The sequence below is a fragment of the Curtobacterium sp. GC_Cur_3 genome (assembly GCF_026544205.1).
Taxonomy (GTDB): domain Bacteria; phylum Actinomycetota; class Actinomycetes; order Actinomycetales; family Microbacteriaceae; genus Curtobacterium.
On sequence record NZ_JALNUI010000008.1, the window covers coordinates 1 to 114755 of the forward strand.

General features: G+C 71.5%; 107 protein-coding genes and 1 riboswitch (1 of these 108 running past the window's edge). Of the genes, 59 read left to right on the forward strand and 48 right to left on the reverse strand.

What is annotated here, in order from left to right:
- Together OXR63_RS05600 and OXR63_RS05605 are read right to left on the reverse strand one after the other, a co-directional pair.
- Nucleotides 1–1659: class I adenylate-forming enzyme family protein (locus tag OXR63_RS05600; RefSeq protein WP_267420667.1), on the reverse strand; the 1659-nt coding region annotated here is incomplete at its 3' end.
- Nucleotides 1660–1830: 171 nt separating this feature from the next.
- Entirely contained in the window at nt 1831–4338 is a 2508-nt protein-coding gene (locus OXR63_RS05605) for a hypothetical protein (RefSeq protein WP_267420668.1), read from the reverse strand.
- A 254-nt stretch (nt 4339–4592) separates the two neighbouring features.
- On the opposite strand from OXR63_RS05605, the gene OXR63_RS05610 reads away from it, so the two are divergent.
- Together OXR63_RS05610 and OXR63_RS05615 are read left to right on the forward strand one after the other, a co-directional pair.
- Nucleotides 4593–5174, forward strand: a complete 582-nt coding sequence (locus OXR63_RS05610; protein ID WP_194629562.1) for a LemA family protein — start codon at nt 4593–4595, stop codon at nt 5172–5174.
- Between the two features lie 22 nt (nt 5175–5196).
- Nucleotides 5197–6108: a M48 family metalloprotease gene (locus tag OXR63_RS05615; RefSeq protein WP_267420672.1), complete on the forward strand. Its 912-nt coding sequence runs from the start codon at nt 5197–5199 to the stop codon at nt 6106–6108.
- Here OXR63_RS05615 and OXR63_RS05620 read toward each other — a convergent pair.
- Nucleotides 6105–7388: a winged helix-turn-helix domain-containing protein gene (locus OXR63_RS05620; RefSeq protein WP_267420674.1), complete on the reverse strand. Its 1284-nt coding sequence runs from the start codon at nt 7386–7388 to the stop codon at nt 6105–6107. The two genes, OXR63_RS05615 and OXR63_RS05620, sit on opposite strands and share 4 nt — an antisense overlap.
- Nucleotides 7389–7483: 95 nt before the next feature.
- Here OXR63_RS05620 and OXR63_RS05625 point away from each other — a divergent pair, with 95 nt between their 5' ends.
- Together OXR63_RS05625 and ilvA are read left to right on the forward strand one after the other, a co-directional pair.
- Nucleotides 7484–8791, forward strand: coding sequence for an AI-2E family transporter (locus OXR63_RS05625; protein ID WP_267420675.1), 1308 nt, complete (start codon nt 7484–7486; stop codon nt 8789–8791).
- A gap of 45 nt (nt 8792–8836) precedes the next feature.
- Entirely contained in the window at nt 8837–10087 is a 1251-nt protein-coding gene (gene ilvA, locus OXR63_RS05630) for a threonine ammonia-lyase (RefSeq protein ID WP_267420676.1), read from the forward strand.
- 108 nt (nt 10088–10195) lie between these two features.
- Here the strand turns inward: ilvA and greA are convergent, their stop codons facing one another.
- Together greA and OXR63_RS05640 are read right to left on the reverse strand one after the other, a co-directional pair.
- On the reverse strand, nt 10196–10684 hold the full coding sequence (greA, locus tag OXR63_RS05635) for a transcription elongation factor GreA (protein ID WP_267420678.1): 489 nt from the start codon (nt 10682–10684) through the stop codon (nt 10196–10198).
- Nucleotides 10685–10757: 73 nt separating this feature from the next.
- Nucleotides 10758–11237, reverse strand: a complete 480-nt coding sequence (locus OXR63_RS05640; RefSeq protein ID WP_267420680.1) for a DUF4307 domain-containing protein — start codon at nt 11235–11237, stop codon at nt 10758–10760.
- Nucleotides 11238–11271: 34 nt separating this feature from the next.
- Here OXR63_RS05640 and mca point away from each other — a divergent pair, with 34 nt between their 5' ends.
- Nucleotides 11272–12162, forward strand: a complete 891-nt coding sequence (mca, locus tag OXR63_RS05645) for a mycothiol conjugate amidase Mca (RefSeq protein WP_267420682.1) — start codon at nt 11272–11274, stop codon at nt 12160–12162.
- Nucleotides 12159–12458, forward strand: a complete 300-nt coding sequence (locus OXR63_RS05650) for a hypothetical protein (protein ID WP_267420684.1) — start codon at nt 12159–12161, stop codon at nt 12456–12458. The genes mca and OXR63_RS05650 overlap by 4 nt, the downstream gene beginning before the upstream one ends.
- Nucleotides 12459–12646: 188 nt before the next feature.
- Here the strand turns inward: OXR63_RS05650 and trhA are convergent, their stop codons facing one another.
- Nucleotides 12647–13351: a PAQR family membrane homeostasis protein TrhA gene (gene trhA, locus OXR63_RS05655; protein WP_267420685.1), complete on the reverse strand. Its 705-nt coding sequence runs from the start codon at nt 13349–13351 to the stop codon at nt 12647–12649.
- A gap of 76 nt (nt 13352–13427) precedes the next feature.
- Between trhA and OXR63_RS05660 the strand changes: the two genes are divergently transcribed.
- From OXR63_RS05660 to OXR63_RS05670, 3 genes are all read left to right on the forward strand, one after another.
- On the forward strand, nt 13428–14213 hold the full coding sequence (locus tag OXR63_RS05660; RefSeq protein WP_267420687.1) for an isoprenyl transferase: 786 nt from the start codon (nt 13428–13430) through the stop codon (nt 14211–14213).
- Nucleotides 14214–14311: 98 nt separating this feature from the next.
- Nucleotides 14312–15433 carry an aminotransferase class V-fold PLP-dependent enzyme gene (locus OXR63_RS05665; protein WP_267420689.1) on the forward strand — a complete coding sequence of 374 codons (1122 nt, stop codon included), beginning with the start codon at nt 14312–14314 and terminating at the stop codon, nt 15431–15433.
- A 247-nt stretch (nt 15434–15680) separates the two neighbouring features.
- On the forward strand, nt 15681–17009 hold the full coding sequence (locus OXR63_RS05670) for a PhoH family protein (RefSeq protein WP_267420970.1): 1329 nt from the start codon (nt 15681–15683) through the stop codon (nt 17007–17009).
- 87 nt (nt 17010–17096) lie between these two features.
- On the opposite strand, the gene OXR63_RS05675 is transcribed toward OXR63_RS05670, so the two are convergent.
- From OXR63_RS05675 to xseA, 5 genes are all read right to left on the reverse strand, one after another.
- A complete protein-coding gene (locus tag OXR63_RS05675) occupies nt 17097–18551 on the reverse strand; it encodes a class II fumarate hydratase (protein ID WP_308202123.1) in 1455 nt (484 codons plus the stop codon).
- Nucleotides 18552–18669: 118 nt separating this feature from the next.
- Nucleotides 18670–19284, reverse strand: coding sequence for a carbonic anhydrase (locus OXR63_RS05680; protein WP_267420690.1), 615 nt, complete (start codon nt 19282–19284; stop codon nt 18670–18672).
- 102 nt (nt 19285–19386) lie between these two features.
- The gene (locus OXR63_RS05685; RefSeq protein ID WP_267420691.1) at nt 19387–20025 is read right to left on the reverse strand and encodes a DUF4245 domain-containing protein; all 639 of its coding nucleotides are present in this window, start codon (nt 20023–20025) and stop codon (nt 19387–19389) included.
- Nucleotides 20022–20273 carry an exodeoxyribonuclease VII small subunit gene (locus tag OXR63_RS05690; RefSeq protein ID WP_267420692.1) on the reverse strand — a complete coding sequence of 84 codons (252 nt, stop codon included), beginning with the start codon at nt 20271–20273 and terminating at the stop codon, nt 20022–20024. Before OXR63_RS05690 ends, OXR63_RS05685 begins: the two co-directional genes overlap by 4 nt.
- Before the next feature lie 83 nt (nt 20274–20356).
- A complete protein-coding gene (gene xseA, locus OXR63_RS05695; protein ID WP_267420693.1) occupies nt 20357–21595 on the reverse strand; it encodes an exodeoxyribonuclease VII large subunit in 1239 nt (412 codons plus the stop codon).
- Nucleotides 21596–21722: 127 nt separating this feature from the next.
- Here xseA and OXR63_RS05700 point away from each other — a divergent pair, with 127 nt between their 5' ends.
- On the forward strand, nt 21723–22787 hold the full coding sequence (locus OXR63_RS05700) for a 4-hydroxy-3-methylbut-2-enyl diphosphate reductase (protein WP_374116072.1): 1065 nt from the start codon (nt 21723–21725) through the stop codon (nt 22785–22787).
- Nucleotides 22784–23476: a DUF6264 family protein gene (locus tag OXR63_RS05705; protein WP_267420694.1), complete on the forward strand. Its 693-nt coding sequence runs from the start codon at nt 22784–22786 to the stop codon at nt 23474–23476. Before OXR63_RS05700 ends, OXR63_RS05705 begins: the two co-directional genes overlap by 4 nt.
- Nucleotides 23477–23488: 12 nt before the next feature.
- Here the strand turns inward: OXR63_RS05705 and OXR63_RS05710 are convergent, their stop codons facing one another.
- Both OXR63_RS05710 and fbaA read right to left on the reverse strand, forming a co-directional pair.
- On the reverse strand, nt 23489–24751 hold the full coding sequence (locus OXR63_RS05710) for a M18 family aminopeptidase (RefSeq protein ID WP_267420695.1): 1263 nt from the start codon (nt 24749–24751) through the stop codon (nt 23489–23491).
- 93 nt (nt 24752–24844) lie between these two features.
- On the reverse strand, nt 24845–25873 hold the full coding sequence (fbaA, locus tag OXR63_RS05715) for a class II fructose-bisphosphate aldolase (RefSeq protein WP_267420696.1): 1029 nt from the start codon (nt 25871–25873) through the stop codon (nt 24845–24847).
- Between the two features lie 165 nt (nt 25874–26038).
- Here fbaA and glpX point away from each other — a divergent pair, with 165 nt between their 5' ends.
- Nucleotides 26039–27028 carry a class II fructose-bisphosphatase gene (gene glpX / locus OXR63_RS05720; RefSeq protein WP_267420697.1) on the forward strand — a complete coding sequence of 330 codons (990 nt, stop codon included), beginning with the start codon at nt 26039–26041 and terminating at the stop codon, nt 27026–27028.
- Nucleotides 27029–27130: 102 nt separating this feature from the next.
- Here glpX and rmuC read toward each other — a convergent pair whose 3' ends face one another.
- Nucleotides 27131–28393 (reverse strand): DNA recombination protein RmuC, encoded by a 1263-nt coding sequence (rmuC, locus tag OXR63_RS05725; protein WP_267420698.1) that lies wholly within the window; start codon nt 28391–28393, stop codon nt 27131–27133.
- A gap of 188 nt (nt 28394–28581) precedes the next feature.
- On the opposite strand from rmuC, the gene iolC reads away from it, so the two are divergent.
- The 11 genes from iolC to OXR63_RS05780 all read left to right on the forward strand — a co-directional run bounded on the left by iolC (nt 28582) and on the right by OXR63_RS05780 (nt 40729).
- Nucleotides 28582–29574, forward strand: coding sequence for a 5-dehydro-2-deoxygluconokinase (iolC, locus tag OXR63_RS05730; protein WP_267420699.1), 993 nt, complete (start codon nt 28582–28584; stop codon nt 29572–29574).
- Nucleotides 29567–30592 carry a class I fructose-bisphosphate aldolase gene (locus OXR63_RS05735; protein WP_267420700.1) on the forward strand — a complete coding sequence of 342 codons (1026 nt, stop codon included), beginning with the start codon at nt 29567–29569 and terminating at the stop codon, nt 30590–30592. The genes iolC and OXR63_RS05735 overlap by 8 nt, the downstream gene beginning before the upstream one ends.
- Nucleotides 30589–32100, forward strand: coding sequence for a CoA-acylating methylmalonate-semialdehyde dehydrogenase (locus OXR63_RS05740; protein ID WP_267420701.1), 1512 nt, complete (start codon nt 30589–30591; stop codon nt 32098–32100). The genes OXR63_RS05735 and OXR63_RS05740 overlap by 4 nt, the downstream gene beginning before the upstream one ends.
- Before the next feature lie 11 nt (nt 32101–32111).
- Complete coding sequence (iolB, locus tag OXR63_RS05745) at nt 32112–33008, forward strand: 5-deoxy-glucuronate isomerase (RefSeq protein WP_267420702.1); 897 nt, start codon at nt 32112–32114, stop codon at nt 33006–33008.
- A gap of 17 nt (nt 33009–33025) precedes the next feature.
- Complete coding sequence (iolD, locus tag OXR63_RS05750; protein ID WP_267420976.1) at nt 33026–34909, forward strand: 3D-(3,5/4)-trihydroxycyclohexane-1,2-dione acylhydrolase (decyclizing); 1884 nt, start codon at nt 33026–33028, stop codon at nt 34907–34909.
- Nucleotides 34910–34942: 33 nt separating this feature from the next.
- Entirely contained in the window at nt 34943–35896 is a 954-nt protein-coding gene (locus tag OXR63_RS05755) for a sugar phosphate isomerase/epimerase family protein (protein WP_267420703.1), read from the forward strand.
- Between the two features lie 49 nt (nt 35897–35945).
- Nucleotides 35946–36992: a Gfo/Idh/MocA family protein gene (locus tag OXR63_RS05760; RefSeq protein WP_267420704.1), complete on the forward strand. Its 1047-nt coding sequence runs from the start codon at nt 35946–35948 to the stop codon at nt 36990–36992.
- A gap of 3 nt (nt 36993–36995) precedes the next feature.
- Nucleotides 36996–37865, forward strand: coding sequence for a sugar phosphate isomerase/epimerase family protein (locus OXR63_RS05765; RefSeq protein ID WP_267420705.1), 870 nt, complete (start codon nt 36996–36998; stop codon nt 37863–37865).
- Complete coding sequence (locus OXR63_RS05770) at nt 37862–39001, forward strand: transaldolase family protein (protein ID WP_267420706.1); 1140 nt, start codon at nt 37862–37864, stop codon at nt 38999–39001. Before OXR63_RS05765 ends, OXR63_RS05770 begins: the two co-directional genes overlap by 4 nt.
- Before the next feature lie 5 nt (nt 39002–39006).
- On the forward strand, nt 39007–40200 hold the full coding sequence (locus OXR63_RS05775) for a Gfo/Idh/MocA family protein (RefSeq protein ID WP_267420708.1): 1194 nt from the start codon (nt 39007–39009) through the stop codon (nt 40198–40200).
- Between the two features lie 121 nt (nt 40201–40321).
- Nucleotides 40322–40729, forward strand: coding sequence for a tautomerase family protein (locus tag OXR63_RS05780; protein ID WP_267420709.1), 408 nt, complete (start codon nt 40322–40324; stop codon nt 40727–40729).
- 6 nt (nt 40730–40735) lie between these two features.
- Here OXR63_RS05780 and OXR63_RS05785 read toward each other — a convergent pair whose 3' ends face one another.
- The 3 genes from OXR63_RS05785 to OXR63_RS05795 all read right to left on the reverse strand — a co-directional run bounded on the left by OXR63_RS05785 (nt 40736) and on the right by OXR63_RS05795 (nt 42782).
- The gene (locus tag OXR63_RS05785) at nt 40736–41494 is read right to left on the reverse strand and encodes a GntR family transcriptional regulator (protein ID WP_267420711.1); all 759 of its coding nucleotides are present in this window, start codon (nt 41492–41494) and stop codon (nt 40736–40738) included.
- Between the two features lie 136 nt (nt 41495–41630).
- Nucleotides 41631–42266 (reverse strand): exonuclease domain-containing protein, encoded by a 636-nt coding sequence (locus OXR63_RS05790; protein ID WP_267420712.1) that lies wholly within the window; start codon nt 42264–42266, stop codon nt 41631–41633.
- Between the two features lie 54 nt (nt 42267–42320).
- Complete coding sequence (locus OXR63_RS05795) at nt 42321–42782, reverse strand: hypothetical protein (RefSeq protein WP_267420713.1); 462 nt, start codon at nt 42780–42782, stop codon at nt 42321–42323.
- 167 nt (nt 42783–42949) lie between these two features.
- Here OXR63_RS05795 and ychF point away from each other — a divergent pair, with 167 nt between their 5' ends.
- Both ychF and OXR63_RS05805 read left to right on the forward strand, forming a co-directional pair.
- On the forward strand, nt 42950–44023 hold the full coding sequence (ychF, locus tag OXR63_RS05800) for a redox-regulated ATPase YchF (RefSeq protein ID WP_267420714.1): 1074 nt from the start codon (nt 42950–42952) through the stop codon (nt 44021–44023).
- Between the two features lie 146 nt (nt 44024–44169).
- Nucleotides 44170–44631, forward strand: a complete 462-nt coding sequence (locus tag OXR63_RS05805) for a phage tail protein (RefSeq protein ID WP_267420715.1) — start codon at nt 44170–44172, stop codon at nt 44629–44631.
- A gap of 15 nt (nt 44632–44646) precedes the next feature.
- On the opposite strand, the gene map is transcribed toward OXR63_RS05805, so the two are convergent.
- Entirely contained in the window at nt 44647–45414 is a 768-nt protein-coding gene (map, locus tag OXR63_RS05810; RefSeq protein ID WP_267420716.1) for a type I methionyl aminopeptidase, read from the reverse strand.
- Nucleotides 45415–45447: 33 nt separating this feature from the next.
- Between map and OXR63_RS05815 the strand changes: the two genes are divergently transcribed.
- Nucleotides 45448–45735 (forward strand): helix-turn-helix domain-containing protein, encoded by a 288-nt coding sequence (locus tag OXR63_RS05815; protein ID WP_267420717.1) that lies wholly within the window; start codon nt 45448–45450, stop codon nt 45733–45735.
- A gap of 60 nt (nt 45736–45795) precedes the next feature.
- On the opposite strand, the gene OXR63_RS18515 is transcribed toward OXR63_RS05815, so the two are convergent.
- Nucleotides 45796–46095 (reverse strand): helix-turn-helix domain-containing protein, encoded by a 300-nt coding sequence (locus tag OXR63_RS18515; RefSeq protein ID WP_374116073.1) that lies wholly within the window; start codon nt 46093–46095, stop codon nt 45796–45798.
- Nucleotides 46096–46198: 103 nt separating this feature from the next.
- On the opposite strand from OXR63_RS18515, the gene OXR63_RS05820 reads away from it, so the two are divergent.
- Complete coding sequence (locus OXR63_RS05820; protein WP_267420718.1) at nt 46199–46540, forward strand: hypothetical protein; 342 nt, start codon at nt 46199–46201, stop codon at nt 46538–46540.
- A gap of 107 nt (nt 46541–46647) precedes the next feature.
- Here OXR63_RS05820 and OXR63_RS05825 read toward each other — a convergent pair whose 3' ends face one another.
- The gene (locus OXR63_RS05825) at nt 46648–46935 is read right to left on the reverse strand and encodes a hypothetical protein (protein ID WP_267420719.1); all 288 of its coding nucleotides are present in this window, start codon (nt 46933–46935) and stop codon (nt 46648–46650) included.
- A gap of 341 nt (nt 46936–47276) precedes the next feature.
- Nucleotides 47277–48053 (reverse strand): isocitrate lyase/PEP mutase family protein, encoded by a 777-nt coding sequence (locus OXR63_RS05830; protein ID WP_267420720.1) that lies wholly within the window; start codon nt 48051–48053, stop codon nt 47277–47279.
- 111 nt (nt 48054–48164) lie between these two features.
- Here OXR63_RS05830 and OXR63_RS05835 point away from each other — a divergent pair, with 111 nt between their 5' ends.
- The gene (locus tag OXR63_RS05835; protein ID WP_267420721.1) at nt 48165–49352 is read left to right on the forward strand and encodes a MalY/PatB family protein; all 1188 of its coding nucleotides are present in this window, start codon (nt 48165–48167) and stop codon (nt 49350–49352) included.
- A gap of 185 nt (nt 49353–49537) precedes the next feature.
- Here the strand turns inward: OXR63_RS05835 and OXR63_RS05840 are convergent, their stop codons facing one another.
- Together OXR63_RS05840 and OXR63_RS05845 are read right to left on the reverse strand one after the other, a co-directional pair.
- Nucleotides 49538–49741: a hypothetical protein gene (locus tag OXR63_RS05840; protein ID WP_194629625.1), complete on the reverse strand. Its 204-nt coding sequence runs from the start codon at nt 49739–49741 to the stop codon at nt 49538–49540.
- Nucleotides 49742–49782: 41 nt separating this feature from the next.
- Nucleotides 49783–50265 (reverse strand): GNAT family N-acetyltransferase, encoded by a 483-nt coding sequence (locus tag OXR63_RS05845; protein ID WP_267420723.1) that lies wholly within the window; start codon nt 50263–50265, stop codon nt 49783–49785.
- 68 nt (nt 50266–50333) lie between these two features.
- On the opposite strand from OXR63_RS05845, the gene OXR63_RS05850 reads away from it, so the two are divergent.
- Nucleotides 50334–51215, forward strand: coding sequence for a LysR substrate-binding domain-containing protein (locus OXR63_RS05850; protein WP_267420724.1), 882 nt, complete (start codon nt 50334–50336; stop codon nt 51213–51215).
- 85 nt (nt 51216–51300) lie between these two features.
- On the opposite strand, the gene OXR63_RS05855 is transcribed toward OXR63_RS05850, so the two are convergent.
- The 4 genes from OXR63_RS05855 to OXR63_RS05870 all read right to left on the reverse strand — a co-directional run bounded on the left by OXR63_RS05855 (nt 51301) and on the right by OXR63_RS05870 (nt 53252).
- The gene (locus OXR63_RS05855) at nt 51301–51558 is read right to left on the reverse strand and encodes a hypothetical protein (protein WP_267420725.1); all 258 of its coding nucleotides are present in this window, start codon (nt 51556–51558) and stop codon (nt 51301–51303) included.
- On the reverse strand, nt 51555–52037 hold the full coding sequence (locus OXR63_RS05860; RefSeq protein ID WP_194629633.1) for an FBP domain-containing protein: 483 nt from the start codon (nt 52035–52037) through the stop codon (nt 51555–51557). Before OXR63_RS05860 ends, OXR63_RS05855 begins: the two co-directional genes overlap by 4 nt.
- 89 nt (nt 52038–52126) lie before the next feature.
- Entirely contained in the window at nt 52127–52858 is a 732-nt protein-coding gene (locus OXR63_RS05865) for a M56 family metallopeptidase (RefSeq protein ID WP_267420727.1), read from the reverse strand.
- Between the two features lie 19 nt (nt 52859–52877).
- Nucleotides 52878–53252 carry a BlaI/MecI/CopY family transcriptional regulator gene (locus OXR63_RS05870; RefSeq protein WP_267420728.1) on the reverse strand — a complete coding sequence of 125 codons (375 nt, stop codon included), beginning with the start codon at nt 53250–53252 and terminating at the stop codon, nt 52878–52880.
- A 97-nt stretch (nt 53253–53349) separates the two neighbouring features.
- A riboswitch (glycine riboswitch) is annotated at nt 53350–53457 on the forward strand.
- Between the two features lie 190 nt (nt 53458–53647).
- Between OXR63_RS05870 and gcvT the strand changes: the two genes are divergently transcribed.
- The 8 genes from gcvT (at nt 53648) to OXR63_RS05910 (ending at nt 64579) form a co-directional block, all read left to right on the forward strand.
- Nucleotides 53648–54766 (forward strand): glycine cleavage system aminomethyltransferase GcvT, encoded by a 1119-nt coding sequence (gene gcvT / locus OXR63_RS05875; RefSeq protein ID WP_267420977.1) that lies wholly within the window; start codon nt 53648–53650, stop codon nt 54764–54766.
- 4 nt (nt 54767–54770) lie between these two features.
- Nucleotides 54771–55148: a glycine cleavage system protein GcvH gene (gene gcvH, locus OXR63_RS05880; RefSeq protein ID WP_267420729.1), complete on the forward strand. Its 378-nt coding sequence runs from the start codon at nt 54771–54773 to the stop codon at nt 55146–55148.
- A complete protein-coding gene (gcvP, locus tag OXR63_RS05885; protein WP_267420731.1) occupies nt 55145–58072 on the forward strand; it encodes an aminomethyl-transferring glycine dehydrogenase in 2928 nt (975 codons plus the stop codon). The genes gcvH and gcvP overlap by 4 nt, the downstream gene beginning before the upstream one ends.
- 448 nt (nt 58073–58520) lie before the next feature.
- Nucleotides 58521–60170 carry a peptide ABC transporter substrate-binding protein gene (locus OXR63_RS05890; RefSeq protein ID WP_267420732.1) on the forward strand — a complete coding sequence of 550 codons (1650 nt, stop codon included), beginning with the start codon at nt 58521–58523 and terminating at the stop codon, nt 60168–60170.
- 246 nt (nt 60171–60416) lie between these two features.
- A complete protein-coding gene (locus OXR63_RS05895) occupies nt 60417–61346 on the forward strand; it encodes an ABC transporter permease (protein ID WP_267420733.1) in 930 nt (309 codons plus the stop codon).
- Nucleotides 61336–62286, forward strand: coding sequence for an ABC transporter permease (locus OXR63_RS05900; protein ID WP_267420734.1), 951 nt, complete (start codon nt 61336–61338; stop codon nt 62284–62286). The genes OXR63_RS05895 and OXR63_RS05900 overlap by 11 nt, the downstream gene beginning before the upstream one ends.
- Nucleotides 62283–64025, forward strand: a complete 1743-nt coding sequence (locus tag OXR63_RS05905) for a dipeptide ABC transporter ATP-binding protein (protein WP_267420735.1) — start codon at nt 62283–62285, stop codon at nt 64023–64025. The genes OXR63_RS05900 and OXR63_RS05905 overlap by 4 nt, the downstream gene beginning before the upstream one ends.
- A gap of 59 nt (nt 64026–64084) precedes the next feature.
- A complete protein-coding gene (locus tag OXR63_RS05910; RefSeq protein ID WP_267420736.1) occupies nt 64085–64579 on the forward strand; it encodes a PH domain-containing protein in 495 nt (164 codons plus the stop codon).
- Between the two features lie 64 nt (nt 64580–64643).
- Here OXR63_RS05910 and OXR63_RS05915 read toward each other — a convergent pair whose 3' ends face one another.
- The 3 genes from OXR63_RS05915 to OXR63_RS05925 are packed head-to-tail and all read right to left on the reverse strand — an operon-like array spanning nt 64644 to nt 68723.
- Nucleotides 64644–66806 carry an ABC transporter ATP-binding protein gene (locus OXR63_RS05915; RefSeq protein WP_267420737.1) on the reverse strand — a complete coding sequence of 721 codons (2163 nt, stop codon included), beginning with the start codon at nt 66804–66806 and terminating at the stop codon, nt 64644–64646.
- The gene (locus OXR63_RS18345) at nt 66799–67737 is read right to left on the reverse strand and encodes an ABC transporter permease (RefSeq protein WP_267420738.1); all 939 of its coding nucleotides are present in this window, start codon (nt 67735–67737) and stop codon (nt 66799–66801) included. The genes OXR63_RS05915 and OXR63_RS18345 overlap by 8 nt, the downstream gene beginning before the upstream one ends.
- A gap of 2 nt (nt 67738–67739) precedes the next feature.
- Nucleotides 67740–68723 carry an ABC transporter permease gene (locus tag OXR63_RS05925; protein WP_267420739.1) on the reverse strand — a complete coding sequence of 328 codons (984 nt, stop codon included), beginning with the start codon at nt 68721–68723 and terminating at the stop codon, nt 67740–67742.
- 258 nt (nt 68724–68981) lie between these two features.
- Here OXR63_RS05925 and OXR63_RS05930 point away from each other — a divergent pair, with 258 nt between their 5' ends.
- On the forward strand, nt 68982–70694 hold the full coding sequence (locus tag OXR63_RS05930) for an ABC transporter family substrate-binding protein (RefSeq protein ID WP_267420741.1): 1713 nt from the start codon (nt 68982–68984) through the stop codon (nt 70692–70694).
- A 178-nt stretch (nt 70695–70872) separates the two neighbouring features.
- Here OXR63_RS05930 and OXR63_RS05935 read toward each other — a convergent pair whose 3' ends face one another.
- From OXR63_RS05935 to OXR63_RS05945, 3 genes are read right to left on the reverse strand one after another with little or no spacing between them, the layout of a single operon-like run.
- Entirely contained in the window at nt 70873–71436 is a 564-nt protein-coding gene (locus OXR63_RS05935; RefSeq protein WP_267420751.1) for a PH domain-containing protein, read from the reverse strand.
- A 51-nt stretch (nt 71437–71487) separates the two neighbouring features.
- The gene (locus OXR63_RS05940; RefSeq protein ID WP_267420753.1) at nt 71488–71967 is read right to left on the reverse strand and encodes a peroxiredoxin; all 480 of its coding nucleotides are present in this window, start codon (nt 71965–71967) and stop codon (nt 71488–71490) included.
- Between the two features lie 20 nt (nt 71968–71987).
- The gene (locus tag OXR63_RS05945; protein WP_267420754.1) at nt 71988–72737 is read right to left on the reverse strand and encodes a CPBP family intramembrane glutamic endopeptidase; all 750 of its coding nucleotides are present in this window, start codon (nt 72735–72737) and stop codon (nt 71988–71990) included.
- 138 nt (nt 72738–72875) lie between these two features.
- Here OXR63_RS05945 and typA point away from each other — a divergent pair, with 138 nt between their 5' ends.
- From typA to OXR63_RS05980, 7 genes are all read left to right on the forward strand, one after another.
- Nucleotides 72876–74798, forward strand: a complete 1923-nt coding sequence (typA, locus tag OXR63_RS05950) for a translational GTPase TypA (RefSeq protein WP_027464562.1) — start codon at nt 72876–72878, stop codon at nt 74796–74798.
- Nucleotides 74799–74920: 122 nt separating this feature from the next.
- Nucleotides 74921–76111, forward strand: a complete 1191-nt coding sequence (locus tag OXR63_RS05955; protein ID WP_267420818.1) for an amidohydrolase — start codon at nt 74921–74923, stop codon at nt 76109–76111.
- Between the two features lie 100 nt (nt 76112–76211).
- Nucleotides 76212–76757: a hypothetical protein gene (locus OXR63_RS05960; RefSeq protein ID WP_267420820.1), complete on the forward strand. Its 546-nt coding sequence runs from the start codon at nt 76212–76214 to the stop codon at nt 76755–76757.
- A 31-nt stretch (nt 76758–76788) separates the two neighbouring features.
- Nucleotides 76789–78033, forward strand: a complete 1245-nt coding sequence (locus tag OXR63_RS05965; RefSeq protein ID WP_267420823.1) for a PIG-L deacetylase family protein — start codon at nt 76789–76791, stop codon at nt 78031–78033.
- 38 nt (nt 78034–78071) lie between these two features.
- Nucleotides 78072–78389: a ferredoxin gene (gene fdxA, locus OXR63_RS05970; RefSeq protein WP_071272280.1), complete on the forward strand. Its 318-nt coding sequence runs from the start codon at nt 78072–78074 to the stop codon at nt 78387–78389.
- Between the two features lie 13 nt (nt 78390–78402).
- A complete protein-coding gene (gene dapC / locus OXR63_RS05975) occupies nt 78403–79521 on the forward strand; it encodes a succinyldiaminopimelate transaminase (RefSeq protein WP_267420831.1) in 1119 nt (372 codons plus the stop codon).
- A 163-nt stretch (nt 79522–79684) separates the two neighbouring features.
- Nucleotides 79685–80983, forward strand: coding sequence for a citrate synthase (locus OXR63_RS05980; protein WP_267420978.1), 1299 nt, complete (start codon nt 79685–79687; stop codon nt 80981–80983).
- Nucleotides 80984–81569: 586 nt separating this feature from the next.
- Here OXR63_RS05980 and dapD read toward each other — a convergent pair.
- Nucleotides 81570–82538 (reverse strand): 2,3,4,5-tetrahydropyridine-2,6-dicarboxylate N-succinyltransferase, encoded by a 969-nt coding sequence (gene dapD, locus OXR63_RS05985; RefSeq protein ID WP_267420833.1) that lies wholly within the window; start codon nt 82536–82538, stop codon nt 81570–81572.
- A gap of 40 nt (nt 82539–82578) precedes the next feature.
- Here dapD and dapE point away from each other — a divergent pair, with 40 nt between their 5' ends.
- Nucleotides 82579–83661: a succinyl-diaminopimelate desuccinylase gene (gene dapE, locus OXR63_RS05990; RefSeq protein WP_267420835.1), complete on the forward strand. Its 1083-nt coding sequence runs from the start codon at nt 82579–82581 to the stop codon at nt 83659–83661.
- 161 nt (nt 83662–83822) lie between these two features.
- Complete coding sequence (locus OXR63_RS05995; RefSeq protein ID WP_267420837.1) at nt 83823–85019, forward strand: hypothetical protein; 1197 nt, start codon at nt 83823–83825, stop codon at nt 85017–85019.
- On the opposite strand, the gene OXR63_RS06000 is transcribed toward OXR63_RS05995, so the two are convergent.
- Nucleotides 84998–86206: an AI-2E family transporter gene (locus OXR63_RS06000; protein ID WP_267420838.1), complete on the reverse strand. Its 1209-nt coding sequence runs from the start codon at nt 86204–86206 to the stop codon at nt 84998–85000. The two genes, OXR63_RS05995 and OXR63_RS06000, sit on opposite strands and share 22 nt — an antisense overlap.
- 127 nt (nt 86207–86333) lie before the next feature.
- Between OXR63_RS06000 and OXR63_RS06005 the strand changes: the two genes are divergently transcribed.
- On the forward strand, nt 86334–86504 hold the full coding sequence (locus OXR63_RS06005) for a DUF3117 domain-containing protein (RefSeq protein ID WP_017887054.1): 171 nt from the start codon (nt 86334–86336) through the stop codon (nt 86502–86504).
- Between the two features lie 121 nt (nt 86505–86625).
- The gene (locus OXR63_RS06010; protein ID WP_267420919.1) at nt 86626–87378 is read left to right on the forward strand and encodes an AAA family ATPase; all 753 of its coding nucleotides are present in this window, start codon (nt 86626–86628) and stop codon (nt 87376–87378) included.
- A gap of 37 nt (nt 87379–87415) precedes the next feature.
- On the opposite strand, the gene OXR63_RS06015 is transcribed toward OXR63_RS06010, so the two are convergent.
- Nucleotides 87416–88048, reverse strand: a complete 633-nt coding sequence (locus tag OXR63_RS06015) for an O-methyltransferase (RefSeq protein WP_194660595.1) — start codon at nt 88046–88048, stop codon at nt 87416–87418.
- A 60-nt stretch (nt 88049–88108) separates the two neighbouring features.
- Between OXR63_RS06015 and OXR63_RS06020 the strand changes: the two genes are divergently transcribed.
- Nucleotides 88109–88483 (forward strand): twin-arginine translocase TatA/TatE family subunit, encoded by a 375-nt coding sequence (locus OXR63_RS06020; RefSeq protein ID WP_194660596.1) that lies wholly within the window; start codon nt 88109–88111, stop codon nt 88481–88483.
- Nucleotides 88484–88555: 72 nt separating this feature from the next.
- Here OXR63_RS06020 and OXR63_RS06025 read toward each other — a convergent pair whose 3' ends face one another.
- From OXR63_RS06025 to OXR63_RS06040, 4 genes are all read right to left on the reverse strand, one after another.
- A complete protein-coding gene (locus OXR63_RS06025) occupies nt 88556–89866 on the reverse strand; it encodes a carbohydrate-binding protein (protein ID WP_267420920.1) in 1311 nt (436 codons plus the stop codon).
- Nucleotides 89867–90296: 430 nt separating this feature from the next.
- Nucleotides 90297–91463, reverse strand: a complete 1167-nt coding sequence (locus tag OXR63_RS06030; protein WP_267420922.1) for an Mrp/NBP35 family ATP-binding protein — start codon at nt 91461–91463, stop codon at nt 90297–90299.
- Nucleotides 91456–91953, reverse strand: coding sequence for a DUF1003 domain-containing protein (locus OXR63_RS06035; RefSeq protein WP_194660830.1), 498 nt, complete (start codon nt 91951–91953; stop codon nt 91456–91458). The genes OXR63_RS06030 and OXR63_RS06035 overlap by 8 nt, the downstream gene beginning before the upstream one ends.
- A gap of 46 nt (nt 91954–91999) precedes the next feature.
- Nucleotides 92000–93316 (reverse strand): magnesium transporter MgtE N-terminal domain-containing protein, encoded by a 1317-nt coding sequence (locus OXR63_RS06040; protein WP_267420924.1) that lies wholly within the window; start codon nt 93314–93316, stop codon nt 92000–92002.
- 80 nt (nt 93317–93396) lie between these two features.
- Between OXR63_RS06040 and OXR63_RS06045 the strand changes: the two genes are divergently transcribed.
- Complete coding sequence (locus tag OXR63_RS06045) at nt 93397–94320, forward strand: general stress protein (protein WP_267420925.1); 924 nt, start codon at nt 93397–93399, stop codon at nt 94318–94320.
- Between the two features lie 160 nt (nt 94321–94480).
- Here the strand turns inward: OXR63_RS06045 and OXR63_RS06050 are convergent, their stop codons facing one another.
- Together OXR63_RS06050 and OXR63_RS06055 are read right to left on the reverse strand one after the other, a co-directional pair.
- The gene (locus tag OXR63_RS06050) at nt 94481–94957 is read right to left on the reverse strand and encodes a GNAT family N-acetyltransferase (protein ID WP_083392945.1); all 477 of its coding nucleotides are present in this window, start codon (nt 94955–94957) and stop codon (nt 94481–94483) included.
- A complete protein-coding gene (locus OXR63_RS06055; RefSeq protein WP_267420930.1) occupies nt 94954–96450 on the reverse strand; it encodes an aminopeptidase P family protein in 1497 nt (498 codons plus the stop codon). Before OXR63_RS06055 ends, OXR63_RS06050 begins: the two co-directional genes overlap by 4 nt.
- A gap of 69 nt (nt 96451–96519) precedes the next feature.
- Here OXR63_RS06055 and OXR63_RS06060 point away from each other — a divergent pair, with 69 nt between their 5' ends.
- Complete coding sequence (locus tag OXR63_RS06060) at nt 96520–97392, forward strand: PHP domain-containing protein (protein WP_267420932.1); 873 nt, start codon at nt 96520–96522, stop codon at nt 97390–97392.
- Between the two features lie 138 nt (nt 97393–97530).
- Here OXR63_RS06060 and OXR63_RS06065 read toward each other — a convergent pair whose 3' ends face one another.
- Entirely contained in the window at nt 97531–99021 is a 1491-nt protein-coding gene (locus OXR63_RS06065) for a DEAD/DEAH box helicase (protein ID WP_267420934.1), read from the reverse strand.
- 83 nt (nt 99022–99104) lie between these two features.
- On the opposite strand from OXR63_RS06065, the gene OXR63_RS06070 reads away from it, so the two are divergent.
- Nucleotides 99105–99821 carry a ferritin-like fold-containing protein gene (locus tag OXR63_RS06070; protein ID WP_267420935.1) on the forward strand — a complete coding sequence of 239 codons (717 nt, stop codon included), beginning with the start codon at nt 99105–99107 and terminating at the stop codon, nt 99819–99821.
- 22 nt (nt 99822–99843) lie between these two features.
- Here the strand turns inward: OXR63_RS06070 and OXR63_RS06075 are convergent, their stop codons facing one another.
- Together OXR63_RS06075 and OXR63_RS06080 are read right to left on the reverse strand one after the other, a co-directional pair.
- Nucleotides 99844–100149 carry a hypothetical protein gene (locus OXR63_RS06075; protein WP_267420938.1) on the reverse strand — a complete coding sequence of 102 codons (306 nt, stop codon included), beginning with the start codon at nt 100147–100149 and terminating at the stop codon, nt 99844–99846.
- 17 nt (nt 100150–100166) lie between these two features.
- Entirely contained in the window at nt 100167–100388 is a 222-nt protein-coding gene (locus OXR63_RS06080) for a DUF3107 domain-containing protein (protein ID WP_071271723.1), read from the reverse strand.
- Nucleotides 100389–100510: 122 nt separating this feature from the next.
- Between OXR63_RS06080 and OXR63_RS06085 the strand changes: the two genes are divergently transcribed.
- The gene (locus OXR63_RS06085; RefSeq protein ID WP_267420940.1) at nt 100511–103666 is read left to right on the forward strand and encodes an ATP-dependent helicase; all 3156 of its coding nucleotides are present in this window, start codon (nt 100511–100513) and stop codon (nt 103664–103666) included.
- Nucleotides 103660–106926, forward strand: a complete 3267-nt coding sequence (locus OXR63_RS06090; RefSeq protein ID WP_267420941.1) for an ATP-dependent DNA helicase — start codon at nt 103660–103662, stop codon at nt 106924–106926. Before OXR63_RS06085 ends, OXR63_RS06090 begins: the two co-directional genes overlap by 7 nt.
- Nucleotides 106927–107089: 163 nt before the next feature.
- On the opposite strand, the gene OXR63_RS06095 is transcribed toward OXR63_RS06090, so the two are convergent.
- Nucleotides 107090–108088 carry a phosphotransferase gene (locus OXR63_RS06095; RefSeq protein WP_267420942.1) on the reverse strand — a complete coding sequence of 333 codons (999 nt, stop codon included), beginning with the start codon at nt 108086–108088 and terminating at the stop codon, nt 107090–107092.
- 119 nt (nt 108089–108207) lie between these two features.
- Here OXR63_RS06095 and nudC point away from each other — a divergent pair, with 119 nt between their 5' ends.
- Together nudC and OXR63_RS06105 are read left to right on the forward strand one after the other, a co-directional pair.
- Nucleotides 108208–109143, forward strand: a complete 936-nt coding sequence (gene nudC, locus OXR63_RS06100; RefSeq protein ID WP_267420944.1) for an NAD(+) diphosphatase — start codon at nt 108208–108210, stop codon at nt 109141–109143.
- Nucleotides 109140–110912, forward strand: coding sequence for an ATP-dependent helicase (locus OXR63_RS06105; protein ID WP_267420946.1), 1773 nt, complete (start codon nt 109140–109142; stop codon nt 110910–110912). Before nudC ends, OXR63_RS06105 begins: the two co-directional genes overlap by 4 nt.
- Here OXR63_RS06105 and OXR63_RS06110 read toward each other — a convergent pair.
- Entirely contained in the window at nt 110803–111660 is an 858-nt protein-coding gene (locus tag OXR63_RS06110; protein ID WP_267420948.1) for a TOMM precursor leader peptide-binding protein, read from the reverse strand. The genes OXR63_RS06105 and OXR63_RS06110 overlap by 110 nt on opposite strands.
- Nucleotides 111661–111791: 131 nt before the next feature.
- On the reverse strand, nt 111792–113207 hold the full coding sequence (locus OXR63_RS06115; protein WP_267420949.1) for a zinc-dependent metalloprotease: 1416 nt from the start codon (nt 113205–113207) through the stop codon (nt 111792–111794).
- 151 nt (nt 113208–113358) lie between these two features.
- On the opposite strand from OXR63_RS06115, the gene OXR63_RS06120 reads away from it, so the two are divergent.
- Together OXR63_RS06120 and OXR63_RS06125 are read left to right on the forward strand one after the other, a co-directional pair.
- Nucleotides 113359–114468, forward strand: coding sequence for a YlbL family protein (locus OXR63_RS06120; RefSeq protein ID WP_267420950.1), 1110 nt, complete (start codon nt 113359–113361; stop codon nt 114466–114468).
- 257 nt (nt 114469–114725) lie between these two features.
- Nucleotides 114726–114755, forward strand: the beginning of a protein-coding gene (locus OXR63_RS06125; protein ID WP_267420951.1) for a UPF0182 family membrane protein. Its footprint extends 2949 nt past the window's final position; only the first 30 of its 2979 coding nucleotides appear in the window; it begins with the start codon at nt 114726–114728; its stop codon lies beyond the right edge, outside the window.

A 114755-nucleotide genomic window follows, 5' to 3' on the forward strand; every position in this document is an offset into this window, starting at 1 on the left:
CGCCTCGATGAAGCGCCCGGCCGCCTGGTCCTCGAGCGCGGACGCCTTCGCCAGGTAGTGCACCTTCTTGCCCGTCGCGTTGTAGGGCAGTTCCGTGACGAACCGGTAGCGCCGCGGCCGCTTGAAGCGGGCGAGGCCCGGGTGCGAGCCGGTCCAGTCCTCCAACGCGGCCGCCGCGGCGACGTCGTCGTCCGGCAGGCCCCGCTCCGCCCGGATGACGTACGCGACGACGACCTCGCCCCAGCGCTCGTCCGGGACCGCGGTGACGATCGAGTCGGCGACGCCCGGGTGCTCCTGCAGCACGGCCTCGACCTGCACCGGGTGCACGTTCTCGCCGCCCGAGATGACCATGTCGTCCTTGCGGCCGACGATCGTCACGCGCTCGTGCTCGTCCCACGTCGCCAGGTCGCCCGGGTAGAACCAGCCGTTCGCGAACTTCTCGGCCTCGAGCCCCGGGTTCCGGTACGAGTAGCCGGACTTCACGGTGCGGACCGCGAACTCGCCGATCTCGCTGCCGTCCTGCGGCACGGTGTCCGTCGGGTCGGCGAGCTTGTCGGCGTAGACCCGCACCACGGCGACGTCGTCGTCCGTCGACGCGCGGCCGGTCGATCCCGCGCCGTCGGGGAAGTCCTCGGGGCGCAGGAACGTGTTCCAGAAGGTCTCGGTGGTGCCGTACCCGTTGAAGATCCGCGGGGAGAGCAGCTCCTGGTAGCGGAGTGCGGCGGCCCGGTCGAGCGGGGCGCCCATCGTCACGATGCCGTGCAGCGAGGACAAGTCCCGCGGGCGGCGCTCCTGGGCGTTCGCGAGCTGCACGAGGTTCGGCGGCGCACCGATGAGGAAGGTCAGCTGCTCGGACTCGACCAGGTCGAGGACCCGGTCGGCGTCGAAGTGCCGGAGCGTGGTGAGCTCGGCCCCGACGTAGAACACCGGGTTCGGCCCGCCCGAGTACAGCCCGCCACGGTGGAAGAGCGGCGACATGTTCAGCGTCTTGTCGAACGGGCTGAGCGGGAAGTGCATGATCACGTCGTGCGCGCTGAGCACCTCGACCAGGCTCGGCAGCGGCACGGGCTTCGGCCGGCCGGTCGTCCCCGACGTGTACAGCCGGGTCGTCTCGTCGTACGTGCTGCGTGGCTCGGTGTCCGCGAGCTCCGACGCGGTGACCGGGTCGGCGGCGAGCAGCTCGGCGAAGCCGTCGTGCTCTCCGCCGACCGTGACGACGTGGTCGGGTCGGTGCGAGGCGGTCTCCAGCGCGGCGACGAGGTCGTCGTTCCGCACGGCGTCGTGGACCAGCACGACGGGCGCGGAGTCGTCGACGATGAAGGCGACCTCGTCCGGGGCCAGCCGGAAGTTGGTGGGGGAGAACACGGCGCCGATGCGGTGGCACGCCAGGTACAGCATCGCGAACTCGGGGGAGTTGAACAGCTCGACCATGACGACGGAGCCGCGGACGGCGCCGTGCCGGACGAGCCAGCCGCCGATCCGGTCCACCGCGTCGCCGAGCTCCGCGTACGTCCACGACCGGTCCGTGTCCGGATCGCGCAGGGCCGGCCGGGTCGCGAAGCGGTGGGTGTTCCGCTGGAACCCGTTGGCGTAGGTGTAACTGCCCTCGAAGACCTCGCGGAAGCGGGTCGAGTCGTAGTCGGATCGGGTCTCGGTCATCGTCGCTCCCTGGGCTCATGCGGCGCGCCGGACGCACCCAGACCAGCGTAATCGGCGGGTGGGACGTCGGCGCGCGCGCCGCCCTGCAGGCCGGGCACCCGCGGACAGTGCCGGTCTCGTGGACCGGTGCCGGGCCTCCTGTCCGTCCCTGACCCGGTCCGGAGGCTCGGCTCAGCCGCCCAGGTCGGGTTCCAGCACGCGGACCCAGAGCCACGTGCCCGCAGCCACGGCCACGCTCGCGCAGGCCACGACGGCCAGGGCGACGGGCGGGACGTGGGTGCCGGCGGAGCCGGAGTAGACCGCTGCGGCGAGGGCGACGCCGAGCCCGGCGACGGCGGCGTACCGAGCTCGGGAGTGTGCCCACAGAGCGCTCCCCGCGGAGCCCGCGACGGGGAGGAGCGTGGCGACGAGGGCCCCGAGACCGCCGACGCACAGCGTGATGGCGAACTCGGACACCAGCGCCGTCCAGAACCCCGTGCCGTGAGTGAGGCTGTGGAGCACCCAGCCGACCGCGGCGAGGACGAGCAGACCGGCGGACCGCCAGGTCGCACTGCGGGCGCACGCGGCGAGGCCGGCGCCGAGGCGCATCGCTCCCGTGTCGGCGTCCGGGTGGCCCACCGGCACCAGGAGCACGCCGATGACGAGGGCGGGGGAGAGGTCGGCTGCGCGGGTGACACCGCAGGCGACGAGTGCCGCCAGGACGAGCCAGGGCGAGACGCGCCAGCCGATCGTGTGTCGGTCGGCGCCGGCCGCCCACCGGGTGGAGAGGACCACGGCGGCCGTGAGCACCGCGGTGCCGAGCAGGACGGCGATGGCGAGGCGGACGTAGCGGGCCTCGAGGGAGACGCCGACCGCGAGCAGGGTCAGGACGCCGGCCAGCACCACGGCAATGCCGATCGAGGCCCAGGCGGGCAAGGCGTCGTCACCGCGGGTGCGCTCGGTGCGGGGTCGGTTGCGGCCGGTGACGGAGGCGAGGCGGAGTGACACGCGGCCTCGGAGCGTCCGGGCGACGAGGCGAGCGGGGCCGGCGACGAGCAGCAGGAAGCCGGCGGCGACGGCAGCGGCGACCGCGAGGGTGCGCCACGAGGCCGACGACTGGATGGTCGGGACCGCGTGGTCGAAGGAGGTGGCGGTCGTCCAGTCGCCGGCGGGGCCGGACCAGTCGGGGCCGCGGCCGGTGCCGAGACCCGTGCCGCCGCCCGTGCCGGTGCCGCCGCTCGTGCCGGTGGTGCCGCCGGTGCTGCTGCCGCCGCTGCCGGTGGTGGCGCCGTTGCCGGTGCCGGTGGTGCCGCCGGCGGTGCTCCCGTTCCCGGTGCCGCCGGAGCCGCCGTGGTGCCCGGGGTCACTGTCGTGCCCGCCGGTGCCCGGGCTGCCCGTCGTGCCGCCGTTCGCAGAACCGTGTCCGGGCTGCCCCGACGTGCCGGACGTCGGTCCGTCGCCCGTGCCGGTCGTCCCCGTCGGCGTGGACCCGGGGACGCTCGCGCCGGCAGCGGCCAGCACCACCCGGACGGACGCCGAGGGTGCCGAGTGGTTGCCGGCGGCGTCGTGCTGCAGCGCCGAGACGAGGTGCCGACCGGCCGTGAACCGGGAGCCCGCCGTCGAGCAGGACCACGAGCGGTCCGCGCCGACGGTCGTCCCGCACACGGCGACGCGGTCGACGTAGACGGTGAGCTGCGCGCCGGCCTCGCCGGTCCCGCGCACCGTGAGCGGCTGCACGACCACCCGGGCGTCGGCGACCGGGGAGGTGATGCGGGGAGGAGCCGGCGGCGTGCGGTCGAACGTCACCGACACCGGCTGTGACGTGGCACTCCGGAGGTCGGACAGGTAGCCGGCCGCGGTGCTCGCGGTCTGGGTCGCCGTCATCGAGACGGTGCCGCTCGGGCGCGGGGCAGCCCCGATCGCCCACGAGACCACCCACCGTCCGTCGGACCCGACCGTCGCCGTGCGCTCCGCCCGCGAGCCGGACACGGTCACCGTGACGGTCATCCCCGCGTCGCCGCTGCCGGAGACCGAGCCCGTGGTCGTCCCGCGGCTGGTGATGACCGGCGGGACGACGACGTCCGCGGCGGGGGCGTCCGCCGTGTGCCGCGTGGGGTCCGTCGTGTCCTGGACGGTGAACACCTGCTGTGCGCCGCTGCGGACGGCACCCGAGCACGACCAGGCGCCGCGGGCGTCGGTCGTGGCGGTGCAGACGGAGGCGCTGGCGACGCGGGGGTCCATCACCCGGACGCCGTGGCCGGGCGTCGCCGTGCCGCGGAACGCACCGGTGGCGCTGGTGACGTCGCCGGGGTCGGCGATCGTCGGGTCGGTCGGCGGGAGCCCGGTCGGCGGGGGTGACGTCGGTGCGCCGGGACGCGCGGGTTCCGGGGACGGCGAGGCGGTGGGGCGCTGTGCGGACAGGGCGTCCGGGTCCGGGGTGGTGCCCGGGTCCGTGCTGTCCGTGTCCGCGGCGTCCGGGCGCGTGTCGGTGCCCGTCGTGCCCGGGCTGGTGGCCGTGCTGGTGGTCCGCGTGTCCGTGTCGGGGGTGCCTGCCACTGCCACGGCCGGCGCGACACCGAGCACCAGGAGCGCGCCGGCGAGCACGGCGGCGGCGATGCCGGTCACCGCCGTCCGGGCACGACGGGACGGGCCGTCGCCCCCGACGGCCCTGGTGTCCACGTGGTCCCCGCGCGTGTTCATGTCCCCCCATCCCACGCGACGCAGGCCGATCGGTCAATCCACCTCGCGGAGGAACCGCGATTCCCGGCCGCGATGCACTCCAGACCACGGGCTCCGCCGAACGTGGGGTGTGCGGCACGCGGGAATCCTCCGTGAACCGCGGAGCGGGCGAGGACCGCGCGCGTGCCGTCGTTAGAATCGACGCTGGTCCGTCCGGTGCGCAGGTGACACCGGCCTGGCCGCGCACAACCCGACGCGACAAGGAGCACTCCCGCATGGACACCGGTCTCATCACGACCCTGATCGTCGTCGGCGTCGTGGTCGTGCTCCTCGTGGTCGTCGGGATCTACCTCTGGGTCACGTACAACTCCCTGGTCACCATGAAGGTCCGCGTGGACGAGGCCTGGAGCGACATCTCCGTGCAGCTCAAGCGCCGCGCCGACCTCATCCCCACGATCGTCAGCACGGTCAAGGGGTACGCGACGCACGAGAAGGCCGTGTTCGACGACGTGACCAAGGCCAGGGCCGAGACGCTCAGCGCGGGTGACGCCGACCAGGCCTCCGCGGCCGAGGGGCACATGCAGAAGGCCCTCAAGAGCGTGTTCGCCGTCGCCGAGGGGTACCCGCAGCTCCAGTCGAGCCAGAACTTCCTCCAGCTGCAGACCGAACTCGTCGACACCGAAGACAAGATCCAGTCGGCCAGGCGCTTCTACAACGGCGGCGTCCGCGAGCTCAACACGAAGATCAAGGTCTTCCCGAACTCGTCCTTCGCCAAGAGCCGCGGCTTCACGGAGGCCTCCTTCTTCGAGACGACCGAACCCGCGGCGATCGCCGAACCGCCGCGCGTCCAGTTCTGACCCGGCGGCACGACCCCCTCGCATGTACAGCGCCATCGCGCGCAACAAGCGCAACACCGTCCTGATCGTCCTGGTGTTCCTCGTCATCATCGGGGCGCTCGGGTTCCTCGGCGGGTACCTCGCCGGCAACGTCTCGATCGGGTTCGTCGTGCTGGTCGTGGCCCTCGGGTACGCGCTCCTGCAGTACTTCACCGCCGCACGCCAGGCCACGGCGATCGCCGGCGGCATCGAGATCGACCGCACCACGGAGCCCCGGCTCTGGCGCACCGTGGAGAACCTCGCCATCGCAACGGGCCTGCCGATGCCGCGCGTGTACGTCATCCGGGACCCGGCCCCGAACGCCTTCGCCACCGGCCGCGACCCCGATCACGCCGTGGTCGCGGCGACGACCGGGCTGCTCGAGCTGATGGACGACCAGGAGCTCCAGGGCGTGATGGCGCACGAGCTCGGCCACGTCCGCAACCTCGACATCCGGGTGTCGACGATGGTGTTCGGGCTCGTGGTCGCCGTCGGGCTGATCGCCGACGTGCTCCTGCGCATCTCGGTCTTCAGCGGCCTGTCCGGCGGGCGGAACCGGAACAACGACAACGGCGGTGGTGGTGGTGGTGCGAACCCGATCCTGCTCGTCGCCGGTCTCGCCGCGGTGGTCGTGGCGCCGATCGCGGCGATGGGCGTGCAGGCCGCGGTGTCCCGGCAGCGCGAGTACCTGGCGGACGCCACCGGCGCGCTGACCACCCGGCACCCGGAAGGACTCGCCAGAGCGCTCGAGAAGCTCGGCGCGTACGGCCGCCCGACGCAGACACAGAACTCCTCCATGGCCCACCTGTGGATCGCCGACCCGATGCGACCCGGCGTGATGGACCGGCTGTTCTCGACGCACCCGCCGCTGCCGGACCGCATCGCCCGGCTGCGCGGGATCCAGGACCACTTCTAGGGAGCGGCACCGGCAGCGGGAGCGTCGCCGTCCGGGGAGACCGCTGCGGCGTCGGCGTCGTCGGCCGCTTCGTGCGGGACGAGGGGGACACCGAGCGCCCCCGCGACCCGCGCCGCCGCCGTGCCGCGGTCGGTGACCTCGACGCCGTCGAGCCCCTGCCACGCCGCCGCGGCGTGCAGGGTCACGGCGAGGCGCTCGGCGTCGATGCGTGCCGTGTCCTGGTCCCAGGCGGTCCGCACCCGCAGCACCCCGCGCTGCCGGTCGCTCTTGAGGTCGACCCGGCCCACGAGGGCGTCGTCCTGCAGCACCGGCAGGACGTAGTACCCGAACACCCGCTTCGGCGCGGGCGTGTAGATCTCGATCCGGTAGTGGAAGTCGTACATCCGCTCGGCCCGGCGCCGGAACCACACGACGGGGTCGAACGGGCTCAGCACGGCGTCGGCCGTCATCGTGCGGGGCACCCGGGCCTCGGCGTGCAGCCAGGCGCGGTCCCGCCAGCCCTCGACCCGCACGGGCAGGAGCACGCCGGCGTCCTGCAGGTCGGCGATCGCGGCCGCGGTGTCGTCCGACCGCAGGCGGTAGTAGTCGGCGATGTCCGCCCGGGTACCGACCCCGATCGCCCGGCTGGCCCGTGCGACGAGCTCGCGGATCGCGTCGGGGCGCGCGGGGGCGTCGTCGAGGAACCCGGTCGGGAGCACCTGGTCCGGCAGGGCGTACACGCGCTCGAACCCGGCGCGACCGGCGCTGACGACGTCGCCCCAGCGGAACATCTGCTCGAGCCCGGTCTTGACGTCGCTCCAGCCCCACCACGGGCCCCGGCGGACGTTCGCCTCGTGCTCCACGGCGCTGGCGGGCATCGGGCCCTCGGCGGCGAGCAGGGCCTGGAGTTCCTGCCGGACCGAGGCCGTGGCCTCGACCCAGGCCGCGCGGGTGGGACCGGCGTCGCGCTCGCGCATCGCGTCCATCTTCCAGCGGAACAGCCGCAGGTCGTCGCGCGGGACGAAGGCGGCCTCGTGCGCCCAGTACTCGACGTACGGCCCCCGCTTCGTGAACGTCAGGCGGTCGAGTGCCGTGCGGTCGTAGGCCCCGAGCCGTGCGAACAGCGGCAGGTAGTGGCTGCGGTCGAAGACGTTGACGGAGTCGATCTGCAGCAGGCCGAGACGCCCGATCGTCGCGGTCAGGGACCGGGTCGTCGCGGGGTCGGTCCTGGTGCGTCCGAAGCCCTGCGCCGCCAGGCCGACGCGGCGGGCCTCGGCGGCGGAGAGCGTGGAGCGGACCATGCGACCGACCCTACTGAGGACCGCCGACGAGACCTGCCGGTACCCACATGTCGTATCTGGAACCCGCTAGTCAGCCCGCGGATAGGATCGGCGGCATGGCTTGGGGCAAGAAGAACCGTGACGCACCCGTACCCGTACCCGCACCCGTGGTCGTGACGCCGAGGACGCACCCCGACCCCGTGGTCGAGGACGCGGTGCCGACGGGCGTCCGCATCGCGGGTGCCTGGTCGTGGCGCGTCCTCGTCGTCGTCGGGGTGATCGCGCTCTTCATCTGGCTGATGACGATCTTCAGCGAGATCCTCATCCCGTTCCTCGTCGGCATCGTGATCTCGGCGCTCCTCGTCCCGATCTCGAACTGGCTGCAGCGGCACCACGTGCCGAAGTGGCTCGCCATCGTGATGAGCCTGCTCGGTGGCATCGCCGCAGTCGGGGCGCTCATCTGGCTCGTCGTCGACCAGATCGTCGCGTCGTACCCGTCCCTCCGCGACCGCACGGTGGACCAGTACGCGAACATCAAGGACCTCGTCCTGAACTCCGGCCTGGGCATCACGCAGGGCGACGTCAACGGCTGGCTCAACGACGGCACGAAGTGGCTGCAGGACAACTCCGCGTCGATCCTGTCCGGGGTCGCGAGCGCCGGGTCGAGCGCCACGCACGCGTTCGAGGCGCTGTTCATCATCCTGTTCACGACGATCTTCCTGCTCATCGACGGCAAGAACGTCTGGCGCTGGACCGTCCGGCTCTTCCCGCGCAAGGCCCGTGCCGCGGTCGACGGCGCCGGGGTCGCCGGGTGGATCACCCTCACCAGCTTCATCCGCGTGCAGATCTTCGTCGCCTTCGTCGACGCGGTCGGCATCGGCGGTGGTGCGTTCATCGTCGGGCTGTTCTTCGGCGGCCTGCCGCTCGTGATCCCGATCGCCGCGTTCGTGTTCCTCGGGGCGTTCATCCCCGTCGTCGGCGCGATCGTCACCGGGTTCCTGGCGATCTTCGTCGCCCTGATCTTCAACGGGCCGGTCGCCGCGGTGCTCGTCCTCGCCGTCGTGCTCCTCGTGCAGCAGATCGAGGGCCACATCCTGCAGCCGCTCGTGATGGGCAACGCCGTCAAGGTGCACCCGCTCGCGGTCGTGCTCGGCGTCACCGCGGCCTCGGGCCTCGCGGGCATCGCCGGCGCGTTCTTCGCCGTCCCGCTCATCGCCACCCTGAACGCCATGGTCACGACGATCGCGAGCGGTCGCTGGCGTCGGCTCGACTCCGACCACGTGCTCGAGGCCACCCCGAAGCGCGGCCAGCACGGGCAGCTCCAGCTGATGCGCCGTCGCCGGCACAAGGTCGGGGACGACGTCCCGGCGCCCGGCAGCGACAAGGCCCCGGCGGCGGCCGAGGGAACCGCCAGCACGAACTAGCGTCACGGGTTCGGCATCGGGCTCCCGACCGACGATGATGGGACCGTGACCGACACCACTGCCCCGACGATCCCCACCCTGGACGACATCGAGAAGGCGCGCGAGACGATCGCGGGGGTCGCCCGGGTCACGCCGATGGAGACCTCGCAGTTCCTCGCCGAGGTCCTCGGGTCCCCGGTGCACCTGAAGTGCGAGAACCTGCAGCGCACCGGGGCGTACAAGCTCCGCGGTGCCTACAACCGGCTCTCCGCACTGACCGAGGAGCAGCGGGCAGCGGGCGTCGTCGCCGCGAGCGCCGGCAACCACGCCCAGGGCGTCGCGCTGGCCGCCCGGGAGCTCGGCATCCCTGCGACGATCTTCACCCCGGTCGGCGTCGCCCTGCCGAAGCTGCAGGCCACGCGCCACTACGGCGCCGAGGTCGTGCTCCGCGGTCACTCCGTCGAGGAGGCCCTGTCCGCCGCGAAGGACTTCGCGGCCCACACCGGCGCCGTCTTCATCCCGCCGTTCGACCACCCCGCGGTGATCGCCGGCCAGGGCACCGTGGGTCTCGAGATCGTCGACCAGGTCCCCGACGTCGACACCGTCGTCGTGCCGATCGGTGGCGGCGGGGTCATCTCCGGCATCGCGATCGCGGTCAAGGGCCTCGCGGAGCGCCTCGGCCGGACGATCCGGGTCATCGGGGTGCAGGCCGAGAACGCCGCCGCCTACCCGGACTCCCTCGACGCCGGCGAGCCCGTCACGATCACCACGACCCCGACGATCGCCGACGGCATCGCGGTCGCCCGCCCCGGCGACATGAACTTCCCGATCATCCGTGACCTGGTCGACGAGATCGTCACCGTGTCCGACGACGACGTCGCCCGCGCGCTCCTGGTGCTCCTCGAGCGCGCCAAGCTCGTGGTCGAGGCCGCCGGCGCGGTCGGCGTCGCGGCGATCATGGCCGGTTCCGTGCGCGACACCGGGCGGACGGTGGTGCTGCTCAGCGGCGGCAACATCGACCCGCTCATGATGGAGCGCATCATCACGCGCGGCCTCGTCGCCGCGTCGCGCTACATCGGCATCCGCATCATGCTGCCCGACCGTCCGGGGCAGCTCGCCCGCGTGGCCCAGGTCATCTCCGACGCCGGCGCGAACGTGGTCGAGGTCCTCCACACCCGCCACGGCCAGGGGCTCGTCATCAGCGAGGTCGCCCTCGACCTGTCGATCGAGGCCCGCGGCCCCGAGCACGCCGAAGAGGTCATCCAGCGGCTCCACGAGGCGGGCTTCCGCCCGGAACAGCTGCTGCAGACCCCCTGAGCGTCGCCGTGTCCCCGGGCCGACCCCGGACATGACGGGAGGCCCGTGGCGATCCCGCCGCGGGCCTCCCGTCTGGAACGTGTCCGGGCCGACGGCCCGAGGCGAGCCCTACGGCTCGTAGCGCTCGACCTTCGTCACCTCGACGGCGATCTCCTTGCCGTTCGGCGCCGTGTAGGTGGCGGAGTCGCCGGCGCGCAGGCCGACGATGGCCGCACCGACCGGGCTGACGGGGCTGTAGACGGTGAGGTCCGAGCCCTCGGCGACGATCTCGCGGCTGCCGACCAGGAAGGTCGACGGGTCGCCGGCGATCGTGGCGGTGACGACGGTGCCCGGTTCGACGGTGCCGTCGAAGACGGCCTCCGTCACGGTGGCGGTCTTCAGCAGGTTCGTCAGGGTGCGGATGCGGGCCTCGATCTTGCCCTGCTCGTCCTTCGCGGCGTGGTAGCCGCCGTTCTCCTTGAGGTCGCCCTCTTCACGAGCGGCCTCGATGCGGCGCGCGATCTCGGCACGGCCCTCGCCGCTCAGCTCCTCGAGCTCGCCCTTGAGGCGGTCGTGTGCCTCTTGCGTGAGCCAGGTGGCCTGCGTGTCGTTGCTCATGTCGTCAGTCCCTTCGACCATGAAGAACGAGACCGACCGGAGCGGTCGGTCTCGTCAGGCGAATCAGGGCAGTCTAGGGAACCCAGCAGGTGTGGATCAAGCCGGTCACGCCGCGTGTCGTCGTGTTGACGTCGGTCGTGATCGTCCGCGAACGCGTCGTCGTCGGGGGGAGCGTCACGGTCTTCCAGCCGACGATCGTGTACGACTTGTCGAGCACCTGGACCGTGCACTCCGCGGCGGTCCCGGGGTCGACCGACACCTGCGAGTGCACGACGGCCTTGTGCGTGGAGAGGATCTGGTAGCCGACGTCGTCGGAGTCGAGCCCGTGCGAGGTCTGCCCGGGACCCGCCCAGATCACCCACGCGCCGAACACGACGACGATGGCGGCCGCAGCGGCGATCGCGATCGTCCTGGTGCGGCGCGACCGGCCGGCGGTGCGGCCGTAGCGGTCGTCGAGGGTGGCCGTGGTGCTCGGGTTCAGCTGTTCGGACAGTTCGGGGCTCCCGGGGTGATTATCCTGATCCCAGGGTAGTTCACGCTTGCCGTGCGCCACCTCCGACCCCGACCCGACCCGTGAGGACCCACCCGTGCCACATCGTCTGATGGCCGTCCACGCCCATCCCGATGACGAGTCGAGCAAGGGGGCTGCGACCTCCGCGAAGTACGTGGCGGAGGGCAACGAGGTCCTCGTCGTCTCCTGCACCGGCGGAGAGGCTGGCGACATCCTCAACGAGGACCTGCCCGCACCCGCGATGAGCCGCGCGCACCGCGACATGGCGGGCTTCCGCCGCGGGGAGATGGCCGCGGCGCAGGCAGCGCTCGGCATCGAGCACGTCTGGCTCGGCTACCACGACTCCGGTCTTCCCGACGCCGAGAAGGGCGAGACCGTGCGCCCCGGCACCTTCGCCACCGTGCCGCTGGAGTACTCGACCGAGGCGCTCGTCCGGGTCATCCGTCGCTTCCGTCCGCACGTGCTCGTCACGTACGACGAGAACGGCGGCTACCCGCACCCGGACCACATCCGCACGCACGAGGTCTCGATGGCCGCCTGGCGCGACGCCGCCGACCCGGCGAAGTACCCCGACGCGGGCGAGCCGTGGTCGGTCGCGAAGCTCTACTACGAGCGCACCATGAACCCGCGCCGCTTCACCGCGTTCTACGAAGCCATGAAGGAACGCGAGCCCGACAGCCCTCTCGTCGAGCAGCTCGGCGAGTGGGTGGAGCGGTTCGCGGACCGGCCCGACCTGGCGACGAGCCACGTCGACGTGCACGAGTACTTCGACGCCCGCGACGCCGCCCTGCGGGCCCACGCCAGCCAGGTGCCGCCGAACAGTCCCTTCTTCTACTGGCCGAACGACCTCCTCGCGACGGTGTGGCCGACCGAGGACTACCAGCTCATCGAGGCACGAGTGCCCACCGAGCTGCCCGAGTCCGACCTCTTCGCGGGGATACCAGCCGAACAGGACGTCACCGCGTGACCACCATCGCAGCAGTGCTCGCTGCCACCCCGAGCCCCAGCCCGACCTCGGCCGTGCCCGACGTCGACGTGACCCCGGGCGTCGCCGGCTTCATCGCGATCGCGGTCGTCGCCGTCGTGACGATCCTGCTGCTCATCGACATGACGCGTCGCATCCGCCGGACCCGCTACCGCGCCGAGATCCGTGAGCGCTTCGAGGCCGAGGCCCGGAACGGCGGCCCGCTCACGGACGAGCCGGCGCGGCGCGCCGACGAGGACGGCCGCACCGACGTCGGGGACGACACCGAGCGCGGCTAGACGCCACCACGTGTCGGACAGGAGGCTCGGGGCAGCACCGCCACGAGCCTCCCGTCCGTGCCGTGGTCGCGTGGTGAGGGCTTCCGCGCGCAGCGAGTCGAATCGCGCGTAGCGGGCCCGACCTTCCGACTTGCAACGCGCGTTCCGACTTCCCATCGCGAACGATGTGGGAAAGACCGACGCTGCCGTCAGCGCACCGGGTGCAGCGCCACCAGCAGGATGCCCGCCCACTGCGCGGCGAAGGCCGCGACGGTGAGGGCGTGGAAGACCTCGTGGAAGCCGAAGAGCGTCGGCGAGGGGTTCGGCCGCTTGAACCCGTAGACCACGGCGCCGACGACGTAGGCGAGCCCACCGGCCAGCACGAGCACGGTCATCGGGACGCTCGCGGCGAAGAGCTGCGGCAGGATCCCGAGTGCCGCGCAGCCGAGCGCCAGGTAGAGCGGCACGTACAGCCAGCGCGGTGCTCCGATCCAGAAGACGCGGAACGCGATGCCGAGCAGGGCTCCGCCCCACATCACCCAGAGCACCACGACCATCAGCGTGTGCGGCAGGGCGCAGACGGCGACGGGCGTGTACGTCCCCGCGATGAGCAGGAAGATGTTCGTGTGGTCGATCCGCTTGAGGACCCGCTTGACGACCGGGCCCCAGGGGAAGCGGTGGTAGGTCGCGGAGACGCCGAACATGACGAGCGACGTCCCCATGAACACGGCGCTGCTGGCCTTCGCCGCCGGGGTCGCGGCGAGGGTCACGAGGACGATCCCCATCGCCAGGGCGAACGGGAACGTGCCGAGGTGGATCCAGCCGCGCCAGGCCGGTCGTTCGTCGGCCGCGCTGGCGGCCTCTTCCGTGAAGGGGACGTGGGGGAGGGTGCCGGTGTCCCTGTCCTGGTGCATGCTCCGACGATATCGCCGGGTCACCACACCACCGGCTGGGAGTCGGCGCCGAGCACGGGTGCACTACGCTCGTCGCGTGACGGGCAGGCTGGGATGGGCGGGACGCGGGATCCTCTACCGCGCCTACCAGAAGCGCATCCGGAAGCAGATCGACGGAGCGCCGACGCCGAAGCACGTCGCCATGATCGTCGACGGGAACCGCCGCTGGGCGAAGCAGCTCGGCCTCGAGACCGCCGCGCACGGCCACCGCGCCGGTGCCGCGAAGATCCCCGAGTTCCTGTCGTGGTGTGACGACCTCGGCGTGCAGGTCGTCACGCTCTACCTGCTGTCCGCGGACAACCTCAAGGGCCGCGGGGGCGACGAGCTCGAGCAGCTGATCAGCATCATCGCCGACCTGGCCGACCGGCTCGCCGACCACAAGCAGTGGCGCGTGCAGCACGTCGGGTCGAACGACGGGCTGCCGGACGGGCTCGTCACGACGCTCGCGGACGCCGCGGCGCGCAGTGCCGGGCACACCGGGCTGCACATCAACCTCGCCGTCGGGTACGGCGGTCGGCGGGAGATCGCCGACGCCATGCGCAGCATCGTGCGGGCGCACGGTGAGGGCGGCGGCACGCTCGACACCCTGGCCGAGGTCCTGACGCCCGAGCTCATCGGCGACCACCTGTACACGCAGGGGCAGCCGGACCCGGACCTGATGATCCGGACCTCGGGCGAGCAACGGCTGTCGGACTTCATGCTGTGGCAGAGCGCCCACAGCGAGTTCTACTTCGTCGAGGCCTTCTACCCGGACCTGCGCGAGGTCGACTTCCTGCGCGCGGTCCGCGACTTCGGGCTCCGGTCACGGCGGTTCGGCGGCTGAACCACTGCGTCGATCGGCTGAGGCCGAGGCGTGCATTCGCGACCGCCCGGTCGTCCCAGTAGTCTCTCAGGGTTCTGTTCCTGTGAAAGGTGCACCCCGTGACCACGATCGACGAGTACGCCGCCGGCTTCGCCGAGGAGCCCGGCTACCTCGACCACGCCGCCTTCGGCCCGGTGCAGACCGCCGTGCTCGAGGAGCAGCGGGTCCTCGGCACCATCCAGGCGCACATGCGGTTCGGTGCGATGGAGACCCTCGACGAGCAGGACGCCCGCGTCCGCGCGGTCGCCGCCCGCCTGGTCGGCCGCCGCGAGGACCAGGTCGTGTCCCAGTCGGCCACGACCCCGGGCCTGCTGCACACCGCCTTCGGCATCACCGGCGGAGTCCTCGTCGCTGCGGACGAGTACCCGTCGATGCCCCTCGCCCTCGCCAGCGCCGCGTCGGCCACCGGCGGACGCGTCCGCCCCGTCGTCATCGAGTCCGGCGCCGGCTGGGTCACGCCGTCGCTCGTGGCGTCCCGGCTCGCCGACGCGCAGGACGAGGTCACCGCCGTGGCCGTGTCCCTGGTGGACTGGCGCACCGGCTACCGCACCGACCTCGCCGGCCTGCGCGAGGTCATCGGCGACCGGCTGCTCATCGTCGACGCGATCCAGGGCTTCGGCGCCGTGGACGTCCCCTACGAGCTCGCGGACGTCGTCGCCACCGGCGGCCAGAAGTGGCTGCATGCCGGGTGGGGCACCGGCTTCACGGCGTTCAGCGACCGGGCGCTCGAGCGACTCCGTCCCGCGCTCTCCGGCCCACACGGCACGACGGGGTGGCCCCTCGAGGTGCCGTCCGTGCGTCCCGGTGCCGCCGGGTTCACGATGAGCCGGATCGACCCGGTGGCGCAGGCCCGCATGGCCGTGTCGCTCGAGCGGCTCACCGCCGTCGGCGTCGACGCCGTGCAGGAGCGCATCGCCGACCGGGTGGAGCGCGTCTTCGACATCGCCGACGAGTTCGGGCTCGAGGTCGAGTCCAGCCGCGACCCCGCCGAGCGCGCGGGCATCGTGGTGCTGCGCCCCGCCGAGGGCCGCCTCACCGCACTGTCGGCCGCGCTGCACAACCACGGCGTCACGGTGAGCGCCCGACTCGGGACCGTGCGGGTCTCGGTGTTCGCGTCCACCACCGACGAGACGCTCGACATGTTCCGGGACGCCTGCATCTCCTACGCCACGTCCTTCTGACGTCCGGAGCGCGCACCCAGGGGCTGTTCACGCGACCGTAACCGAGGAATCCGCGTGTCGGGTGTCGCGCTGTCGGTCGCCCCACGTAGCGTCAGCGCCATCGGGCACCGCGCCCGATCGAAGCGGCCACAGTCGGTGCTTCGAGACCCGTTCCGTGGCCGCGTGAGGACAAGGACCGGGTCGCTCGCGGCCCGGGGATGGAGTGGTCGTGACCTCTCAGAACGTCTCCCGCGGAACCTCGTCAGCAGTGTCGACCTCGGCTTCGGCCGATCGGTCGACCGGCACCGCCCAGCGCACCTACGTGCTGGACACCTCGGTGCTGCTGAGTGATCCGCGAGCCCTGTTCCGCTTCGACGAGCACGCCGTGGTGTTGCCCGTCGTGGTCGTCAGCGAGCTCGAGTCGAAGCGCAACGACCCGGAGATCGGCTACTTCGCCCGCCAGGCGCTCCGGATCCTCGACGAGCTCCGGGTCGAGCACGAGCGGCTCGACTTCCCCGTCGCGGTCGGTGACGGCGGCTCGCTCCGCGTCGAGCTGAACCACTCGAACCAGTCGGTGCTGCCGTCCGGGCTGCAGCTCGGCGACAACGACTCCCGGATCCTCGCCGTCGCGATGAACCTGGCGAACGACGGCCTCGACGTGGTCGTCGTGTCGAAGGACCTCCCGCTCCGGGTCAAGGCCGCCTCGGTCGGGCTGGCCGCCCAGGAGTACCGCGCCGAGCTCGCCGTCGACTCCGGGTACACCGGCATCACCGACCTGCAGGTCTCGGGGAACGAGATGACCGACCTCTACGAGAACGAGGAGATCAGCTCCGCCGCCCTCGAGGGCGTCCCGGTCAACACCGGCGTCGTCATCCACTCCGAGCGCGGATCAGCTCTCGGCCGCGTGCACACGCCCGGCGCCGTCGCCCTGGTCCGGGGGGACCGCGAGGTCTTCGGCCTGCGCGGCCGTTCCGCCGAGCAGCGCCTGGCCATCGACGCCCTGCTCGACCCGGAGATCGGCATCGTCTCCCTCGGCGGGAGCGCGGGCACGGGCAAGTCGGCCCTGGCCCTCTGCGCCGGGCTCGAGGCCGTGCTCGAACGGCAGCAGCACAAGAAGATCATGGTGTTCCGCCCGCTCTACGCCGTCGGTGGCCAGGAACTCGGCTTCCTGCCCGGCGACGCCAACGAGAAGATGAACCCGTGGGCGCAGGCGGTCTACGACACCCTCGGCGCGCTGGTCTCCGACAACGTGCTGGACGAGGTCGTCGAGCGCGGCATGCTCGAGGTGCTCCCGCTCACCCACATCCGCGGTCGGTCCCTGCACGACGCGTTCGTGATCGTCGACGAGGCCCAGTCCCTCGAACGCAACGTGCTCCTGACGATGCTCTCCCGCATCGGGCAGAACTCGCGCGTCGTCCTGACCCACGACGTCGCCCAGCGCGACAACCTGCGGGTCGGGCGGCACGACGGGGTCGCGTCGGTGATCGAGCGGCTCAAGGGGCACCCGCTGTTCGCGCACGTCACGTTGACCCGGTCGGAGCGCTCGGCGATCGCCGCGCTGGTGACGGAGATGCTGGACTCGCCGGACCTGGTGTAGCGGCGGTCACATCGACGGACGGGAGGCCCGGTGCCAGCTGGCACCGGGCCTCCCGTCCGTCGTCGTGGTGCGCGGGTGCGCGGGCTCTCAGTTCGGGTGGGTCATGCGGAGGACGTCGAGGGCCTCGTCGAGCTGGGCCTCGGTCACCTCGCCCCGCTCGACGTGGCCGAGGGCCACGACGGCCTCGCGGACGGTGACGCCCTCGGCGACGGCGTACTTCGCGACCTTGGCGGCGGCCTCGTAGCCGATCGCCCGGTTCAGCGGCGTCACGATGGACGGCGAAGACTCCGCGAAGGCGCGGGCGCGTGCCAGGTCGGCCTGCAGCCCGTCGATCGTCTTGTCCGCGAGGACCCGCGAGCTGTTCGCCAGCAGCCGGATGGACTCGAGCAGGGCGGTGCCCATCACGGGGATCGCGACGTTGAGCTCGAAGGCCCCGGACGCACCCGCCCAGGAGACGGTGGCGTCGTTGCCGATGACCCGGGCCGCGACCATCAGGGTGGCCTCGGGGATCACCGGGTTGACCTTGCCGGGCATGATCGAGGACCCCGGCTGCAGGTCGGGGATGTGCAGTTCGCCGAGCCCCGTGTTCGGACCGGAGCCCATCCAGCGCAGGTCGTTGTTGATCTTCGTCAGGCTGACCGCGAGCACCTTGAGCGCGCCGGAGGCCTCGACGAGGGCGTCTCGTGCGCCTTGGGCCTCGAAGTGGTCGAGGGCCTCGGTGATCGGCAGGCCGGTGTCCTCGGCGAGCTGTGCGATGACCTGCTGCGGGAAGCCCTTGGGGGTGTTGATGCCCGTGCCGACGGCCGTTCCGCCGAGCGGGACCTCGGCGACGCGGGGGAGCGTGGCGTTCACGCGCTCGATGCCGAGTCGGATCTGGCGTGCGTACCCGCCGAACTCCTGCCCGAGGGTCACCGGGGTGGCGTCCATCAGGTGCGTCCGCCCGGACTTCACCGCGTCGGCCCACTCGACGGCCTTGCGCTCGAGCGACTCGGCGAGGTGCTCGAGTGCCGGCACCAGGGACCGGATCAGCGCGTCGGTGACGGCGACGTGGACCGAGGTCGGGAAGACGTCGTTCGAGGACTGCGAGGCGTTGACGTGGTCGTTCGGGTGGACCGCGTCGCCGGCGATGTCGGAGGCGAGGGTCGCGAGGACCTCGTTCATGTTCATGTTCGACGACGTGCCGCTGCCGGTCTGGTAGACGTCCACGGGGAACTGGTCGTGGTGCTCGCCGGCGATGATCGTGTCGGCGGCCTGCTGGATCGCGTCGGCCACGCTGCCGTCGATGATCCCGAGCTGCCCGTTCACGATGGCCGCCGCACGCTTGATCCGTGCGAGGGCGATGATCTGCGCGGGCTCGAGGCCGGTGCCGGAGATCGGGAAGTTCTCGACGGCACGCTGGGTCTGTGCGCGGTAGAGGGCCGAGGCCGGCACGCGGACCTCGCCCATCGTGTCGTGTTCGATCCGGTAGTCGCCGGTGGTGTCGGTCGTCGTCGCGCTCGTGTCGGTCGCGCTGGTGTCGGTCGTCGCGGTGGTGTCGGTCACGTCGTCGTGGTCCTTCCTGGTGGTGCTGCCGGACGCGGTCACGTCCGGGAGGTGCTGCCGGTCGGGTTCGCCGTCCGGGAGGTCGTGGCGCTGGACGCCGGTGCCGTGGGCCTGCCGGTCAGGCGTCGCCCACGACGGTGTCGATCGTGACCTCGCCCGTGGCCAGGTCGTAGGTCGCACCGACCACGGCCAACCTACCCTCGGCGATGGCGTCGGACACCGCCCCTGAGCGTTCGAGGACGGCACGCAGCGTCGCCTCCAGGTGGGCGGCTCCGATCGCTTCCTGCGGGATGTCGGCGTCGGTGGCGCGGACACGCTCGACGCTCGGTGCGATGGCGTCGACGAGGGCCTGCAGGTGCGGGGCCGGGACGGGTTCACCGGACCGGGCGGCGGCGACGGCACCGCACTTCGTGTGCCGCAGGACCACGACGAGCGGTGTCCCGAGGGCGACGACGGCGAACTCGATGGAGCCGAGGACGACGTCGTCGACGATCTGTCCGGCGTTGCGGATCGCGAAGACGTCGCCGATGCCCGCGTCGAACACGTGCTCGAACGGGACACGGGAGTCGGAGCAGCCGAGGACCGTCGCGAAGGGCGCCTGGGAGCCCTCGAGCTCCGTGCGGCGCTGCGGGTCGATGCGGCCGGTGCGGCGCTTGTCGGAGGCGAACCTGGCGTTGCCCTCGACGAGCAGACGGAGGGCCTCAGCTGGGGTGGACGCGGCGCGGTCGGTCATGGGGTTCGGCTCCTCGGTGCTGCTGCGGGGGGTCGGGCTGGTACGGGTCGGGCTGGTTCGGGTCGGGCTGGTCCCGGTCAGGCTGGCTCGGGTGTGGTCGGGCTACGAGCTGAGTTGCTTCGCCACGGCGCCAGCGACCGCGCGGAAGGAGGCGTCGTCGGCGGTGCCGGCCAGCACGACGGTGTCCGTGCCGAACGTCCCGACCAACGAGTAGAGCTGGTTGCCGGCGTCCTGTCCTTCGTCGCGGCGGTCGTACACGGTCCACTTCGTGCCGCCGATCGAGCGGGTGCCGGTGGCGCGGTGCTGTTCGAGCTGGTTCGCGACCCAGGTCGGGTTCGCGCGGATGCCCTGCTGCATGCCGATGTACTGCTTGTCGGGCGTCAGGAAGCCGACCGTCCAGACGTCGACCCCGTCGGCGGTCTTGTCCGTGTAGTCGGCGCGGTTGGACGAGTAGCCCTTCGGCAGCACCGGTGCGGCCAGGGTCACGCCGGGGACGTCGGCCTGGTCCGCGACCTGGCGGTAGTCGACGTTGCGGTCGACGGTGCTGTCGGGTCGTGCGACGACGGCGACGAGGAAGAGCACGATGCCGAGCGAGGCGATGAGCGCGAGCACGAGGTTGAACGCGGTCTGGTGCTCCTTGCGCGAGCGACGTGCGGTGTCCTTGCGGAGCCAGGTCTCCTCGGCGGTCTCGGGGCGGCCGAGCTCGGCGACGATCGGGCGGCCGGTGTCCGGGTCGCTCATCGGTCGGCGTCCCCGGACTCGGAGGCGGCACGGGCGGCGTCGAGTCGTGCGCGCGCGCCGACGAGCCATTCCTCACACCGGGCGGCGAGGGCCTCGCCGCGTTCCCAGAGCGTGAGCGAGCGTTCGAGCGTGGCGGACCCCTGCTCGAGTTCGCCGACCACGCGCACGAGTTCGTCGCGGGCGGCCTCGTACGTCAGGGACCGGACGTCGGACTGCTCGGCTGGTGCGGACTGCTCCTCGGTTGACACGTCTCGATCCTACCGAGCGTCCACCGACCCCACCGTGCGCGGGGTGCGCCTGTGGAGAACGTCGTTCGGGGTCGTCACGGTGCTCAGCCCTCGCCGTCCGGGCCGGGGCCCTCGGCGGTCAGCGTGCCGGTCGCGGTGCCGGCGCCGAGCGTGACACGGACGTCTGCGGTGCCGTGGAGGTCCGCTGCCGCCCGGACGACCGCGCCGTCGCCCGTCTGCACGATGGCGTAGCCGCGGCGCAGCGTGTCGCGCGGGGAGAGGGCCCGGAGTCGTCCGGTGAGGTGTCCGACGTCGGCGTGGGACCGCTCGATGCGCCGGTCGAGCAGCTCGCGCGCACGGGAGAGGTCCCGAGCCACCTCCTCAGCACGGGTGTCGACGAGCCAGGCGGTGGACGCGAGTGCCGGACGCGAGCGGAGGGCAGCGATGCGGTCGGCCTCGACCGACAGGGTGTGCGAGAGCCGGAGTCCGATCCGGGCGCGGGCCTGACGGACGTTCGCGAGTTCCTCGGCGACGTCGGGGACCACGCGCTTGGCTGCGTCGGTCGGGGTGGACGCGCGGAGGTCGGCGACCTCGTCGAGGAGCGGCCGGTCGGCTTCGTGGCCGATGGCGGACACGATCGGCGTGGTCGCCGCGGCTGCAGCACGGACGAGGCCCTCGTCGCTGAAGCCGAGCAGGTTCTGGAAGTCGCCGCCGCCACGGGCGATGACGATGACGTCGACCTCGGGGTCGGCGTCGAGCTCCTGGATCGCCGCGGTGACCTCGCCCACGGTGCGGTCGCCCTGCACCGCGGTGTGGACGGTCCGGAACTCGACGTGCGGCCACCGCAGCTGGGCGTTCCGCTTGACGTCCTTCTCGGCGTCGGAGTCCTTGCCCGTGATCAGGCCGATGCGGTGCGGCAGGAAGGGCAGACGGCGCTTGCGGGAGACGTCGAACAGGCCTTCCTCGGCCAGTGTCCGGCGGACCCGTTCGAGCCGTTCGAGCAGGTCACCGAGCCCGACGTGCTTCATCTCGACGACCTGCATCGTCAGGGAGCCGCCCTTGACCCAGTAGTTCGGCTTGACCGCGGCGACCACCCTGGCCCCCTGCTTGAGGTCGGCGGGCACCCGGGAGCGGACGCTCGACCAGATCGAGAAGGACACCGTGGCGTCGACCTCGAGGTCCTTGAGCTTGCCGTAGACGTTGCCACCCGCGACGTTCCACTGGGTGATCTCACCCTCGATCCAGGCGGTGCCGAGTCGGTCGATCCAGTCACGGAGCTTCGCGCCGAGCAGCGCGACCGGCCACGGGTTGTCGGCCGTCGGTGGGCCCTGTTCGATCGCCATCGTGCTCCTCTGCGGTGGTGCGGTCCCCATGGTGCCGGACACCCCTGACGATCCGCGTCCGGGCGGCCCCTCCGCCAGCGTCCGCGCCCCCAGCGTGTGTCGGTCCCGCTCACCTATCATCAGGGACGTGACGATCACCAACGGCCACTCGGTCCCGCTCGCCCCGCCGCGCAGCCCAGCGCCGCGTGGTCGTCTGCGGAACGACCCGGTCGCCGGCAGCAAGAAGGTCCTGCTCGCGGCACCCCGTGGCTACTGCGCGGGTGTCGACCGCGCGGTGATCGCCGTCGAGAAGGCCCTCGAGCAGTACGGGGAACCCGTCTACGTCCGCAAGCAGATCGTCCACAACGTGCACGTCGTGTCGACGCTCGAACAGCGCGGCGCGGTCTTCGTCGACGACGTGGAGGAGGTCCCGCGTGGATCCCACGTCGTGTTCAGCGCGCACGGCGTCTCACCCGCCGTCGTCGCCGGTGCCGCCGCCCGCGACCTGCACGCGATCGACGCCACCTGCCCCCTGGTCACGAAGGTCCACCGCGAGGCCACCCGCTTCGCCAAGGCCGAGCGCACCATCATCCTGATCGGGCACACCGGTCACGAAGAGGTCGAGGGCACCATGGGCCACGCGCCCGAGCGGACGATCCTGGTGAACGGCCCCGCCGACGTGGCCGCACTCACCGTGGACGACCCCGACAACCTCGTGTGGCTGTCCCAGACCACGCTGAGCGTCGACGAGACGATGGAGACCGTCCGGCTCCTGCGCGAGAAGTTCCCGACCATCGAGAACCCGCCCTCGGACGACATCTGCTACGCCACCCAGAACCGGCAGGTCGCGATCAAGAAGGTCGCGCCACAGGCCGACCTCGTCATCGTGGTCGGTTCCGCCAACTCCTCGAACAGCGTCCGCCTGGTCGACGTGGCGCTCGAGTACGGCGCGACCGCGGCACACAGAGTGGACTATGCCGAGGAGATCCAGCAGGAGTGGCTCGACGGCGTGCAGACCGTCGGAGTCACCAGCGGGGCCTCGGTACCCGAGGAGCTCGTGCACGAGGTCCTCGAGCAGCTGGCTGACGCCGGCTACGGCACCGTGGAAGAGGTCGTCACAGCGCACGAGGACCTGATGTTCTCGCTCCCCAAGGAACTCCGGACCGACGCGTCGGGCACTCCCACGCGCGGGCTCGGCGGCCGGCGCCGATGAGCGTGCAGGGCGACTGGTCGGCGGCGCCTGACCGTGACCGCGGTGTGCCGCCGCAGGGCACCGGCTCGGACACCAGCACCGGCACCAACTCCCGTCCGCAGGGCCGACCCGCACCGCAGTACGGCGAGTACGCCCCCGAGGGCTGGGTGAACCCCGTCCTAGTCGAGCAGGAACGCCTGGAGCGCCAGCGGGCAGAACGCGAGCGTCCCGAGCAGCAGCAGCAGCAGCAGCCCGCACCGCGGACCGTGCGTGCCGAGCGCCCCGACACGGACGCTGGACGCGCCCCGGCCGCTGTCGGCACCCCGGTCGCCGCGCGCTTCGGAGCGTCGCCCGCGGACTTCCTGCTCACCGTGATGCTGCTCGCCTTCGGGCTCGTCTCGGTGTTGCAGTCGCTGGCGTTCCGGTCGGTCGCTGCGAACCTGGGCCGGCAGCTCGAACTCCGCTACACCGCGCTGTCCGACCCCGGCGCACTGGTCACGGCCGCCCTCGTGAGTGCGATCGGCAGCCTCGTGCTGTTCGTGCTCGTCGCGTGGTGGTCGGTCGTGCGCCTGCGCAACCGGAAGCGCACCGTCTGGGTGCCGCTGCTCGGCGGGCTCGTCGCCTCGGTGCTGACCCTGTCGGCGTTCCTCACCGTGATGCTGCACGACGATCGCTTCGTCGCCTGGGCCATGCAGCACGCGGGCGGCTGACCCCGGTCCTGGTCAGCCGGCGAGGAACGCGGCCACGGCACCGTGCAGCGCGGCGAGGTCCTCGACGTGGACCAGTTCGCGCACGGAGTGCATCGACAGCAGACCGACGCCGATGTCCACCGTCGGGATACCGAGCCGCGTCGCCGCGATCGGGCCGATGGTCGACCCGCCCGGGATCGTGTTGACGTTCACGAACGGCTGGTACGTCACCCCGGCGGCGTCGCAGGCAGCGGCGAAGACGGCCTCGCCCTTCGCCTCGGTCATGTAGCGCTGGTTCGCGCTGATCTTGAGCAGCGGACCACCACCCGGGCGCGGGCGGTTGGTCGGGTCGTGCTTCTCCGAGTAGTTCGGGTGGACCAGGTGCCCGGCGTCGCTCGAGAGCAACCACGAGGCACGGAACGCCCGCGCGGCCTCGGACCGGGTGGCCCCGAGGCCCTCCTGCACGCGGCCGAGCACGTCCTCGAGAAACGGCCCGCCCGCACCGGAGGGCGTCGCCGACCCGACTTCCTCGTGGTCGAACGCGGCGAACACCGGGACGTGGTCGCCGTCCGCGGGAGCGTCGACGATGCCGCGGAGTCCGGCGTGCACGCTCGTCAGGTTGTCCATCCGGCCCGACGCCAGGAACGAGCCGTCGATGCCGACCCGGGCGGGAGCCTGCGTGTCCGCGAGGAAGAGGTCCCACGACACGGCGGTCTCGCCGACCCGGCCGCGGAGCCACGCGAGGGCGTCGACCCCGCCGGCACTCGTGCCGTCGGTCCCGACCACGGGGAGCGTGTGCCGCTGCCGGTCGATCTCGGCGCCGGCGTTCACCCCGCGGTCGAGGTGGATCGCCAGGTTCGGGATCCGGGCCACCGCGTCGGTGTCGAGCAGCGTGACGGTGCCGTCCGTGTGCACGACCCGTCCGGCGATGCGGAGGTCGCGGTCGAACCACGTCGACAGGATCGGGCCGCCGTAGACCTCGACGTTGAGCTGCTCCCACCCGCCGACCCGGACGACGGGGTTCGGCTTGATGCGGAACCCGGGGGAGTCGGTGTGGGCGCCGAGGATGCGGAACGGGGTCGTCGTGGTGGCCCCGGCCGGGAGTCGCCAGGCGATGACGGCGCCGTCCCGCACGACGACGTAGGCGCCGGGGTCGGTCGGCCAGGCGTCGCGCTCGTCGAGCTCGGTGAACCCGGCGCTGACGAGCCGGTCACGGGCCACGGCGGCGGCGTGGAACGCCGTCGGCGACTCGGTGACGAAGTGGGCGAACTCGGAGGCGATGGCGTCGACGGTCACCCGACCATGGTGGCACGATCGCGAGGTGGCCAGACGCAGCACGGGACGCGTCCGTCGGACGCGCCCCGTGCCTCCTGGCGGTGTGCGGTGTGGTCAGCTCTGGCTGTGCCCGGCCGACCCGAGGACCTTGGCGGCCTCGCCCACGCGGGCGGCCATCGCGGTCTCGGCGACCTTGCCCCAGGCGCGGGGGTCGTACTGCTTCTTGTTGCCGACCTCGCCGTCGAGCTTCAGGACGCCCTCGTAGTTGCTGAACATCGATCCGGCGATCGACCGCGTGAACGCGTACTGCGTGTCCGTGTCGATGTTCATCTTGATGACGCCGTTGCGGACGGCCTCGTGGATCTCGTCGTCGGTGGAGCCGGAGCCGCCGTGGAAGACGAGGTCGAGGGGGTTCTCGCCGGTGCCGTGCTTCGCGGCGACCGCTGCCTGGATCTCGCCGAGGAGCTCCGGACGCAGCTTCACGTTGCCCGGCTTGTAGACGCCGTGCACGTTGCCGAAGGTCAGGGCGGCGATCCAGCGGCCCTTGTCCCCGAGACCGAGTGCGTCGACGACCCGCTCGACGTCGCCCGAGGTCGTGTAGAGGGCGTCGTTGGTGCCCTCGTGCTCGACGCCGTCCTCTTCGCCGCCGACGACGCCGATCTCGACCTCGAGGATGGCGTTGATGTTGCGGGTCTTCTCGATCATCGTGCGGGCGATCTCGATGTTCTCGTCGAGCGACACGGCCGAGCCGTCCCACATGTGCGACTGGAAGATCGGGTTGCGACCGTGGCGGACCTCTTCTTCGCTGGCCGCGATGAGCGGCAGGACGAAGCCGTCGAGGGCGTCCTTCGGGCAGTGGTCCGTGTGGAGCGCGACGGTGATCGGGTAGTTCTTGGCGACCTCGTGCGCGAACGCCGCCATGGCGAGCGCACCGGCGGCACGGTTCTTCACGGTCTGGCCGGCGAAGTAGTCGGCACCGCCGGTCGTCACCTGGATGATGCCGTCCGACCCGGCCTCGGTCAGGCCCTGGAGGACCGCGTTGATGGTCTGCGACGAGGACACGTTGACCGCGGGGTAGGCGAACTTGCCGGCCTTCGCGCGGTCGATCATCTCGGCGTACTGTTCCGGCGTTGCGATGGGCACGTGATCTCCTTCGACTTCGGTGATGTCCGCACCGATCGTAGTCAGCCGGTCTGGAGGAGCGGTGCGGTTCCGGCGGATCTGTGGATGACCGCCTGTGGTCCCGCGCGCGCTGCACATCCGTCCGCCGGGCGGCTCGCCTGGGTCGCGCTCGGTAGGCTGCAGTACGTGACTCCCACGACTGAGACCGGATCCCTCTTCCTGCAGCCCGACCGCAACCTGGCCCTCGAACTCGTCCGCGCGACCGAGGCCGCCGCGATCCGCGCGCAACCGTGGGTCGGCCGGGGGGAGAAGAACCTCGCGGACGGTGCCGCCGTCGACGCGATGCGCAAGTTCCTCGGCACGGTCAACTTCGACGGCGTGGTCATCATCGGCGAGGGCGAGAAGGACAACGCCCCGATGCTCTACAACGGCGAGCACGTCGGCAACGGCCACGGCCCGGCCTGCGACATCGCGGTCGACCCGATCGACGGCACCTCGCTCACCGCCGCCGGCCGCCAGAACGCCATCTCCGTGATGGCCGTCTCCGACCGTGGCTCGATGTACGACCCGTCGGCCGTGTTCTACATGGACAAGATCGCCGCCGGACCCGAGGGGCGCGGGGTCCTCGACCTCGAGAAGCCGATCGGCGACAACATCCGCGCGCTGGCGAAGGCCAAGGGCAAGGACCTCGAGGACATGGTCGTCGCCGTGCTCGACCGCCCCCGCCACGACGAGCTCATCCGCGCGATCCGTGCCACGGGCGCCGGCACCCGCCTGCTGCTCGACGGTGACGTCGCCGGTGGCATCGCGGCGGCCCTGCCCGGCTCGAACATCGACATGTGCGTCGGTGTCGGCGGCACCCCCGAGGGCATCATCACCGCCTGCGCGATCAAGGCGCTCGGCGGGGTGCTGCTCGGCAAGCTCCAGCCGAAGGACGACGAGGAGCGCGAGCGCGCCATCGCGGCGGGCCACGACCTCGACAAGGTCCTCGACCAGGACGACCTCGTCACGGGCGACAACACGTTCTTCGTCGCGACGGGCGTCACGGACGGCGTGCTCGTCGATGGTGTCCGCCGCTCGCGTGGCGTCATCCACACCGACTCGCTCGTGCTCCGGTCGCGCTCGAACACGATCCGTCGCATCCAGGCGGACCACCGCGCCGAGAAGTGGTTCTGATCCCCAGGGTCTGACCGACGCACGACGAGGACCCGCTCGCACCACGGACAGTCGTGGTGCGAGCGGGTTCTGTTGTGCGGACCCAGTGCCCGCGTCCGCGCGTCAGTCCTCGTCGAGGGCACCGACGAGTTCCGGAGCGGTGAGCAGCCGCGGCTCGTCCTCGACCACGGTGGGCTCGGCGATGACCTTCGACTCGTCGAGCATCGACAGCCGCCGGGCACTCGGCAGCACCTGCCGTTCGAGCGACCCCACGAAGCGGTTGTAATCGACGACCGAGCCGCGGATCGAGCGCCCGAGCTTGTCGACGTGCGTGGCCATGGTGGTGAGCCGGCCGTGGAGTTCGCGGGCGACCCGGAAGAGCTCGCGGGCCTCGGTCGTGACGACGTCCTGCTGCCACGAGAACGCCACGGTCTTGAGCACCGACCACAGCGTCACCGGGGACGCCAGGGCGACCCGCTTGCGGAACGCGTGGTCGAGCAGCCCCGGGTCGGCGGCAAGGGCACTGGCGATGAGGGACTCGGACGGGATGAACGCCACCGTGAGCTCGGGGGAGGCGTCGTAGCCCGACCAGTACTCCCGCGCGGCGAGGGCGTCCACGTGCGCCCGCAGGGCCTTGACGTGCTGCGTCATGAGCGTGGTGCGGCGCGCACCCTCGGCTCCGGTGGCACTGGCGGGGATCGCCACCGCCTGCAGGTACGCGCTGAAGGGCACCTTGGCGTCGACGGCGATGCTCTTGCCGCCGGGCAGGTGCACGATCATGTCCGGGCGGGCGGCACCGGCGGACGTCGTCACCGAGGACTGCACGTCGAAGTCGACGCGTTCGAGCAGCCCGGCGGCCTCGACCACGTTGCGCAGCTGGGTCTCGCCCCAGACGCCCCGCGTGCTGTTCGAGGTGAGTGCGCTCGCGAGGGTCTCGGCGGTGGCACGGAGCCGTTCCTCGGACTCGGCGGCGGACCGCAGCTGGGTGGAGATGGCACCGTACTGCTCGCTGCGGGCACGCTCGAGCTCGGCGATCTTCGCGCGCATCACGTCGAGGGTCTCGGCGACGGGGCTGAGTGCCGTGAGCACCTTGGACTCGTCCTGCGACCGGGCGGTCTCGGCGCCGTGCATGCGCTCGACGAGGTGCTCCAGCTCCGCTGACCGCCGTTCGAGCGAGTCGACCTGTCGGCGGTACTGGGTGTCCTGCGCGTCGAGGCGTTCCTCGGCGTCCTGGCGGACCTCGGAGAGCCGCGCGCGGAGGGCGTCGGCGGTGGCGACGGCCGTGGCGGCGGACGCACCGGCGCGGGAACGCGCCAGCGACCACGCGACGGCGGCGCCGGCCAGGGCGCCGATCAGCAGGCCGACGAGCAGGGCGGAGATGTCCATGTCCAGACCTTCCCAGGATCCACCGACAGCAGCGGGACGGACGCGGGCGAGCCTCCAGAACGGAACGGGAGGCGACCAGGGGACCACCGGAACGGGCCGGCCGGACCATGTCATGACATTAGGCCAAGGATGATGTACAGTCGTGATCGTCCGCCGATGAAGCCGCACGGAAGGTCCCCTCGCGTCGCATGACGAACGAAGCTCCCCACGCCTACGACGTGATCACCATGGGTCGTGTCAGCGTCGACATCTACCCGCAGCAGACCGGTCCGCTCGAGGACGTCGAGACGTTCTCCAAGTCCGTCGGCGGCAGCGCCACGAACGTGGCCATCGCCGCGGCCCGCCACGGTGCGGACGCCGCCGTCATCACCCGCACCGGCAACGACCCCTTCGGCCGGTACATCGCGCGCACCCTGCCGGAGTTCGGCGTCGCGAACGCGTTCGTCGAGACGGTCGACGGCCTGAACACCCCGGTCGCGTTCTGCGAGCTGTTCCCGCCGGACGACTTCCCCCTGTACTTCTACCGGGCACCCAAGGCGCCGGACCTGATGATCACGGCCAAGTCCCTGCCGCTCCACGAGATCGAGCGCGCACGGGTCTTCTGGACCACGGTGACGGGACTGAGCGAGGAGCCCAGCCGCCAGGCGCACCACGTCGCGTTCGCGGCACGGAGCGCATCGGAGCACCCCACGGCGGTGCACACAGTGCTGGACCTCGACTACCGGTCGGTGTTCTGGTCCTCGCCGGCCGCCGCCACCAGAGAGGTGGCGGTCGCCCTCGAGCACGCCACCGTCGCCGTCGGCAACCGCGAGGAGTGCGAGGTCGCCGTCGGCGAGACCGACCCGATGCGCGCAGCCGACGCCCTGCTCGAACGCGGGGTCGAGGTCGCGATCGTGAAGCAGGGGCCGAAGGGCGTCCTCGCGAAGACCCGCGACGAGGTCGTCGAGCTCCGCCCGCACCACATCGACGTCGTCAACGGGCTCGGCTCGGGCGACGGCTTCGGGGGAGCGCTGACGCACGGGCTCCTGCAGGGCTGGGGGCTCGAGCGTGTGCTCGCCTTCGCCAACGCGGCCGGTGCCATCGTCGCCACCCGCTTCGAGTGCTCGACGGCCATGCCGACGAGCGACGAGATCGAGACGTTCCTGCAGGACAACCCGACAGAGGAGGCCGTCCATGCCTGAGATCAGCCCCGCTGCCATCGACCGCCTGCGCGACGTCCGCGCCGGTTCCCCGGAGGTCGTCGCGAGCACCCTCGCGTCCCGCACCCGCCGATCGCTGCTCGGCGAGGACGGCAAGCTCTTCATCGTCGCGGCCGACCACCCCGCCCGTGGCGCGCTGGCCGTCGGTGACGACCAGTCCGCGATGGCCGACCGGTACGACCTGCTCGAGCGGCTCGTCGTCGCCCTCGGTCGCCCCGGTGTCGACGGGGTCCTCGGCACGCCGGACATCCTCGAGGACCTGGCGCTCCTCGGCGCCCTCGACGGCAAGGTCGTCGTGGGCTCGATGAACCGCGGCGGACTCCGCGGCGCGACCTTCGAGATGGACGACCGGTACACCGCCTACTCGGCGGCATCGATCAAGCGGTCCGGCTTCGACTTCGCCAAGCTGCTCGTCCGCGTCAACCTGCAGGACGCCGGCACTGCCCCGACGCTCGAGGCCACGGCGAAGGCCGTCACCGAGGCCGCCGCCGAGCAGCTCCCGATCATGCTCGAGCCCTTCATGTCGTCGTGGCAGGACGGCCGGGTCGTGAACGACCTGACGGCGGACGCCGTGATCACCTCGATGGCGATCGCCGCGGGACTCGGGGAGTCGAGCGCGTACAGCTGGCTCAAGATCCCCGTGGTCGACGACATGGAGCGCGTGATGGCGGCGACGACGCTGCCGACCCTCCTGCTCGGTGGCGACCCGTCGTCGCGTCCGCTGGAGACCTACGCCGCCTGGGCCGACGCCCTCGCCCTGCCGGGCGTGCGCGGCCTGGTCGTCGGACGCACCCTGCTCTACCCGCCGGACGGCGACGTCGCCGCCGCGGTCGACGTGGCCGCCGGACTCGTCCACACCCGGTCCGCCGGACACACCAACGGACTCGTCCACAGCCAGGAGGCTCGGGGCGCGTCCTCCACAGATGCGCACGACCCAGCCGCGCGGCTCGCCGGCTCCACGACCATGGACTCGTCCATCCCGGAAGGAAGCACCGCATGACGCTCACCGACACCGCCCTCACGACGATCGGGCACTGGATCGACGGGGCCCGCGTGGCCTCGACGTCCGGGCGCACGGCACCCGTCTACGACCCGGCACTCGGTGTCGCGACGAAGCAGGTCGCGCTCGCCGACGACGCCGAGGTCCAGGCCGCGATCGCCAGCGCGAAGGCCGCCTTCCCCGCGTGGGGTGACCTGTCCCTCGCCAAGCGCCAGCAGGTCCTCTTCGCGTTCCGCGAGATCCTGAACCGGGACAAGGCCGAGCTCGCCGAGATCATCACGAGCGAGCACGGCAAGGTCCTCGACGACGCCCTCGGCGAGATCGCCCGTGGACAAGAGGTCGTCGAGCTCGCGACGAGCATCCCGCAGCTGCTCAAGGGCGAGTTCAGCGACCAGGTCTCCACCGGGATCGACGTCTACTCGATCCGCCAGCCGCTCGGCGTCGTGGGGATCATCAGCCCCTTCAACTTCCCCGCCATGGTCCCGCTGTGGTTCCTGCCGATCGCGATCGCCGCGGGCAACACCGTCGTGCTGAAGCCGAGCGAGAAGGACCCGAGCGCCGCGCTCTGGCTCGCCGAGAAGTTCACCGAGGCCGGGCTGCCCGCCGGCGTCTTCAACGTCCTGAACGGCGACAAGGTGAGCGTCGACGGCCTGCTCACGAGCCCCGAATTGCAGTCGATCTCCTTCGTCGGCTCCACGCCGATCGCGCAGTACGTCTACGAGACCGGCACCCGGCACGGCAAGCGCGTGCAGGCCCTCGGCGGCGCGAAGAACCACATGCTCGTGCTGCCCGACGCCGACCTCGACCTCGTCGCCGACAACGCCATCAACGCGGGCTTCGGGTCCGCCGGGGAGCGCTGCATGGCGATCTCCGTGGTCGTCGCGGTGGAGCCGGTCGCCGACGAGCTCATCGAGAAGATCACCGAGCGCGCGGCCACCCTGCGCGTCGGTGACGGACGTCGCGGGTGCGACATGGGTCCGCTCGTCACCGAGCAGCACCGCGACAAGGTCGCCTCGTACATCGAGGTCGCCGAGCAGGACGGTGCGGTGGTCGTGGTGGACGGCCGCACCGTCCGACCCGACGGCGACGAGAACGGCTTCTGGCTCGGCCCGACGCTGATCGACCGCGTCCCGACCACCAGCCGCGTCTACACCGAGGAGATCTTCGGCCCGGTGCTCTCCGTCGTCCGGGTGGCCACGTACGAAGAGGGCCTCGAGCTCATCAACTCCGGCGCGTTCGGCAACGGCACCGCGATCTTCACGAACGACGGCGGCGCCGCCCGTCGGTTCCAGCGCGACGTGCAGGTCGGCATGATCGGCATCAACGTCCCGATCCCCGTGCCGGTGGCGTACTACTCGTTCGGCGGTTGGAAGAACTCGCTGTTCGGTGACCACAAGGCGTACGGCGCTGACGGCGTGAGCTTCTTCACCCGCCAGAAGGCCATCACGAGCCGGTGGCTGGACCCGTCGCACGGCGGCATCAACCTCGGCTTCCCGTCGAACAGCTGACGGCCCCGCACATGACGAACGACACCTGGTTCATCCCGGCCGGCTCGCGACCCGAGGACGGCTGGACGGACGTCGTCGACGGCCGCGTCGAGGGCTGGGCCCACACCGGTCTCCGCACCGGCGCGCTGTCCGACGGTGCCGAGCTGCACCTGCCGTCCGACGCCGTCGAGCGCATCGTGGTGCCGCTCGCCGGCAGCTTCACCGTGACCTACGGCGACACCACCCAGGAACTCGAGGGCCGCTCGAGCGTCTTCGACGGGCCGACCGACGTCCTGTACCTCGGGTCGGGGACCGCGGCGACGATCACCGGCCGCGGTCGGTTCGCGGTCGCCGAAGCCCCGACGGAGGAGCACAAGCCGTCGGCGTACGTGCCCCGGCAGGACGTCCCCGTGGAGCTCCGCGGTGCCGGCCAGTCGAGCCGGCAGGTGCACAACTTCGGCACGCCCGCCGCGCTCGACGCCGTGCAGTTCATCGTGTGCGAGGTCATCACGCCCGCGGGCAACTGGTCGTCGTACCCGCCGCACAAGCACGACACGAACCGTCCCGGGCAGGAGTCCGACCTCGAGGAGATCTACTACTACGAGTCCGCCGTGGCCCGTGGTGTCGACGCCCCCGAGTCGGCGGACCCGTTCGCGCTGCACCGCACGTACGCCTCCGACGACCGCCCGATCGACGAGTTCCGCCAGGTCCGCACCGGCGACGTCGCCCTCGTGCCGTACGGGTGGCACGGCCCGGCCGTCGCCGCCCCCGGCTACGACATGTACTACCTCAACGTGATGGCCGGGCCCGACCCGGAGCGCGTCTGGAACATCACCGACGACCCCGCCCACGGGTGGGTCCGCCAGGTGTGGGAGTCGGAGACGATCGACCCCCGACTGCCCTACGAGCACGAGAAGGAGCCCGCGTGAGCACCCCCACACGCCGCATGACCGTCGGCCAGGCCCTGGTCGAGTTCCTCGCGAACCAGTGGACCGTCGACGGTGACGTCCGCGAGCGCACGATCCCGGGCATCTTCGGCATCTTCGGGCACGGCAACGTCGCCGGTCTCGGCCAGGCGATCAAGCAGCTGCACGTCGAGCAGCCCGGCCTGCTGCCGTACCACCAGGCCCGCAACGAGCAGGCGATGGTGCACCAGGCGGTCGGGTACGCCCGGATGCACCGCCGGCGCGCCACCTACGCCGCCACCGCCTCGGTCGGTCCGGGTGCGGCCAACATGCTGACCGGTGCAGCGCTCGCCACGACGAACCGACTGCCCGCCCTGCTCCTGCCGTCCGACACCTTCGCCACGCGCACCACGGACCCGGTGCTGCAGCAGATCGAGATGCCGCACGACACCTCGGTGCAGGTCACCGACGCGTTCCGGCCGCTGTCGCGGTTCTTCGACCGCGTCGAGCGGCCGGAGCAGCTCTTCTCGATCGCGCTCGCCGCGATGCGGGTGCTCACGGACCCCGCCGAGACGGGTGCGGTCACGATCGCCCTGCCCGAGGACGTCCAGGCCGAGGAGCTCGAGGTCCCCGTCGCGTTCCTCGCACCGCGCGAGTGGCACGTCCGTCGGCCCCTGCCCGAGCACGGACCGCTGGCCCGGGCCGTCGCCGCGATCCAGGCCGCCGAACGCCCGGTGATCGTCGCCGGCGGCGGGGTCCTGTACGCCGACGCGGCCGCCGAGCTGCGGGCCTTCGTCGAGGCCACCGGCATCCCGGTGGGCACCTCGCAGGCCGGTGGCGGTGCCCTGCACTGGGACCACCCGCAGTACCTGGGCGGCATCGGCGCGACCGGCACGGCGGCCGCGAACGCGATCGCCGCGCAGGCCGACGTCGTGATCGGCATCGGCACCCGCTACAGCGACTTCACCACGGCGTCCCGCACGGCGTTCCAGCACCCGGACGTCACCTTCGTCAACGTGAACGTCGCCGCGTTCGACGCCTACAAGCACGGCACCCAGCTGCCGCTGATCGCGGACGCCCGGGAGGCCCTGGTCGCCCTGACGGGGTCCCTGGCGTCGTACACCGTGTCTGACGGGTACGCGACCGAGATCGCGGACCGCAAGCGGTCCTGGGACGCCCTGGTCGACGACGCATTCGCGCCGACGGGTGCCGCGTTGCCCGGGCAGTCGGAGATCATCGGCGCCGTCCAGTCCGCCTGCGACCCCCGTGACGTCGTCATCCAGGCGGCCGGTTCGCTGCCGGGCGACCTGCACAAGCTCTGGCGGGTCCGCGACGAGCTCGGCTACCACGTCGAGTACGCGTTCTCGTGCATGGGCTACGAGATCGCCGGCGGGCTCGGTGTCCGACGCGGCGCACCCGACCGCGACGCCATCGTCATGGTCGGCGACGGCTCCTACCTGATGCTGCACACCGAACTCGTCACCGCGGTGGCCGAGGGCCTCAAGATCATCGTGGTGCTCATCCAGAACCACGGGTACGCGTCCATCGGGCACCTCTCCGAGACCGTCGGGTCGGAGCGCTACGGCACCAGGTACCGCTACCTCGACGACGCCACCCAGTCCTTCGACAACGGCGAGCCACTGCCCGTCGACCTGGCCGCGAACGCCCGGTCGTACGGCGTCGACGTGATCGAGGTCGAGCCGGGGACGGGCGCCATCGACGACCTGCGGGCAGCCGTGCGTCAGGCCAAGGCGAACGAGCACACGACGCTCATCCACGTGAACTCCGACCCGCTGGTCTACGCACCCGACGGCGACGGGTGGTGGGACGTCCCGGTCGCGCAGACCTCGACCCTCGACAGCACCCGGGCCGCCCGCGCCGACTACGAGCAGCACGTCGCAGCACAGCGGCCCCTGCTCGGCTGACCCCACCACGATACAGAGAGCGACAGCGACGTCATGACCGACACCGCCACCCCCATCGGCACCCCGTCCGAGGACGCCATCGGTGCCTCGATCCGCATCGGCACCGCCCCCGACTCGTGGGGCGTCTGGTTCCCGGACGACCCGGCTCAGGTGCCGTGGCAGCGCTTCCTCGACGAGGCGAGTGCTGCCGGTTACGAGTGGATCGAGCTCGGCCCGTACGGGTACCTGCCCACCGACCCGGCACAGCTGTCCGACGAGCTGGGGTCCCGCGGCCTCAAGCTGTCCGCGGGCACGGTCTTCACCGGGTTCCACAAGGGCGACGACCAGTTCCAGCGGGCGTGGGACCAGGCCGTCGCGGTCGCGGGGCTCGCGGCTGCGCTCGGCGCCGAGCACCTCGTCACGATCCCGGACCTGTGGCGGTCGGACGCCACGGAAGAGGTGCTCGAGGCCCGCACGCTGGACGACGAGCAGTGGCAGCGGCTCGGCAGGGGGCACGACCAGCTCGGCAAGGCGCTGTTCGAGGAGTTCGGCGTCCACCAGCAATTCCACACGCACGCCGACAGCCACGTCGGCACGTATAAGGAGACCGTGCGCTTCCTCGAGGTCACGAACCCGGAGTACACGAACCTCTGCCTCGACACCGGCCACTTCGCGTACTACGGCGGCGACTCCCTCAAGCTCATCGCCGAGCACCCCGAGCGCATCGGCTACCTCCACCTCAAGCAGGTCGACACCGACCTGCTGTTCGACGTCCTGAAGAACGACGTCCCCTTCGCCACCGCGGTCGCGCAGGGCGTCATGACCGAGCCGCCCCACGGCACCCCGGAGCTCGCGCCGATCATCGAGGCCGTCGCGCGGATCAACCCGGAGATCTTCGGCATCGTCGAGCAGGACATGTACGGCTGCTCGGTCGACGCCCCGGGCCCGATCGCCGAGCGCACGTTCCAGCACATCCTCGGGTCCACGTCGGCCGCTCGGGCGTCCTGAGCACCCTCCGCACGAACCACCCCGCAGTCGTCCACCACAGGAGAACCACATGACCACCGGAAACCTCCGCGTCGCCGTCGTCGGCGCCGGCATGATGGGCGCCGACCACGTCCGTCGCATCACCGCGAAGATCTCGAACGCCGACGTCGTCGCGGTCGTCGAGCCCGACCAGGCCCGCGCGGCCGCGGCTGCCGCCCTCGCACCGGGTGCCGTCACCGCAGCGTCCTTCGACGAGGCGCTCGACCTGACCCCGATCGACGCCGTCGTCATCGCGACGCCCGGGTTCCTGCACGAGCCGATCCTGGTGACGGCCCTGGAGCGTGGACTCACCGTGCTCTGCGAGAAGCCCCTCACGACGAGCGCCGAGGACTCGCTCCGGATCGTCGAGCTCGAGCAGACGAAGGCCGACCGACCGAAGATCCAGGTCGGGTTCATGCGTCGCTTCGACGCCGGCTACCAGGAGCTCAAGGCACTCCGCGAGTCCGGCGCGAACGGCGCGCTGCTCGCACTGCACCACGCGCACCGCAACCCGACGACGCCGCCCAACTTCAGCGAGGCGATGCTCATCCACGACTCGGTGATCCACGAGATCGACATCATCCCGTTCATCACCGGCGAGGCGATCACGAGCGTCGAGGTCAAGAAGCCCCGCCAGAACTCCCTCGCGCCCGCCGACCTGCCCGAGCCGCAGTTCGTCCTGTTCACGACCGAGTCGGGCACCATGGCGATCGTCGAGATCAACGTCAACGCCCAGTTCGGCTACCAGGTCACCACCGACGCCGTGTTCGAGTCGGGCGTCGCGTACATCGGCCGCGAGACCTCGCAGCTCGTCGTCGCGGGCGGTGTGTCCGGCCAGGGGGTGACCCCGTCGTTCAAGGAGCGCTTCGCCGCCGCCTACGACGAAGAGGTCCAGCGCTGGGTCGACGCCGCTCGGCTCGGCGGCATCGACGGCCCGAGCGCGTGGGACGGCTACACGGCGTCCGTCGTCGCCGAGGTCGCCGTCCGTGCCCAGCAGTCCGGAGCGCACGAGCAGGTCGAGTACGCGGTCGCGAAGCCGGCGTTCTACGCCGACGCCCCGGTGCTCACGGAGGCGTAGCCCGTGCCGAAGATCGCCCTCGACCCCACTCCCTTCCACCACGACCTCGAGCTGCTCGAGTTCCCCCGGAAGGTCGCCGACCTCGGCTACGAGTACCTCCAGCTGACACCTCACCGCGACTTCATCCCGTTCTTCCGGCACCCGAAGGCCGACGACGACCTCGTCGACGCCTTCGCCGCTGCCTGCACGGACGCCGGGGTCCAGGTGGCCAGCGTCCTGCCGGTGCTCCGCTGGTCGGGTCCCGACCGCGAGACCCGCGAGACCGCCGTCAAGCAGTGGAAGCGCGTGATCGAGATCACCCAGCGCCTCGGGGTGGACACCATCAACACCGAGTTCTCGGGCCGTCCCGAACGGGCCGAGGAGTCCGAGGCGCAGTTCTACTGGGCGATGGAGGAACTGCTCCCGGTCATCGAGGCCGCCGACCTGCGCGTCCTCATCGACCCGCACCCCGACGACTTCGTCGAGGACGGCCTCGAGGCCCTGCGGGTGATCCGCGGGCTCAACTCCAAGCACGTCGGGTTCGTCTACGTGGCCTGCCACACGTTCCACTACGGCGGGGACATGGACGCCGTCATCGACGCCGCGGGGGGCTCCCTGCAGCTCGTGCACGTCGCCGACGCGTTCGACCACCACCGCTCCCACGGCCTCCGCTACATCACCAACCCGCCGGGCAACGCCGTCCGTGTCCACCAGCACCTGCCGGTGGGTCAGGGCGACGTCGACTTCGACCGGTTCTGGGCAGCGCTCGACCGCGTCGGCTTCTCGGCGCGGGAGGACGCCGTCGCGGTGTCGAGCGTCTTCGCCGAGGACGAGAACGCAGACGAGGTCTCGCGCTTCCAGCTCGACACGATCACGAAGGGACTGCACCGATGACGACCGCACCGACCGAGACCACACCCACCACGAGTGCTGGCGCGACCCCGTCCGCCGTAGCCGACACCCGCCCGGTGACGCTCCAGGCAGCCGAGCAGACCCCGACCGCCCTGTGGAACGACTCCGCCGACCCGCGCGAGCTGGCCACCGCCATCCACCTGTACGGCGCCGTCGGGGCGACCTGCAACCCGGTCATCGCGTACACCTGCATCCAGCAGGACCCGGAGACGTGGGTCCCGCGCATCCGCCAGATCGCCGCCGAGCACCCGACTGCGGGGGAATCCTGGATCGGGTGGAAGGCCGTCGAGGAGCTCTCGATCGCCGCGGCCGCCCAGCTGCTCCCCGCGTTCGAGGCATCCGGCGGGCGCAACGGCCGACTCAGCATGCAGACCGACCCGCGCTTCCACCGCGACCAGGACGCCCTCGTCGAGCAGGCCGTGCGGTTCTCCGGGCTCGCGCCGAACATCATCGTGAAGATCCCCGCGACGAAGACCGGGATCGCCGCGATCGAGGAAGCCGCCTACCGCGGGGTCTCCATCAACGCGACGGTGTCGTTCACCGTGCCGCAGGTCGTCGCCGTGGGCGAGGCCATCGAGCGTGCGCTCGACCGCCGTGCCGCGGACGGCCTGCCGGAGCAGGAGTTCGGCCACGTGGTCACTCTGATGGCCGGGCGCTTCGACGACTGGCTGAAGACCTCGGTGCAGCGCGACCACGTGATGATCGACCCCGGGTACCTCGAGTGGGCTGGCGTCGCCGCGGTCAAGAACGCCTACCGGGTCTTCCGGCAGCGCGGGTTCCGGTCGCGGGTGCTCGTCGCGGCCTTCCGCAACGCCCTGCAGTGGTCCGAGTTCCAGGGCGGCGACCTCGTCGTCTCCCCGCCGTTCCAGTGGTCGAAGGACATCAACGACAACGCGTTCCCGTTCCGTCCCGACGCCATCGACGACGAGGTCCCGGCCCACGTGCTCGACGCGCTGCGTGCGGCCACGCCGGAGTTCGCCCGCGGGTACGACGAGGACGGCATGACGATCGACGAGTTCGACCGCTTCGGTGCGACCGTGACGACGCTGCGCCAGTTCCTCGACGCGGACGCCAAGCTCGACGCCCTGGTCCGCGACATCATCGTCCCGGCCGTCTGAGCGCGATGGACTCGATCGGCGTCGGACTGATCTCCGTCGGGTGGATGGGGCGGCTGCACTCGCGTGCCTACCGCGCGCTGCCCGACCACTTCCCGGAGCTCGGCGTCCGGCCGCGGCTCGTGGTCGCGGCGGACCCGGTCCCCGAGGCCCGTGCGCAGGCCGTCGACCGCCTCGGCTACGAGCGCGCTGTCGCCGACTGGCACGAGGTCCTCGCGGACCCGGCCGTCGACGTCGTCTCGATCTGCTCGCCGAACTTCCTGCACCGCGAGATGGCCGTCGCCGCCGCAGAGGCGGGCAAGCCGTTCTGGATCGAGAAGCCGATGGGCCGTTCCGCCGAGGACTCCCGCGCGATCCACCAGGCCGTCCAGCGTTCCGGCGTGATCACGAGTGTCGGCTTCAACTACCGGCACGCCCCGGCGATCGAGCGTGCCCGCGAGCTGGTCCGGAACGGTCGACTCGGCCGGGTCACGACCGTGCGCGGGTCGTTCCTCGCCGACTACTCCGCCGACCCCGCGGCACCCCTGACCTGGCGCTTCGAGCGGGACCGTGCGGGCTCCGGAGTCCTCGGCGACCTGCTCTCGCACGGCCTCGACCTGGCGCAGTACCTGGTCGGGCGGATCGGAAGCGTCACCGCGCTCGCCGACACCGTCATCACCGAGCGTCCCGTCCCCGGCGCTGGCATCGTGGACCGGAGCGCCGCGGCGACGGGCGCGCTGCGTCCGGTCGAGAACGAGGACTACGCCGCGCTGCTCCTCCGCTTCGACGGTGGCGCTGTCGGCACGATGGACTCGAGTCGGGTCATGCACGGGCCCCACGCCGAGTACGCGATCGAGGTCTACGGCACCAGGGGCTCCGTGCGCTGGGACTTCCAGCGGATGAACGAGCTCCAGGTCGCGCTCGACGGGCAGGAGTCGTCCGGCTACACCACGCACCTCGTCGCGCCGGGCGACGGCGAGTTCGGCCGGTTCCAGCCGGGTGCTGGGACTGCGATGGGCTACGACGACCTGAAGACCATCGAGGCCGCGCAGTTCATCGCCAGCGTCCGTCGCGGAGAGCAGCTCGCGCCGTCGGTCGCCGACGGCCTGGCCGCCGCCTCCGTCGTCGAGGCCGCGGAGGCCTCCCTCGCCGACGGTGCCTGGCACGACGTCGCCCGCGTCGAGGGGCCGCTCACCGCCGACGCGGCGACCCCCGTGCTCTAGACGGTCACTGCGACGGACAGGAGGCCCGGCGCCAGCAGGTGCCGCGCCTCCTGTCCGTCTCTGGCCCCGCCCGGAACCGTGGTACTTTGTCAGGACAAAGTCTCGACCAGCAGGAGGCACCATGCCGCTCGTCCGTATCGACCTGACCACCGGGCGCAGCCCCGAAGCCGTCCGCGCCATCGCCGACGCGATCCACACCGCCATCGTCGACGTCTACGGCATCCCGCCGCGTGACCGGTTCCAGATCGTCACCGAGCACCCGGCGCAGCAGATCATCGCCGAGGACGCCGGACTGGGCTTCGAGCGCACCGAGGGCGTCGTCATGATCCAGGTCTTCACGCAGCGCGGTCGGACGGACGACGCCAAGACGACGCTCTACGCGGCGATCCACGACCGGCTCGTGGCGGTCGGCGTGGCGACCGAGGACGTCTTCATCGGCTACGTCGAGAACGGACCGCAGGACTGGTCGTTCGGCTTCGGACGCGCGCAGTACGTCACGGGCGAGCTCGGCGTGCCCTCGGCGGGGTAGCGCGGCCTACTTGTCGACGAGGGTGACCTCGAACGAGTAGCGGTCGGGGCGGTAGCAGTGCACGCCGTACTCGACCGCGCGGCCCGAGGCGTCGTAGGCGGTGCGGCTCATGGTGAGGACAGGGTCGCCGTCCTCGATCTCGAGCAGGCCCGCCTCTTCATCCGTGACCGCCCGTGCGCCGATCCGCTGCTTGGCGACCCGCATCGTCACCCCGCGGGCACGGAGCAGCTGGTACAGCCCGTGGGACTGCAGGTCCGTGTCGGTGATCTCGAGGAACTCCGGCGGCAGGTAGTTCTCGAGGATCGCCATCGGCACGTCCTCGGCGAACCGCACGCGGCGGATGTGGACCACCGTCGTGCCGGGCTGCACGCTGAGCGCCTCGGCGACGGCGGGGCTCGCGGGGACGTCACTGCGATCGAGGAGCTTGGTCGTCGGCTTCTGCGACCCCTGCGTCAGGTCGTCGAACAGGCTCGTCAGTTCGACCTTGCGGGTGACGGGCCCGTGCACGACCTGCGTGCCGATGCCACGACGCCGGACGAGCAGGCCCTTGTCGACGAGGTCCTGGATGGCACGACGGATCGTCGGGCGGGACAGCCCCAGGCGCTCGCCGAGGGCGATCTCGTTCTCCAGCCGGGAGCCCGGCGGCATCGCGCCGGAGCGGATCGACTCCTCGATGCGCGAGGCGACCTGGAAGTAGAGGGGCATCGGACCCGACCGGTCCAGGTCCATGAACAGGTCGGACGGCACCTGGCCTTCGTTGGTCATCGCTGTCCTTCGGGGAGTGCGGCGTGCTGGCTGCGGGTGCGGCTGCGGTGCCGCGGCGGATTGTCGTGACAATACCATCGGGGCCGCAGCGGCCCTCGGAAGCGGCCGGCTCCGTCGGCCCAGGCAGTTGGTCCGCTCAGTCGGCGAAGATCATCGGGCGGTTCGACAGCCGCGGCTGGTTCGCGGCCCGCGGCTTCTCGGCGCGGATCCGCACCGGGTTGATCGTCACCCGGGTCGCCGCCCCGAGGGCCTCGACCGTGGGGGCCTCATGACGCTGCGCGGCGTGCACGACGATCGCGGCACAGGCCTCGGCGTCGGCTGCTGCGTCGTGGTGCTGGAAGTCCTCGAACCCCGCGGCCATCGCGGCCATCGGCAGGCGGTACGAGTCGAGCGTGTACGTCTTGCGTGCCACCGCGAGCGAGCACATCGAGTGGTGCTCGGACAGCTCGATGCCCGTCGCCGAGCAGCCGCCCGCGATCACGCCCATGTCGAACCGGGCGTTGTGGGCGACGAGGACGTCCCCGGCGGCGAAGGCCACGATGTCCGGGTACTGCTGCTCCCACGTCTTGGCGTGGACGACGTCCTCGGCGACGATGCCGTGGATGCGGGTGTTCCACTCGAGGAAGGCGTCGTGCCCGAACGGCGGGCGGATGAACCACGACGCCCGCTCGACGACCCGGCCCGCGCGGACCTTCACGAGGCCGACGGAACACGCGCTGGCAGGCGAGCTGTTGGCGGTCTCGAAGTCGATCGCGGTGAAGTCCAATGACACGTCCCGATCGTCGCACGGGGTTCCGACATCGCCGGAACGCGCGTCGGCGTTGCGTCAGCGGCGGCGGTTCCTGCGGGTGCCGCGACGTCGACGTGCGGTGATCCGCCACGTCCTCGTCCGTCGTGCGTGCTCCGCCGTCCACCAGGGGCGGAGGACCGTGCCGACGAGTTCGAACGCGAGCGCTGCCCCGTCGAGTCGCCACCGGGGCGGGAGGCTCCGCACGTGCGCCGCGATCGCCGCGGCGAAGTCCTCGGTGATCGTCGGGAAGGCGGCGTCCGCGGGCGGGGCGACCATCCGCCAGCGGTCCTCCTCCTGGTGGTCGATGGCGGCGTCCTCGGGGTCGTACTCGACCAGGACGTCCGCTTCGAGCTCGGCCAGGGCATCGTGCAGGGCGTCGAGTTCACGGGGTGGCATGGCCTCGAGCGCGGCGATCGTCTCCGGCGTGAACCACCGCCGCTGGTCGCGGGCGTCGAAGCCCATCGAGTGCACGCCGAGCCGGTCGCGTTCGAACCACATGGCTGTCCTCCGTCTGTCGCCCCGGGGACCAGGGTGCCAGGTGGGGGAGCCGCCGGTGTCGCGATCGAGCGGTTCACCTCGTTGGCTTCTGTCCCGGACGGCGCCTGACCGACCGACTGGAGGCCCGGGTCGGCTCCGGCGGGCAGCCGCCGGTAGGCTGTCCTCCCGTGGCTCTCACCATCGGAATCGTCGGTCTCCCGAACGTCGGCAAGTCGACCCTGTTCAACGCGCTCACCAAGAACTCGGTCCTGGCGGCGAACTACCCGTTTGCGACGATCGAGCCGAACGTCGGGGTCGTGAACCTGCCCGACCCGCGGCTCGACACGCTCGCGGAGCTGTTCAAGTCGGAGAAGACCGTGCCCGCGCCGGTGTCGTTCGTCGACATCGCCGGCATCGTCAAGGGCGCCAGCGAGGGTGAAGGACTCGGCAACAAGTTCCTCGCCAACATCCGCGAAGCCGACGCCATCGCGCAGGTCGTCCGCGGGTTCACCGACGACGACGTCGTGCACGTGGCGAACAAGGTCTCCCCGAAGGATGACCTCGAGGTCATCAACACCGAGCTGATCCTCGCCGACATGGAGACCGTCGACAAGGCGATGCCGCGCTACGAGAAGGCGGTGAAGCTCAAGCAGATGGAGCCCGCCGTCCTCGAGACCGCTCGCGAGGTCCGCGCCACGCTCGAGCAGGGCACGCTGCTGTCCGCCACGAAGATCGACCTGTCGCCGATCGCCGAACTCGGGCTGCTCAGCGCCAAGCCGTTCATCTTCGTCTTCAACGTCGACGAGGCGATCCTGACGGACGAGGACCGCAAGGCCGAACTCGCGGCGCTCGTCGCCCCCGCCCAGGCCGTGTTCCTCGACGCCCAGGTCGAGTCCGAACTCATCGACCTCGACCCCGCGGACGCCGCCGAGCTCCTCGAGTCCACCGGTCAGACCGAGTCCGGGCTGAACCAACTCGCGCGGATCGGCTTCGACACCCTCGGGCTGCAGACGTACCTGACCGCCGGGCCGAAGGAGTCCCGCGCGTGGACGATCGGCAAGGGGTGGAAGGCGCCCCAGGCTGCCGGCGTCATCCACACCGACTTCGAGAAGGGCTTCATCAAGGCGGAGGTCATCTCGTTCGAGGACCTCGTCGAGACGGGCTCCATCGCCGAGGCTCGTGCGCACGGCAAGGCCCGCATCGAGGGCAAGGACTACGTCATGCAGGACGGCGACGTCGTGGAGTTCCGCTTCAACAACTAGTCGGTCATGTCTGGCGGGATCGTCGCCACGTGCGGAGGTCCAGCACGAAGCTGACCACGCCGGACAGTGCCATCACGATCCTGGTTCGTCTGCGCGCCGTCAAAGCACTCGCCCCACAACCGGGTCCGGAGCGCTACGGTGACGCCATGACGTACACGGTCGACTTCGTCGACGTATCGACCACCGGGCTCGAGACCTCCCCGGTCGCTCCAGCCCTCGCCGGCCTCCGCGCGAACGAGGCCCGCTACTACAAGAACAAGTACGACCACGTCTTCGTCACGAGGACCCCGCAGGAAGCGCCCGAGGTCCTCGACCTCGTAACCCGGGTCCTGCACGACGAGCGCGGCATCGTCGTCGCGTCTCCGCCCCTCGAGGTCAGCGGCTTCGAGGTCGAGGGTCTCCGCATGGCCTACGTCTTCTACGAGTCGGGCCTGGCGATCAACGTCATGTACGCGGTCGAACCGGGTGGCAAGCGCGCCGTCGGCTTCAAGCTCTCGCTCGGCATGGACGTGCCGGAGGAGCTGTCCTCCTTCAAGTTCGCCCGCCAACGGTCGAAGCTGGCCGGCGAGATCCGCGGGTCCTACTTCGTCATCAAGGGCGAGTACTGACTCACAGGCTGGCCGTCAGCGCAGCGTCAGCACCTCAGCGCCGTCCTCGGTGATCGCGATCGTGTGCTCGCTGTGCGCCGTCCGGGCTCCCGTGGCGCTCCGCAGCGTCCACCCGTCGTCGTCGGTCACGAGCTCGTCGGTGTCCGCCATGATCCAGGGCTCCAGCGCGAGCAGGAGGCCTGGCCGGAGCGTGTAGCCACGACCAGCGCGGCCGTCGTTCGCGATGTGCGGGTCGCCGTGCATGGTCGACCCGACCCCGTGCCCACCGAACTGCAGGTTGATCGGGTACCCGGCTTCGGTCAGGACGGACCCGATCGCGTGCGACAGGTCCCCGATCTTCGCTCCGGGTGCCGCGGCGGCGATGCCGGCAGCGAGGGCCCGCTCGGTGACCTCGATCATCGCCAGGTCCTCGGGCGCGGCCGTGGTTCCCACGACGAAGCTCACGGCGGAGTCCGCGACGACGCCGTCGAGCGTCACCGCCAGGTCGAGCGTCAGCAGATCGCCGTCCCGCAGCCGGTAGTCGTGGGGGAGCCCGTGCAGCACGGCGTCGTTGACCGACGTGCAGATGAAGTGCCCGAAGGGCCCGCGGCCGAACGATGGGGCGTAGTCGACGTAGCAGGACTCGGCCCCGGCTTCGCGGATCATCGTCTCGGTCCACCGGTCGATGTCGAGCAGGTTCGTCCCGACCGTCGTCCGCTCCTGCAGCCGGCGCAGCATCGACCCGACGAGGGCTCCGACTGCTCGGGCGCGGGGGAGTTCGGACGGGGTGAAGATCTCGATCATGCCGACAACTGTACCGGTATTAGTATCGGGACCATGGTCCGTCTCCCACTGACTGCTGCCGACATCGAACGCGGGCAGCGACTCGGCGCTCTGCTCCGTCGTGCGCGAGGGGACCGGTCGATGCTCGAGACCGCGTTGGAGGCTGGTGTCTCGCCCGAGACGCTCCGCAAGATCGAGACGGGGCGGGTCGCAACCCCCGCGTTCCCGACGATCGCTGCCATCGCCGGCGTGCTCGGGCTCTCCCTCGACGAGGTCTGGTCGGAGATCAACGACCTCAGTCGAGCAACGCGTCGATCACCTGCGGGATCCGCTGTTCGATGACGTCCCGGATGCTGTCCTCCATCGCGGGCTGAACGACTCGCTCACAGCGGGACGGCCTCGTCACGGACGTGCGAGAAGTGCGCGTCGTCGGTCTGGTCGTCCGTCAGCACGTCGACGGCAAAGGAACCGTTCGGCTGCTTCGCGGATCGCGTCGGCGTAGAGCGTCAGCGGGATGCTCGGGCGGAGTCGCGCGGCTCGGAGTATCCGCTCCAATGACTCGGGCGACGGGTGCGCGCGACCACTCTCGTATGCAGAGATGACCGCGCTCTGCACATACGCCGAACGGGCGAGGTCGTCCCGAGACATGCCGATGTCCAAGCGCGCACGACGAATGAGCTGCGCAGCCCTGTCTGTCCTCATCCGTGCCCCTCCGATCGATCACGAGCCTCCTCCTCATCCATCCAACGCACCTGCCGGGCGGACGTGCACCCCGGATGCCTACCTTCGGGAGCGGAGGTGGAACGTGAAGTACATCAACTACGACGGAAGCGTCATCATGACGGGCGATCGCATCGCCGAAGCGCTCGCTGACTATGCGGCGGTACTCGGAGCGAACGGGCGTACGGACGCGGTCCACGTCCCGACGATCGGTGCCGACGGAGCGATCGAGACGTCGACGCTCCTGGTGGGACCGGCGAGCGAGCTCGTGCTGACCCAGGCCCCGGACGACGAGCTCGACCTGGAGGACCCGGCGTTCATCCGGCGTCTCCGCGACGCCGCTTCGAAGGCCGGACCGGAACAGCCGCTGTACGCAGACGGACGGACGCCCTTCGCGGGCGTCGACGAGGACCCGCAGCCGGTCTAGGACACCGGCCACGGCCTACGACGACGAAACGCCGCCGAGGAATCGGCGGCGTTTCGCGTGTCCGGACTGACCGGACGAGTCCGGTCAGTCCGGACGGGAGGCTCGGGTCAGGCTGCGAGCGCGAGCTCGGACCGGCGGATGGTGACCGCCTGGAGGATGGTGCGGCTGGCCTCGCCGCGCCAGGACCGCCCGGGGACGGTCCAGCCGGCTTCGCCGTCGACCTCGACACGGATGCCGGGGGTGACGAAGAGCTCCAGCGTGTCGACCGGCACGCGCACGAGGTACTCGCGCTGGGTGTCGGCGTCGCGCACGGGGAACTCGGCGATGCGGTCGGGGGAGATGACGGGTGCCGCGGTGGCGGTCCCGAGGATGGTGATGCGTTCGTTGCTGGTCATGGTGCTGTCTTCCTGGGCTGCTGGCGTCCCGCGGTGCGGTCCGACGGACGACTCGTGTCGCATCGGTCGCGTGCTGCGGGCACGCGCACGTCGGAATTCGACGTGCTGCTCGGCCTGGTCCGTGTGATCGGACGTGCGGGCGAGCGGTTGTCTCGTGGGAATGCGACTCGGGTGAGTCGGTGCGAGACGAGGTGGTGTGCGCGAGTCAGATGGGTTCGCTGCAATGCACCAACAGCACACAGTACGGCATGTCAGCCGGGTTGTCCAGCGGCCGATCGGAGGACGGGAGGCTCGTGGCGGCGCCGCCACGAGCCTCCCGTCCGTCCCATCGTCCGATCGGGTCAGTTGAGGGCCGGGGTGTCCTCCGGGACGACGCCTCCGCCGTACAGGTCCGTGGCGAGGTCGCGCAACGCGCGGAGCGCGACGCGCTGGGTCAGCGGGCCGTAGGAGATGCGGGCGACGCCGAGCGCTTCGTACTCGGCCGCGGGCAGTGCGCCGGGCAGGCCGATGACACTCAGCTTGCCGCGACCGAGTCCGTCGACGAGTTGTTCCACGACGTCGCGCTGGATCGCTCCGGGGACGAAGACGAGGGGTGCGCCGGCGTCGAGGAAGGCCTTCCCGCGGTCGATCGCGTCCGCGATGCTCTCCTCGATCGGTCGGTCCCCGCCCTTGGCGATGGCGTCGGTGCGGGCGTTGAGCTGGAAGGCGACGCCCTCCTGCTCAGCGGCCTGCATGATCGCGGCGACGCGGGCGACGGCCTCGTCGAACGGTCGGAGGCGGTCCTCGACGTTGGCGCCCACGACGCCGAAGCCGATCGCGCGGCGGATGGTCTCGGCCGGGTCCTCGTAGCCGTCGTCGAGGTCAGCGCTCACCGGCAGGTCGACGGCCTCGGCCACGATGCGGGCGCCCTGCAGCGCGAGGTCCAGCGGCATCCCGCCGTCCTCGTACCCGTACGAGGCGGCGATCGAGTGCCCGGCGGTCGCGATGGCCGTCGTCTCGGGGAGGGCCGCGACGGTCTTCGCGCTGATCGCGTCCCACACGTTGACGACGCGGAGGATCTCGGGTGCTTCGTGCAGGGACTTCAGGGTCTGCGCCTTGTCGGCGGTGCTGCTGCTCATGCGCCCGAGCGTAGGCCGGAGGCCCCGACGAGGCTCAGGGCAGTGCGGAACACGACGCCCGATGACGGACGGGCTCGCGTGCGGTCCACGCGGCGGTGCATCCTTGGGGGCATGGCGAACGACGAGGAGGACCCGGTCGGCACGCTCCGCGGGGTCCGGACGAGCATCAAGTGGACGCGGTACGCGCCCGACGTGCTGCCCCTGTTCGTCGCCGAGATGGACCACGAGGTCGCGCCCGAGATCCGGCAGGCGCTGGTCGAGCGCGTGCAGCAGTCCGACCTCGGGTACCTCGACGGGCCCGGGCCCCTCGCTCCGGCCTTCGCGCAGTTCGCCCGGGATCGCTGGGACTGGGACGTCGACCCCGCCCGCGTGTACCTGGCGACCGATGTCAGCGTGGGGATCGTCGAGACCCTGCGCCTGGCGTTGCCCGACGGTGGCCGTGTCGCCATCACCCCGCCGGTGTACCCGCCGTTCTTCGAGCTGGTCGAGGAAGCCCGATGTCAGGTCGAGGAGGTCCCCCTGACGGAACGCTGGGGCGTGTACCGGCTCGACCTCGACGGGCTCGAGCGGGCCTTCGCCGGCGGCGTCCGCGTCTTCCTGCTCTGCAACCCGCACAACCCCGTCGGGCTGGTCCACGACCGGGCCGACCTCGAGGCCCTGGCGACACTCGCCGCCCGGTACGACGTGCTCGTGATCAGCGACGAGATCCACGCCCCGCTCACTCATCCGGGAGTGCAGTTCACCCCGTTCGCCGCGATCGCGGAACCGCTCGGTGCGCGGAGCGTCTGCGTGACGTCGGCGAGCAAGGGCTGGAACCTCGCCGGTGTGAAGTGCTCGGTCATCGTCGCGGGGGACGCCCGGACCGCCGAGCTCCTCGACACGTTGTGGGAGGAGGTGGCCTGCCGGACGAGCATCCTCGGCCTGCACGCCAACCTCGCCGCGTTCACGCTGGCGGTTGGGTGGCTCGAAGACGTCATCGACCGCATCGTCGCGAACGACCGGCTGCTCGCGAAGCTCCTGGCCGAGCACCTGCCGGGGGTCGTCTACGCCCGGCCGCGCGCGGGCTACCTGGCGTGGCTGGACTTCCGAGGGCTCGGTCTGGGCGACGACCCGGCCGTCCAGCTCCGCGAGCACGCGTTCGTCGCGCTGAACTCCGGGCTGCCCTTCGGTACCGAGGGCCGTGGCTTCGCACGCATCAACCTGGCGTGCTCGCCGGACACCCTGCGCGAGGCGGTGCTGCGGATCGCCGCGGCCTACCCGTCGAGTGCGCAGGAGGGCGTCGTCTGGCACGTCGCCTGACGCTTCCGGCTGGACGCCCGAGCACCGTGCGCCTCCCTCTGCCTGGTGCGAGGGTGACCACCTGGTGCGCGATCACGACAGCGCACGGCGTGCGCAAGCTCGCACGGGTCGAACGACAGCGCACCGTCGAGCGACAGCGCACCGTGGAGCGACAGCGCACCGTGGAGCGGTCTGGGCGGTGCGGCTCAGCCGTCGATGTAGTGGTTCCGACCGAGGACGCGGACGTGCAGGTCGACCTCGCTGGCGGGTACCTCGTCCGTGCGCGACACCCACTGCCGGGCGGCGAACCCGACGGACGACCACCGGGAGACCTCGGTGACGAGGAACCCGTCGATGAACACCTGCCACATGCCCTGTTCGCGGACGGCCTGGACCTCGTGCGTCGTCATGCGGCGAGCGTAGCAACGCGGGGGCCCGACGCCGACCGGACTCAGAGGTCGAGCACCATCGCCACGTCGGCCCGCACGTACGGGCTCGGGTGCCGTTCCTCGGCGGTCAGGTGCCGGAAGCCCGACGTCTCGTAGAGGTGCACCGCACTGGCGAGCCCGGAGTTCGTCTCGAGGGTGATGCGCTGCGCCCCGAGTGCCAGCGCCCGGTCGATCGCCGCACGGATGAGCAGACGGCCGGTGCCGTGCCCCTGGTGCTCGGCGGACACGGCCATCTTCACGAGCTCGAACACACGCTCGCCCTCAGGCGCGATGCCCACGCAGCCGACGACCTCGTCGCCGAGTCGCGCGACGAACACCGCGCCACCGGGCTCGATGATGCGGCCGGCGGGGTCGCCGAGGATCGCGCGGTCCGCGTCCTCGAGCGTGAAGAACCGGGTGATCCAGGCCTCGTTGAGGGTGCGGAACGCGTCGGCGTCGGCAGGGGTCCTGAGGTCGTCGATGATGACGGAGGCGGTGTCGGGCATGGACCCATCCTCGGACGCCGAGGAAGTCACGTCCAATACTCGTTCACGTGGATCGGTACGCTCGGTGCATGGATCACCCTGACGTCGACCTGCGGCAGCTCCGCGCGTTCCTGGCGGTCGCCGACGAGCTGCACTTCGGCCGGGCCGCCGCCACGCTGCACATGGCCCAACCGGCGCTGTCGCAGCAGATCCGCCGCACGGAGCGGGCGCTCGGCGTCGACCTGTTCGTCCGGACGTCGCGCAGTGTCGCCCTGACGCCGGCCGGTCGGGTGCTGCACGGTCGGGCCCGGTCGCTCCTGGCGCAGGCCGCCCGGGACCTCGACGAGACGGTGCGGGTGGGGCGCGGTGAGGTCGGACGCCTCGACGTCGGGTTCGTCGTGTCGGCGCTGCCGCTCGGCCCGATCGAACGCGTCCAGCGCTTCCGGGAGCGCCACCCGCTCGTCCGCGTCGAACTCACCGAGGGCTACACGTCCCGGCTGCTCGCCCGCATCGTCCGCGGTGAGCTCGACCTGGCGATCGTGCGGGACCCCGACCCGACCGAGGGCGTGCGCACGACGCTGTTCCGGAGCGAGCCGTTCGTCGCCGCGGTGCCCCGGTCGCACCGCTTCGCCGATCGGACGGAGATCGCCGGGTCGGAGCTCCTCGACGACCCGTTCGTGTTCTTCCCGCCCGAGGCCGGCGCCGTGGCGACCGAGCGCAACCTGGCCCCGGTCGTGGTGAACGGCCGACGCCCCGTCGTCGTGCAGGAGGCCACCACATGGGCGACCGTCCTGCACCTGGTCGGTGTCGGGCTCGGGGTGACCGTGGCCCCGGCGAGTGCGACCCTCGCCGCACCGGACACGGTCGTCCTGCTGCCGGTCACGGGGGACCACCGCAGCGAACTCTGCTGGGCGTCACGGGCCGACGACGACCGCGAGGTCCTCCGCAACTTCATGGCCGCGACCGACTGACGCCGGCCCCAGCCCCCCAGCAACACCACCGCAGCACCAGCACCAGCACCAGCACCAGCACCAGCACCAGCACCGCAGCACCGCCTCACCCCAGCGGCAGCACCGGCGCCCGCTGGTCGCCGAGCTCGTCCTCGCGCCACGGGTCGGACCCGCGCAGCGCCAGCCCGAGCTGCACGAGCACGAACGCCACGTGCGGCTCGACGTCCGGGTCCCACGCGCCTTCGACCCCGAGGCCGAGCGCCCCGAGCTCGTCGTCGGCCTCGTCGTGCAGCGACAACTGCCACCGGCCGTCACCCTGCTCGGTCACGACCGCCCACCGCGCGGTGGCGAACCGACCGGTCACGCGGTCTTGAGGATGTCCGCCGTGAAGTTCTGCATGCGCTGCAGCAGGGCCTCTCCACGCGTCCTGATCGTCGCCGGCGGGTTCAGGTGCGGCGGGGCGATGCGGATCAGCAGCGGGCACCCGAGGTCTTCGCAGATGTAGGTGCCGATGGTGTTGCCGTTCCGGCCGGCTTCGCCCGCGCGGGCCGCAGAGAACAGGCGCACCTGCGTGGCCGGCTGTGGGGAGTGGCAGAACGAGCACATCGCGGCGATGCCGGGGCGGAGCGACCCGCCGGCGGAGCGCACGACGATGCCGACGGCGCGGCCGTCGATCCACGAGACGATGTAGCCCCGGCGCGCGGCCTGCGGGTCGCGCCAGCCCAGGAACTCGCGCTCGTTCCAGAGCATCTCGTGCAGCCCCGGGATCGGGAGCTGGGCGAGTTCCTCGGGCGTGGCGTTGACGAACGACGAACGGATGTCGGCTTCGGTGAGCGGCTGCACGGTCCCCCTTCAGGCTGTGGACTCGACCACAGTACGCCCGGCCACCGACGTCCGGACCGAGCCAGCGCCTCCTGTCCGTCCGGTCCGGTTCAGGACAGCCTGGAGGCTCGGATCGCCGCGAGCGCGCTCGTCGCGTCCGCCACCAGGACGGCCCGGCGCACCGCGTCGCGTCCGATGCGGCGTGCGGCGGCGTCGTCGGCCGCGAACTCGACGAGGACGCGCGTCGAGCGCGCCATGGCGCGCGCACCGGGGATCCACGGGACCGCGCGTTCGATGGACTCGGCGACCGCGACGGCGGCCGCATGGCGTTGTCGCAGGTGGGCGCGTTCGTGGGCGACCACGGCCTCCAGCTCGTCGGTGCGCAGTCGGTCGGCGAGCCCGGTGCTCACGAGGACGCCGCCGCTCCGCCCGGGGACCGCGCAGGCGAGGGCGTGGTCGGCCTCGACCACGGCGACGATGGTGCCGTCGATCTCGCGGTGTGGGGCGGCGCCGGAGCGCATGGCGTCGCGGACGGCCCGGTGTTCCGCGCCGGGACGGACCCGGACGGCGATGACGAAGGCGATGACCGCGAGGACGGCGACCCCGACGTTGAGCCCGCGCGTGGGGGACTCGGCGAGGCCGAACGGGTCCGTGACGGGCCGGTTCGCGAGCACCACGAGCGCGATGCCGACGACGAAGCCGAGTGCCCCCAGGAGCACGGCGACGGACCAGGCGACCAGGGCGGTGCGCGGACGGTCGATCGTCCATGCCGACCGGGTCAGGACACGCGGCGCGACGACGACGACCGCGAGTGCCAGCACGACGAGGACGACACCGGTCACGACCACGGGCGGGGGGCCGTCAGGAGCGGGCGCGGGCGTCGAGGGCGCGGCGGAGGACGTCGAGGTCGTCCGAAGCGAGGGAGCCCGTGAACTGCAGCAGCGCGGCCTCACGGTCGGACGCTGCGGCGAGGGCGGTCGACATCAGGGACGCGGTCTGCTCGTCACGGCTGTTCGTGGCGCGGAAGGCCAGTGGCCCGTCGGTGCGCTGCTCCCGCTCGACGGCGCCCTTGCGGCCGAGGCGGTCGAGCACCGTGAGGATCGTCGTCAGGGCCGGGCGGGGCTCGGGCACGGCGTCGAGCACCTGCCGGGCGGTCATCGCGCCGTCGGCCGACCAGAGGGTGTCGAGCACCGCCTGCTCGAGCTGCCCACGGGGACGCTGTCGTTGTCCTGCCACCCGAGCACTCTACGAGATGTCGAAGACCCCGTGCTCGTCACATGCCCGTAACGCGAGGTCGGTATGCTCGCGACGGACAACTGAACACCGAGGCCGACCACCCGCCGCGGGAGACGTCGCCCGCCCTGCCGTTCACCGGCGGACGCGCGACACCGAAGGAGCATCCTCCCCGTCAATCTCTCAGGTCCAACACCGCAGCGGACAGGCCACTCTGAAAAGCAGACGTTCCCGTGACCCACCGGGTCCGGACGTCTCGCCCACGGTGAAAGCCGCCGGACCTCACGGGCCGCGGTGAAACTCTCAGGCACATGACAGAGGGGGAGTTCCACCCGGCGATCGTCGTCGGGTGCCGCCCGACGTCCGTCGGGCCCGGCCCACGCCAGGAGAACTCCGCCATGTCCCCGTCCGACCTGCGCTCGTCCCCGCTCGACGCGGCACACGTCGCCGCCGGTGCCTCGTTCACCGACTTCGCCGGGTACCGCATGCCCGTGCGGTACTCGTCCGACCTCGCCGAGCACCACGCCGTGCGCCAGGCGGCCGGCGTGTTCGACCTGTCGCACATGGCCGAGATCGGCGTCACCGGGCCCGGCTCGGTCGCCTTCCTCGACCACGCGCTCGCCGGCGCCTTCGGGGCGATGACCGTCGGGCGCGCGAAGTACTCGCTCCTGCTCGCCGAGCACGGCGGGATCCTCGACGACCTGGTCGTGTACCGGGTGGGCGAGGACTCGTACCTCGTGGTCGCGAACGCCGCGAACCGCGACGTCGCCGTCGACGCGCTGCAGGACCGCGCGGCCGGCTTCGACGTCGTGGTCACCGACGACTCCGACACGACCGCGCTCGTCGCGATCCAGGGTCCCGCCGCCGCGGGCACGCTCGACGCCCTCGTCGTCGAGGACCGCCTGCAGCCGGAGACCCCGCTCGACGAGCTCCGCTACTACCGGGTCCTGCACGCGACGTTCGACGACGCCGAGGTGCTCATCGCCCGCACCGGGTACACCGGCGAGGACGGCTTCGAGATCTACAGCGACCCAGAGGTCGCGCCGGCCATCTGGGACGCCCTGCTCGAAGCGGGGGCGTCCCGCGGGGTCGTGCCCGCCGGACTCGCGGCACGGGACACCCTGCGGCTCGAGGCCGGCATGCCCCTCTACGGCCACGAGCTCTCCGTCGACACCCGTCCCGCGCAGGCCGGACTCGGTCGTGTCGTCGCCACGGACGGCGACTTCGTCGGGGCGTCCGGCGTGCAGCCGCCCGACGACGCACCGGTGCTCGTCGGCCTGGTGATGGAGGGCCGCCGCGCCGCTCGCGCCGGCTACCCCGTCCTGCACGACGGAGAAGTCGTCGGCACCGTCACCTCCGGCGCACTCTCCCCGACGCTCGGCCACCCGGTCGCGATGGCGTTCGTCGCGCCGTCCGCCCTCGCCGAGGGACAAGTCCTCCACATCGACGTCCGCGGCACGGCCATCCCCGCATCGGTCTCCGCGTTCCCCTTCTACCGCCGCGCATCGAAAGGCTGAGGCCATGACCGACCAGACCGCACTGCAGTACACCAAGGACCACGAGTGGCTCCTCGTCGAGGGCGACGTCGTCACCGTCGGCATCACGGACCACGCCGCCGAGCAGCTCGGTGACGTCGTCTTCGTCGAGCTGCCCGCCGTCGGCACCACCGCGACCGCCGGGCACCAGATCGGGGAGATCGAGTCCACCAAGAGCGTCGGCGAGCTGTTCGCGCCGATCGAGGGCGAGGTCGTCGAGGTCAACGAGGCCGTCGTCGCCGCCCCCGACACCGTCAACCAGGACCCCTTCGGCGCCGGCTGGCTCGTGAAGCTCAGGGTCGAGGGCACCTCCTTCCCCGAGGACCTGATGGACCACGACACGTACCGGGCGTCCATCGCATGACGACCGACGACCAGAACCTGCAGACCACGTTCGCCGACCGTCACATCGGCACGACCACGGCCGACCAGCGCGTCATGCTCGAGACCGTCGGCCAGCCGTCGCTCGACGCCCTCGTCCGTGCCGCGATCCCGGCGTCGATCCACGCCGAGCCCGTCGCCTCGTCCTCGATCCCGCCCGCGGTCGGCGAGACCGAGGCGCTCGCCGAACTCCGCGCCCTCGCGTCGCAGAACACCGTCCGGCGCCCGATGATCGGCCTCGGCTACCACGGCACCCACACGCCCGCCGTGATCCAGCGCAACGTGCTCGAGAACCCGAGCTGGTACACGGCGTACACCCCGTACCAGCCGGAGATCTCGCAGGGCCGCCTGGAGGCCCTGATCAACTTCCAGACGATGGTCGCCGACCTCACGGGGATGGCCACCGCCGGGGCGTCGATGCTCGACGAGGGCACCGCCGTGGTGGAGGGCATGCTCCTCGCCCGCCGGGCCTCGAAGGTCAAGGGCGACGCGTTCCTGGTCGACCAGGACGTCCTCCCGCAGACCATGGCGCTCCTCGAGAACCGGTCGGACGCCGTCGGCATCACCCTCCGCGTCGTCGACCCGACCCGCGAGCTGACCGACGACGAGGTCGACGGGGCCTTCGGCATCGTCCTGCAGTACCCGGGTGCCTCCGGTCGCGTCGTCGACCCGAGTGCCGCCATCTCGCGAGTGCACGCCGGCGGGGGCATCGCCGTCGTCGCGGCCGACCTGCTCGCGATGACCCTGCTCGCCAGCCCGGGCGACCTCGGCGCGGACGTCGCCGTCGGCACGTCCCAGCGCTTCGGCGTCCCGCTCGGGTTCGGCGGGCCGCACGCCGGGTACCTCGCCGTCCGCGCGGGCCTGGAACGCCAGCTCCCCGGCCGGCTCGTCGGGGTGTCGTTCGACGCCGCCGGCAGCATGGCCTACCGGCTCAGCCTGCAGACCCGCGAGCAGCACATCCGCCGCGAGAAGGCGACCTCGAACATCTGCACCGCACAGGTGCTGCTCGCCGTGATGGCCTCGATGTACGCGGTCTACCACGGGCCAGAGGGCCTGCGCTTCATCGCGAACCGCGTCGCCCGGACGGCCACGGCGCTCGCCGACGCCGCCCGCACGGCCGGGGTCGAGGTCCTGCACGACGCCTTCTTCGACACCGTCGCGCTCCGTCGTGCCGGTGGCGCCGCGGACATCGTGGCCGCGGCCGCCGAGCGCGGGTACCTGCTGCACCAGGTGGACGAGGACACCGTCTCCGTGGCGGTCGACGAGACCACCACGGCCGACGACGTCCGCGTGCTCGCCGAGGTCCTCGCCGGCGGTGCCGGGCCGGACCAGCGCGCCGTCGAGACGGCCGTGCGGGACGCAGCCACGAGCCTCCCGTCCGCCCTCGCTCGTGAGAGCGAGTACCTGACGCACCCGGTGTTCAGCTCGTACCGCAGCGAGACCCGGATGATGCGCTACCTGAAGCACCTCGCCGACAAGGACTACGCGCTCGACCGCGGCATGATCCCGCTCGGCAGCTGCACGATGAAGCTCAACGCCGCCACCGAGATGGCCGCCGTCACGTGGCCGGAGTTCGCGAACGTCCACCCGTTCGCGCCGCGCTCCGACGTCGAGGGCTACCTCGGCATGATCGGCGACCTCGAGACCTGGCTGGCCGAGGTCACCGGGTACGACGCCGTCTCCATGCAGCCGAACGCCGGCAGCCAGGGCGAGCTCGCCGGACTGCTCGCGATCCGCGGGTACCACCGGTCCCGCGGCGACCAGTCCCGCACGGTCTGCCTGATCCCGTCCAGCGCGCACGGCACGAACGCGGCGTCGGCGGTCCTCGCCGGCATGCGGGTCGTCGTCGTGGCATGCGACGAGAACGGCAACGTCGACCTCGACGACCTCCGCGCGAAGACGGCCGAGCACGCCGACACCCTCGCGGCGCTGATGATCACGTACCCGTCGACCCACGGCGTCTACGAGCACGACATCCGCGACATCTGCGACGCCGTGCACGACGCCGGCGGCCAGGTCTACGTCGACGGCGCGAACCTCAACGCGCTGCTCGGGCACGCCCGCTTCGGCGACTTCGGCGGCGACGTCTCGCACCTCAACCTGCACAAGACCTTCTGCATCCCGCACGGCGGCGGTGGCCCCGGTGTGGGTCCCGTCGCGGCGAAGGCGCACCTGGCGGCGTTCCTGCCCGGCCACCCGATGGCCCAGCAGGAGGACCGTCGCACCGGCGCGTCCGTCGCGTCGTCGGAGGACCGGCTGGCGCACGCCGGCGGGCCCGTCTCGGCAGCGCCGTACGGCAGCCCGAGCATCCTGCCGATCACGTGGTCGTACGTCCGCATGATGGGCGTCGAGGGGCTCACCCGGGCGACCGAGGTGGCGGTCCTCGGGGCGAACTACATCGCCGCGCGACTCCGTGACGCCTTCCCGGTGCTCTACACGGGGGAGTCCGGCCTGGTCGCGCACGAGTGCATCCTCGACCTCCGACCGCTCCGCGACGCCACCGGCATCACGGTGGACGACGTCGCCAAGCGCCTGGTCGACTACGGCTTCCACGCCCCCACCATGTCGTTCCCCGTCGCGGGCACGCTCATGGTGGAGCCCACGGAGAGCGAGGACCTGGCGGAGCTCGACCGCTTCGTCGACGCCATGCTGGCCATCCGTGCCGAGGCAGACGCCGTCCAGCGGGGCGAGTGGCCCGCTGACGACAACCCGCTCGTCGGAGCGCCGCACACCGCCTCCTCCGTGATCTCGGGGGAGTGGGAGCACGCTTACACGCGGGAGCAGGCCGTGTACCCGCTGCCGGGCATGGCGGAGAAGAAGTACTGGCCGCCGGTGCGCCGCATCGACCAGGCGTACGGCGACCGCAACCTGGTGTGCGCCTGCCCGCCGATCGAGGCCTTCGCGTGATCCCGCGCTGACGCCTGGGCGCTGCACGCACACACGCAGCGCACCTGCGCGCCTGCGCGCCTGCGCGCCTGCGCGCCTGCACGACCACGACGGCCCGGAGCCCCACGGCTCCGGGCCGTCGTCGTGCGCGGGGGTGTTCGACTCCGTACGACAGGATCGCTGTCGTACGACGTCGACGTTGTCGCTCCGAGTCGGCAGATCCACCAGCACCCCGGCTGTCCACCCTGGAAATGCACTGCGAACGATGCAGACGCAACGAACCCGCATGTTGCACCGTGAAACGCGCGGATCTTGCAGCCGATCGCAACGATCATGCAAGTTGGTTACCAGCGTGTAACCGTTCGTTCCAGCATTTGGTGGGGCCTCAGCCCACTGCCTACAGTGCAGAGGTCAAACGTGCCTGGTGACACCTCTGTGCCCGGCGCGTCCCATGCACCAGGAGGAACTCTTGATCAAGAAGCGCGCTGGGCTCGCAGCCCTCGCCGTGCTCGGGGCCACAGCAATCGCCCTGGCCGGCTGCTCCAGCAACGGTGGCGGCAGTGGCTCGGGCTCCGGCTCCAGCAACGGCGGCGGGTCCTCGGACTCGTCCGGCATCGTCACCACGAACGGCAGCGAGCCCCAGAACCCGCTCATCCCCTCGAACTCCACCGAGACCGGTGGCGGCAAGATCATCAACTCGATCTTCGAGGGTCTCCGCTCCTACGACGCCGACGGCAAGCCGGTGAACGAGGTCGCGAAGAGCATCACCACCGACGACTCGAAGACGTTCGACATCAAGCTCAACACGGGCTGGACGTTCACGAACGGCGAGAAGATCACCGCCGAGTCCTTCACCAAGGCCTGGAACTGGGCCGCGCAGAAGTCGAACGCCCAGGGCGCGAGCTACTTCTTCGAGAACATCGAGGGCTTCGACGCCGACAAGGACGCCGACCTCACGGGCCTCAAGGTCAAGAGCGACGACGAGTTCACCGTGACGCTCAAGGCGGCACAGTCGGACTTCCCGCTCTCGCTCGGCTACTCGGCCTTCGTGCCGCTGCCGTCGGTCTTCTACGACGACACCAAGGCGTTCGGTGAGAACCCGATCGGCAACGGTCCGTACAAGCTCGCGAGCAAGACGGCCTGGACCCACAACCAGAACATCAAGCTGGTCACGAACAAGGACTACGAGGGCAAGCGCAAGCCGAAGAACGGTGGTCTGACGATCACGTTCTACACCTCGCAGGACACCGCGTACTCCGACGCCCAGGGCGGGAACCTCGACGTCCTCGACGCCGTGCCGGACAGCGCGTTCCAGACGTACAAGTCGGACTTCCCCGACTCGAACGTCAACCAGCCGGCCGCCATCTTCCAGGCGATCTACCTGCCCTACTACCTCGACCACTGGAAGGGTGAAGAGGGCAAGCTCCGTCGCGAGGCGATCTCGCTGTCGATCAACCGCAAGCAGATCACGAACAAGATCTTCGACGGCACGCGCACCCCGGCCAAGGACTTCACCTCCCCGGTGATCGCTGGCTGGACCGGCGACCTCAAGGGCTCGGACGTCCTGCAGTACGACAAGTCCGAGGCGAAGAAGCTGTGGGCCAAGGCCAACGCCATCTCGCCGTACAACGACACCCTCACCATCACGTACAACGCTGACGGTGGACACGAGGCCTGGGTGACCGCGGTCACGAACAGCATCTCGAACACGCTGGGCATCAAGGCCGAGGGCAACGCGATCCCGACGTTCCAGGAAGCCCTGGACCTGCAGACGAACGACAAGCTCAAGGGCGGAAGCCGCACCGGTTGGCAGGCCGACTACCCGTCGCTGTACAACTTCCTCGGCCCGACCATGGGTGACGGTTCGTCGAACAACTACTCGCGCTACGACTCGGCCGAGTACAACTCGCTGCTCAAGCAGGGTCAGTCCGCCGAGAACGTCGAGGCCGGCAACAAGATCTTCGACCAGGCCCAGGAGCTCCTGCTCAAGGACCTGCCCGAGATCCCGCTCTGGTACTCCAACGTGACCGGTGTCTGGTCCGCCGACAACGTGTCGAACGTCAAGTTCGGCTGGGACTCGGTGCCGCAGTACTACAACATCGAGGTCAAGAAGAAGTAACACCGGTCACCAACGTGACCCAGGGTCTTCGCTGAAGACCCACCGCGGGCAGGTATATCCTGCCTCGCGACCACCGGACGGGGGTTCGGGGACCACGGTCCCCGAGCCCCCGTACCTCGGCGGCAACACCTTCCCCCACCACGCGGGCGCCGCCGCCCGCACCGGACACCCGTGCCGACCCTCGGACCGTCCACCCCTCCACGACATGAACCTGATCACGACCGCTCGGAACCAGGCAGGGATCTGATGCTCTGGTACCTCGGCAAGCGCCTCCTCCAACTGATCCCCGTGTTCTTCGGGGCGACGTTCCTCATCTACTTCATGGTGTTCTCCCTGCCCGGCGACCCGATCGCCGCGCTCTTCGGGGACCGCCAGCCCTCTCCGCAGGTGATCGAGCAGCTGCGTCAGCAGTACAACCTCGACAAGCCGTTCATCGTGCAGTACCTGCTCTGGATCGGCGGCGTGTTCCGCGGCGACCTCGGCCTGACCTACTCGGGTCTGCCGGTCAGCCAGCAGCTCGCGCAGGCGTTCCCGATCACGGCGCGGCTCGCGATCCTCGCCCTCGTCTTCGAGGCCGTCGCCGGCATCGTCGTCGGTGTCATCGCCGGGCTGAAGAAGGGCAAGTGGTTCGACGCCACCGCCCTCGTCGTGTCGCTGCTGCTCATCTCCGTGCCGACCTTCGTCGTCGGCTTCGTGCTGCAGTACGTCTTCGGCATCAAGCTCGGCCTGTTCCGCGTGACGGTGTCGGGAGAAGCCCCGTGGTCCGAGCTCGTGCTGCCGGCACTCGTGCTCGCGTCGGTGTCGTTCGCGTACATCGTGCGACTGACCCGCGCCAGCGTCGCGGAGAACATGAGCGCCGACTTCGTCCGCACCGCGACGGCCAAGGGCCTGCCGCGTCGCCGGGTGATCGGGGTGCACATCTTCCGCAACTCGCTCATCCCCGTGGTGACGTACCTCGGCATCGACATCGGCAACCTGATGGTCGGCGCGATCGTGACCGAGGGCATCTTCAACATCCACGGCGTCGGCGGCACGGTCTACCAGGCCGTCAAGCTCGGCCAGGGCCCCACCGTGGTGTCCTTCGTCGCCGTGATGGTCATCATCTTCATGCTCGCCAACCTCCTGGTGGACCTGCTCTACGCCGTCCTGGACCCGAGGATCCGCTATGCCAAGTAACACGGAATCGCGCTCGGCGACGCACTTCGTCGCCCCGCTCGAGGAGACGCCGCTCCAGGCGATCGACAACGTCAACGAGGACGAGAAGGCCCGGTCCCTCTGGACCGACGCCTGGGAGTCCATGCGCAGCCGTCCGACCTTCTGGATCTCCTCGGTGCTGATCGTCCTGATCATCATCGTGGCGGTGTTCCCGGGGCTGTTCACGCACGTCGACCCGCGGGCGTCGAACCTCAACAACAGCGACGAGGGTCCGCGCGCCGGCCACCTCCTCGGCTTCACGCGTCAGGGCTACGACACGTACGCCCGCGTGATCTGGGGCGCCCGGAACTCGCTGATCGTCGGCATCGTCGCCACCGTCCTCGTGACGGCCGTCGGTGTCGTGATCGGTGCCCTCGCCGGGTTCTTCGGTGGCTGGCTCGACACGATCGTGTCGCGCATCGGTGACATCTTCTTCTCGATCCCCACCGTCCTCGGCGCCATCGTGATCATGTCGGTCATCCCGGCCCGCAACCCCATCACGGTGTCGCTGGTGCTGGCGGCCTTCGCCTGGCCCCAGATCGCCCGCATCATGCGCGGTGCGGTCCTCAGCGCCAAGCAGGCCGACTACGTGACCGCGTCGGAGGCCCTCGGGGTCAGCCGGATGAAGGTCCTCGTGCGCCACGTGGTCCCGAACTCGCTCGCACCGGTCATCGTCGTCGCGACGGTCTCGCTCGGCACGTTCATCGTGGCCGAGGCCACCCTGTCGTTCCTCGGCATCGGCCTGCCGCCGTCGTCCCTCAGCTGGGGCCTCGACATCGGCACCGCGCAGTCGTCGATCCGCACCAACCCGGCGACCATCTTCTGGCCGTCGGCAGCCCTGTCCATCACCGTGCTCGCGTTCCTGCTCCTCGGAGACGTGGTCCGCGACGCACTCGACCCGAAGGCGAGGGCCCGCCGATGAGCGAGACGCTGACCGAGCCGGCCGCCCGCCGTACCCGCGGCGACGGCGCACCGCTCCTCGAGATCTCCGGCCTGGAGATCGGCTTCAAGACCCAGGGCGGCTTCGTGCAGGCCGTCCGCGGTGTCGACCTCACCCTCGAGCAGGGCGAACGCCTCGCGATCGTGGGCGAGTCCGGCTCGGGCAAGTCCACCAGCGCGCAGGCGATCATCAAGCTGCTGCCGGGCGCCGGGCAGGTGACCGCCGGGTCGATCAAGTTCAACGGTCGTGAGCTCGTCGGCCTCTCCGACAAGGAGATGTCGGAGATCCGCGGCAAGGAGATCGGCTACGTCCCGCAGGACCCGATGTCGAACCTCAACCCGCTGTGGACCATCGGGTTCCAGGTCGAGGAGGCCATCCGTGCGAACGGCATGGCCACCGGCAAGAAGGCCGTGCGCGAGCGTGCGATCGAGGTCCTGCAGGAGGCCGGCCTCGGTGACGCCGCGACCCGCCTGAAGCAGTACCCGCACGAGTTCTCGGGCGGCATGCGCCAGCGCGTGCTCATCGGCATCGGCCTGTCGAGCCGTCCGCAGCTGCTCATCGCCGACGAGCCCACGAGTGCGCTCGACGTCACCGTGCAGCGCGTGATCCTCGACCACCTCGAGACGCTGACCCGCGACTTCGGCACCAGCGTGCTCTTCATCACGCACGACCTCGGCCTCGCCGCCGAGCGCGCCGAGAAGCTCGTCGTGATGTACAAGGGCCAGGTCGTCGAGGCGGGGCCGTCGAAGGAGATCCTCGGCAACCCGCAGCACCCGTACACGCAGCGCCTCGTCGCCGCGGCGCCCTCGCTCGCGAGCCGTCGCATCCAGTCGAAGGTGCAGCACCAGCGGGTCGACATCGCCGACGCCGGCAGCGACGACGCCGAGCTCATCGCCCGCGCCCAGCAGCGCGAGCACCAGCCCACGCGGGACCTCATCGTGGTGAAGAACCTCGAGAAGGTCTACAAGCTGCGCGGCAAGAACCTCGCCTCGCGCGAGCTCAAGGCCGTCGACGACGTGTCGTTCTCGATCCCGAAGGGCACCACCACGGCGCTCGTCGGTGAGTCCGGTTCGGGCAAGTCGACCGTCGCGAAGCTCGTCCTGCAGCTCGAGGGCATCACCAGCGGCACGGTGCAGTTCGACGGCATCGACATCGGCGCGCTGAAGGGCAAGGAGCTCTTCGACTTCCGCCGCCGCGTCCAGCCGGTGTTCCAGGACCCGTACGGCTCCCTCGACCCGATGTACAACGTCGGGAACACCATCGCGGAGCCGCTCGTCACGCACAGCATCGGGGACAAGGCCTCGCGCCGTGCCCGGGTCCGTGAGCTCCTCGACCAGGTCGCCCTGCCGGCGTCCATGGTGAACCGCTACCCGAACGAGCTCTCCGGCGGACAGCGGCAGCGCATCGCGGTCGCCCGTGCGCTGGCGCTGAAGCCCGAGGTCATCGTCCTCGACGAGGCGGTCTCGGCGCTCGACGTCCTCGTGCAGGGCCAGATCCTCGACCTGCTCACGGAGCTGCAGTCGGAGCTCGGTCTGACCTACCTGTTCATCACGCACGACCTCGCCGTCGTCCGCCTCGTCGCGGACAACGTCTGCGTCATGCGACAGGGTCGGATCGTGGAGACGGCGACGACCGACGAGGTCTTCGCCAACCCGCGCGAGCAGTACACGCAGGACCTCCTGGCGGCCATCCCCGGCGCCGGGTTCGAGTTCGGTCGCTGATCCTGAGCGACGACGAGGCCGGACGACCGATCGTCCTCCGCGGTGGCCGCGGGGGACTCGTGTCGTCCGGCCTCGCGGCGTTCCTGGGCCTCGCACTGCTCGTCGACGCGGCCGTGCGGGGGAGCTGGGACGTCGTCCTCACGGCGATCGGTCCGGTCGCGGTCGTGCTCTGGGGCATCTGGGTCCTCATGGTGCGGCCATCGGTCCGGGTCGCCTCGGAGGCGCTCACCGTCGTCAACCCGCTGCGGCGGACCGTCGTGCCGTGGGGCCGGGTCGCCGACGTCCGGATGCGGTACCAGATCGTCGTGGAGACCGACGACTCTCGCCGTCTGACCTGCTGGGGCGGACCCACACTGCCGCGGCCGAAGCCTGCCCGCCGCGGGGAGCGCCCCGTGATGCCCACCTCCGGGGAGCTGACCGTGGTGCTCGACGCCTGGGCCGTGGCCCGCGACCGGGGCGTCGGGACCGGGCGCGTGGTCCGGTCCTGGGACCGCGCGGCGGTCCTCGCCGGCGTGGTCGCCGTCGTGCTGCTGGCCGTCTCGCTGCTCACCTGACCAGCTGACGGACGGGAGGCCCGGTGCCAGCTGGCACCGGGCCTCCCGTCCGTGGTGGGTGCGGTCAGGCGCTCGCGGTCGCGCGCTCCGTCAGCAGGTGGTTCTGGTCGGTCTGCACGCACGCGACCCCGCGCCCGTGCACGTCCTGCAGTGCCGGGTCGATCGTGCGGCACTGCTCCTGCCGGCCCTCGTCGAGGAGCTGGTACAGCGGGCAGCGCGTGCGGAACCGGCAGCCGTCGATGCGTTCGGTCGGCGACGGCAGGTCACCGTCGAGCAGGATGCGTCCGCGTGCCGCCTCGGCGTCCGGGTCGGGGACCGGGACGGCGGACAGCAGCGCCCGCGTGTAGGGGTGCTGCGGGTCCGCGAAGACCTTGTCCCCGTCGCCGTACTCGACGATGCGGCCGAGGTACATCACGGCGACGTCGTCGGCGATGTGCCGGACGACGGACAGGTCGTGGGCGACGAACAGGTAGGACAGCCCGAGGCGGTGCTTCAGGTCCTCGAGCAGGTTGATCACGCCGGCCTGCACCGAGACGTCGAGGGCCGACACGGGCTCGTCGAGCACGAGGATGCGCGGTTCGACGATCAGCGCGCGGGCGATCCCGATGCGCTGTCGCTGTCCGCCGGAGAACTCGTGCGGGTAGCGGTCGATGTAGCTCGGCTCCAGGCCGACCAGGGCGAGCGAGTCCTGCACCCGCCGACGGATCTCGTCCTTCGCGACACCCTGCACGGTCAGCGGTTCACCGATCACCGTGCCGATGTCCAGGCGGGGGTCGAGCGAGGCCATCGGGTCCTGGAAGACCACCTGGATGTCGCTCCGCATGGCCAGTCGGTCGCGCTTGCTCAACGTGCCGGTGTCGACGCCGTTGACCGTGATGCTGCCCTGCTGCGCGCCGGCGAGCTCGAGGATCTCCATGATCGTGGTGGTCTTGCCGCAGCCGGACTCGCCGACCAGGCCGAGGACCTTGCCGCGCTGCAGCTCGAACGAGATCCCGTCGACGGCGTGCACCTCGCCGATGCGCCGGCGGAAGACCGAACCCTTGGTGAGGGGGAAGGTCTTCACGACGTCGTCGAGCCGGAGCACCACGTCGTTGCCGTGGTCGACGGTGGCCTCGGGGACGTCCTCGGGCCGGGGGAAGATCTCCGACCGCTCCAGTGTGCCGGCGGCGATCTCGTCGCGGCGGATGCACGCGGCGGTGTGGTCGACGAGCACGGCCGGTGCCGCGAGCGAAGCGCCTGTGGCCAGGTCGGTCGCACTGCCGGCCGCGGTGCCGCCGACGCCGGCGTTCGTGATCGACGGGGCCAGCAGCGCGGGCTCGCCGTCCCGGCAGGCGTCGATCGCGGCGGGGCAGCGGTCGGCGAACGGGCAGCCGGTGGGACGGCTCGTCAACAGCGGCGGACGGCCCTCGAGGGGGACGAGTCGCTCCGTGCGCGGCGCCGTCATGTTCGGCATCGAGCGGAGCAGGCCGATCGTGTAGGGCATCACCGGCTCGCGGAACAGCTCGCGGACCGGAGCCGTCTCGACGATCCGTCCCGCGTACATCACCGCGACCCGGTCGACGTTGCCCGCGACCACACCGAGGTCGTGGGTGATCAGGACGACGGCCGCGCCGGTCATCTCCTTCGCCGTCTGCAGCACGTCGAGGATCTGCGCCTGGATCGTCACGTCGAGCGCGGTGGTCGGCTCGTCGGCGATGATGAGCTTCGGGTCGTTCGCGATCGCGATGGCGATCATCGCGCGCTGCCGCATGCCGCCGGAGAACTCGTGCGGGAAGGCGTCGAGCCGTCGCGCGGCGTTCGGGATGCCGACGACCTTGAGCAGCTCCTCGGCGCGGGACCTGGCGGCCTGTGCGGTCAGGGAGCGGTCGTGCAGGCGGAGGCCCTCGACGATCTGCTGCCCGATCGTGTACACCGGCGTCAGCGCCGACAGCGGGTCCTGGAACACCATCGCGATGTCACGACCGCGGAGCCGGGACATCTCGCGGTCGTTCATCCCGACGAGCTCCTGCCCGTCGTACTTGATGCTGCCCGTGACCTGCGCCGAGGACGGCAGCAGGCCCATGACGGCCATCGACGAGACGGACTTGCCGGAGCCGGACTCGCCGACGATCCCGAGGAACTCGCCCTGGCGCACCTGGTAGTCGACACCGCGGACGGCGTACACCGGCTTGCTCCTGGGGTTGAACGTGACGGACAGGTCCGAGACGGAGAGGAGGGGGTCAGTCACGATTGGCTCCGGAGGTGGGGTCGATGGCGTCGCGCAGGGCGTCGCCGAGCAGGCTCGTGGACAGGACGGTCGCGACGAGGGCGGCCGCGGGCAGGACGAACAGCCAGGGTCGGGTGACCGCGGACTGGCTGCCGGCGGCGAGCAGCGTGCCGAGCGACACGTCCGGCACCTGGATGCCGAAGCCGAAGAAGCTCAGGGTGCTCTCCGCCAGGATCATCGCGCCGACGCCGAGCGTGGCGTCGATGATGAGCAGCGACGCCACGTTCGGCAGGATGTGCCGGCGGATGATCGTGAAGCTCGGTACGCCCATGAACCGGGCTGCCTTGACGTAGTCGCGCTCGCGCAGCGACATCGTCTGGCCGCGGATCACGCGCGCCATGATCATCCAGTTGAAGATCGCCAGGCCGACGATGAGTGCCACCCAGGTCAGGTTCTTGAACACCGGGCTGAGGAGCACCAGCGCGTAGAACGACGGGATGACCAGCAGCAGGTCGATGGCCCAGACGATCGCCCGGTCGGCGAACCCGCCGAAGTACCCGGCGATCGCGCCGATGATCCCCGCGATGAGCGTGGAACCGGGGCCGGCGATGAGCCCGATCAGCAGCGACTTCTGCAGCCCGACGAGGGTCTGCGCGTACAGGTCCTGGCCGATGTCGTTCGTGCCGAACCAGTGCGATCCGCTCGGGCCCTGGCCGAACGCGAGTCCGTCGGAGTCCACCGCGTTCCAGTGGTAGAGCAGTGGCCCCACGAACGCCCAGAGGATGATGAGGATGAGTGCAGTCGCGCCGATCCGGGCGCGCCACGTGCCGAGCACCTTGCGCCAGAACGGCGTGCGGCGGCTGACGGCGTCGACGACGTGCGCCGGGACTCCGGCGTTGCCGTCGCCGGGGTCGCCGGCGGTGGTCGTCGTGGTGGGGTCGAGAAGCGACACGGTCACACCCTCACTCGCGGGTCGAGCGCCGCGTAGAGCAGATCGGCGAGCGTCCCGGCGATGAGCACCAGGATCGCGGTGAACAGGATCGTCCCGGCCGCTGCGTTGATGTCGTTGTTGGTGATGCTGGTGACGAAGTACTCGCCCATGCCGTGCCAGCTGAAGACCAGCTCGGTCACGCTCGCACCCGTCAGGATCAGCCCGAACGAGTACGCGAAGAACGTCGACATCGGGATGAGGGCGACGCGGACACCGTGCCGCATGATCGCCGAGCCGCGCGTGCGGCCCTTCGACCGGGCGGTCCGGATGAAGTCGTTGGAGAGCACGTCGAGCATCGCGCTCCGCTGGTACCGCGAGTAGCTCGCGATCGCGCCGATCGTCAGGGAGATCGTCGGCAGCAGCAGGTGCACGAGCCGGTCCCCGAGGCTGCCGAGGAAGCCGCCTCCCACCCCGGGCGTGTACTCGCCCGTGAACCGGATGACCTGCGTCCCGACGGCGCTGTTCAGCCCGGTCGCCAGGATCATCAGCACGACCGCGATGACGAACACCGGCGTGGCCAGCACCGCGAAGGACAGGTAGGTGGACACCTGGTCCGACGTCTTGTACTGCCGCACCGCGTTCCACACGCCGAGCAGGACGCCGAGGACGGCCCCGAGCAGCGCGCCGATGATGAGCAGCCGCAGCGACGTCCCGGAGCGGGAGATGATGTCGGCCGTCACGGCGGTGTTGCGCGTGCTGATGCCGAGCGACCCGTGCGTGACGAGGTCCACCCACCAGTTCCACGTGCGGACCAGCACCGGGACGCCGGGGTCGGCGCCGAGCCTGGCGAGTGACGCGTCGATCGTGTTCTGCGGGACGGGGGGATTCCTGCCGTAGAACCGCGCTGCCGGGTTCAGGGTCGCGCTGGCCAGGATGTATCCGAGCGTCGTCGCGACGATCGTCAGGATCACGTAGTTGACGATGCGTTTCGCGATGAATGCGAGCATTGGCGGTTCCCAGGGGTCGATGACCGTCCGGCCGGACGGCGCTGTCGGTGACGACAGGTTAGCCGCACCGCAGCCCTCACGCGGCACGACGGGCGCAACGCTAGACAACGCCTGTTACAGCCTTGTTTCGATTCACGTCAAGGGGACGCCGACCGCCTCGGGGTGTGGCTATGGTCTCTCCCAACAGGCACGGCGACGGGGGTCGTCGTGATCGGCGCGATCTGCGCGAAACAACGAAAGGGAATCCTCGCCATGCGAATGAGGATGAAAGCAACGGCCGTGCTCGCCGTCGCGGCGGCTTCGGCCCTCGTGCTGGCCGGCTGCTCCGGCGGCGGGAACGCCGGCAACGACACCGCCGCGGTCAAGACGTCGTCACTGAAGTCGACGGGCTGGACCACCGCGGACCGCGGATCGATCAAGGACGGCGGCTCGATCACGCTGCCGATCGACACCGCTCCGGCGAACTGGCAGCTGTCGAACCTCGACTCGGGGACGGTCGACGACAACACCATCGCCGGCACCTACCTGCCCGGGTTCATCCAGTTCAAGGAGAACGGGCAGTGGGAGCCGAACAAGGACTACGTCGACTCCATCAAGCTGACGAAGGACTCGCCCCAGACCGTCGAGATCAAGATCAACCCCAAGGCGGTCTGGTCCGACGGCACCCCGATCACCGCGAAGGACGTCGAGGCCAACTGGAAGGCCCTCAACGGCACGAACAAGGACTTCGCGCCCCTCGCCACCAACGTGTGGGAGGACGTCGACTCCGTCACGCAGGGCGCGACGCCGCAGGACGTGACCGTCACCTTCTCCAAGGTCAACGCCGACTGGCCGTCGGTCTTCACGGCGATCTACCCGACGTGGGCGGTTGACACCCCCGCGCACTTCAACACCGCGTGGGCCAAGGGCCCGTACGCCGCTGACGGCAAGACCTACGTCTCCGCCGGTCCGTACATCCTGAAGTCCTTCGACGCCAACGGTGGCGTCGTGACGTTCGAGAAGAACGCGAAGTGGTGGGGCGACGCGCCGAAGCTCGACACGATCATCTTCAAGACGGTCTCCCGTGACGGTGTCGCCCAGGCGTACGCCAACAAGGAGCTCGACGCGTTCAACCTGAACGGCAGCGCGGACAACTTCAAGACGGCCAACTCCCGCAAGGACTCGAAGGTCGAGCGCTCGCTCGGCACCACCCAGCGTCAGATCACGCTGAACGGCACCTCCGACGTCTTCAAGGACCAGGACGTCCGCCAGGCCTTCGCGCAGGCGATCAACCGCAAGGTGCTCGCCCAGGCGATCCTGTCGCCGGTCAAGAGCCCGGGTGACGTGCTCAACAGCCTCGTCTACCTGCCCGGCCAGAAGGGCTACGAGGACCAGGTGTCCTCCGTCTACGGCTACAGCACCGACAAGGCGAAGTCGAAGCTCGAGGACGCCGGCTGGAAGATCGGCTCCGACGGCTACGCGACCAAGGGCGGCAAGGAGCTCGACGTCCGCTTCGTCATCCCGTCGGACAACCCGAACTCGGCGAACATCGCGCAGCTCGTGCAGCAGCAGACGAAGCTCGCCGGCTTCAAGACGACGATCGACACCGTGCCCACCGACGACTTCTTCACGAAGTACATCACCACGACGACGCGTGACTTCGACGCGACGTACTTCGCGTGGCAGGGCACCCCGTTCCCGATCTCCTCGCTGAAGTCGATCTACTACCCGGCCGATGCCGGCCAGAACTACACCGGCGTCACCGACTCCTCGCTCGGCGCGGCGTGGGACAAGGCCAACGGCGAGCTCGACGCGGACGCCCGCGTCAAGGACGCCCAGGCGATCGACAAGAAGATCGTCAAGGTCGCCGGCACCATCCCGCTGTTCGCGGAGCCGTACGCCTGGGGTGTGCGCAAGGACCTCGTGAACTACGGTCCCGCGCAGTTCCAGCAGTCGTCCGTCAAGTGGCAGGACGTCGGCTACAAGAGCTGACCGCACGACCAGGAGGGGCGCACCACCGACCGGTGGTGCGCCCCTCCTGCGTGTGTGCGCGGTCCGCCGTCGTCACTGTCCACCCCGCCGGCCGGGAGGCTCGTGCCGGGCCCGCCCCGCGCCTCCCGGCCGCGCGCCCCGGCAGCCGAGAGCGGGGGAGCGCCGGGGGAGTTCCGGGTCAGAGGCGGGCTGCGGCCATCGACGCGGCGATCCCGAGCACCGTCAGCGCCAGGATCGTCCACCCGTGAGTGCGGTGGACGATCGGCTGCGGGGCGACCGTCGCCGGGGGCGGTCCCTCCTGCGGTGCGGCCATCGGCACCCGCGCGAGCACCTCGGCGGCCGCGGCGTCGACGGTCAGCGGCACCGAGCCTCCCGGCCGGTCGAGCCGCAGGCGTGCCGTCGCCCGCGGGGCGATCCAGGTGCGGCGGTCGGGTTCGGAGGACTGGACCTCGAACCCGTACTTCGTGCGCACCCCGGTCACGCGCGGCCAGGCGTAGGACGAGGTGCGACGGACGTCCACGACGACCAGCGCCTCCGGTGTGAGTTCCAGTCGTGGCCGCCACAGGACCGCCCACGCGACGAACGCGACGCAGATGCTCGGGACGGGGACCAGCAGGGGCGAGGTTTCCCCGCGGCCGACGAACCCGAGGACGAGCAGCACGACGGCCACCACCCAGAGCCCGACCGCGAGCGACCGCATCCCGGGGGCGACGATGCGTGCGGTCCCGGGTGCTGTCTCCATCCTCCGATGGTAGGAGACCGCAGGTGCGAGGCCGCCCGATCGGAGGACGACCTAGCCGACCAGGAGCTCGATCTGCTCGCGGATCGTCTCGGCCTTCGGGAAGCGCAGCCCCACGAGCCCGACGTGCCGCCACCGGACGATGCCGTCCGGCCCGATCACGAAGACGGAGCGGCGCAGCCCGATCCCCGGGGCCCGGACGCCGTAGGCGCGGATGACGGACCCGGCCGTGTCGCTCAGCAGCGGGAAGGTGAGGGACGACCCGCGCGCGAAGGACTCGTGCGAGTCGAGCGCCTGCGGGCTGATGCCCCAGACGACGGCGCCGAGGTCCCCGAAGTCGTCGAGCTCCGCCTGGTAGCTGCAGAGCTGGGCGGTGCACACGGCGGTCGCGTCGCCCGGGTAGAAGGCGAGCACCGTGGTCCGACCGATCTCGGACCCGAGGTCGTACTGGTCGTCCGTGCGGACGCCGTCGCGGACGATCATGCCCGGCAAGGTGAAGGTCGGCGCCGGTTCGCCGATCTCGGGGATGCTCATGCGCTCACGCTAGCGAGACGTCAGGAGAACCAGCCGGGGAACGCATGTGCGACCCATGGGTACCCGACGAACACCGCGGCGTCGAGCAGGCAGTGCGTGACGATGAGCGGCATCAGCCGGCCCCACCTCGTGTAGATCCAGCCGAACACGACGCCCATGACGGCGTTCCCGACGAAGGCGCCGAAACCCTGGTACAGGTGGTAGCTCCCGCGGAGCACGGCCGTCGACAGGATGACCTGCCAGCGGCCCCAGCCGATCTCCCCGAGGCGGGCGTACAGGTAGCCGATGACGATGACCTCCTCCTGCAGCCCGGACCGGACGGCCGAGAGCAGCAGGACGGGGACCGTCCACCAGTAGGACCCGAGCGCCGCCGGGTCGACGTCCACCGTGAACCCGAGCGCCCGGCCGGTGAAGTAGAGCGCCAGCCCCGGGATCCCGATGCACAGCGCGATGAGCACCGGCCCGCCGAGGTCCGGCTTCACGCGGAACCGGTCGATGCCGAGTCGGGACAGGTGCGGGCGCCGGGCGCTCCAGAGCAGGTAGCAGACCAGCGCGACCGGGGCCAGGTCCACCGCGATGCCGACGAGCTGCCGCGCCAGGTCGACGTACTGCACGGTGGTCGTCGACGAGTTGAGCGCCGTGGACTGCTGCCCGAGCGGGGTCGTCTGCGACAGGTCGTCGATGATCTGGAGCACCGAGTACAGCGCGCTCCCGCCCAGCGAGAGCATCAGGACGATCGTGATCTCGATCCACGTTCGCCGTCGGCTCATCTGCGGTACTCCTGTCGGTTGCGAACTACCGGTAGACTGGCGTGTCGGGCGTTCTGCCCACGGGTGCGGTGCCGATCGACCAACGGGGTTGATCACCAGCTGGCCCGACACTCTCCCAGAAATTGAAGGATGTCCTGTATGGCGCTCGCCACCCGGTCCGACCTGCGCAACGTCGCCATCGTGGCACACGTCGACCACGGCAAGACCACCCTCGTCGACGCGATGCTCACGCAGACCAACTCGTTCGACGCCCACTTCGAGGGCGAAGACCGCATGATGGACTCGAACGACCTCGAGCGCGAGAAGGGCATCACGATCCTCGCGAAGAACACGTCGGTGCTCTACAACGGCAAGCACGCGACCGAGTTCGGCGCGGACGGCCCCATCACCATCAACGTGATCGACACGCCCGGCCACGCCGACTTCGGTGGTGAGGTCGAGCGCGGCCTCTCCATGGTCGACGGTGTCGTGCTGCTCGTCGACGCCTCCGAAGGTCCCCTGCCCCAGACCCGCTTCGTGCTCCGCAAGGCGCTCGCCGCGAAGCTCCCGGTGATCCTGCTCGTCAACAAGACGGACCGGCCCGACTCCCGCATCGACGAGGTCGTCTCCGAGTCCCAGGACCTGCTCCTCGGCCTCGCCTCCGACCTGTCGGACGAGGTCGACGACCTCGACCTCGACGCGATCCTCGACGTCCCGGTGGTCTACGCCTCGGGTCGCAACGGCGCCGCGTCGCGCAACAAGCCGAACGACGGCGAGCTGCCCGACAACGACGACCTCGAGCCGCTGTTCGAAGCGATCCTCCAGCATGTCCCGGCCCCGAAGTACGACGACGAGCACCCGCTGCAGGCGCACGTCACGAACCTCGACGCCTCCCCGTTCCTCGGTCGCCTGGCGCTCCTGCGCATCTTCCACGGCACCATGAAGAAGGGGCAGACGGTCGCGTGGGTCAAGCACGACGGCACCGTCGTCAACGCCCGCATCACCGAGCTCCTCATCACGAAGGCGCTCGACCGCTACCCGGCCGAGTCGGCTGGCCCCGGTGACATCGTCGCCGTCGCCGGCTTCGACACGATCACCATCGGCGAGACCCTGACCGACCCCGAGGACGTCCGCCCGCTGCCGACCATCACGGTCGACGACCCGGCGATCTCGATGACGATCGGCACGAACACCAGCCCGCTCGTCGGCAAGGTCAAGGGCCACAAGCTGACCGCCCGCATGGTCAAGGAGCGCCTCGACCGCGAGCTCGTCGGCAACGTCTCGCTCAAGGTCCTCGACATCGGTCGCCCCGACGCGTGGGAGGTCCAGGGCCGTGGTGAGCTCGCACTCGCCATCCTGGTCGAGCAGATGCGTCGCGAGGGCTTCGAGCTCACCGTCGGCAAGCCGCAGGTCGTCACCAAGCGTGACGAGAACGGCAAGCTGCAGGAGCCGTACGAGCACATGACGATCGACACGCCGGAGGAGTACCTCGGCGCGATCACGCAGCTCATGGCCGCTCGCAAGGGCCGCATGGAGAACATGACGAACCACGGCACCGGCTGGGTGCGCATGGAGTTCATCGTCCCGTCGCGCGGCCTGATCGGCTTCCGCACGTCGTTCCTCACGGAGACCCGCGGCACCGGCATCGCCAACGCGATCTTCCACGGCTACGACGAGTGGGCCGGCGCGATCCAGACCCGCATCAACGGCTCGATCGTCTCCGACCGCTCCGGTGTGGTGACGCCGTTCGCCATCACGAACCTCCAGGAGCGGATGTCGTTCTTCGTCAACCCGACCGAAGAGGTCTACGAGGGCATGGTCATCGGCGAGAACTCGCGCGCCGACGACATGGACGTGAACATCACCAAGGAGAAGAAGCTCACCAACATGCGGTCGGCCAACGCCGACACGTTCGAGTCGATGACGCCGTCGCGTCAGCTCTCGTTGGAGGAGTGCCTCGAGTTCGCCCGTGAGGACGAGTGCGTCGAGGTCACCCCCGCCGCCGTGCGCATCCGCAAGGTCGAGCTCGACGCGTCGGCTCGCCAGCGCTCCTACGCGCGTCTCAAGCGCCAGGACGCGTAGCCGGACAGCACCATCCAGGAGGCACCGCCTCCGTCCGACGGCCCGGTCACCTCGTCGAGGTGGCCGGGCCGTCGGCGTCGGTGTCCGTTCTCGGCGTCGGTGTCGGGCGATACGGTGGACGGGTGACTCTCGACCTCCTCTCGCTGTACCAGGACCTGCACGCCCACCCGGAGCTCGGCTTCCAGGAGCACCGCACCGCCGGCATCGTCGCCGGCCACCTCGAGGACCTCGGCCTCGACGTCACCACGGGCGTCGGCGGGACGGGTGTCGTCGGGGTCCTGGCGAACGGCGAGGGTCCGGTCGTCTGGCTCCGCGCGGACATGGACGGCCTGCCGGTCGAGGAACGCACCGGACTGCCGTACGCCAGCACCCACCGCGGCGTCGACGAGACCGGCACCGAGGTCCCGACGATGCACGCCTGCGGCCACGACATCCACGTCACGTGGCTGCTCGGCACGCTCGAACGGCTCGTCGACACGCGTGCGGAGTGGTCCGGCACGGTCGTCGCCGTGTTCCAGCCCGCAGAAGAGGTCATCTCCGGCGCCCGCGCGATGCTCGAGGACGGCCTGGTCGACCGCTTCCCCACGCCCGACGTGGTCCTCGGCCAGCACTCCGCGCCGATCCCGGTCGGCACGGTCGCGGTCGGCTCCGGCGCGGTGATGGCGTCGAGCGACCGCTTCACGGTGACGTTCAACGGCCGCGGCGCCCACGGGTCCGCCCCGCAGGCCTCGCTCGACCCGATCGTCACCGCGGCGTCGGCGGTCGTCCGCCTGCAGACCGTCGTCTCGCGCGAGGTCGGCCCGAACGACGCCGGCGTCGTCACCGTCGGCAGCTTCCACGCGGGCACCCGGCCGAACATCATCCCGGACACGGCCGTCATCGAGATCTCCACCCGCGCCCGCAACGAGGACACCCGCGCCCGGATCGTCGCCTCCATCGAGCGCATCGTCCGCGCCGAGAGCGAGGCCGGCGGGCTCGCCGCCCCGACCATCGCGCGGGCGCCGGGTGCGGACGTGCTCGTCAACGACGCCGACCAGGCCGCCCGCGTGCTCGAGGCCGTCGGCGCCGTCGTGCCGCGGGCCCTCGACATCGAGTCCGGCCTCGCCATGGCGTCCGAGGACGTCGGCCAGCTCGCCACCGCCGCCGGCGTGCCCCTCGTCTACTGGTTCACCGGCATCACGGACCCCGAGCTCTTCGAGCGCGGCGAGGACATCCCGAGCAACCACTCGCCGTTCTACGCGCCGCAGGCGGAGACGGCGATCCCGGTGGGTGTCGACGCGCTGGTCGCGGCCACGCGCGTCAACGTGCGCTGACGCTTGCACCGCACTGGTGGCCCTGGCCGGCCCCGGCAGTGACGTGACACTCCCAGGCAACGCAGGCCGAGCCTCCCGCCCGATCGGTTACGGTCAGCGCATGCGCAACCGGATGACGACCCCCATCGTGGCCGCCGTGGCGGCCGGCATCGCCCTGGCCGGCCTGACGGGCTGCTCCGCGGACTCCGTGAAGCAGGCCACCGACCTCGGGTCCTCGGTCGCCTCAGACGTCAGCGACGGCGTGCGGAACATCGACGGATCCGCCATCGAGCAGGGCATGGCGAACGTCGCCGGCGGCATCGACGGCGCGCTCGACACGGCGCTCAAGGGTGCGAACGTGACGTCCGACGGCAAGGTGCCCGACGGCTTCCCGGCGTCGACCGTGCCGCTCGTGGACGGCACGGTCCTGGGCGGCGGCACCGGCCCGAACGGCTCCGGCTGGGTCGTGCAGGTCCAGACCCCGAGCGTGGAGGACTTCGGCGCGGCCACCCAGCAGCTGACGGACGCCGGGTTCACCGAGTCGGCCAAGCGTGCGGACAGCTCGAGCGCCTTCGGGATCTTCCGGAGCGACGACCACCGTCTGGTGCTGACGTTCTCGAAGTCCGACGGCGGCGCGACGGCCACGTACATCGTCACGCCGCGCTAGGCGCACGGGGCCGTCCCGTACCCTTGCACTGATGTCGAACGCCCCCGCGACCCGCCCCGAGCGCGTCCTCTTCGTGCACGCCCACCCCGACGACGAGACCCTCGCGTCCGGCGGCACCATCGCCACGCTGCTCGAGCTCGGCGCCGAGGTGACCGTGCTCACCGCGACCCGGGGCGAGCGCGGCGAGATGCTGACCGCGGCGCTCGCGCCCCTGGCGGGCGACGGCCCGCGGGTGGCCGCGCACCGCGAGCGCGAGATCGCCGCAGCGCTGGCGGCACTCGGTGGCCCGGCGCACCTGTGGCTCGGGGGACCGGGCGCCCGCCCGACCGACCTGCCGGCCCGCCGGTACACCGACTCCGGCATGCAGTGGGGTGCCGACGGCCGCGCGGTCGCCGCCGACGACGCCCCCGCCGACTCGCTCACCGCGGCCGACCTCGGCGAGGTCGTGGACGACGTCCGCGCCGCGATCCGGTCCACGATGGCCGACGCCGTCGTCAGCTACGCGGACGACGGCGGCTACGGCCACCCCGACCACGTGCGCGTGCACAACGCGGCGCGGTACGCCGCCCGTGCCGAGGACGTCCCCTTCTCGATGATCGTCGACCCGGCGTCCGGCGAGCAGGACGTCACCGTCGACGTGCAGCCCGTCCGGGCGAAGGTGCGCGCGGCGATCGAGCAGTACCGGTCGCAGGTCACGGTCGACCCCGTCGACCCCGCGGACCCGACGGCGCTGTCCTGGGTGATGCCGCACGGTGTCCGCCAGCACGCGCCGGCGGTCGAGGCCTTCCGCCACGACGCACCGCCCACGGCACCCGCACCGGAGACGTACGCCGAGATGACCCCGGCGGGCAAGGTGTCCTCGGTCGTCGTGGCCCTGGTGCTCGGGCTGCTCGCCGGTGGCCTCGGCACGGTGACCCACCAGCAGACGATCGGGTCGTTCCCGATCGGCCTCGTCCTGACCACGCTGATCATCGTCGGCCTGACCGTCGGCGTCCGGCTGCTGTACCGCTCGCGCGCCATGGTGGCCGCGATCGGCATCGGCGTCATCGTCGCCACGCAGGTGCTCGTGTCCGTCGGTGGGCAGAGCTCGCCGCTCGTGCTGGCGAACACCGCCGGGTACGTGTGGACGTTCGGACCGGCGGCCGTCGCGATGCTGGCGCTGGCGTGGCCGGACCTGTCCGCAGCGCGCGCCGCCGCCGGCCGTCCTGGCGGTCCCGGGGCCGGCGCGGCGTCGTCTGTCGCTGGACGGTCAGGCTCGTCCGCGGGTCGCGGGTAGACTCGGACCCGCTCGTTTCCGAAGGGAGCACCCCGACCGTGACCTACGTGATCGCCCAGCCCTGTGTCGACGTCAAGGACCGTGCGTGCATCGACGAATGCCCCGTCGACTGCATCTACGAAGGCGACCGGTCGCTGTACATCCACCCCGACGAATGCGTCGACTGCGGTGCGTGTGAGCCCGTCTGCCCGGTCGAGGCCATCTACTACGAGGACGACCTCCCCGACCAGTGGGCCGACTACTACAAGGCCAACGTCGAGTTCTTCGAGGAGATCGGTTCGCCCGGCGGCGCCGCCAAGGTCGGCGTGATCCACCAGGACCACGCGGTCATCATGGCCGAGCCCGCTCGCGGCTGAGCCGACACTCCTCGTGGCGCTCGACCTCCCCGACTTCCCCTGGGACCAGCTCGTCCCGTTCAAGCAGCGCGCCGCCGAGCACGAGGGCGGCATCGTCGACCTGAGTGTCGGATCGCCGGTGGACCCGACGCCAGCACTCGTCCGCACCGCGCTGGCCGAGGCCACCGACGCGCACGCCTACCCGCAGGTCGCCGGCACCCCGGCCCTCCGCCAGGCCATCGCCGACTGGTACGGCCGACGGCACGGCGTGCAGCTGACCGAGGACCAGACCCTGCCGACGATCGGCTCGAAGGAGTTCATCGCCGGGCTGGCGCTCTGGCTCGGCATCGGCCGCGGTGACACCGTCGTGTTCCCCGCCGCCGCGTACCCGACCTACGAGCTCGGAGCGGCACTCGTCGGTGCCACCGCCCTGGCGTCGGACGACCCGGCCGCCTGGCCCGACGGCACGAAGCTCGTGTGGCTGAACTCGCCCGGCAACCCCGACGGCCGGGTGCTCACGATCGAGGAGCTCCGCGCCGCCGTCGCCCGCGCCCGTGAACTCGGCGCCGTCATCGTCGGCGACGAGTGCTACGCCGAGCTCGGCTGGGAACCGCCGTACGACACCACCCCGACGCCGACCATCCTCGACCCGCGTGTCGTGGGGGACTCGGTCGACGGCGTGCTGAGCGTGTACTCGCTCTCCAAGCAGTCGAACCTGGCCGGGTACCGCGCCGCATTCGTCGCCGGTGACGCCGCCGTCCTGGCCGAGGTCCTCGCCGTCCGCAAGCACACCGGCATGATGCCGCCGCTGCCCGTGCAGCAGGCCATGGTCGTCGCGCTGCAGGACACCGCCCACGTGCAGCAGCAGAAGGCGAAGTACCGTGCCCGTCGCGGCATGCTCCGCCGGGCGTTCGAGGGCGCCGGCTTCCGGGTCGACCACAGCGAGGCCGGGCTCTACCTCTGGGTGACGCGCGGCGAACCGGCGCTCGACACCGTGGCGTGGCTGGCCGAGCAGGGGATCCTCGTCGCACCGGGCACGTTCTACGGCGAGGCCGGGGGCGAGCACGTGCGCGTCGCCCTGACCGCGACCGACGAACGCATCGCCGCGGCCGCCCAGCGCCTCACCAGCGGACACCGGCTCGGCGCCGACTGACGTCCCGACTGTTCACCCGGCGTCTTCCGCAATCGTGGGGTCCCACCGGATCCTGAGGTCCCAGGTGTGCACGATCGACAGACGGCGCGATTAGGCTGTCAGCGTGACTGACACTGCCAATGACGCTCAGAAGACGGCCACACCGCCGACGACGCCCGTCCCCGTGAGTCCCGCCGAGGAGCAGCACGGCGAGACCGCCACGCTGACGTACCCGGGCGGCAGTGCGGAGTTCCCGATCCTGCCGAGCGTCGACGGTGCCTCCACCGTGGACATCTCCACCTTCAAGAAGCAGACGGGGATGAACACCCTCGACTACGGGTTCGTGAACACCGGCTCGACGAAGAGCGCGATCACGTACATCGACGGCGACCAGGGCATCCTGCGCTACCGCGGGTACCCCATCGACCAGGTCGCGTCGAACTGCACCTTCCTCGAGGTCGCCTGGCTCCTCATCTACGGCGAGCTGCCGTCGGAGACCGAGCTCGCCGACTTCGACGCCCGCATCCGTCGGCACACGCTGCTGCACGAGGACCTCCGTCGCCTGTTCGACGCCCTCCCGCACTCGGCGCACCCGATGTCCGTCCTGTCCAGCGCCGTCAGCGCCCTGTCGACGTACTACGAGGACGACATGGACGTCGACGACCCGGAGAAGGTCGAGCTCCAGACCGTCCGGCTCCTCGCGAAGCTCCCGGTGATCGCCGCGTACGCGCACAAGAAGGCCATCGGGCAGGCGTTCCTCTACCCCGACAACTCGCTGTCGTTCGTCGACAACTTCCTGCGGCTCAACTTCGGCACGATGGCCGAGCCCTACCAGCCGAACCCGGTCCTCTCGAAGGCCCTCGACCGCCTGCTGATCCTGCACGAGGACCACGAGCAGAACGCCTCCACCGCCACGGTGCGCCTGGTCGGGTCGACGAAGGCGAACATGTTCGCGTCGATCTCCGCGGGCATCAACGCCCTCTACGGTCCCCTCCACGGCGGTGCGAACGAGGCCGTCCTCGAGATGCTCCAGCAGATCAAGGACTCCGGCGAGCCCGTGCAGCGCTTCGTCGAACGCGTGAAGAACAAGGAGCGCGGCGTCAAGCTCATGGGCTTCGGGCACCGCGTCTACAAGAACTACGACCCCCGCGCCAAGCTCGTGAAGGAGTCCGCCGACGAGGTCCTCGAGTCCCTCGGCGTGCAGGACGACCTGCTCGACATCGCGAAGGAGCTCGAGCAGATCGCGCTGAGCGACCAGTACTTCATCGACCGCAAGCTCTACCCGAACGTCGACTTCTACACGGGCATCATCTACAAGGCGATGGGCTTCCCGCCGCGCATGTTCACGGTGCTGTTCGCGATCGGGCGGCTGCCCGGCTGGATCGCCCAGTGGCGCGAGCTCAACAACGACCCGCTGAACAAGATCGGTCGCCCCCAGCAGCTCTACGTCGGCTCGCCGGAGCGCGACCTGCCGCAGCGCTGACGCGGCCCCACCCGAACGGCCCGGCCCACGACGAACTCGTGGCCCGGGCCGTCCGTCGTCGTGCGCTCGTGCCCGCTCGCACCAGGGGGCGCCGCGCCGGTCCGCCTGACTCGCGCGGAGCCTCCCGTCCGCACCGGGCTGGCCCGCACCCTCGCCCCGCTCGGCGAGCGGGCGGAATGCCAGGCCGTCCGTTCCCCGGCACCTCCCGATTCCGCCCGCTCGTCCACGAGCTCGGTGGCCGGCCTGCTCCGCGACGGCCCGCTCGCGCGTCGAGCGGGCGAAGTCGCGGGGTGCTCGCGCCGCGCACCACGGTGTTCCGCCCGTTCGTCGGTGGCGGCGGCCGGGAGGCGCGGTGCGGCCCCGATGGGCGTCACCGGACCTCCTGTGGTTGCCCGCGGTGGTCGAGTGGGCGGAAGGGGCCGGTGACCGATCTCGCGCACGCTGGCATTCTGCCCGCTCGTACGGAGCGTCCGGAGGGCGGGGAGGGCGGGCAGGTCAGGCGGGTGGGCGGCGGAACGGACTGGAGGCCCGGTGCCGGTCTCGTGGACCGGCACCGGGCCTCCAGGGTGGTGCTCCGGCGGTACCGCTACGCGTGGAGCGCGGTGTTGAGCTGGATGCCCTCGCCCTGGCGCTGCAGGGCCTCGACCGCGCCGGTGAGGCTGTTGCGGCGGAACAGGACGTTCGGGGCGCCGGAGAGCTCGACGGCCTTGACCGTGCGCGGGGTGCCGTCCGGGTTCGGAGCAGCGCCGACGAGGACGACCTTCGTGCCGGCGGTGACGTAGAGGCCGGACTCGACCACGGAGTCGTCGCCGAGGGAGATGCCGAGCCCGGCGTTCGCGCCGAGGAGCGCCCGCTCGCCGAGGGAGACGCGGTGCGTGCCGCCGCCGGAGAGCGTGCCCATGATGGAGGCGCCGCCGCCGATGTCGGTGCCGGCCCCGACGACGACGCCCTGGGAGATGCGGCCCTCGACCATCGCGTCGCCGAGGGTGCCGGCGTTGAAGTTCACGAAGCCCTCGTGCATGACGGTGGTGCCGGGTGCCAGGTGTGCGCCGAGCCGGACGCGGTTGGCGTCGCCGATGCGCACCCGGTCGGGGACGACGTAGTCGACGAGCCGCGGGAACTTGTCGATGGCGTGGACGGCGATGCCCGCACGCTGCAGCGACGGCCGGAGCCGGGCGAGGTCGTCGGGGTGCACGGGGCCGGCGTTGGTCCACGCGACGATGGGGAGGTGCGCGAACACGCCGTCGAGGTTGACCTCGTTCGGGCGCACGTGCAGGTGGCTCAACAGGTGCAGGCGGAGGTAGGCGTCCGGGGTGCTCGTCGGGGCCGCGTCGATGGTGACCTCGGTGGTGACGGCCTCGATCCGGACACCGCGGCGGGTGTCCTCGCCGAGGTGCTCCTGCAGCGCGAGGGGGAACTCGGCGTCGGCGGGCAGCTCGCCGAGGTGCGTCTCGGGGTACCAGGTGTCGAGTTCCGTGCCGTCGGCGGTGACGGTCGCGAGGCCGTGGCTCCAGGCGTGGGTCGGTCGGGCAGAGGCGGCGGTCGTGTCGGTCACCCCACCAGGGTACCGAGGCGTCGGACGGTAGGCTCGGCGCATGCCGGAGCAGCTCGACCTCACCGCCTCGTCCATCGACATCACCCGTGCCATCTGCAACATCGAGTCGGTGTCGGGCAACGAAGCCGCACTCGCCGACGCGATCGAGGCGGTGCTCGCGCCGCTGCCGCACCTGGAGGTCGTCCGCGACGGCGACGCGATCGTCGCGCGGACGCAGCTCGGGCGGGAGCGCCGGGTCGTGATCGCCGGACACATCGACACCGTGCCGCTGAACAGCAACCTGCCGACGGAGTTCCGCACCGCCGAGGACGGCACCGAGATCCTCTGGGGCCGTGGCACCGTGGACATGAAGGCCGGCTGCGCGGTTCAGCTCAAGCTCGCGTACGACCTCACCGCCCCTTCCGTCGACGTCACGTGGGTCTGGTACGACCACGAGGAGGTGTCGGACGCGCTGAACGGCCTCGGCCGGCTCGCCCGCACCCGTCCGGAACTGCTCGCCGCCGACTTCGCGATCCTGGGGGAGCCCTCGGGTGCCCAGATCGAGGGCGGCTGCAACGGCAACCTCCGCGCCGAGATCCGCACGTACGGCAAGCGGTCCCACAGCGCACGCAGCTGGATCGGCGACAACGCGATCCACAAGACGGCGCCGATCCTCGCCACGCTGGCGGCCTACGAGCCCCGCACGGTCGAGGTCGACGGGCTCGAGTACCGCGAGGGACTGAACGCCGTCGGGATCAGCGGCGGGATCGCCGGGAACATCATCCCCGACGAGGCGATGGTGCACGTCAACTACCGCTTCGCCCCCTCGCGCTCGGCGGACGAGGCCGTGGCGCACATCCGCGAGCTGTTCGACGGCTACCAGGTGGACATCGTCGACCTGGCCGCCGGTGCCCGTCCCGGCCTCGACGCCCCGCTCGCCCAGGACTTCGTCGCCGCGGTCGGTGGTCCGGAGCCCCGCCCGAAGTACGGCTGGACCGACGTCGCCCGGTTCTCCGCGCTCGGCGTCCCGGCGGTCAACTACGGCCCCGGCGAACCCGTCTTCGCGCACCACGACGACGAGCAGGTCCCCGTCGCGCAGATCACCGCGGTCGAGGACGGTCTGCGCCGGTGGCTGACGGCCTGACGACGGCCGGGGCGGGGTCCCCGGACACGGGGTCCTCGCCGACACTGCCCGGGGGTCGGCCAGCGGACGGGCGCCGGTCTGTGGACGGGCGCCGTTCTGTGGACGGGCGCCGGTCTGTGGACGGGCGCCGGTCGTCCGGTGGTCCCGGGTCCTCTGCGGCCGTGACCCGGTGGCGGGCGCGGTACCGCGTGGTGCCGTGGTGGGTCCGCATCACCGTCGTCTACGTCCTCGCGCGGTTCGTCACCGGCGCGATGATGGGCGTCTACGCCGGCATGCAGACGGCCAACTCGTTCACCGGACAGCACCCGCGCTACCTGGCCTTCGCGTCGATCTGGGACGGCGCCTGGTACCGCGTGATCGCCACCGGCGGCTACCCCTCGACGCTCCCCGTCGACGCCGCCGGGCACGTGACCGAGAACGCGTGGGCGTTCATGCCCGCGTACCCGTTCCTCGTGCGGGCGCTGATGACCGTCACGGGGGCGTCGTTCGAACTCGTCGCCGTCTCGGTCTCGCTCGTCGCCGGGTGGGGCGCGGCCCTGGTCTTCCGTCGGCTGATGGGGCGCTTCCTCGACCCCGCCCGGGCGACGTTCGCCACGGTGCTGTTCTGCGTCGCGCCGGTCTCGGCGATGTTCCAGGTCGCCTACGCCGAGTCGATGGGCCTGTTCCTGCTCCTCGTCGCCCTGCTGCTGCTGGTCGAGCGGCGTTTCTGGACGATGCTGCCCGTCGTGCTGCTGCTCGGGATGACCCGCCCGACCGGCCTGGCCTTCGCGCTGCTGATGGGCGCCTTCGTCGTCGTCTGGGTCGTCCGCCCGACGTGGCTCCGGCACGACCACCGACCGAGCCTCCGGCAGCTCGTGCCACCCGTGGTCGTGGCCGCGGTGTCCGGCGTCGTCGGGCTCGCGTGGCCGGCGATCGCGTGGGCCGTGACCGGGGTGCCGCGGGCCTACACCGACACCGAGCTCGCCTGGCGGTCCTCGTACATCGGGTGGAAGGACCTCGTCCCCTTCGCACCGTGGGTGCAGGGGTTCGGGTGGTGGTTCCGGCAGCCGACCGGCAGCGTCCTGCTGGTGGTCGTGCTGGTCGGGTTCGTCGCGTTCGTGGTCATGCCGGCGTCACGGCGCCTCGGGCTCGAGCTACGGCTCTGGGCGGTCGCCTATCTGGTGTACCTGCTCGCGGTGTTCTTCCCGCAGTCGAGCACCTGGCGGATCCTGCTGCCGATCGCACCGCTGCTCGGGATCGTCGCACTGCCGCGGTCACGGCTGTACCGCGTCGTCGTCGTGGTGCTGTTCCTGGTGCTGCAGTGGGTGTGGCTCGACTGGTGCTGGTGGGTCGACGGCTACGACTGGACCCCGCCGTGATCGACGACCGGCGCCGAGTCCGCCAGGTCTGACGTCGGCGTCGTCGACGACAACGCCTTGGTCGCCCCGTCCCCGGTCCACTCCCCGTCCTCCGGTCGCCACCGCGACGCGGCGAGCACCATGGCGTTGACCGTCGCGATGAACGGCACCGCGAAGAACGCCCCGACGACCCCGGCGAGCGTGGTGCCCGCGACGACGCCGAGCGCGACGCCGAGCGGGTGCACCTTGACCGCGCTGCCGGTGAGGAACGGGTGCAGCACGTGGCTCTCGATCTGCTGCACGACGAGCACGACACCGAGCATGAACAGCGCGGTCACCCAGCCGTTGAACACGAGCGCGACGATGACGGCCACGGTCCCGGCGACGATCGCGCCGACCACGGGGACGAACGCGCCGAGGAAGACGATCACGGCGATGGGCACAGCGAGCGGGACCTGCAGCGCGAGCGCGCCGATCGCCACGCCGAGGGCATCCGTCACCGCGACGATGAGCTGCACCCGGATGAAGCTCGTGAGCGTGTGCCACCCGGCGTCGCCGGCGACACCGATCCGTGCGCGGGCGCGGCGGGGGAACAGCCGGACGACCCAGCCCCAGATGCGGCGACCGTCGATGAGCACGAACAGGGTCGTGAAGACGACGATGAACAGGCCCTCGAGGACGTGCACTGCGCTGGACCCGGCGGCCTGGAACCCGGACAGGATCGACGAGGCGTGCGACTGCAGGTAGTCGGTCCCCTTCGACACCCACTGGTTCACGTCGTGCACGGTGATGCCGAACGGCTGGCTGTCCAGCAGGGTCTGCAGCGACAGGACACTCCGGTGCAGGCGGTGTTCCAGCGACGGCAGGTCGTAGCGGATCTGCGCGGTGACGACGAGCGCGAGGGTGCCGATCGCGAGGACCAGGACCACCAGGCTCGAGAGCACCGCGGTCCACTTCGGCCACCGGTGCCGCTGCAGGAACGCGGAGATGGGGGCGAGCAGTGCGCAGAGCAGCAGCGCGATGAGGAACGGCACCACGATGTCCTGCAGCACCACGACGAGCGCGACGACCACGGCCAGGGCGGCGGCGACGATGAGGAGCCGCCACGAGAACGACGCCGCGATCCGCATGCCCGCCGGGACCGCGTCGGGTCCGTCGGGCAGGGCGTCCTGGGGGCTCGGACGAGGCGTGGAGCGGATGATCGGCACGCGCTCAGGCTAGGAAGTCGAACCGCGAGAACGACCCGATCCGGGGCCCTCGACCTGGGCGGTTTCGCAGATGAGCCCTCCGTACGGGATAATGGGCGCGCATGTACTGCGCGAAAGGGGACATCTGATGGCAGCCATGAAGCCGAGGACCGGTGACGGGCCGATGGAGGCTGTTAAGGAGGGTCGACTCATCATCGTGCGGGTTCCGCTCGAAGGAGGAGGCCGCCTGGTCGTCTCGGTCAACGACGCCGAGGCCAAGGAACTCCACGACGCACTCGCCGAGGTCGTCTCGGCCTAGAGAAGTCGACGCTCCACAGCACCACGGTACGACAAGCACCAGAAGCACGAAGCACCACGGAAGAGGCCCGGGACACCATCGTCCCGGGCCTCTTGTCGTCCGTCGCCACCATGATGGAGCCGTGCCCCGACTCCGCCGCCCCGTCCGCCGCGTCGAGGAGTACACGGCGGACCCGATGCCCCGCGACACCTGGCCCGCGACGCTCGCTCCGGTGGCCCAGCTGCTCGACCACGGCCTCGACCTCGACACGGTGACCGTCTTCGTCGGGGAGAACGGCGCGGGCAAGTCCACCCTCGTCGAAGCGATCGCCCTGGCGTTCGGCATGGGGCCGGAGGGCGGCTCGACGATGTCCGGCCACAGCACCCGTCCGAGCGAGTCGCCGCTGTGGCAGCACCTCGCGCTGCATCGGGAACCCGGGGCGCCGAAGAGCGGCTTCTTCTTGCGGGCGGAGACCATGCACGGGCTCTTCACGTTCCTGGAGCAGCACCCCGGTCCCCGTCCCGAGCCGGTCTTCCACGAGCGCAGCCACGGGGAGTCGTTCCTGGACTTCGTGATCGACCGGTCGCAGTGGCCCGGCCTCTGGATCCTCGACGAGCCCGAGTCGGCGCTGTCCTTCCAGGGGTGTCTGGCGCTCATCGGGCTGCTGCAGGCCATCGTCGACGACGGCCTCGGTCAGGTGGTCCTGTCGACGCACTCGCCCGTGCTCGCCGCGTTCCCCGGAGCGACGATCCACGAGGTCGGCGAGTGGGGCCTCCGACGCAGTGCCTGGGCCGACCTCGACCTGGTGCGGAACCAACGGGCGTTCCTGGCGGCGCCGGAGCAGTACCTGCGCCACCTCGACGGCAGCGACGAGCCGCAGTCACCGACCCGGTGACGGTCAGCAGCCGCCGACGGCCACGGACCGCAGTCGCCTACGCGGTGACCTTCGTCATCTGCAGCAGCCCGTCACCGGCCGGGGACAGGCTGCTGATGACCGCGCCGGACGTCGACACCTCGGTCAGGAGCAGCCGGAAGTCCGTGGTGGCCCGGTCGCGCTTCACCGGGTCCGCGACCCGTCCGCGCCACAGGGCGTGCGGGACGAGCACCGTCCCGCCGAGGCGCGCGAGCCGCAGCCCGTGCTCGACGTACTCGATGACGTGTTCGGGGTCGGCGTCGACGAGGACGACGTCGTAGGAGGCCTCGTTCATCCGGGGGAGCACCTGGTTCGCGCGGCCCGGGATGAGCCGGACGCGGGAGGGCGCGGTGCCGGCGGCGATGAAGGCGTCACGGGCGTACTGCTGGTGGTCCACCTCGACGTCGATCGTCGTCAGCGTCGCCTTCGGGGCCCCGCCGAGCAGGTACAGCCCAGAGACTCCCAGGCCGGTCCCGATCTCGATGATGCTCGTGGCCCGCGAGGCCGCCGCGATCACCCCGATCTGCGCACCGATCGCCGGCGAGATCGCCTCGACGCCCAGCTCCAGGGAGTGTTCCCGCGCTCGGGCGATCGCCTCGGACTCGGAGACGATGTCCTCCGCGAACTTCCAGTTCGACTCTTTCTCTGACACGCACACTCCTCGGTGCACAACTCTAGGTGAGCGTGCGGTGTCAGGCGTTACGCTCTGTGCGTGTCCATCGACTTCAACAAGATCCTGATCATCGGGATCATCGCGGTGCTGCTGCTGGGACCGCAGCGCCTGCCGATGTACGCACAGAAGCTCGCGGAGTTCGTCAAGGCCGTCCGTCGGTTCGCCGACACCGCCAAGGACCGCATGCGGGACGAGATGGGCCCGGACTTCGACGACGTCGACTGGCAGAAGCTCGACCCGCGACAGTACGACCCGCGGCGCATCATCCGCGATGCCCTCATCGACTCCGCCACCGGCTCCGGCATGGCTGACGCCGCCCCGACGCAGGTCACGGCCAGCAGGGTCCGCGCACCGTCACCGGTGGTGCCGCTCGCCGCCGGCGAAGCCGCGCCCTTCGACGTCGAAGCCACCTGACGCCCGTCTCCTGACGGCGGACTGGAGGCCCGGTGCCAGCTGGCACCGGGCCTCCTGTCCTGATCCGCGCCGCTACTTCAGGTCGGCGAGGAACCGGTCGGTCCAGGCCAGTGCTGCCGTGCCGCTGACGGAGCTGCACGTCGCCGAGGCGGTGCTCGTCGGGGTGGCACAGGGGGTGTCGCGGTCGAGCGACCACGTGTGCACGCCGGCCAGTCCGTGCGACTTCACGTACGTGGAGACGGTGTCGACGTCGGCGAGGGTGAAGACCTCGTCCGACGCGTCGTTCACACCGAGCATCGGCGTGACCTCGATCTTCGCGGCGGCGATGCCGTACGTGTGCTGCAGGTTCGTGACGGCCTGGATCGTCGACTGGCCCATCTGGCAGGTCGAGCCGACGATGACGCAGTTCGCCGAGGTGGCCCGGCCGAAGTCCATCGTCATGAGGTTGACGGTGTAGTTCGTCAGGGTGGAGGCCTTGATCGCCTTCACGGTGGCGTCACCGGTGCCGTTCAGTCCGCCGTACGAGCCGTCCGACGCCGCGAGGGTCGCCAGCGTGAACGAGAACCGCAGACCCGGGTACTTCGCCTGCGCCAGTGCTGCCGCGTTGACGAGGTTCTGCACGTCGGCGGCGGACTGCCCGCTCTCGATGTCGAAGTCGACGCCGATCATGTGCGGGCTGGCGTAGCGGGCGATGAAGCTCTGCAGCGCGGTGCCGGAGCACTTGAACTGTCCTGCGGCCCCGCCCGTGCTGACGATGTAGTTCACCCCGGCCGCGTCGAGCTTCGGGATGTTCGCGCTCGCGAAGGCGTCAGCGGCGACCCCGCCCCAGTTCTCGCTGCCGCACGTGCCCGTCGCGAAGGCGAGGGTGATGGCCTTGAGCCCGGGCTCGCGCGTGGACACCAGGCTGTTGCTGGACCCGACGACCGGTATCCGGCTGCCGGTGACCGCGGTGTTCATCACGTTCGTGTTCCAGTCGAGGTTCACGGTGACGTCCTTGTACGGGCTGAAGACCAGGCCGCTCGCGGTGCCCGTGCTCCCGGTGCCGGGTGTCGTCGTGCCGCCACCACCCGTCCCGCCGCCACCGGTGCCGCCGCCGCCCGTGCTGCCACCGGTGCACGCGCCGTTCGAGGTCCACGGCTGCCCGCTGCCGGTCGCTCCGGAGTGCGTCGCCGGGTCGTCGCCCTGCGTCCACCAGTTGGCGGTGTAGTTCGTGCCGTTCTCGCTGACCGAGGTGCCGCCGTTGTAGGCGGTGCTCGATGCCCACGGGGTGGCGCACGTCGTCGCCGCCTGCGCGGTGACCGGTGCAGCGATGATCGTCCCGCCGACGATTGCTGCCACGGCGGCGCCGACGGTGCCGATCCTGATCCGGGTGGTCCTGTTCACGCGGTTCTCCTGTTCCTCGCCCGGCGTCGTTGCCGAGAGGGTGGAACTCCTGCGCCCTGATTCCGCAGGAGCATTGTGCAATTACCTTGCATAATGCTCGTGAGTGTCGAGCAGCGTCCATGAAGAGACGTACAGGGTTGATCGGATGGGCACGGTCGGATGTTGAGGGAGGCGTTTCAGGCCACGGCCGGGGTCGAGGCCCAAGCGCGAAACCTGCGGCCCCGTCTCGCGACGGACGTCCGTCCATCCGACTGACCCGCAACGATCGTTCCCGCCCACGACGCCCGCGTGGCAGGCGGAATCGCGCGTTGCACGTCGAAAGATCCGACCCCCTACGCGCGTTTTGACTCGCCACGCGCGGAACGGCCGAGCACGCGCGGAACCGGCGAGCACGCGTGAGACGACCTGCAGCGTGCCGGGCGGTGCCGGGTCAGGAGGGGGAGAGCCCGAGCTTCCGTCCGGCGAGCCCTCGGCCCATCGCGGTCACGCGGTCGGCGACGGCGACGAGCGCGACCGCAGCCGGGTCCGACGGCGCACCGAGCACCACGGGGACGCCGGAGTCGCCGCCCTCGCGCAGGGGCACGGAGAGCGGGACGCTGCCGAGCACCGGGACGGGGGCGTCCTGCCCGCGGGAGAGCCGCCGAGCGGTCTCGTCGCCACCGCCCTCACCGAAGAGGTGCAGCACGGAGCCGTCCGGCTGCACGAGCCCGGACATGTTCTCGATCACGCCGATGACCCGCTGGCCGGTCTGTCGCGCGACGATCCCGCTGCGCTCGGCCACGTCGGCCGCAGCGGCCTGCGGCGTGGTGACGACGAGGACCTCGGCGTGGGGGAGCAGCTGCCCGACGGAGATGGCCACGTCACCGGTGCCCGGCGGCATGTCGAGCAGGAGCACGTCGAGGTCGCCGAACCACACGTCCGACAGGAACTGGTTCACGGTGCGGTGCAGCATCGGCCCGCGCCAGGACACCGCGGTCGAGGCGTCGTCGACGAACATCCCGATCGAGATGACCTTCACGTCGTGGGCGACCGGCGGCAGGATCATGCTGTCGACCCGGGTCGGGCGGGGAGCGACGCCGTGCTCGTCGGTCAGGCCCATGAGCCCCGGGACGCTGAAGCCGTGCACGTCGACGTCGACGACCCCGACGCGCATCCCACGACGGGCCAGCGCCACGGCGAGGTTGACCGTCACGGTGGACTTGCCGACACCGCCCTTGCCGCTCGTGACGGCGATCACCCGGGTGAGCAAGTCCGGGGTGAACTGGACGCCCTGGGGTCGGCCCTCGCGCAGCCGCTCGGTGAGGGCACGGCGCACGGCGGGGTCCATCACGGAGACGTCGACGTCCACGCCGGTGACGCCCGCGACGGAACCGGCTGCGGCGCGGACGTCCCGCTCGATCGTGTCGGCGGCCGGGCACCCGACGATCGTGAGCTGCAGGTCGACCCGCACCGAGCCTCCCGGCTGGACGGCGACACCACGGATCATGTCGAGCTCCGTGACGGGCCGCCGGATCTCGGGGTCGATCACGCGACCGAGCGCGACGAGGACCGCGGCGCCGAGCGCTTCGTCGTCCACGGGGCGCGTGGCGTCAGCCACGGAGGTCCGCCGTGCGCTCCGGGTCCCCGTCGTCGATCGCGTCGCGGCGGTCCAGCTCCTCGAGCAGGGACCGGAGCTCGGCGCGGATGAAGTCCTTCGAGGCCATGTCGCGCATCGCCAGGCGGAGGGCGACGACCTCGCGAGCGAGGTACTCGGTGTCGGCGAGGTTGCGTTCCGCGCGCTGCCGGTCCTGCTCGAACTGCACGCGGTCGCGGTCGTCCTGCCGGTTCTGTGCGAGCAGGATCAGCGGGGCGGCGTAGGAGGCCTGCAGCGAGAGCACGAGGGTCAGGGCGGTGAAGCCGATGGCTGCCGAGTCGAACTGCAGCGCCTTCGGGGTGAGGATGTTCCAGGCCATCCAGACCACACAGAAGAGCGTCAGGCCGACGAGGAACCAGGGCGTTCCCATCGCACGTGCGATGCCTTCGGTCGCCCGCCCGAAGGCGTCACCGCGGCCGTTGCGGCGGCGTGTGGGGAGCACGCGCGTGCGCATCCCCTTCGGGGAGTCGAGCCGTTCGTCGGGCCGGTCGCGCCGGTTCTCATCCGTTCGTGCCACGGGTCGTCCTCCTTCCCGTCGTCATCGGGGTCCTGCGGCTGCGGGCGCGCAGCCGTGCGGGTTCACCGTCGCCCTGACTTCGCCAGTCGTCGGGCAGGACGTGGTCGAGCACGTCGTCGATCGTCACCACCCCGACCAGGCGGTGGGCGTCGTCGACCACGGGGACGGACACGAGGTTGTAGGTCGCCATGACCCGCGTGACCTCGGCGGCGCTGGCGTCCACGCGCACCGGTTCGGTCTGCTGGTCGATGAGCGTGCCGAGGCGTTCGTTCGGCGGGTAGCGCAGCATCCGCTGGAAGTGCACGAGGCCGAGGAACCGACCGGTCGGGGGTTCGTACGGCGGCAGCGTCACGCAGACGCTCGCACCGAGGGCGGGAGCGAGCTCGTGGCGGCGGATCAGCGCGAGGCCCTCGGCCACGGTGGCGTCCGCGGAGACGATCACGGGCTCGGTCGTCATGAGACCACCGGCCGTGTCGGGCTCGTACTCCAGGAGCATGCGGACGTCCTGCGCCTCTTCCGGCTCCATGAGCTGCAGGAGGGCCTCGCTCCGCTCGTCGGAGAGCTCGGCGAGCAGGTCGGCGGCGTCGTCCGGCTGCATCTGGTCGAGGACGTCGGCCGCGCGGGCGTCCTCGAGCGAGGAGAGGATCTCGACGCGGTCCTGGTCGGGCATCTCCTCGAGCACGTCGGCGAGACGGTCGTCGGGGAGCTCCTCGGCGACCTCGAGCCGGCGTTCCACGGGCAGGTCGAGCAGCGTCGACGCGAGGTCGGCGGCGACGAGGTCCGAGTACGCCGCGATGACGTGCTCGGCGGACTGCGACTCACCGGGGAGCTCGTCCTCGGTGACCTCGTTCCACGTCGCGAACGTCGTGGGGCCCTTGCCGAACGGGGACGGCGTGGTCTTGGGCTTGCGCAGGAACAGCTGCGCCACTTCCCAGTCGCCCTGGCCGCGGTCCTCGATCGCGATGTCCTCGATCGTGGCGCGGATGCGGTCGCGGGTGATGAGGACCTTGCGGCCGAGCATCTCCGCGATGACCCGGACCTCGCCGCCGCGCTGGACGAAGCGGCGCATGTTCACGAGGCCGGTGGTGATGACCTGTCCCGCACCGATCGAGGTGATCCGACCGACCGACACGAAGATGCGGCGCTTGCCGGGGACCTCGACGATCAGCCCGACGACGTGCGGGGGGTCCGCCCGTCGGTAGACGACCAGGACGTCCCGGACCTTGCCGACGCGGTCGCCGGCGGGGTCGAAGACGGAGCACCCGGCCAGGCGGGCGACGAATACCTTCGTGGCGCTCACCCGACCAGCGTAGCCGCTCGCACGGGCCCTTCCCTGGCGGCTCTCGTGCGATCGCAAGGGGAACGGTGGAAGATGACTGTGTGAGCACTCAGAGCCCCTTCCGCGGACGCACGGCGCAGGTCTTCCCCACGTTGCCCCGCGGCGACGTCCTCGGCACCTTCGACAGCTACCCCGACGCCCAGGCGGTCGTGGCGAAGCTCGCCGAGTCCGACTTCCCCGTGAACAAGCTCTCGATCGTCGGCAACGAGCTCAAGACCGTCGAGCGCGTCACCGGCAAGATGACCTACGGCCGCGCCGCCCTCGCCGGAGCCCTCTCCGGGCTCTGGCTCGGCTTCTTCTTCGGCATCGTCCTGACGCTGTTCTCGCCCACCGCGAGTGGGCTGATCTTCGCCGCGGCCCTGATCGGCGCGGCGTTCGGCGTGCTCTACGGCGTCGTGTCGTTCGCGATCACCAAGCGCCAGCGCGACTTCACGAGCGTGCACCAGGTGCTCGCCACGAACTACCAGATCATCGTCGACCCGCAGCTCGTCGGGCAGGCACAGCGGATCCTCGGGCAGTTCGGGGCCACCCCGCACGCCGCGTGGAACCCCGGCCAGTCCTCCAACGCGCCCTTCCAGGGGCGTCCGCCCCAGCAGCAGGCACCCCAGCAGCCGCAGCAGCAGCCGTGGCGACCGGGCCCGGACCAGAGCTCGCCCTACGGTGGGCACGCCACACCGCACAACCAGCCAGGAGGCCCGGGTCAGTCCGGTCCGTTGGCTCCGGCCCCCGGGACCCAGCCGCGCTACGGCACGAACGACGGTCCGCGCTACGGCGAGGTGCCCCAGCAGGGTCAGCGCCCGCCGCAGCAGCCGGCTGCGCCGACCGCCGCGCCCGCCCCGCGTGCTGACGAGCCGCCGCGCTACGGCGAGCGGGTCCCCGGGGCGACCCCGCCGGCCCCCACGTCGGACGACGCTCCCGAGCGGCGCCAGGACGACGACCAGACACGGGGCGACGACCGCCGCTGAGCGGTCACGGCGCCCCGCCTCCCGACGCCCCGCATCCCGACGCCGAACGGCCACGGATCGTCGCCTGCTGAACAGCGGGTGGACGGTTCGTGGCCGTTCGTCGTCGCGGCGTGTGCTCCGTCGAGCGGCGCGTGCTGCTGAGCGGCGTGTGTCGCTCGGGTCAGAGGAGCTTCGAGAAGCAGATCGACAGGGGAGCGCCCTGGTACGGACCGAAGTTCGCGATCCGGGTGAAGCCCTCGCGCTCGTAGAAGCGGATGGCCCGGGTCTGCGCCGGACCGGTCTCGAGCACGACGGCCGGTGACCCGAGGTCGAGCGCGGCCTCCTCGAGGCGCCGGAGGATGTCCGTCGCGACACCGGCACCACGGGACTCACGCCGGACGTACATCCGCTTGATCTCCGTGATGCCGTCGTCGACGAGTCGGAGGCCCCCACACCCGAGCGGGGTGCCGTCCTGGTCGCGGGCGACGAAGAAGACGGCCATCGACTCGGCCGTCGGCTTGCGCCCCGGTTCAGTGTCGCCCCCGTAGGTGCTGTCGATCTCGATGCGCTGGGCGGCACGCAGCCGCTGCGCGTCGGGCGAGTCGAAGTGCTCGACGTCGATCGTGATGCTCTGCGGGGTGACCTCGGGGGTGCTCACCCGTTCAGGCTAGCGCCGGAGCCGGCGATCCACCCCTCCACGTCCGAGGGGGTCCTGGGGATCCCGACCGACAGGTTCTCGGCGCCGTCGGCGGTCACCAGGACGTCGTCCTCGATGCGGACACCGATGCCGCGGAACTCCTCGGGCACGGTGAGGTCGTCCTGCTGGAAGTACAGGCCGGGCTCGATCGTGAAGACCATGCCGGCCTCCACGACGCCGTCGATGTAGAGCTCGCGGCGGGCCTTCGCGCAGTCGTGGACGTCGAGCCCGAGGTGGTGGCTCGTGCCGTGCACCATGTACCGGCGGTGGAACTGGTTGTCCGGCTGCAGGGACTCCTCGGCCGAGACGGGCAGGAAGCCCCACTCGGCGGTCTTCCGCGCGATGACCTCCATCGCCGTGGCGTGCACCTGGCGGAAGGTGATGCCCGGCTTCACGATCGCGAACGCGGCGTCGGCGGCTTCGAGGACGGCCTCGTAGACCATGCGCTGCACGGGGGTGAACGTCCCGCTGACGGGCAGCGTGCGGGTGATGTCCGCGGTGTAGAACGAGTCGACCTCCACCCCCGCGTCGATGAGGATGAGGTCCCCGGGCTGCACGGCGCCGTCGTTCCGGGTCCAGTGCAGGATGCACGCGTGGTGGCCCGAGGCCGCGATCGTGTCGTACCCGACCGTGTTGCCGTCGGCGCGGGCGCGGCGGTTGAAGGTGCCCTCGACGATGCGCTCGCCGCGGGGGTGCGCCAGCACGGCGTCGAAGTCGGCGATGACGTCGGCGAAGCCGTGTGCGGTGGCGTCGACGGCCTTGCGGAGCTCGTTGACCTCGTACGCGTCCTTGACCAGGCGGAGCTCGGACAGGTCGCGTGACAGGACGTCGGCCGTCGCGGGGGAGCCGTCGGTCTCGCCGGCGCCGCCGACGGGGGAGCCGAGGCGCTCGTCGAGGGAGCGGGTGAGCTCGGGGTCGGCGTCACGGACGACGAGCGCGGTGTCGTCGAGGGCGTCGAGGACGGCGGGGAGGTCGCCGAGGTCGGCGGTCGCGACGCCGAGGTCCGCCGCGACCTCCTGCAGGGAGGGACGCGGACCGACCCAGAACTCGCCGATCTCCGGGTTGGCGTAGAACTCCTCGGAGTCGCGGCCGGCCGTGGCGCGGAGGTACAGGGTGGCGTCGTGCCCGTCGGCGGTCGGCGTCATCACGAGCACGGAGCCGACGACGGTGTCGGTACCCCAGCCGGTGAGGTGCGCGAACGTGGAGTGCGGGCGGAACGGGTAGTCGCAGTCGTTCGAGCGGACCTGGGCGGTGCCGGCGGGCACGACGACCGTGCGCCCGGGGTGCAGCTCGGACACCCGGGCCCGTCGCGCGGCGGCGAAGGGCGCCTGCTCGCGCTGTTCGGGCAGGGGACGGTCGTGCTCGGCCCACTGGGACCCGATGAAGTCCTTGAACGTGGCGGATCCGGGAGTGGTGGAGCGGTTGCTCGTCGCGCGGGGAGTGGTGTCGGCCATGCCCCCATCATCGCATCGAGGCCGGTCGACGGTCAGTGCGTCCCCTGACCTGTGGATAGGATCAGCGGCGTGCCTGATCCGTTCATCGACCTGCACACGCACTCGAGTGTCTCCGACGGCACCGAACCGCCCGCAGCACTCGTCCGGGCAGCCGCCGCCGCCGGTCTCGACGGCGTGGCGCTCACCGACCACGACACCACGTCGGGGTGGGACGAGGCCGCCGCAGCGGTGCGCGAACTCCCCATGACGCTCGTCCGGGGCCTCGAGTTCAGCACCCGCGTCGGGTACCGCAGTGTCCACGTCCTCGGCTACCTGGTCGACCCGGCGGACCCGGGCCTCGCCGCCGAGACCGCGCGGATCCGCGAGGGCCGACTCTCCCGCGCCCGGCGCATGGTCGAGCGCATCGGGCAGGACCACCCGATCACGTGGGACGACGTCCTCGCGCAGGCCCGCACGGGCGCGACCATCGGTCGTCCGCACATCGCCGACGCCCTCGTCGCCCTCGGGCTCGAGCCCGACCGGAGCGCGGCGTTCCGCGGCATCCTGCACCCGGCCTCCGGCTACTACGAACCGCACGACGCCCCTTCACCCCTGCGCGGTGTCGAACTCATCCGCGCTGCCGGCGGGGTGCCCGTGATCGCGCACCCGGCCGCCTCGTCGCGTGGGGTCGTCATGGACGAGGACGACCTCCGCGAGCTCGTCGACGCCGGCCTCGGCGGCGTCGAGGTCGACCACCGCGAGAACGTCGCCCACGGCAAGCGCACGCTCCTCGAGTGGGCCGACCGCTACGGCCTGTTCGTCACCGGGTCGAGCGACTACCACGGCACCGGCAAGCCGAACCGCCTCGGCGAACACCGCACGGCCCGGCGCTCCTTCGACGCGATCGTCGCGCAGGCCACCGGCAGCGAGCCCGTGGTCGGGCCCGGCTCGCGCCTGTCCTGATCTGACCGAGGCTCGGCCCCGCGGACACCGCGCGGGTCGCAGTCCGCGCGGACTGCCCGCCTGGGCGAGACTCGGCCCGGCACGCGGGAACGACGAAGGGCCCGTCGCGTCAGCGACGGGCCCTTCTGCCGGGAGGCGCTACTCGCCGTCCGACGCCGGCTGCGGCGACGAGGCGGTCGCCTCGCCCCCCGCGCCGGCTCCGCGACGACGACGGCGGCGACGCCGCTTGGTGGCGGCGGCCTCTCCGTCCGTGCTGTCCGGACCGGTGCTCTGGGCTTCCGGCTTCGACTCCGGAGCCGATGCTGCTGGCCGGTCGGAGCCTCCTGGGCGGGTGCGACGACGCGGACGCGAGTCGCTCGACTCACGCGACTCGCGCGGTTCCCGGGGCGGTCGTGCGCTGCCGGTGCGCTGCGCGGGTGCGCCGGCGGTCGCGGCGTGCGAGGAGGAGCCGGGCAGGCGGCCCTTCGTGCCGGCGGGGATGTCGAGCTCCTCGAAGAGGTGCGGCGACGACGAGTAGGTCTCGACGGGCTCGGGGATGCCGAACTCGAGGGCCTTGTCGATGAGCGTCCACTTGTGCAGGTCGTCCCAGTCGACGAACGTGACCGCGATGCCCGTCTTGCCCGCGCGACCGGTGCGGCCGGCGCGGTGCAGGTAGGTGTCGGGGTCGTCCGGGATCGTATGGTTGATGACGTGCGTGACGTCGTCCACGTCGATGCCGCGGGCGGCGACGTCGGTCGCGATGAGCACGTCGTGCTTGCCGGCCTTGAAGGCGGCCATGGCGCGCTCGCGCTGCTCCTGGTTGAGGTCACCGTGGACGGCTGCGGCGTTGAAGCCGCGGTCCTTGAGCTCCTCGACCAGCTTCGCCGCCGCACGCTTGGTGCGGGTGAAGATCACGGTCTTGCCGCGGCCCTCGGCCTGGAGGATGCGGGCGATGACCTCGTCCTTGTCGAGCGAGTGCGCACGGAAGACGAGGTGCTTGATGTTGGCCTGCATGAGGCCCTCGTCGGGGTCCGTCGCGCGGATGTGCACCGGACGCGACATGAAGCGACGAGCGAGCGCGACGATCGGCGCCGGCATCGTGGCCGAGAACAGCATCGTGTGGCGCACGTCGGGGACGGCCTGGAAGATCCGCTCGATGTCCGAGAGGAACCCGAGGTCGAGCATGCGGTCGGCCTCGTCGAGCACGATCTCCTGCACGTGCGAGAGGTCGAGCAGACGCTGACGCTGCAGGTCGATGAGGCGCCCGGGGGTGCCGACGACGATCTGCGCGCCGGCCTTGAGCTGTTCGACCTGGCCTTCGTACGCCTTGCCGCCGTAGATCGCGGCGACCGCCGTCGGGCGGTTCGAGGTCGCGAGCTCGAGGTCCTCGGCCACCTGCACCGCGAGTTCGCGGGTCGGGACCACGACGAGGGCCTTGACGCCGTGCGCGGGATCGGTGCCGAGGCGCTGGATGAGGGGGAGGCCGAACCCGAGGGTCTTGCCGGTACCGGTCTTGGCCTGGCCGATGATGTCCTGGCCAGTGAGGGCGAGCGGGATCGTCTGCTCCTGGATCGGGAAGGGCTCGATGATGCCCTTGCCGGCCAGGGCATCGACGATGTCCTGCTCGATGTTGAGGTCTGAGAAAGTCAAAAAGGTCACCCTGTCCTATCGGGGAGTCCCGGGCAGTCTACCGGCGCGCAGAGCCCTCCGGTCGTTCCCCCTATGCTTGTCGCGTGGTGTCGTGGTGGAACCGGAAGCGCGCGGCGCAGCTCGCGGCCGCGTGGCTCGCGTCGCGGAACCCCAAGAACGCTGCCCAGGTGGAGCGCCTGCAGCTCGACGACGTCAGCCCGGAGCTCGACGTCTTCCTCGGCCAGGCCGCCTACCTCCAGCTGTCGCTGTACGAGACGATGGGCCGTGCCGGTGCCGGCGCCCCGACGCTCTCCGGCCGCCTGGTCACCGGCGTCCTCGCGACCACCGCACTCGAGCGGCACCGGTCGATCGTCGCCGAGATCGAGCAGATGGGCGAGGACCCCGCCGAGCTGATGGCTCCGCACCGGCAGGCGATCGACCGCTTCCTCGAACGGACGAGCGGCGCGGACTGGTACGAGTCGATGCTGACCGGCTACGTCACGGCGGGCATCCTCAACGACCTGTTCGCCAACCTGCTGCGCTCGCTGCCGGCGGACGTCCGCCAGCGCCTGCGCACGGTGTTCGACTCGCGCGAGGCCGCCGCCGTCGTCGAGGAGCTCAGTGCCCGCATCGACGAGGAGCCCCAGGTGGCGTCGCGCCTGGCGATGTGGGGCCGTCGACTGGTCGGTGACACGCTGCTCGTCGCCCGCTCGGCGCTGGCGTCGCACGCGCGGGAGGACCAGGAGCGGCTCGAGCCGGTCTGGACCGAGCTCATCGCGGCGCACACACGCCGGATGGACGCCCTCGGGCTCACCGCGTAGCGGCCGCCCCGTGCCGGGTCCGTCAGACGGTGCGTCCGGCGCGCGCCTTGGCGGCCTCGTAGTACGCGACGTCAGCCGCGGTGCGGCGGCGTCCGAGCAGCCACTCCGCGCCGAGCGCGACGACGCCGGCGCCCACCAGCGCCACGACCCAGATCCAGGTGGCGTCGTACCGCCAGCCCGCCCAGGTCAGGACCTCCCAGAGGACGGCGGCCGTGATGCCGCCGACCACCGGGCCGAGCAGCTGTCCGCGCGTCGAGTGCCACGGCAGCACGAGGTGCGCGACGGCACCGCAGATGACACCACCGAGGACGGCGAAGAGGAGCTCCATGGGTCAGGCGGGGTCGGTCAGGCGACGAAGCCGATGCGACGGGCTTCTTCCGAGCCGAACTCGACGTAGGCCAGGGCTGCTGCGGCCACGACGTACTTGCGGCCCTTCTCGTCCTGGAGGGCCAGGTGCGTCTGGGAGGTGAGCGCCTCGGAGACGGCCTTCTCGATCTCCTCAGCGGTCTGCTTCGACTCGAAGGCGATCTCGCGGGGGCTGTTGATGATGCCGATCTTGATGTCCACGTGCTCACCATATCCGAGCAGCTCGGACCGGTCCCGCACGTTCGCCGCGGGCGCACGGCAGCGCTCGCTCCGGCCCGGGCGCGGTGCCCGGGGATGTCGGTCGCGCTCGGTACCGTACGCACGTGCCCACGACCACGCTGACGCCAGCTCCCGCGCCGACGCAGGTGTCGCGCGCGCTCGTGGACGACCCCGCGCAGGCCGAGGTGCTGGCCCTGCCCGACGGCGTGCACGCGGCGGTCATCGGCGCCCCGGGAACGGGCAAGACCTCGACGCTCGCGCGGCTCGTCGCCGCCCGGCTCCGGCGTCCGGACGCCGTCAGCGCCGACGGGCACGCGACCGTCCTCGCGCTGACGTCCTCGCGCACCGCGGCGACCGGGCTCCGTGACCGCCTCGCCGCCACCGTCGAGCGCGTCACCCCCGGCGCGCTCGCCCGCACCGTGAACTCCCTGGCGTTCCAGATCGTCACCCATGCCGCCGCCCGGCAGGGGCAGCCGGCGCCGACGCTCCTGACGGGCGGGGAGCAGGACCGGATCCTCGGCGACCTGCTCGCAGGGCACGACGCCGACGGCACCGGACCGCACTGGCCGGACCCGATCACCGCGGTCGTCCGCGAGCGGGCCGGCTTCCGCACCGCGCTCCGTGACGTCATGATGCGCGCCGTCGCGGCCGGGGTCGAGCCGGACGACATGCGGGAGCTCGCGGACGACCACGGCCGACCCGAGTGGCGTGCCGTCGGTGACCTCGTCGACGAGTACCGCGCGGCGCTCACGGCCTTCCGCACGACCAGCCTCGACGCCGCGGAGCTCGTGGCCTTCGCGACCGCCGCCGTGCTCCGCGGCGAGCTGCCCCCGGCCGTCGCGGCACTGCGGCTGCTCGTGGTGGACGACACCCAGGAACTCGTCGAGGGCGAGGTCGCGCTCCTCGGGGCCCTCGCCCGTGCCGGCGTGCAGGTCGTGGCGTTCGGTGACCCCGACATCGCGGCCTCGGCCTTCCGGGGCGCCGAGACGGACGTGCTCGGTCGACTGGCGTCCCGCCTCGGAGTCGACCACGTGCAGGACGTCGTGCTCGGCACCGTGCACCGGCACCCCGCTCCCATCCGCGAGCTCGTCACGGGCATCACCGGGCGCGTGGGTGCGGCGGCGGCCGGTCGGCAGCGCACCGCGGTCGCCAGCCGGACGGACGGCCGCGGGGACTCCGTCCTGCACCTCGAGGGCGGCAGCCGATCGGCGCTCGTCGTGGCCGTCGCCCGGCGACTCCGTGAGCACCACCTGCTCGACGGCGTCCCGTGGCACGCGATGGTCGTCGTCACCCGCAGCGGTGCGGCGATCCCCGAACTCGTCCGGGCCCTGTCCGTGGCCGAGGTCCCCGCCACCGCCGGAGCAGCCCCCACCCGACCCCGTGACGACTCCGCCGCGCGGTCGCTCCTCGACGCCGCCGGGGTGGCACTCGGCGTGCTGCCCCTCGACGCCGACCTGGCCACCGCGTTCGCGACGGGTCCGCTCGGTGGGCTCGACACCCTCGCGATGCGACGACTCCGGCTGGCGCTGCGGCGCGAGGAGCTCGCGGGCGGGGGCACCAGGACCGCCGACGAACTGCTCGTCGACGCGCTCGGTGCCCCGGAGCGGCTCGCCACGGTCGACGCCGCCTTCGCCCGTCGCGCCACCCGGCTGGCCCGCAGCCTGGTGCAGGCGAGGACGGACGCCGACACCGGTGCGAGCATCGAGGAGATCCTCTGGGGCCTCTGGGAGCGCAGCGGCCTGGCCAAGGTCTGGGGTGGGCAGTCGCTCGCCGGCGGCGTCGGAGCCGCCGAGGCCGACCGGCACCTCGACGCCGTCGTCGGGCTGTTCACCGCGGCGAAGCGGTTCGTCGAGCGCACCCCCGACGCCCCAGCCCGGGTGTTCATCGACGACCTGCTCGGCGCCGACCTGGCCGAGGACAGCATCGGCCCGGACCGGACGGCCGGACGGGTCCGCGTGCTGACGCCCTCCGCGACCATCGGCGTCGAGTGCGACGTCGTCGTGGTCCTCGGGTTGCAGGACGGCGTCTGGCCGAACACCCGCGTGCGCGGCAGCCTGCTCGACCCGGACGGCCTGGTCCGCGCCGCCGACGGGCTCGAACAGACGCCGGTGGACGACCGCGCGGCCGTCGTCGCCGACGAGCTCCGGCTCTTCGCCCGCGCCGTGTCCCGCGCCACCACGCAGGTGGTCATCGGCACGATCGCGAACGACGACGAGAGCCCGTCGCCGTTCGTCCGGCTGGTCCCCGTCCCGCCGGACCGGCAGCCGTCGGCCCACCCGCTCTCGCTCCGCGGCCTCGCGGGGACCCTGCGCCGGCGCGTCGTGACCACCGGGGACCACGAGGCGGCCTCGGGCCTCGCCCGGTTGGCAGCCGAGGACGTCCCCGGGGCCTCACCCGACGACTGGTACGGCACCGCGGAGCCCACGACCGAGGACCCGCTCGTCGACCTGACCGCCGACCCCGAGCAGGACCCCGTGACCGGCGAGGACGTCGCCCCGACCGTCTCCGTCTCGCCGTCGCGGATCGGCACCTTCGAGGAGTGCCCGGTGCACTGGTTCGTGCAGACCTTCGGCGGCGGGGCCCCGAGCCCCGCGATGGGCATCGGCACGATCGTGCACGAGGCCATGGAGCACGCGACCGAGGTCGACGTCGAGTCCCTCTGGGAGCGCGTGGAGTCCCGCTGGGGCGAGCTGACGTTCGAGTCGCCGTGGATCGCCGACCGCGAGCGCGCCAGGACCCGCCGGATGATCGAGGGCCTGAGCGACTACCTCCGCACCTTCGCCAGCGTCGGGCGCCGGCTGCTCGGTGCGGAGACCTCGTTCGCGCTGGTCACCGGCCCCGCCCGCATGCGCGGCAGCATCGACCGCATCGAGATCGACCCCGACGGCCGAGTGAGCGTCGTCGACCTGAAGACGGGCCGCGGCATGCCGAGCGAGAAGAACGACATGCCGGAGCACCCGCAGCTCGGCGCGTACCAGCTCGCGGTCGAGGACGGCGCCGTCGAGGGCGTGCCCGCCGGGTCACCGATGGCCGACGCCCGGCTGGTGTTCGTGCAGAACCCGAAGGGCGGCCACGCCTACTCGGAGCGCACCCAGCAGGCCTTCGACCCCGATGCACGCCAGGCCTACCGCGAGCGTCTGCACGGGGTCGCCCGCGGCATGGCCGACCGCACCTTCATCGCCAACGTCGACGACCACTGCGAGAAGGCCCGCACCGGCGTCGAGTGCCGGATCCACGTCGTCGGGGAGGTCACATGGTGAACGAGGACCTGGTCGTGACCGACGCCGACACGCACACCGACACGCACACCGACACCGCGACGGCGGGACCGCCCGCGCGCGACGCGGACACCATCGCCGACGCGCTCGGCCGTCCCCGCCCGACCGCGCAGCAGCGCGCCGTGATCGAGTCCCCGCTGGCACCGGCCCTCGTCGTCGCCGGAGCCGGCAGCGGCAAGACGGAGACGATGGCGTCCCGCGTCGTCTGGCTCCTGGCGAACGGCCTGGTGCGCCCCGACCAGGTCCTCGGGCTGACGTTCACCCGCAAGGCCGCTGGCGAGCTCTCCATCCGCATCAACGACCGCATCCGTGCGCTCGAGGACGCCGGGCTGATCGCCCCCGGTGACGCCTTCGAAGCGCCGACGGTCTCCACCTACAACGCCTTCGCGAACAGCGTCTTCCGCGAGAACGCACTGCTCGTCGGCCGGGACGGCGAGTCCCAGGTGCTCACCGAGCCATCGGCGTGGCAGCTCGCGCGCCGCGTGGTCGTGGCTGCACGGGACGACCGCCTCGCCGGACTCGACCGGAACGTCGACACCATCACCGCGGCCGTCGTGTCGCTCGCCGGCGCCGCGTCCGAGCACCTCGTCGAACCCGAGCAGCTGCGCCGGTTCGCCATCGAGTTCTCCGAGCTCCTCGAACTGCCGGGCAACCGCGGCAAGCCCTACGCCGCCGTCACCGCTGCCGTCGCGGCCATCGGCGCGCTCGAGCCCCTGACCGACCTGGTCGCGGAGTTCCGTCGGCAGAAGGTCGACCGCGGCTTCGTCGAGTTCTCCGACCAGATCGCCCTCGCGCTCGCCGCCGCCGAGGCCGCCCCGCGGGTCGTGTCGGACCTGCGGCAGCGCTTCCGCGTCGTGCTCCTCGACGAGTACCAGGACACCTCGGTCGTGCAGACTCGCTTCCTCGCCCGGCTCTTCCGCGAGCACGCGGTGATGGCGGTCGGCGACCCGCACCAGTCGATCTACGGCTTCCGCGGGGCGAGCGCCGCGAACCTCGCCCGCTTCCCCCGCGACTTCGGCGGGGACGGGGAGCAGACGGCGCACACGTTCGCGCTGTCGACGAGTTGGCGGAACCCGGTCGACGTCCTCGCCGCCGCGAACGCCGTCGTGTCGCCGCTGTCCGAGGCGTCCGAGGTCGACGTCGAGCGCCTGTCGCCGCGGCCGGGCGCCGACGACGGCACGGTCGACGTCGTCTTCACGGAGACGCTCCCGGAAGAGGCGCTCGCCGTGGCCGCGTGGTTCGAGGACCACCGACGCCGGAACCCGTCCGGGTCGATGGCGCTCCTGCTGCGGGCGCGGAAGGACCTGGCGGCCTTCACCGCGGCGTTCACGCACCGTGGCGTGCCGTTCCACGTCCTCGGCACCGGCGGGCTGCTGCAGCGACCGGAGATCGTCGACCTGGTGGCGTGCCTGCGGGTCCTCCACGACCCGGCGGCCGGCAACGACCTCATCCGCCTGCTCGCCGGGGCCCGGTGGCGCGTCGGTGCTGCCGACGTGGCCGCCCTGCACGCGCTCGCGAGCTGGCTGTTCAAGCGCGACCACACCCAGCAGCGGCTCGACGACGACGTCACCGCCGCGTTCCGGGCCTCGGTCGCGGCGGGGGAGCACGGCTCCGTGGTCGACGCGCTCGACTTCGTGGCCGTCGCCCCCGACGACCACGGCGCGCTGCAGGGCATCACGGACGCCGGGCGGGACCGCATGCGGCGGCTCGGCCAGCAGCTCGCGGCGCTCCGCTCCCGTGCCGCCGGGGACCTCGTCGACTTCGTGACGCTCGTGATCCAGGAGATGCACCTCGACATCGAGGTCGCGGCGCACGAGCAGGGCAGCAGCGCCTACCTCGACGCCTTCGTCGACGAGCTCGCCGGGTTCGTCGGCACGGACGACCGCGCGGACCTCGGCGCCTTCCTCGGCTGGGTGGACGCCGCCGCGCGCCGCGACGACATGGGGCCGCGGTCCGAGGAGCCCGAGGGCGGGACGGTGCAGATCCTGACCATCCACGGGTCGAAGGGCCTGGAGTGGGACGCCGTCGCGGTGCCCCGGATGGTCGAGGGCGCGCTGCCCGCCCGGCCGCAGGAGGGGTCCTCGGGCTGGATCGGGTTCGGCCGGCTGCCCTACGAGTTCCGCGGCGACGCCGACGAGCTCCCGCGCCTCGCCTGGCGTGGGCACGACTCGCAGAAGGACGTCACCCTGGCGATCGAGGCCTTCAAGGAGGAGGTCAAGGCCCGCAACGAGGACGAGGAACGCCGTCTGACCTACGTCGCCCTGACCCGGTCACGCCACGAGCTCCTGGTCAGTGGTTCGTTCTGGGCGGGCGGCGTCAAGCCCACGATGCCCAGCCGGTACCTCGCTGATCTCGTCGAGGCCGAGGTGCTGCCGGCTGCGGCGATCCCGGAGACCACCGTCCACGAGGCGAACCCCCTCGGCGACGCCGGCGCGACCCAGACCTGGCCGCACGTGCCGTTCGGCGACCGGGCACCCCGCGTGCTGGCCGCTGCCGACCGGGTGCGCAACGCGAACCCCGGCGCGTCCGGCCGGTACGCGGCCGACATCGACCTGCTGCTCGCGGAACGCCGTGCTGCCCGGTCCGCCAAGCACCGGGTCGTCGTGCCGCACCGTGTGCCGGCGTCGGGCTTCAAGGACTACCTCACCGCTCCCGACGCGGTCGCCGAGCGGCTCCGGCGTCCGATGCCCGAGCGTCCCTACCGCGCCACCCGTCTCGGCACGCTGTTCCACCAGTGGGTCGAGACCCGCGGTCGGTCCGGCGGTGCGCTCGAGACCCTCGACGTCTGGGACGGCGAACTCGACCTCGACCCGGACGAGGGCACGACGACCCCGGCGGACGCGGTCGTCAGCGACGACGACGCCCACCGGCTCGGCGAGTTCCAGGCCACGTTCGCGCGGTCGCGCTGGGCGGAGCTGACACCGGTGGAGGTCGAGCGCGAGATCCACATCCCGTTCCTCGGCCACAGCGTCGTCTGCAAGCTCGACGCCGTCTACGAGATCGACGGCCGCATCGAGGTCGTCGACTGGAAGACGGGCAAGGCGCCGTCGGGAGCGGCCGACCTCGAGCAACGGCAGCTCCAGCTCGCGCTGTACCGGGTCGCGTACGCCGAGTTCACCGGACGCCCGATCGACGAGGTCGACGCCGTGTTCTACTTCGTGGCCGACGACCTCGAGGTCCGGCCCCGGGAACTGCTCGACCGTGGCGGACTCGAGCGGGCCTGGCAGCAGGCGGTGGGCTGACCGGACCGGCGGGGCGGACGCGCCCCGGGCCTCCAGGCCGTGACAGCCGAACCGGCAGTCAGCCGAACCGGCCGTGACAGCCGAACCGGCAGTCAGCCGAACCGGCCGTGACAGCCGAACCGGCAGTCAGCCGAACCCGCCGTGTCGGCCGAACGAACGGCGTCTAGCCGTGCCGGCGCTCCGTCGACGTCAGCAGCTGCTCGACCTCGCCGATCTCCATCGTCTCGGGGGAGACCGACTGCAGCGGCGCCGCCGAGGGCGCGTGCACGGCGTCGACCAGCCGGTGCATCATCGCGACGGCGTCGTCGACGACCTCCGTGCTCTTCGCCTGCACCCCGTGCAGCAGCCACTGCGCGGTCTCGAGCTCGTGGTAGACCCGCGCCCGCTGGGCGAGCTGGCGGTCACGGCCGCCGCCGTTCGCCTCGTACGCGGAGAGGACGGTGTCGAAGGCCTCACGGCGGCCGGGGAGCACCCAGGCCAGGTCCTTGGCCGGGTCGCCGAGCCGCAGCTCGCCCCAGCCGAGCACACCGGTGACCTCGTCGCCGTCGACCAGCAGGGCCTCGGTGCCGAGGGCGCCGTGCACGACGGTCGGGGTGAACTGCCAGAGCTGCTGGTCGCGCGCTGCACCCTCCCAGCGCTCCTGCAGGGCGGCGGGGACGAGCTTGGTCGCGACCGCGCGGTCCATCACGGACACGGCGGAGCGCAGGACCTCGAACGGGGTGAGGGACGGCAGACCGGCGTCCGTCACGAAGCTGGTGGGCAGCACGTGAACGGCGGCGATCGCGCGTCCGACGCTGGTCGCCAGCTCCGGGCGCTCGGCGAGCGTGCCGAGCGCGGGGTGCGCACCGCGGACGAAGGTGGTGAGGATGGCACGGGTCGACCCGACGGGCGCCTGTCCGCGGTACTCCGGGACGGCGAACGGGAGGCGCGACCTGATCCCGGCGCTCAGCGCCCGGATCGCGAGGAGGTCGGCCGACTGCCGGGCCTCCGCCCGCTGGTTGCGCGGACGCCGGATCACCGACGCGCGTCCCTCGGAGTCGTGGAGGAGCGCCGACTCGTAGTCGCCGGAGGCGACCGAGCCGAGCGTGCGTGTGCCCGTGACCTCGAGTCCGGGGACGGTCGTCGTCGCCAACGCCGCTAGAGTGAACTGGGATCCCGCCATGCCCCACAGGGTAGGTCCGCAGGCGTCACGAACGGTGCGCGCCACGCTGACCCGACCGGATGCCCGCCGTCGGCTCGCCGGGTGCGAGCCGCTTCGATCCCGACCCGAGGAGTCACCCTGTGACCGAGGAGTTCGCCGCCCGGCTGCCGCTCGCCCGCAACGAGCTCGACCGCGATGCCGAGTACCGCAGCACCCCCGACCTCGGACGGGTCCTGCGCGAGGACCCCGCGACGCGGTTCCTGCCCGTGCACGGTGCCGCGATGCTGCGGAACGCCGACGGCACGCTGCGGTTCGTCCCCGCCGAGTCCGTCCCGCAGTCCGCTCCGTTGATCTACCTCGGACGCTCCCTGTCCGACGCCGCCGACGCCGCGGCGGGCACCCGCTTCGCCGCGGCCCTCGTCGATGCCGACACCGCTGGCCGGATCGAGCCGGACGCGGACGCCTGGGAGAACCTGCGGATGTTCGGCACGGAGCTGTCCGCCCGTGACCAGGGCCTGGCGGTCGAGGCCGTGGCGATGGCGAACTGGCACGCGGTGCACGGGTTCTCGCCCCGCACCGGTTCCGACACCGAGGTCGTCACCGGTGGCTGGGTACGCCGCGACGACCAGGGCCACGAGCTCTTCCCGCGCACCGACGCCGCGGTGATCGTCGGCGTGACCGACCGCGACGACCGCATCCTGCTCGGCTCGAACGCCGCCTGGGACGACGACCGCTACTCGCTGCTCGCCGGGTTCGTCGAGCCGGGGGAGTCGCTCGAGGACGCCGTCCGCCGCGAGGTCCACGAGGAGTCCGGCGTGCACGTCGAGGAACCCGAGTACCTCGGGTCGCAGCCGTGGCCGTTCCCGGCGTCGCTGATGGTCGGCTTCCGCGCCAGGGCCCTCGACGGGGACCCGTCGACCGTGCGCCCGGACGGCGTGGAGATCCTCGACGTCCGGTGGTTCTCGCGGGACGAGATCCGCGAGCGCGCCGGCACCACCCTGATGCTGCCCGGCCGGACGTCCATCGCCCGGGCGATCATCGAGGAGTGGTACGGCGCCCCGCTGGACCTTCCGTGAACCCAGGCCCACAGTCGAGCGCATCGCCGCAGCCGCAGCCGCGACCCCCGGCGCAGCCGCCGTCGCCCGAGGCCCTGCTCGCCGCGCTCGACGCTGAACAGCGCACCGTCGCGACGACCCTGCTCGGCCCGGTCGCGGTGCTCGCGGGTGCGGGCACCGGCAAGACCCGGGCGATCACGCACCGGATCGCCTACGGGGTGGCGACCGGCACGTACTCGCCGAACCACGTCCTGGCGCTGACGTTCACCACCCGCGCCGCCGGTGAGCTGCGCTCGCGTCTGCGGGCCCTCGGCGCCGGAGCGGTGCAGGCCCGAACCTTCCACGCGGCCGCGATGTCCCAGCTCAGCTACTTCTGGCCGGACACGGTCGGTGGGCACGCCCCGAAGATCGTCGAGTCAAAGGCCCGGATGATCGCGCACGCGGCGGACACCGTCGGCATGCGCGTCGACAAGCCCGTGCTGCGCGACCTGGCGGGGGAGGTCGAGTGGCGCAAGGTGCAGCGCCTGACCTACGACGAGTACGAGGCCGCCGCCGCCGACCGGGTGATGCCCCGCGAGACCGCTCCGTCCCGGGTGATCGACCTGATGCGCGCCTACGAGCGGTTGAAGGACGACCGCCGCCAGCTCGACTTCGAGGACGTGCTGCTCGCGACGCTCGGCATGGTCGAGTCCGAGCCGCGGGTCGCCAGCTACGTCCGGCAGCAGTACCGGTTCTTCGTGGTCGACGAGTACCAGGACGTCTCCCCGGTGCAGCACGACCTGCTCCGCGCCTGGCTCGGCGACCGGCAGGACCTCTGCGTCGTCGGCGACGCCAGCCAGACCATCTACTCGTTCGCCGGGGCGTCGAGCCGCTACCTGCTCGGCTTCGGTTCCGAGTTCCCCCGCGGGTCCGTCCTGCGGCTGGAACGGAACTACCGGTCGACGCGCGAGGTCGTGCACGCCGCCAACGCCCTGATGCGCGGTCGTCCCGGTGCGCTCGACCTCGCCGCGCAGCAGACCGAGCCGGGCCCGGCACCCGTCGTCGTGCCGTGCGTGCACGACGGCGACGAGGCGGCCACGGTCTCCCGGCACATCACCGAGCTCGTGCAGGCCGGGTCGGCGTACGGCGACTGCGCGGTGCTGTTCCGCGTCGGGGCGCAGTCCGCCGCGCTCGAGGCCGCGCTCGGTCGCGCCGGGATCCCGTACCGCGTGCAGGGCGGCACCCGGTTCTTCGACCGGCCGGAGGTCAAGCTCGCCGTGCACCACATGCGGGGCGAGGCGATCCGCCAGACGGACGACGAGCTCACCCGCCGCGTCGGCCTGGTGCTGCAGGTCAGCGGGTGGACCCCCACCGCGCCCGAGGGCACCGGCGCCGTCCGTGAGCAGTGGGAGGCCCTGCAGGCGATCATGGGCCTCGCCGAGGACGCCCCCGCCGGCACGAGCATGCAGGAGTTCACGCAGGACCTGGTCGACCGCGCCGCGACGCACCACGAGCCCGAGCTCGACGCCGTCACGCTCGCGACGCTGCACTCGTCCAAGGGCCTGGAGTGGGAGAACGTGATGATCGTCGGCGCCGCCGAGGGCCTGCTGCCGATCTCGCACGTCACCACCGAGGACGAGGTCGACGAGGAACGCCGGCTGTTCTACGTCGGCCTGACCCGAGCACGTCGCACCGTGACCGTCACCTGGTCACGGCAGGGGTCGTCGCGCGGGGGCGCGCGGGCGCCGAGTCGGTTCCTGGCAGCGCTCGACACGCACACCGCGGGTGCGGGCGCACCGGTCGCCGGCTGACCGACAGGTCGTCCCGCTCGAACACGAGCTGGTCGGTCCCCGCGGCCACTGTCGTGCGCGGCAGGAGCTCGACCACCGACCGCGTGACGGCCGCGGCGACCGCGCCGGTCCGCCACCGCGAGAGCGGCGCCGCGGGACGGCCCCAGACCTGGGCGGCGATCGCGGGCCACGCGGGGTCGTCGTCGACGTGCGCGTACTCCAGGCACTGCAGGCACGGACCACTGCCCGGCACGACGAGGGGCCCCACGCGGACCCGACCGTCGCCCACCACGACCGGCAGGTGTGGCGTGCCACGTCGTGTCCAGGCGGAGCGGAGTGCCGGGTCGACGACGTGGTCCGCGACGACGACGGCGATGCGGGGTTCCGGGTCCGGCAGCACGACGGGCCCGCCGCGGGGAGCAGCGGTGCGGACGACGGTGATGCCCTCGCCCGTCAGGAAGGCGTCCAGCGTCGACGCGAGCTCGCCGGTGCCGTGGACCTCGACCCGGGAGAGCGGCTCCGGCAGCATGTCGACCACTGCCGGGGATGCGGCGCCGAGCACCTGCGCCGCCACCTCGGGTCGGCACCGGACGCTCGCCGCGAGGCCGGAGAGGGCGTCGCGGCTGGTCTCCCGCCGGAGGGCGCAGAGGAAGCGTTCCTCGGCCGTGGTCGGGACGCTGATCACCGCGCGCGGTGGGTCGACGCCGAGCTGGACGGTCGCCGGGTCACGCCAGACGAACTCGAGGGACGGATCGATGCGGATGCCCATGCGTCCACGGTGGCGGACGCGCGGGACGGACGGGCGGTCGCCGGGGGATCTGTGGAGAACCCGCCGGACCGCTCAGCCGCCCGCCGGACCGCCGGCCGCACGCCCGGGCCGACCCGGGCCTCCCGGTCGGGTCAGCGCGAGCCGGCGTCCGGCGCCGGACCGGTCGCGTCGGGACCGTCGCCGGGCTCGTCGTCGATCCCGCCGGACTCGTCCTCACGCGGCCGCGAGCCGGTGGAGTCGTTCAGCAGGTCCTCGAGCGCCCGGTCGAACTCGTCGTCCTCCTGCGTGTGCCCGGGGTTCCGGAGCCGTGCGACGAGCGCGTCCGGTGCGTCGACGTCCTCGGACGTCGGCACCAGGTCGAAGTGCTCCCACAGGGCGTCCCGCTGCTCGGCGCCGAGCTCGTCGGTGACCCGCTGCCACATCGCCGCGGCCTCGCGCAGTCGTCGGGGGCGCAGCTCGAGGCCGACCAGCGTCGCGAACGCGGACTCGGCCGGTCCGCCGGCTGCCCGACGGCGACGGACGGTCTCGGCGATCGCGCCGGACCGGGGCAGGCGTGCCGTGGCCGCGGCGGTGACGGTGTCGACCCAGCCCTCGACCAGGGCGAGCATCGTCTCGAGCCGGGCCAGGGCGGCGTCCTGCTCCGGGGTGCGCGGCGGGATCAGCGCGCCGGACGCGAGGGCGTCGCGGAGCTGCTCCTGGTCCGTGGGGTCGATGTCGGCGGCGAGTTCCTCGACCCGGTCGAACGGGATGTGGATGCCGCGGGCGTACTCCGTGATGGAGGAGATGATGTGCAGTCGCAGCCAGCGCGCGGAGCGGAACAGCCGGGCGTGGGCGAGCTCGCGGACGGCGAGGTAGATGCGGACCTCGTCCTCGGGGACGTCGAGGCCCTCGGCGAACTCGGCGACGTTCTGCGGCAGGAGCGCGGCGACCTGCTCGTCGAGGAGGGGCACGCCGACGTCGCCGCCGGACACGACCTCCTTGGAGAGCTGACCGACGACCTGGCCGAGCTGGATCGCGAACAGTGCTCCGCCCACGCCGCGCATCGCCTTCGAGACGTCGCCGAGCATCGCCTTGAGCTCCTCGGGTGCGCGCTGGTCGATCGCCTCGGTGAGGGCACCGGCGATGCTCGCGGCCACGGGTTCGGCGATCTGCGTCCACACGGGCGCGGTCGCCTTCGCCCACTGCTCTCGCGTGAAGATGCTCGGGGTGGCGGTGAGCTCCGCCACGGTGGTGACCTCGTCGAGCCACAGCGCCGCCACCTGGAAGGCCTGGACGCTCGCCTGGCTGGTCGCCGGGTCGATGCCGTGGGCGCCGTCCTTCGCGATCGCCGTGGCGCGTTCGGCCGTCACCGTGAAGTCGATGCCGTCACCGCCGTCCTGGGCCGCACGCTGCAGCTGGCTCATCAGGTTGGCCACGAAGGCCGGGTCGTTCGGCAGGCCGGCGGCACCGGCGAGCTGCGACGGGTCGATCTGGCCCTCTCCGGCGAGGAGCTTGCGGAGCATCTCCTGGAAGTCGTCGTCCGGTCCCGGCTGCGGTTCATCAGGCATGCCGACTACGCTAATCGCTGCTCGTGGGACCGCGCCTGGGACGGCCCCGTGGGAACGCTCCCGCGGGTGCGCCCAGGGCGAACAGCCCGTCGACGACCGGTCGGTGACGACCGGGCCGACAGCTCCCGAGCACCCTGCCGGAAGGACCCCGTTGACCATCTTCGCGACCGCCCCCCGCCGCCGCTCCCGCCGTCGGACCGTCGGGTGGACCTTCGTGGTCGGCGCCGTCGTGCTGGCGATCGTGGCGAGCGTGCTGCCGAGCCCGTACGTGATCGAGCTGCCCGGCCCGGTCTTCAACACGATCGGCACGCAGGAGCAGGGGACGGGCAAGGACGCGAAGGACGTCGAGCTCATCGAGATCGACGGCCACAAGACCTACCCGACCGCCGGCGCGCTCGACATGCTCACCGTCAGCGTCCAGGGCACGGCGACGCAGCGACCCCCGTGGACGAGCGTCATCCGCGCGCTCTTCACGAAGTCGCAGGCCGTCGTCCCCGCCTCGGCGATCTACCCGCCCGGCACGACGACCGAGCAGGTGGACAAGCAGGACGCCGCCGACATGACGAACTCCCAGCAGTCCGCCGTCGCCGCGGCCCTCATCCAACAGGGGGAGCGGATCCCCACGACGCTCGAGGTCGGCACCGTGGCGCAGGGCTCCCCGGCCGACGGCACGATCCGCAAGGGCGACGTCATCACCGCGTTCGACGGCAAGGCCCTGACGACGAACGCGGACGCCACCACGCTCCGCGGGCTCGTCGCCGACCACGGGACCTCCAGCCCCGCCACCGTCACGGTCCGGCGCGGCGACGCCACCCGGCAGGTCCGGGTCACCCCGGTCGACCAGGACGGCACCGCGTTGCTCGGGGTCGGCGTCGTGGAGCGGTACGACTTCCCGTTCGACGTGTCCATCAAGCTCCAGGACGTCGGCGGCCCGAGCGCCGGCATGATGTTCGCCCTCGGGATCATCGACGAGATCACCCCCGGCAAGCTCAACGGCGGCAAGCACGTCGCCGGCACCGGCACGATCACCGCCGGCGGTGAGGTCGGTGCCATCGGCGGGATCCGACAGAAGCTCTACGGCGCGAAGGCGGCGGGAGCGACCGTGTTCCTCGCCCCGGCGTCGAACTGCGACGAGGTCGTCGGCCACGTCCCCGACGGACTCGACGTCTACGCCGTGAAGACCCTGGACCAGGCGGTCTCGGACCTCGGCACGATCGCGAGTGGGAAGAGCACGGCCGGCCTCGCCACCTGCGGTCGCTGACCCGCGGTTCCGGGCCGCCGGTCCCGTCAACGGGACCGGCGTCGGTGACCCGCTCCGAGCCTCCAGACCGGCCGGGAGGACCGGGGGGCCTTCCTGAGGTCGGGTACAGGTTCACTGTCGGTGACGTCCCATAGGATCGTGGGACTGACGGCCCGGTGCGCCGGGCCGGCCGGTCCGACACGTCTGGAGCACATCACGTGACGACAACCTCGTCCACCTCGTCCACTGCGGGCCGGCGTTCGCCGCGTGTCCCGATCGTGGTCACGATCATCGTGCTGGCCGCACTG

Bases quoted from the DNA above. Each gene is read 5' to 3' on its own strand.
- OXR63_RS05605 (WP_267420668.1), bottom strand. From the start codon at position 4,338: ATGAACACGCGCGGGGACCACGTGGACACCAGGGCCGTCGGGGGCGAC.
- OXR63_RS05610 (WP_194629562.1), top strand. From the start codon at position 4,593: ATGGACACCGGTCTCATCACGACCCTGATCGTCGTCGGCGTCGTGGTC.
- OXR63_RS05615 (WP_267420672.1), top strand. From the start codon at position 5,197: ATGTACAGCGCCATCGCGCGCAACAAGCGCAACACCGTCCTGATCGTC.
- OXR63_RS05620 (WP_267420674.1), bottom strand. From the start codon at position 7,388: ATGGTCCGCTCCACGCTCTCCGCCGCCGAGGCCCGCCGCGTCGGCCTG.
- OXR63_RS05625 (WP_267420675.1), top strand. From the start codon at position 7,484: ATGGCTTGGGGCAAGAAGAACCGTGACGCACCCGTACCCGTACCCGCA.
- greA (WP_267420678.1), bottom strand. From the start codon at position 10,684: ATGAGCAACGACACGCAGGCCACCTGGCTCACGCAAGAGGCACACGAC.
- trhA (WP_267420685.1), bottom strand. From the start codon at position 13,351: ATGCACCAGGACAGGGACACCGGCACCCTCCCCCACGTCCCCTTCACG.
- OXR63_RS05680 (WP_267420690.1), bottom strand. From the start codon at position 19,284: ATGACCGACCGCGCCGCGTCCACCCCAGCTGAGGCCCTCCGTCTGCTC.
- OXR63_RS05685 (WP_267420691.1), bottom strand. From the start codon at position 20,025: ATGAGCGACCCGGACACCGGCCGCCCGATCGTCGCCGAGCTCGGCCGC.
- xseA (WP_267420693.1), bottom strand. From the start codon at position 21,595: ATGGCGATCGAACAGGGCCCACCGACGGCCGACAACCCGTGGCCGGTC.
- OXR63_RS05705 (WP_267420694.1), top strand. From the start codon at position 22,784: ATGAGCGTGCAGGGCGACTGGTCGGCGGCGCCTGACCGTGACCGCGGT.
- rmuC (WP_267420698.1), bottom strand. From the start codon at position 28,393: ATGGACATCTCCGCCCTGCTCGTCGGCCTGCTGATCGGCGCCCTGGCC.
- iolC (WP_267420699.1), top strand. From the start codon at position 28,582: ATGACGAACGAAGCTCCCCACGCCTACGACGTGATCACCATGGGTCGT.
- OXR63_RS05735 (WP_267420700.1), top strand. From the start codon at position 29,567: ATGCCTGAGATCAGCCCCGCTGCCATCGACCGCCTGCGCGACGTCCGC.
- OXR63_RS05740 (WP_267420701.1), top strand. From the start codon at position 30,589: ATGACGCTCACCGACACCGCCCTCACGACGATCGGGCACTGGATCGAC.
- iolB (WP_267420702.1), top strand. From the start codon at position 32,112: ATGACGAACGACACCTGGTTCATCCCGGCCGGCTCGCGACCCGAGGAC.
- iolD (WP_267420976.1), top strand. From the start codon at position 33,026: ATGACCGTCGGCCAGGCCCTGGTCGAGTTCCTCGCGAACCAGTGGACC.
- OXR63_RS05755 (WP_267420703.1), top strand. From the start codon at position 34,943: ATGACCGACACCGCCACCCCCATCGGCACCCCGTCCGAGGACGCCATC.
- OXR63_RS05760 (WP_267420704.1), top strand. From the start codon at position 35,946: ATGACCACCGGAAACCTCCGCGTCGCCGTCGTCGGCGCCGGCATGATG.
- OXR63_RS05770 (WP_267420706.1), top strand. From the start codon at position 37,862: ATGACGACCGCACCGACCGAGACCACACCCACCACGAGTGCTGGCGCG.
- OXR63_RS05775 (WP_267420708.1), top strand. From the start codon at position 39,007: ATGGACTCGATCGGCGTCGGACTGATCTCCGTCGGGTGGATGGGGCGG.
- OXR63_RS05780 (WP_267420709.1), top strand. From the start codon at position 40,322: ATGCCGCTCGTCCGTATCGACCTGACCACCGGGCGCAGCCCCGAAGCC.
- OXR63_RS05785 (WP_267420711.1), bottom strand. From the start codon at position 41,494: ATGACCAACGAAGGCCAGGTGCCGTCCGACCTGTTCATGGACCTGGAC.
- OXR63_RS05795 (WP_267420713.1), bottom strand. From the start codon at position 42,782: ATGTGGTTCGAACGCGACCGGCTCGGCGTGCACTCGATGGGCTTCGAC.
- OXR63_RS05805 (WP_267420715.1), top strand. From the start codon at position 44,170: ATGACGTACACGGTCGACTTCGTCGACGTATCGACCACCGGGCTCGAG.
- map (WP_267420716.1), bottom strand. From the start codon at position 45,414: ATGATCGAGATCTTCACCCCGTCCGAACTCCCCCGCGCCCGAGCAGTC.
- OXR63_RS05815 (WP_267420717.1), top strand. From the start codon at position 45,448: ATGGTCCGTCTCCCACTGACTGCTGCCGACATCGAACGCGGGCAGCGA.
- OXR63_RS18515 (WP_374116073.1), bottom strand. From the start codon at position 46,095: ATGAGGACAGACAGGGCTGCGCAGCTCATTCGTCGTGCGCGCTTGGAC.
- OXR63_RS05825 (WP_267420719.1), bottom strand. From the start codon at position 46,935: ATGACCAGCAACGAACGCATCACCATCCTCGGGACCGCCACCGCGGCA.
- OXR63_RS05830 (WP_267420720.1), bottom strand. From the start codon at position 48,053: ATGAGCAGCAGCACCGCCGACAAGGCGCAGACCCTGAAGTCCCTGCAC.
- OXR63_RS05835 (WP_267420721.1), top strand. From the start codon at position 48,165: ATGGCGAACGACGAGGAGGACCCGGTCGGCACGCTCCGCGGGGTCCGG.
- OXR63_RS05840 (WP_194629625.1), bottom strand. From the start codon at position 49,741: ATGACGACGCACGAGGTCCAGGCCGTCCGCGAACAGGGCATGTGGCAG.
- OXR63_RS05845 (WP_267420723.1), bottom strand. From the start codon at position 50,265: ATGCCCGACACCGCCTCCGTCATCATCGACGACCTCAGGACCCCTGCC.
- OXR63_RS05850 (WP_267420724.1), top strand. From the start codon at position 50,334: ATGGATCACCCTGACGTCGACCTGCGGCAGCTCCGCGCGTTCCTGGCG.
- gcvT (WP_267420977.1), top strand. From the start codon at position 53,648: ATGTCCCCGTCCGACCTGCGCTCGTCCCCGCTCGACGCGGCACACGTC.
- gcvH (WP_267420729.1), top strand. From the start codon at position 54,771: ATGACCGACCAGACCGCACTGCAGTACACCAAGGACCACGAGTGGCTC.
- gcvP (WP_267420731.1), top strand. From the start codon at position 55,145: ATGACGACCGACGACCAGAACCTGCAGACCACGTTCGCCGACCGTCAC.
- OXR63_RS05895 (WP_267420733.1), top strand. From the start codon at position 60,417: ATGCTCTGGTACCTCGGCAAGCGCCTCCTCCAACTGATCCCCGTGTTC.
- OXR63_RS05900 (WP_267420734.1), top strand. From the start codon at position 61,336: ATGCCAAGTAACACGGAATCGCGCTCGGCGACGCACTTCGTCGCCCCG.
- OXR63_RS05905 (WP_267420735.1), top strand. From the start codon at position 62,283: ATGAGCGAGACGCTGACCGAGCCGGCCGCCCGCCGTACCCGCGGCGAC.
- OXR63_RS05925 (WP_267420739.1), bottom strand. From the start codon at position 68,723: ATGCTCGCATTCATCGCGAAACGCATCGTCAACTACGTGATCCTGACG.
- OXR63_RS05930 (WP_267420741.1), top strand. From the start codon at position 68,982: ATGAGGATGAAAGCAACGGCCGTGCTCGCCGTCGCGGCGGCTTCGGCC.
- OXR63_RS05935 (WP_267420751.1), bottom strand. From the start codon at position 71,436: ATGGAGACAGCACCCGGGACCGCACGCATCGTCGCCCCCGGGATGCGG.
- OXR63_RS05940 (WP_267420753.1), bottom strand. From the start codon at position 71,967: ATGAGCATCCCCGAGATCGGCGAACCGGCGCCGACCTTCACCTTGCCG.
- OXR63_RS05945 (WP_267420754.1), bottom strand. From the start codon at position 72,737: ATGAGCCGACGGCGAACGTGGATCGAGATCACGATCGTCCTGATGCTC.
- typA (WP_027464562.1), top strand. From the start codon at position 72,876: ATGGCGCTCGCCACCCGGTCCGACCTGCGCAACGTCGCCATCGTGGCA.
- OXR63_RS05960 (WP_267420820.1), top strand. From the start codon at position 76,212: ATGCGCAACCGGATGACGACCCCCATCGTGGCCGCCGTGGCGGCCGGC.
- OXR63_RS05965 (WP_267420823.1), top strand. From the start codon at position 76,789: ATGTCGAACGCCCCCGCGACCCGCCCCGAGCGCGTCCTCTTCGTGCAC.
- dapE (WP_267420835.1), top strand. From the start codon at position 82,579: ATGCCGGAGCAGCTCGACCTCACCGCCTCGTCCATCGACATCACCCGT.
- OXR63_RS06005 (WP_017887054.1), top strand. From the start codon at position 86,334: ATGGCAGCCATGAAGCCGAGGACCGGTGACGGGCCGATGGAGGCTGTT.
- OXR63_RS06035 (WP_194660830.1), bottom strand. From the start codon at position 91,953: ATGCGCACGCGCGTGCTCCCCACACGCCGCCGCAACGGCCGCGGTGAC.
- OXR63_RS06055 (WP_267420930.1), bottom strand. From the start codon at position 96,450: ATGGCCGACACCACTCCCCGCGCGACGAGCAACCGCTCCACCACTCCC.
- OXR63_RS06075 (WP_267420938.1), bottom strand. From the start codon at position 100,149: ATGGAGCTCCTCTTCGCCGTCCTCGGTGGTGTCATCTGCGGTGCCGTC.
- OXR63_RS06090 (WP_267420941.1), top strand. From the start codon at position 103,660: ATGGTGAACGAGGACCTGGTCGTGACCGACGCCGACACGCACACCGAC.
- OXR63_RS06095 (WP_267420942.1), bottom strand. From the start codon at position 108,088: ATGGCGGGATCCCAGTTCACTCTAGCGGCGTTGGCGACGACGACCGTC.
- OXR63_RS06110 (WP_267420948.1), bottom strand. From the start codon at position 111,660: ATGGGCATCCGCATCGATCCGTCCCTCGAGTTCGTCTGGCGTGACCCG.
- OXR63_RS06115 (WP_267420949.1), bottom strand. From the start codon at position 113,207: ATGCCTGATGAACCGCAGCCGGGACCGGACGACGACTTCCAGGAGATG.